Annotated in this window: 82 protein-coding genes, 1 tRNA gene and 2 rRNA genes (2 of these 85 only partly in view); 60 read left to right on the top strand and 25 right to left on the bottom strand. The window is 62.4% G+C overall.

Annotated features, from left to right (window positions below):
- From ACO06O_RS13610 to ACO06O_RS13595, 4 genes are all read left to right on the top strand, one after another.
- Positions 1-1,766: ribosomal RNA gene (locus tag ACO06O_RS13610) — 23S ribosomal RNA — on the top strand; it begins 973 nt to the left of the window's first position.
- 171 nt (positions 1,767-1,937) lie between these two features.
- Positions 1,938-2,053 (top strand): 5S ribosomal RNA (gene rrf / locus ACO06O_RS13605).
- Positions 2,054-2,093: 40 nt separating this feature from the next.
- Positions 2,094-2,170, top strand: a tRNA-Met gene (locus ACO06O_RS13600).
- A gap of 261 nt (positions 2,171-2,431) precedes the next feature.
- Positions 2,432-4,060: a GMC family oxidoreductase gene (locus ACO06O_RS13595; RefSeq protein ID WP_421880671.1), complete on the top strand. Its 1,629-nt coding sequence runs from the start codon at positions 2,432-2,434 to the stop codon at positions 4,058-4,060.
- Here the strand turns inward: ACO06O_RS13595 and ACO06O_RS13590 are convergent.
- Entirely contained in the window at positions 4,057-4,968 is a 912-nt protein-coding gene (locus tag ACO06O_RS13590) for a LysR substrate-binding domain-containing protein (RefSeq protein WP_421880668.1), read from the bottom strand. The genes ACO06O_RS13595 and ACO06O_RS13590 overlap by 4 nt on opposite strands.
- A 147-nt stretch (positions 4,969-5,115) precedes the next feature.
- Between ACO06O_RS13590 and ACO06O_RS13585 the strand changes: the two genes are divergently transcribed.
- The 7 genes from ACO06O_RS13585 (at position 5,116) to ACO06O_RS13555 (ending at position 14,187) form a co-directional block, all read left to right on the top strand.
- Positions 5,116-6,222 (top strand): mandelate racemase/muconate lactonizing enzyme family protein, encoded by a 1,107-nt coding sequence (locus tag ACO06O_RS13585; protein ID WP_421880666.1) that lies wholly within the window; start codon positions 5,116-5,118, stop codon positions 6,220-6,222.
- Positions 6,219-7,742: an aldehyde dehydrogenase family protein gene (locus ACO06O_RS13580; RefSeq protein WP_421880663.1), complete on the top strand. Its 1,524-nt coding sequence runs from the start codon at positions 6,219-6,221 to the stop codon at positions 7,740-7,742. Before ACO06O_RS13585 ends, ACO06O_RS13580 begins: the two co-directional genes overlap by 4 nt.
- 1 nt (position 7,743) lies before the next feature.
- A complete protein-coding gene (locus ACO06O_RS13575; RefSeq protein ID WP_421880660.1) occupies positions 7,744-8,850 on the top strand; it encodes an ABC transporter ATP-binding protein in 1,107 nt (368 codons plus the stop codon).
- 34 nt (positions 8,851-8,884) lie between these two features.
- The gene (locus tag ACO06O_RS13570; RefSeq protein ID WP_421880656.1) at positions 8,885-10,243 is read left to right on the top strand and encodes an ABC transporter substrate-binding protein; all 1,359 of its coding nucleotides are present in this window, start codon (positions 8,885-8,887) and stop codon (positions 10,241-10,243) included.
- 94 nt (positions 10,244-10,337) lie between these two features.
- Entirely contained in the window at positions 10,338-11,201 is an 864-nt protein-coding gene (locus ACO06O_RS13565) for a carbohydrate ABC transporter permease (protein ID WP_420418450.1), read from the top strand.
- 5 nt (positions 11,202-11,206) lie between these two features.
- A complete protein-coding gene (locus ACO06O_RS13560) occupies positions 11,207-12,031 on the top strand; it encodes a carbohydrate ABC transporter permease (RefSeq protein WP_420418449.1) in 825 nt (274 codons plus the stop codon).
- Positions 12,028-14,187 (top strand): N,N-dimethylformamidase beta subunit family domain-containing protein, encoded by a 2,160-nt coding sequence (locus tag ACO06O_RS13555; RefSeq protein WP_421880653.1) that lies wholly within the window; start codon positions 12,028-12,030, stop codon positions 14,185-14,187. The genes ACO06O_RS13560 and ACO06O_RS13555 overlap by 4 nt, the downstream gene beginning before the upstream one ends.
- A gap of 133 nt (positions 14,188-14,320) precedes the next feature.
- On the opposite strand, the gene ACO06O_RS13550 is transcribed toward ACO06O_RS13555, so the two are convergent.
- Positions 14,321-14,635, bottom strand: a complete 315-nt coding sequence (locus ACO06O_RS13550) for a YciI family protein (protein WP_421880650.1) — start codon at positions 14,633-14,635, stop codon at positions 14,321-14,323.
- Between the two features lie 21 nt (positions 14,636-14,656).
- Positions 14,657-15,343: an IclR family transcriptional regulator gene (locus ACO06O_RS13545; protein ID WP_421880647.1), complete on the bottom strand. Its 687-nt coding sequence runs from the start codon at positions 15,341-15,343 to the stop codon at positions 14,657-14,659.
- A gap of 313 nt (positions 15,344-15,656) precedes the next feature.
- Here ACO06O_RS13545 and ACO06O_RS13540 point away from each other — a divergent pair, with 313 nt between their 5' ends.
- The 8 genes from ACO06O_RS13540 (at position 15,657) to ACO06O_RS13505 (ending at position 25,022) form a co-directional block, all read left to right on the top strand.
- Complete coding sequence (locus tag ACO06O_RS13540; protein WP_421880645.1) at positions 15,657-16,499, top strand: citryl-CoA lyase; 843 nt, start codon at positions 15,657-15,659, stop codon at positions 16,497-16,499.
- Positions 16,492-17,985: an aldehyde dehydrogenase gene (locus ACO06O_RS13535; RefSeq protein ID WP_421880642.1), complete on the top strand. Its 1,494-nt coding sequence runs from the start codon at positions 16,492-16,494 to the stop codon at positions 17,983-17,985. The genes ACO06O_RS13540 and ACO06O_RS13535 overlap by 8 nt, the downstream gene beginning before the upstream one ends.
- Positions 17,986-17,990: 5 nt before the next feature.
- A complete protein-coding gene (locus tag ACO06O_RS13530; protein ID WP_421880640.1) occupies positions 17,991-19,238 on the top strand; it encodes a CaiB/BaiF CoA transferase family protein in 1,248 nt (415 codons plus the stop codon).
- Positions 19,228-20,685, top strand: coding sequence for an FAD-dependent oxidoreductase (locus ACO06O_RS13525; RefSeq protein ID WP_421880637.1), 1,458 nt, complete (start codon positions 19,228-19,230; stop codon positions 20,683-20,685). The genes ACO06O_RS13530 and ACO06O_RS13525 overlap by 11 nt, the downstream gene beginning before the upstream one ends.
- 35 nt (positions 20,686-20,720) lie before the next feature.
- A complete protein-coding gene (locus tag ACO06O_RS13520; RefSeq protein ID WP_421880634.1) occupies positions 20,721-21,761 on the top strand; it encodes a TRAP transporter substrate-binding protein in 1,041 nt (346 codons plus the stop codon).
- A gap of 81 nt (positions 21,762-21,842) precedes the next feature.
- Complete coding sequence (locus ACO06O_RS13515; protein ID WP_421880632.1) at positions 21,843-22,433, top strand: TRAP transporter small permease; 591 nt, start codon at positions 21,843-21,845, stop codon at positions 22,431-22,433.
- Complete coding sequence (locus ACO06O_RS13510; RefSeq protein WP_421880629.1) at positions 22,424-23,707, top strand: TRAP transporter large permease; 1,284 nt, start codon at positions 22,424-22,426, stop codon at positions 23,705-23,707. Before ACO06O_RS13515 ends, ACO06O_RS13510 begins: the two co-directional genes overlap by 10 nt.
- Positions 23,708-23,939: 232 nt before the next feature.
- Complete coding sequence (locus ACO06O_RS13505; RefSeq protein WP_421880625.1) at positions 23,940-25,022, top strand: ABC transporter substrate-binding protein; 1,083 nt, start codon at positions 23,940-23,942, stop codon at positions 25,020-25,022.
- Between the two features lie 16 nt (positions 25,023-25,038).
- Here ACO06O_RS13505 and ACO06O_RS13500 read toward each other — a convergent pair whose 3' ends face one another.
- Both ACO06O_RS13500 and ACO06O_RS13495 read right to left on the bottom strand, forming a co-directional pair.
- A complete protein-coding gene (locus ACO06O_RS13500) occupies positions 25,039-25,335 on the bottom strand; it encodes a hypothetical protein (RefSeq protein WP_421880622.1) in 297 nt (98 codons plus the stop codon).
- A gap of 66 nt (positions 25,336-25,401) precedes the next feature.
- Positions 25,402-25,857 (bottom strand): hypothetical protein, encoded by a 456-nt coding sequence (locus tag ACO06O_RS13495; RefSeq protein ID WP_421880619.1) that lies wholly within the window; start codon positions 25,855-25,857, stop codon positions 25,402-25,404.
- A 275-nt stretch (positions 25,858-26,132) separates the two neighbouring features.
- Here ACO06O_RS13495 and ACO06O_RS13490 point away from each other — a divergent pair, with 275 nt between their 5' ends.
- Positions 26,133-26,381: an EF-hand domain-containing protein gene (locus tag ACO06O_RS13490; protein WP_421880616.1), complete on the top strand. Its 249-nt coding sequence runs from the start codon at positions 26,133-26,135 to the stop codon at positions 26,379-26,381.
- Positions 26,382-26,635: 254 nt separating this feature from the next.
- Positions 26,636-27,901, top strand: a complete 1,266-nt coding sequence (locus ACO06O_RS13485) for an NAD(P)/FAD-dependent oxidoreductase (RefSeq protein ID WP_421880613.1) — start codon at positions 26,636-26,638, stop codon at positions 27,899-27,901.
- Here ACO06O_RS13485 and ACO06O_RS13480 read toward each other — a convergent pair.
- Complete coding sequence (locus ACO06O_RS13480) at positions 27,894-28,607, bottom strand: YdcF family protein (protein WP_421880611.1); 714 nt, start codon at positions 28,605-28,607, stop codon at positions 27,894-27,896. The two genes, ACO06O_RS13485 and ACO06O_RS13480, sit on opposite strands and share 8 nt — an antisense overlap.
- A 178-nt stretch (positions 28,608-28,785) precedes the next feature.
- Between ACO06O_RS13480 and ACO06O_RS13475 the strand changes: the two genes are divergently transcribed.
- From ACO06O_RS13475 to ACO06O_RS13420, 12 genes are all read left to right on the top strand, one after another.
- Positions 28,786-29,055: a phosphopantetheine-binding protein gene (locus ACO06O_RS13475; protein ID WP_421880610.1), complete on the top strand. Its 270-nt coding sequence runs from the start codon at positions 28,786-28,788 to the stop codon at positions 29,053-29,055.
- Positions 29,056-29,061: 6 nt separating this feature from the next.
- On the top strand, positions 29,062-29,694 hold the full coding sequence (locus ACO06O_RS13470; RefSeq protein ID WP_421880608.1) for a hypothetical protein: 633 nt from the start codon (positions 29,062-29,064) through the stop codon (positions 29,692-29,694).
- On the top strand, positions 29,691-31,307 hold the full coding sequence (locus ACO06O_RS13465) for an AMP-binding protein (protein WP_421880605.1): 1,617 nt from the start codon (positions 29,691-29,693) through the stop codon (positions 31,305-31,307). The genes ACO06O_RS13470 and ACO06O_RS13465 overlap by 4 nt, the downstream gene beginning before the upstream one ends.
- Entirely contained in the window at positions 31,304-32,209 is a 906-nt protein-coding gene (locus tag ACO06O_RS13460) for a hypothetical protein (protein WP_421880603.1), read from the top strand. Before ACO06O_RS13465 ends, ACO06O_RS13460 begins: the two co-directional genes overlap by 4 nt.
- A complete protein-coding gene (locus ACO06O_RS13455; RefSeq protein WP_421880600.1) occupies positions 32,193-32,765 on the top strand; it encodes a LolA family protein in 573 nt (190 codons plus the stop codon). The genes ACO06O_RS13460 and ACO06O_RS13455 overlap by 17 nt, the downstream gene beginning before the upstream one ends.
- Complete coding sequence (locus tag ACO06O_RS13450) at positions 32,762-35,071, top strand: MMPL family transporter (RefSeq protein ID WP_421880598.1); 2,310 nt, start codon at positions 32,762-32,764, stop codon at positions 35,069-35,071. Before ACO06O_RS13455 ends, ACO06O_RS13450 begins: the two co-directional genes overlap by 4 nt.
- Entirely contained in the window at positions 35,068-36,264 is a 1,197-nt protein-coding gene (locus tag ACO06O_RS13445; protein ID WP_421880596.1) for a beta-ketoacyl-[acyl-carrier-protein] synthase family protein, read from the top strand. Before ACO06O_RS13450 ends, ACO06O_RS13445 begins: the two co-directional genes overlap by 4 nt.
- Entirely contained in the window at positions 36,261-37,043 is a 783-nt protein-coding gene (locus tag ACO06O_RS13440; RefSeq protein WP_421880593.1) for a beta-ketoacyl synthase chain length factor, read from the top strand. The genes ACO06O_RS13445 and ACO06O_RS13440 overlap by 4 nt, the downstream gene beginning before the upstream one ends.
- Positions 37,040-37,477: a hypothetical protein gene (locus ACO06O_RS13435; protein ID WP_421880590.1), complete on the top strand. Its 438-nt coding sequence runs from the start codon at positions 37,040-37,042 to the stop codon at positions 37,475-37,477. Before ACO06O_RS13440 ends, ACO06O_RS13435 begins: the two co-directional genes overlap by 4 nt.
- A gap of 13 nt (positions 37,478-37,490) precedes the next feature.
- On the top strand, positions 37,491-38,219 hold the full coding sequence (gene fabG / locus ACO06O_RS13430; RefSeq protein ID WP_421880587.1) for a 3-oxoacyl-ACP reductase FabG: 729 nt from the start codon (positions 37,491-37,493) through the stop codon (positions 38,217-38,219).
- Between the two features lie 105 nt (positions 38,220-38,324).
- Complete coding sequence (locus ACO06O_RS13425) at positions 38,325-39,086, top strand: glycosyltransferase family 2 protein (RefSeq protein ID WP_421880584.1); 762 nt, start codon at positions 38,325-38,327, stop codon at positions 39,084-39,086.
- Between the two features lie 94 nt (positions 39,087-39,180).
- A complete protein-coding gene (locus ACO06O_RS13420) occupies positions 39,181-39,567 on the top strand; it encodes a hypothetical protein (RefSeq protein WP_421880582.1) in 387 nt (128 codons plus the stop codon).
- 73 nt (positions 39,568-39,640) lie between these two features.
- Here ACO06O_RS13420 and ACO06O_RS13415 read toward each other — a convergent pair whose 3' ends face one another.
- Positions 39,641-40,567: an MBL fold metallo-hydrolase gene (locus ACO06O_RS13415; RefSeq protein WP_421880579.1), complete on the bottom strand. Its 927-nt coding sequence runs from the start codon at positions 40,565-40,567 to the stop codon at positions 39,641-39,643.
- Positions 40,568-40,712: 145 nt separating this feature from the next.
- On the opposite strand from ACO06O_RS13415, the gene ACO06O_RS13410 reads away from it, so the two are divergent.
- Positions 40,713-41,654 carry a TauD/TfdA dioxygenase family protein gene (locus ACO06O_RS13410; protein ID WP_421880576.1) on the top strand — a complete coding sequence of 314 codons (942 nt, stop codon included), beginning with the start codon at positions 40,713-40,715 and terminating at the stop codon, positions 41,652-41,654.
- A gap of 12 nt (positions 41,655-41,666) precedes the next feature.
- On the opposite strand, the gene ACO06O_RS13405 is transcribed toward ACO06O_RS13410, so the two are convergent.
- On the bottom strand, positions 41,667-42,677 hold the full coding sequence (locus ACO06O_RS13405) for a zinc-dependent alcohol dehydrogenase family protein (protein ID WP_421881122.1): 1,011 nt from the start codon (positions 42,675-42,677) through the stop codon (positions 41,667-41,669).
- 103 nt (positions 42,678-42,780) lie between these two features.
- Here ACO06O_RS13405 and ACO06O_RS13400 point away from each other — a divergent pair, with 103 nt between their 5' ends.
- Together ACO06O_RS13400 and ACO06O_RS13395 are read left to right on the top strand one after the other, a co-directional pair.
- The gene (locus ACO06O_RS13400) at positions 42,781-44,373 is read left to right on the top strand and encodes a GMC family oxidoreductase (protein ID WP_421880573.1); all 1,593 of its coding nucleotides are present in this window, start codon (positions 42,781-42,783) and stop codon (positions 44,371-44,373) included.
- Positions 44,370-44,846 (top strand): YbaK/EbsC family protein, encoded by a 477-nt coding sequence (locus ACO06O_RS13395; protein WP_421880569.1) that lies wholly within the window; start codon positions 44,370-44,372, stop codon positions 44,844-44,846. Before ACO06O_RS13400 ends, ACO06O_RS13395 begins: the two co-directional genes overlap by 4 nt.
- Here the strand turns inward: ACO06O_RS13395 and ACO06O_RS13390 are convergent.
- Together ACO06O_RS13390 and ACO06O_RS13385 are read right to left on the bottom strand one after the other, a co-directional pair.
- Positions 44,843-46,972, bottom strand: a complete 2,130-nt coding sequence (locus tag ACO06O_RS13390) for a DUF294 nucleotidyltransferase-like domain-containing protein (protein ID WP_421880566.1) — start codon at positions 46,970-46,972, stop codon at positions 44,843-44,845. The two genes, ACO06O_RS13395 and ACO06O_RS13390, sit on opposite strands and share 4 nt — an antisense overlap.
- A gap of 30 nt (positions 46,973-47,002) precedes the next feature.
- Entirely contained in the window at positions 47,003-47,497 is a 495-nt protein-coding gene (locus ACO06O_RS13385; protein ID WP_421880563.1) for a hypothetical protein, read from the bottom strand.
- 318 nt (positions 47,498-47,815) lie between these two features.
- On the opposite strand from ACO06O_RS13385, the gene ACO06O_RS13380 reads away from it, so the two are divergent.
- From ACO06O_RS13380 to ACO06O_RS13370, 3 genes are all read left to right on the top strand, one after another.
- On the top strand, positions 47,816-48,079 hold the full coding sequence (locus tag ACO06O_RS13380; RefSeq protein WP_421880560.1) for a DUF4212 domain-containing protein: 264 nt from the start codon (positions 47,816-47,818) through the stop codon (positions 48,077-48,079).
- Between the two features lie 12 nt (positions 48,080-48,091).
- Entirely contained in the window at positions 48,092-49,900 is a 1,809-nt protein-coding gene (locus ACO06O_RS13375; protein WP_421880556.1) for a sodium:solute symporter family protein, read from the top strand.
- Between the two features lie 145 nt (positions 49,901-50,045).
- The gene (locus tag ACO06O_RS13370; RefSeq protein WP_420419697.1) at positions 50,046-50,393 is read left to right on the top strand and encodes a hypothetical protein; all 348 of its coding nucleotides are present in this window, start codon (positions 50,046-50,048) and stop codon (positions 50,391-50,393) included.
- A gap of 30 nt (positions 50,394-50,423) precedes the next feature.
- Here ACO06O_RS13370 and ACO06O_RS13365 read toward each other — a convergent pair whose 3' ends face one another.
- From ACO06O_RS13365 to ACO06O_RS13350, 4 genes are all read right to left on the bottom strand, one after another.
- Positions 50,424-53,144 carry an ATP-binding protein gene (locus tag ACO06O_RS13365; RefSeq protein ID WP_421880553.1) on the bottom strand — a complete coding sequence of 907 codons (2,721 nt, stop codon included), beginning with the start codon at positions 53,142-53,144 and terminating at the stop codon, positions 50,424-50,426.
- 22 nt (positions 53,145-53,166) lie between these two features.
- On the bottom strand, positions 53,167-53,424 hold the full coding sequence (locus tag ACO06O_RS13360) for a hypothetical protein (RefSeq protein ID WP_420419699.1): 258 nt from the start codon (positions 53,422-53,424) through the stop codon (positions 53,167-53,169).
- Positions 53,425-53,432: 8 nt separating this feature from the next.
- Positions 53,433-53,801, bottom strand: coding sequence for a response regulator transcription factor (locus ACO06O_RS13355; protein WP_421880550.1), 369 nt, complete (start codon positions 53,799-53,801; stop codon positions 53,433-53,435).
- An 87-nt stretch (positions 53,802-53,888) separates the two neighbouring features.
- Complete coding sequence (locus tag ACO06O_RS13350; RefSeq protein ID WP_421880547.1) at positions 53,889-55,571, bottom strand: helix-turn-helix domain-containing protein; 1,683 nt, start codon at positions 55,569-55,571, stop codon at positions 53,889-53,891.
- A 292-nt stretch (positions 55,572-55,863) separates the two neighbouring features.
- On the opposite strand from ACO06O_RS13350, the gene ACO06O_RS13345 reads away from it, so the two are divergent.
- From ACO06O_RS13345 to ACO06O_RS13295, 11 genes are all read left to right on the top strand, one after another.
- Complete coding sequence (locus ACO06O_RS13345) at positions 55,864-57,210, top strand: substrate-binding protein (protein ID WP_421880543.1); 1,347 nt, start codon at positions 55,864-55,866, stop codon at positions 57,208-57,210.
- A 130-nt stretch (positions 57,211-57,340) separates the two neighbouring features.
- Positions 57,341-58,378 carry a branched-chain amino acid ABC transporter permease gene (locus ACO06O_RS13340; protein ID WP_421880540.1) on the top strand — a complete coding sequence of 346 codons (1,038 nt, stop codon included), beginning with the start codon at positions 57,341-57,343 and terminating at the stop codon, positions 58,376-58,378.
- Between the two features lie 6 nt (positions 58,379-58,384).
- Entirely contained in the window at positions 58,385-59,554 is a 1,170-nt protein-coding gene (locus tag ACO06O_RS13335) for a branched-chain amino acid ABC transporter permease (RefSeq protein WP_421880537.1), read from the top strand.
- A 2-nt stretch (positions 59,555-59,556) separates the two neighbouring features.
- A complete protein-coding gene (locus ACO06O_RS13330; RefSeq protein WP_421880534.1) occupies positions 59,557-60,312 on the top strand; it encodes an ABC transporter ATP-binding protein in 756 nt (251 codons plus the stop codon).
- Positions 60,309-61,091 (top strand): ABC transporter ATP-binding protein, encoded by a 783-nt coding sequence (locus ACO06O_RS13325; RefSeq protein WP_421880531.1) that lies wholly within the window; start codon positions 60,309-60,311, stop codon positions 61,089-61,091. Before ACO06O_RS13330 ends, ACO06O_RS13325 begins: the two co-directional genes overlap by 4 nt.
- A gap of 248 nt (positions 61,092-61,339) precedes the next feature.
- Complete coding sequence (pcaC, locus tag ACO06O_RS13320; RefSeq protein ID WP_421880529.1) at positions 61,340-61,744, top strand: 4-carboxymuconolactone decarboxylase; 405 nt, start codon at positions 61,340-61,342, stop codon at positions 61,742-61,744.
- A gap of 1 nt (position 61,745) precedes the next feature.
- Positions 61,746-62,447 carry a protocatechuate 3,4-dioxygenase subunit beta gene (gene pcaH, locus ACO06O_RS13315; protein WP_421880525.1) on the top strand — a complete coding sequence of 234 codons (702 nt, stop codon included), beginning with the start codon at positions 61,746-61,748 and terminating at the stop codon, positions 62,445-62,447.
- Between the two features lie 3 nt (positions 62,448-62,450).
- A complete protein-coding gene (pcaG, locus tag ACO06O_RS13310) occupies positions 62,451-63,041 on the top strand; it encodes a protocatechuate 3,4-dioxygenase subunit alpha (protein ID WP_421880523.1) in 591 nt (196 codons plus the stop codon).
- Positions 63,042-63,083: 42 nt separating this feature from the next.
- Positions 63,084-63,911 (top strand): 3-keto-5-aminohexanoate cleavage protein, encoded by an 828-nt coding sequence (locus tag ACO06O_RS13305; protein WP_421880520.1) that lies wholly within the window; start codon positions 63,084-63,086, stop codon positions 63,909-63,911.
- A gap of 223 nt (positions 63,912-64,134) precedes the next feature.
- On the top strand, positions 64,135-65,250 hold the full coding sequence (locus tag ACO06O_RS13300) for a DUF262 domain-containing protein (RefSeq protein WP_421880517.1): 1,116 nt from the start codon (positions 64,135-64,137) through the stop codon (positions 65,248-65,250).
- The gene (locus tag ACO06O_RS13295) at positions 65,247-65,894 is read left to right on the top strand and encodes an MAE_28990/MAE_18760 family HEPN-like nuclease (protein ID WP_421880514.1); all 648 of its coding nucleotides are present in this window, start codon (positions 65,247-65,249) and stop codon (positions 65,892-65,894) included. The genes ACO06O_RS13300 and ACO06O_RS13295 overlap by 4 nt, the downstream gene beginning before the upstream one ends.
- Before the next feature lie 84 nt (positions 65,895-65,978).
- Here the strand turns inward: ACO06O_RS13295 and pobA are convergent, their stop codons facing one another.
- Positions 65,979-67,163: a 4-hydroxybenzoate 3-monooxygenase gene (pobA, locus tag ACO06O_RS13290; protein WP_421880511.1), complete on the bottom strand. Its 1,185-nt coding sequence runs from the start codon at positions 67,161-67,163 to the stop codon at positions 65,979-65,981.
- Between the two features lie 165 nt (positions 67,164-67,328).
- Between pobA and ACO06O_RS13285 the strand changes: the two genes are divergently transcribed.
- The 4 genes from ACO06O_RS13285 (at position 67,329) to ACO06O_RS13270 (ending at position 71,545) form a co-directional block, all read left to right on the top strand.
- Positions 67,329-68,660, top strand: a complete 1,332-nt coding sequence (locus tag ACO06O_RS13285) for a Rieske 2Fe-2S domain-containing protein (protein WP_421880508.1) — start codon at positions 67,329-67,331, stop codon at positions 68,658-68,660.
- A gap of 24 nt (positions 68,661-68,684) precedes the next feature.
- Positions 68,685-70,106 (top strand): glutamine synthetase family protein, encoded by a 1,422-nt coding sequence (locus ACO06O_RS13280; protein WP_421880505.1) that lies wholly within the window; start codon positions 68,685-68,687, stop codon positions 70,104-70,106.
- Entirely contained in the window at positions 70,084-70,890 is an 807-nt protein-coding gene (locus tag ACO06O_RS13275; protein ID WP_421880503.1) for an IclR family transcriptional regulator domain-containing protein, read from the top strand. Before ACO06O_RS13280 ends, ACO06O_RS13275 begins: the two co-directional genes overlap by 23 nt.
- Positions 70,891-70,951: 61 nt before the next feature.
- Positions 70,952-71,545, top strand: a complete 594-nt coding sequence (locus ACO06O_RS13270; protein ID WP_421880500.1) for a helix-turn-helix domain-containing protein — start codon at positions 70,952-70,954, stop codon at positions 71,543-71,545.
- Positions 71,546-72,267: 722 nt separating this feature from the next.
- Here the strand turns inward: ACO06O_RS13270 and ACO06O_RS13265 are convergent.
- The 8 genes from ACO06O_RS13265 to ACO06O_RS13230 form a co-directional block, all read right to left on the bottom strand.
- Positions 72,268-73,437, bottom strand: coding sequence for a UxaA family hydrolase (locus tag ACO06O_RS13265; RefSeq protein WP_421880497.1), 1,170 nt, complete (start codon positions 73,435-73,437; stop codon positions 72,268-72,270).
- A 2-nt stretch (positions 73,438-73,439) separates the two neighbouring features.
- A complete protein-coding gene (locus tag ACO06O_RS13260) occupies positions 73,440-73,727 on the bottom strand; it encodes a UxaA family hydrolase (RefSeq protein WP_420419718.1) in 288 nt (95 codons plus the stop codon).
- A gap of 107 nt (positions 73,728-73,834) precedes the next feature.
- Positions 73,835-74,752, bottom strand: a complete 918-nt coding sequence (locus ACO06O_RS13255) for a LysR family transcriptional regulator (protein ID WP_421880494.1) — start codon at positions 74,750-74,752, stop codon at positions 73,835-73,837.
- Between the two features lie 85 nt (positions 74,753-74,837).
- Complete coding sequence (locus ACO06O_RS13250) at positions 74,838-76,391, bottom strand: trimethylamine methyltransferase family protein (protein ID WP_420419720.1); 1,554 nt, start codon at positions 76,389-76,391, stop codon at positions 74,838-74,840.
- Positions 76,392-76,434: 43 nt separating this feature from the next.
- Positions 76,435-77,463: an L-threonine 3-dehydrogenase gene (gene tdh, locus ACO06O_RS13245; protein ID WP_421880491.1), complete on the bottom strand. Its 1,029-nt coding sequence runs from the start codon at positions 77,461-77,463 to the stop codon at positions 76,435-76,437.
- Between the two features lie 19 nt (positions 77,464-77,482).
- Positions 77,483-78,697 (bottom strand): glycine C-acetyltransferase, encoded by a 1,215-nt coding sequence (locus ACO06O_RS13240; protein WP_421880487.1) that lies wholly within the window; start codon positions 78,695-78,697, stop codon positions 77,483-77,485.
- 149 nt (positions 78,698-78,846) lie between these two features.
- Complete coding sequence (locus ACO06O_RS13235) at positions 78,847-80,526, bottom strand: hydantoinase B/oxoprolinase family protein (protein ID WP_421880484.1); 1,680 nt, start codon at positions 80,524-80,526, stop codon at positions 78,847-78,849.
- A complete protein-coding gene (locus ACO06O_RS13230) occupies positions 80,523-82,559 on the bottom strand; it encodes a hydantoinase/oxoprolinase family protein (RefSeq protein WP_421880481.1) in 2,037 nt (678 codons plus the stop codon). The genes ACO06O_RS13235 and ACO06O_RS13230 overlap by 4 nt, the downstream gene beginning before the upstream one ends.
- Positions 82,560-82,721: 162 nt before the next feature.
- On the opposite strand from ACO06O_RS13230, the gene ACO06O_RS13225 reads away from it, so the two are divergent.
- Positions 82,722-84,440, top strand: a complete 1,719-nt coding sequence (locus ACO06O_RS13225) for a methyl-accepting chemotaxis protein (RefSeq protein WP_421880478.1) — start codon at positions 82,722-82,724, stop codon at positions 84,438-84,440.
- A gap of 147 nt (positions 84,441-84,587) precedes the next feature.
- Complete coding sequence (locus ACO06O_RS13220) at positions 84,588-85,043, top strand: DoxX family protein (protein WP_421880475.1); 456 nt, start codon at positions 84,588-84,590, stop codon at positions 85,041-85,043.
- A 21-nt stretch (positions 85,044-85,064) separates the two neighbouring features.
- Here ACO06O_RS13220 and ACO06O_RS13215 read toward each other — a convergent pair whose 3' ends face one another.
- Entirely contained in the window at positions 85,065-86,126 is a 1,062-nt protein-coding gene (locus ACO06O_RS13215) for a COX15/CtaA family protein (protein WP_421880472.1), read from the bottom strand.
- 121 nt (positions 86,127-86,247) lie between these two features.
- Between ACO06O_RS13215 and ACO06O_RS13210 the strand changes: the two genes are divergently transcribed.
- A complete protein-coding gene (locus tag ACO06O_RS13210; RefSeq protein WP_421880469.1) occupies positions 86,248-87,828 on the top strand; it encodes a WD40/YVTN/BNR-like repeat-containing protein in 1,581 nt (526 codons plus the stop codon).
- Positions 87,829-87,923: 95 nt separating this feature from the next.
- Entirely contained in the window at positions 87,924-88,382 is a 459-nt protein-coding gene (locus ACO06O_RS13205) for a GNAT family N-acetyltransferase (RefSeq protein ID WP_421880466.1), read from the top strand.
- Between the two features lie 44 nt (positions 88,383-88,426).
- On the opposite strand, the gene ACO06O_RS13200 is transcribed toward ACO06O_RS13205, so the two are convergent.
- Entirely contained in the window at positions 88,427-89,671 is a 1,245-nt protein-coding gene (locus ACO06O_RS13200; RefSeq protein ID WP_421880462.1) for a mandelate racemase/muconate lactonizing enzyme family protein, read from the bottom strand.
- Positions 89,672-90,003: 332 nt separating this feature from the next.
- Here ACO06O_RS13200 and ACO06O_RS13195 point away from each other — a divergent pair, with 332 nt between their 5' ends.
- Positions 90,004-91,665, top strand: a complete 1,662-nt coding sequence (locus tag ACO06O_RS13195; RefSeq protein ID WP_421880459.1) for a sensor domain-containing diguanylate cyclase — start codon at positions 90,004-90,006, stop codon at positions 91,663-91,665.
- 172 nt (positions 91,666-91,837) lie between these two features.
- A protein-coding gene (gene lepA, locus ACO06O_RS13190) for a translation elongation factor 4 (RefSeq protein WP_421880456.1) crosses the window boundary here: on the top strand, positions 91,838-91,845 show its beginning. It continues 1,798 nt past the right edge of the window; only the first 8 of its 1,806 coding nucleotides appear in the window; it begins with the start codon at positions 91,838-91,840; the stop codon falls past the right edge of the window.

Here is a 91,845-nt window from a genome sequence, read left to right as displayed (position 1 = left end):
CAGCTAAGGTCCCCAAGTTACGGCTAAGTGGGAAAGGATGTGAGGAGGCCAAGACAACCAGGACGTTGGCTTAGAAGCAGCCATCGTTTAAAGAAAGCGTAATAGCTCACTGGTCTAAATAAGCCGCCTTGCGCCGAAGATGTACCGGGGCTCAAGCCGTACACCGAAGCTGCGGACTCCTTAATGGAGTGGTAGCGGAGCGTTCCGTAGGTCTGTGAAGGGATACCCGCGAGGGGTCCTGGAGATATCGGAAGTGCGAATGCTGACATGAGTAGCGATAAAGAGTGTGAGAAACACTCTCGCCGAAATCCCAAGGGTTCCTGCGCAAGGCTAATCCGCGCAGGGTGAGCCGGCCCCTAAGGCGAGGCCGAAAGGCGTAGTCGATGGGAACCAGGTTAATATTCCTGGGCCTCTCGGGAGTTGACGGATCGCGGCAATTGTTCGTCCTTATCGGATTGGGCGGGCGATGAAGCGGTCCCTGGAAATAGCCCCGAGAATAGACCGTACCCGAAACCGACACAGGTGGGATGGTAGAGTATACCAAGGCGCTTGAGAGAACCGCGTTGAAGGAACTCGGCAAAATACCCCCGTAACTTCGGGATAAGGGGGCCCTTGCATTGGGCAACCAGTGTGAGGGGGCACGGAAACGAGGGTGGCGACTGTTTACTAAAAACACAGGGCTCTGCGAAGTGGCTAACACGACGTATAGGGTCTGACGCCTGCCCGGTGCCGGAAGGTTAAGAGGAGATGTGAGAGCGTCGAATTGAAGCCCCGGTAAACGGCGGCCGTAACTATAACGGTCCTAAGGTAGCGAAATTCCTTGTCGGGTAAGTTCCGACCTGCACGAATGGCGTAACGACTGCCCTACTGTCTCCAACGCGGACTCAGCGAAATTGAACTCTCCGTGAAGATGCGGAGTTCCCGCGGTCAGACGGAAAGACCCCGTGAACCTTTACTATAGCTTCGCAGTGGCAACAGGACCGTCATGTGTAGGATAGGTGGGAGACGTTGAAACCAGGACGCCAGTCTTGGTGGAGTCATCCTTGAAATACCACCCTTGACGCTCTTGTTGTCTAACCGCGGCCCGTGAAACCGGGCCCGGGACCCTGCGTGGTGGGTAGTTTGACTGGGGCGGTCGCCTCCCAAAGAGTAACGGAGGCGCGCGAAGGTGAGCTCAGAGCGGTCGGAAATCGCTCGACGAGTGCAAGGGCATAAGCTCGCTTGACTGCGACATCGACGGATGGAGCAGAGACGAAAGTCGGTCCTAGTGATCCGGTGGTCCCGCGTGGAAGGGCCATCGCTCAACGGATAAAAGGTACTCCGGGGATAACAGGCTGATACCCCCCAAGAGTCCACATCGACGGGGGTGTTTGGCACCTCGATGTCGGCTCATCTCATCCTGGGGCTGGAGCAGGTCCCAAGGGTATGGCTGTTCGCCATTTAAAGAGGTACGTGAGCTGGGTTTAGAACGTCGTGAGACAGTTCGGTCCCTATCTGCCGTGGGTGTTCGAGACTTGAGAGGATCTGTCCCTAGTACGAGAGGACCGGGATGGACATACCTCTGGTGGAGCGGTTGTCACGCCAGTGGCACTGCCGCGTAGCTATGTATGGACGGGATAACCGCTGAAGGCATCTAAGCGGGAAACCCCCCTCAAAACCAGGTCTCGCCTGAGAGCCGTAGTAGACCACTACGTCGATAGGCCGGGTGTGGAAGCGCAGTAATGCGTGAAGCTTACCGGTACTAATTGCTCGAATGGCTTCCATCTCCCCTTCGCATGACGGTAAATCCCAAACAGGATCTACCCAAACGCTTAGGCGAGTGGGCACCAAACCAAATAGACAATCTCGCGAGAGACGCCGTCCAATCCATCGGATCCGGCTATCACGCAAAACATATCCCAACAGCTTCAATACTTCCTCTTGGTTCCCATCGACGACTTGGTGGCCATAGCGGAGGGCCCAGCACCCGATCCCATCCCGAACTCGGCCGTGAAACCCTCCTGCGCCAATGGTACTTCGGCTTAAGCCGCGGGAGAGTAGGTCGCCGCCAAGTCTTCCATGGGAACCAACACCATGCCAATACCCAACCCCAACGCGGGGTGGAGCAGCCCGGTAGCTCGTCAGGCTCATAACCTGAAGGTCGCAGGTTCAAATCCTGCCCCCGCAACCAAGCATCACCATATATTAGCCCCGTTCCTCCGAGCGGGGCTAAACGCGTTTTTGGCGAATAAGAGCGCTAGTGCACCCCAAAGACAGATGCGCGTCACACCGGCCTTCCAACAGCGGTAGCGCATTGGATACGAGAAACGAACCGACCGTTTTGGCCAGTTTCAGTTTGGCCTTACACCCATTTTAGTTCGTTTGTCTTTAGTGTTAAACAATTGGAGAGTGCCCCTTTCTCAGGCTTTCGCTCCTGGCGAGGGGATAGTTCATGGAAGCGGATTACATTGTTGTCGGTGCCGGATCCGCAGGTTGCGTATTGGCGGAACGGTTGAGTTCCGATCGGCAGAGCCGGGTCCTGGTCGTCGAAGCCGGCGGTGATGATACTTCCTTTTGGATTTCGACCCCGATCGGCTATGGGAAACTGTTCTTCGACAGGAGTGTGAACTGGGCCTATCGAACCGAGGCCGATCCCGGCGTCAATGGTCAGACCGCCTACTGGCCACGCGGCAAGGTGCTGGGCGGGTCCAGTTCGATCAATGCAATGGTCTGCATCCGTGGTCGGGCAGAGGATTATGAGGATTGGGTCCTGGCGACCAAGTCGAAGGAATGGGGCGCAGTCGCCATGGCCAGGGCCTTCCGATCCATTGACGATTGCGCCGAAGGTGAATCGGAATGGCGCGGTCAGGGCGGCGCCCTGCCGATAAGAAGCATGGCACGCGACGCCCATGCCTTGTCACGACGGTTCATCCAGGCCTGCGCCAAAATCGGCATTCCGCCCAATCCGGACTTCAATGGCGAACGGCAGGAAGGTGCCGGATTCTACCAGATCAACACCAGGCAGGGTAAAAGGGTGTCCGCTGCGACGGCCTTTCTCCGGCCGGCGATGCAACGACCGAATGTCACTGTCCTGAAGAAGGCGCTTGTCCAGGCGTTGCTGTTTGAAGGGCCCCGTTGCACGGGTGTGGTCATCGACCGGGACGGGCGCGAAGAACGCTACGTCGCGCGGCGGGAGGTCATTCTTGCCGCCGGCGCCATCGAGACGCCCAAACTGCTGCAGCTATCCGGGATTGGCGATGCGGACCAAAGCCGCGCATTTGGGATTCCTGTCCGAGTAGACAACCGGCATGTCGGCGCAAATCTGCAGGACCATTTCGGTCTGAACTATTTTTATCGTTCACGGCTACCCACTCTTAACCAAGAATTGTCCCCCTGGCACCGGCGTATTTGGAGCGGTATTCGATATCTCGCCACGCGGGGCGGGCCTTTGGCCATGTCGGTCAATCAGGCCGGCGCCTTCTTCCGCAGTTCCGCGCAACGGCCGTTGCCGAACATGCAATTGTATCTGCAACTGATTACGACGCTGGAGGCTCAGTCCGATCAGCGGCCGCTTCTGGCACCGGACCCTTACCCCGCCTTCGCGCTTGGCCTATCCAATGTGCGGCCGAAGAGCCGGGGGCGAATCATGCTGGCGGGGGCGGATCCGCGTGCGGCGCCAAAGATCTACCCCAACACCTATTCCGACGATGCGGATATGGAGGAGATGCTGGAGGCCGTGAAACTGCTCAGACGACTGGCAGATACGGCCCCATTGTCTGAAATCGTCGAACGGGAAGTACTGCCTGGTTCTTCGGTTCGGTCCGATTCCGAACTGGTTGCCGATATCCGCGCGCGGTCCCGAACGGTGTTTCATCCATGCGGCACCTGCGCCATGGGGGCCGATCCGGACAGCAGCGTTCTGACGCCCGATCTTCGGGTGCGCGGCGTCGACGGATTGCGGGTCGCGGACGCATCCGCCTTTCCGAATATCGTCAGCGGTAACCTCAATCTTCCGGTCATGATGTTTGCGGTGCGGGCCGCCGATATCATCCTTTCCGACCGAAACAAGGGTCGGGCCTAACCCTTTCGTTTCGTCTTCTCAATCTGACCCTCAAGCCACGTTTCGAAGATCAGCGCCTCCGGCTTCGCCGCCCGCTGCGTTTGCGGCGTGATAAGGTAGTGCGCTTCCTGAATCGGCAGGTCGAAGTCGAAGGGGGTCGAGATCGGCAAGGCCTTCTGCGCTTCGCGGACATGCGATCTGAGTACGATCGCCGCACCGGCGCCATAGGCCACCAAAGTTAGGGCAGCCAAGGAATTGTCCACCCGCACGGATCGGTTGACGGACGGCGCCTCAAGTCCGAGTTCGGCAAATGCTTTCGTCCAATGATCCTCATAGCCGACGACATGGATCAGCGGGCTTTCCTTGATTGCCGCACTGAGTGCCCCGGCATCGCCGCCGCATTTCTCGACCACGTCCCGCTGAACGACGACGACGGACTTGTCTTCCATCAGAAGCTTAGCCGAATAGCCGGGCCAGGTCCCGGGCCCGAACCGGATATCGAGATCGGTCGAATCATCCACCTTTGCGTCGAGCCAGACTAGGGAATAGAGCTGCACCGGTATCTGCGGATACTGAGCCTGAAAATCCGCCATGCGTGGGGCCAGGAAAAGCGAGACGAAGGACAAGGGTGCGCTGACGGTCAGGGGCGTGCCGCTGCTGAGGCCGAACAGTTTCATCGTGGTCGCCGACAACCGGTCCAGCGAATCCCGAACCCCCGGAAGATAAGCCGCACCCATCCCGGTCAATCGGACGCCGCGTGCCTGCCGTTCGAACAGGGCGTGCCCAATCTGCTGTTCCAGCGATCGGATCTGATGACTGATGGCCGTCGACGTCAGGTTCAGTTCCCGTGCGGCGGCGGCGAAACTGTTGTGGCGGGCACTGGCTTCGAATGCCCGGATCCAGTTCAAGGGCGGTAGGCGATAGGTCATGGCGAAGGCCCAATTTTTGTTATGCCTTAGAGGCATAAAACTTCACTTGTTTTGGCCAATCAAGTGGTAAATCCTTCTCCTCAAGAATGAACACCGCTCCAGCGTCCGACCAGTCGGGCAGTAAGGGGCACGGTTTGGGGAGTAGTTATGAAGATCCATCGGTTGGAAACGTTCTGTAACCGGTATGTCGGATTCCTGCGGGTCACCGATGAGGCCGGCAATGCAGGCTGGGGTCAGTTCTCGACCTACCATTCCGACATTACCGCGACGGTCTTCCACCGGCAGGTCGCCCCCTACGCCCTGGGGCGAGACACCGACGAGCTGGAACAATTGGTCGCCCTGATCCCCGAGAAGGAGCACAAATTCCCGGGGTCCTATCTGCAGCGTGCGATCGGCGGTCTGGATACCGCGATCTGGGACCTGCGGGGCCGGGTTGCGGGCGTGCCTGTTGCCGTATTGTTGGGCGGCACCGCCGGCCCGATCCGGGCTTATGCGTCTTCGATGCGCCGAGACATTTCGCCGGAACAGGAGGCGGAACGCTTCAGCCGGCTGCGCGACGAACACGGCTTCGATGCATTCAAGTTCCGGGTCGCCAATGAATGCGGCCACGATGTCGATGTCTATCCGGGACGCAGCGAAGCGATGGCGCCGACCATCCGCAAGGCTCTGGGCCCCGATGTTTCGCTTCTTGCGGACGGCAACAGCGGCCTTTCGCCGGCCCGCGCGATCGAACTGGGCCGCCAGCTTCAGGACAATGGCGTCGAGCACTTCGAAGAGCCCTGTCCCTATTGGGAGTTGGAGCAGACCCGTCAGGTTACCGAAGCGCTCGATCTGGACGTCACCGGCGGCGAGCAGGATTGCGAGTTCGTGGTTTGGAAGGAGATCATCGGACGCCGCATCGTGAATGTGGCTCAGCCCGATATCCTCTATCTCGGGGGCATCTGTCGTACTCTCCAGGTTTGCAAGATGGCGGAACAGGCGGGAATGCCGATTACGCCGCATGCCGCCAATCTGGGTCTTGTGACGCTGTTCACCATGCATCTTCTCCGCGCCATTCCGAATGCCGGGAAGTATTTGGAATTCTCGATCGAGGATGCCGGCTTTTACCCATGGCAATACGGCGTTCTGCGGAACGACCCGTACCGCATCGATGGGGGAATGGCGCGCGTCAGCGATGCGCCGGGCTGGGGGTTCGAAGTGGACCCGGAATGGCTGGCACGATCGGAATATGCCGTGAGTGAGGTGGCGGCATGACCATGTCGGCCGAAGCGCTAGCCGCAGATTATCTTGCGACCGGGACGGTTGCGGGAACTCCGTCGGGGCATTTCATCGACGGTCGTGAGCAGGATTCCTTGAGCGGGGAGAAGATGGACATCTTCGATCCGGGCTTGGGTCGGCCCTTTGCGGCCGTTGCCGCTGGTGACAGGGCGGATGCCGAACTTGCCGTTGCCTCCTCGGTAAAGGCATTCCCGGCCTGGCGACGGCTCGCCCCGGCGGAGCGGGGCCGCATTCTGAACCGCATGGCGGCGCTGATCCGGGAAAACGCCGATCAACTGGCCATGCTCGAAACGCTCGATGTCGGCAAGACGCTGGCGGAGTCCCGCGGCAATGCGCATAGCGCGGCGCGAACCTTCGAATACTATGCCGGGGTCTGCGACAAGCTGCAGGGCGACAGTCTGCCGGTCGGGTTTGGCCAGATCGGACTGACCTTGCTGGAGCCGGTCGGTGTGGTCGCGCAGATCATCCCCTGGAACTTTCCGATGACGACCTTCGCGCGCGGTATTGCCCCGGCCCTTGCCGCCGGCTGCTGTGTCGTCGCCAAGCCGGCCGAAACAACACCCCATACGGCGATTCTGCTGGCGCGACTGCTGTCGGATGCGGGACTTCCCCCCGGCGTGTGTAATGTCGTGCTGGGGGAAGGGGCGTCGGTCGGTGCCACGCTGTCCGCGCATCCTGATGTGGCGCATGTCACCTTTACAGGGTCGACGAAAACCGGCGTCCGAGTAATGCAGGCCGCCGCCGAACATTTCGCCAGCGTGACCATGGAACTGGGCGGCAAATCGCCGGTGATTGCTCTGGCCGATTGCGACATCGAGGCAGCGGCCCAGGGGGCGGCGGGTGCCATCTTTGAAAACGCCGGCCAAATCTGTTCCGCCGGATCGCGGCTGGTGGTGGATCGGGCCATCCATAGAAAACTTGTCGACCGCGTGGTCGAGATCGCGGGCGAAATTACGGTCGGTCACGGGCTGCGTGGAAACAAGATGGGGGCGATCAATTCCCGTCGGCAACTGGACACGATCCTGGGTTTTACGGACCGTGCCCGACGGGACGGCCGGGCGGTTCTGTGCGGCGGCAAGCAGCTTCAGGATGCCGATGGCGGTGAAGGGTGGTTCGTCGGACCGACGGTAATTGACGACCTGTCCGATGATGATCCCTGCATTCAGGAGGAGATCTTCGGCCCTGTCCTGTCGGTTCAGGTTGTCGATGGGCCGGAGGAGGCCCTGCGCGCCGCCAATGCAACCCGATATGGACTGATGGCCGGCATCTATACCGCAAACATATCCTCGGCCCTCGCAATCGCACGGGATCTCGAGAGCGGCTCTGTCACGATCAACGATTACTGGGGCGGCGGTGTCGAAGTGCCTTTCGGCGGGGTCGGCCATTCGGGGTTCGGCCGCGAGAAGGGCCTCGTCGCGGTGCAGGCCTATTGCCGCGTGAAGAGCGTCGTCGCGCAGGTGCCGACGACCCTATCCCAAGAAACACGGAACAATTGATATGGCGTCTATCGAGATTCAGAACGTAACCAAGCGGTTTGGCGAACTGACGGTCGTCGATGATGTCAGCATGACCATCCAGGACGGCGAGTTGATGGTCTTTGTCGGACCGTCCGGCTGCGGCAAGTCGACGACGCTTCGGATGGTGGCCGGTCTGGAAACGACAACCTCCGGGACGATCAAGATTGGCGACCGGGATGTCACGCGTCTGGACCCCAAGGACAGGAACATCGCCATGGTGTTCCAGAACTATGCGCTTTACGCCCATAAGAGCGTCTACGGCAATCTGGCCTTCGGGCTCAAGATGCGGGGGACGCCGAAACAGGATGTGGACAAGCGTGTCCGCGAAGCGGCGTCGATCCTTGGCATCGAAGACCTGCTGCAACGGAAGCCGAAGCAGCTTTCCGGCGGTCAGCGCCAGCGCGTTGCCCTGGGCCGGGCTCTGGTCCGGAACCCGGACGCCTTTCTGCTGGATGAACCGCTCAGCAACCTGGATGCCAAGCTGCGGGTGAGGATGCGCGAGGAAATCGGCGGTCTGCATTCCCGCATCGGCACCAGCATGATCTATGTCACCCACGACCAGGTGGAGGCGATGACTCTCGGCAGTCGGATTGCCGTCATGAAAGACGGCAAGCTGCAGCAGATCGGCGCCCCGCTGGAAGTCTATGACAACCCAGCCAACAGTTTCGTCGGTAGCTTCATCGGGTCGCCGGAAATGAACCAGATCCAGGCCAACATCGTTATTGGCACTGGCGGCGCGACGCTAACCGGCGACGGATTCGCGATCTCGCTATCCGACGAGCAAGCCGCCGGGCTCTCGCCGGGGGCCGTGACGCTGGGACTTCGGCCCGAACATCTGACCGTCCTGCCGGAGCCGTCCGATGATGCGGCAGAGTTCCGCCTTCGGGTCGACCTGGTCGAACCGATGGGTGCGCAAACCCTACTGCTTTGCCGGGAAGGGGCAACGGCGCTGAGGGTGCTGATTACCCGGAACGACAGCATTGTCCGGGGCGATCACGTTGCGCTGCGGCTGGGTCAGGGACGGTATCACCTATTCGACTCCTCGTCCGGGCGGACGCTGAAGTCGATCGACGCCAAGGACATCTGAACAACAACCCTTGGGCACATGGAGGAGGAAGACAATGGTGAAGAAGTATCCGATGAAAGGTCCGTTTCACGCCACCGATAAGGGGCTGTCGAGGCGTTCGGTCCTCAAGGCCGCGGGCGCGGCGGCAGCGGCGGCGCCCTTTGCGCTATCCGCCCCGAACGTCCTGGCGGCCGACAAGACGGTCCGGTTCCTGAATGCGGAGCCGAGTGTGGACAGCGTGCGGGCAATGCGCTTTGCCGCCGCGCAATATGAGAAGGAAACGGGCATACGCGTCCAGATGGACAGCGTTCCCGGCGGCAAAGCCTTCGAGAAGTTGCAGGCCTCGATCCAATCCGGGCGACCCTATGACATCGCGACTCTGAGTTTTGTCGGCGACGTTCTTCTGTTGGCGAACGAAAAGAAAATCGTGCCGCTGAACCAGGTCATCTCGAAATACGATTGGGGCCCGCGAATCCTGTTCCCGATGCAGGGCGACAATTACTGGTATCCGTACGACTACAACCTGTGCTGGGTGAACTACCGCAAGGACCTTTACGCCGCCAAGTCACTGCAGGAGCCCAAGGACTGGGATTCCATGCAAGGCAATCTGGCCGCCCTGACCGGCGATGGCGAGAACCAGCTGCGGCACGGGATCGTTCACCCGATCGGCAGCAATGGTGCGGCCAATTATACGGCGTTCGGGTATATGTGGGCCAATGGCGTCGAGCTGTTCGACGACAATTGGAATGTCGTGCTCGACTCCCCGGAAATCCTGCCTAAGGCGGCGGAGTATCTCGATTTCATGGCGGACATGACGCAATACATGCCGCCGTCGCCGATGCAGGCCGGATGGGCCAATCTGGTCGGTGATTTCCAAGGCGGAATCATTTCGCACACGCCGGGTACCGGGCGACTGATCGACCAGATGAACCTGACCATGCCGGACCAGGCACAGCAGGTCTCGTCCTTCCTGTTCCCGTCGAAAGACGGTCAGAAATTTGCCGTGAACCACGGCTATGACGGATGGGTCGTGCTCGATACGGCGATGACGGACGAGGCGTTGAAGTTCCTCGAATGGTTCTCCGACGAACATCTGATCAATTTCCTTCATTCCTCGCCGGTTCATTACCAGCCGACGCGCCTGGACATTTACGAGGACCCGCGTTGGCAGTCGCATCCGGCGTTCGAAACCTTTGGCGACATTCTGGCGATGCAGAAACGCGTGCTGGAGGACCCGAACGTCATCATCCGGTCGATCGACACCGAAGGGCCGGAACCCGACGTCCGGGCGGGCAAGGTATTCCGTTCCTACGCGCTGCCGGAAATGCTGCAGGACCGTATTCTGAACGGCACCTCGGCGACCGAGAGCGTGAAGGCCGCCGCCGAAAAAATCCGGAAGGTGATTGCCACGTAAGGTCGGGAAGACGGCCGGGGGAGTTTTCCTCCGGCCGTCGCCTACCAGGGGCCGGTAGTGGCCGCTGATTGAACCAGAACGGGATATCGTGCGGATGCCCAGCGATCGAATAATCTACATCATCTTTTTCCTGGCCCTTGGGCTGACCGGCGTTCTGGTCCTGTATCCGGCCTATTACGCGCTGGAACTGAGTTTCCAGCACCGGGAATCGCTGATTTCAGAGCCGGAATGGGTGTGGTTCGACAATTATGCCCGGGTGATGGCTCTGCCTGAATTCTGGGCGGCCCTGGGCCGCGGCGTGACCTTTGCCGGGTTGACGATTTTCCTGCAGATCGTGCTGGGGATCGGTTTTGCGCTGCTGCTGGCGCGCGAGTTTCCCGGCATGCCGGTCATTCGCGGGATCGCTGTCCTGCCCTATCTGCTGCCGACGGTCGTGGTTTCGCTGACCTTCCGCTGGATGCTGGACGGGTCCGTCGGCATTTTCAGCAAGGGGGCGCAACTGCTGGGCTACGATTATCTACCCTGGGGCGACGACCCCTATCTGGCGATGATCACGGTCATTCTGATCAGCGTTTGGATTTGGACACCTTTCGTTACCCTGACCTGTCTGGCCGGGCTGCAATCGATCCCTGAAGACATCTATGAAGCGGCCCGCATCGATGGTGCCGGCCCCTGGCAACGGTTCTGGCACATCACGTTGCCGCAGCTACGCTCGGTGCTGCTGGTCGTCCTGCTGCTGCGCGCGATCTGGATGTTCAACAAGTTCGATATCGTCTGGCTGATGACACAAGGCGGGCCGCAACAGGCGACAGAGACGCTGCCGATCTATTCCTACCGACAGGCGTTCGAAATGTATGACGTGGGGGCCGGTGCGGCGGTTTCGGCGATTTCCTTCGCGATCCTGTCGGTGCTGATCTTGATCTACTTCCGTCTGTTCCCTCTGGACCAGAAGGATTGAGGGCGATGCGAGACAAATTTCCCAAACTCGGTTACGGGACGCTTCTGGGGCTGACCATCCTCTATTCGGTTTTTCCGATCTATTGGATGATCAATACGAGCTTCCGCGACGCGTCGACGATTTACACAGATGTCGAGTTCTTCCCGTCCAACTTCACCTTGGAAAACTTCTCCGTTCTCCTCGAACTGACGGACTATCCGACATGGTTTGCCAATTCGGTCATTGTCGCCTTGGGGACGGTGGCGGTTACCATCGTCCTGTCCGTCCTGATCGCCTATGCGGTCACGCGGCTGCGGTTCCCCGGCAAGACGCTGGTCATCGGCACGATGCTCTATGCCTATATGTTTCCGCCCCTTTTGTTGGCGATTCCGCTGGCCACGCTTTTTGTTGAGATCGGACTGTCGGACACGCTGATCTCGCTTGTGATCTCTCACACGACGCTGGCCCTGCCGCTGGGTGTCTGGCTGCTTTGGGGGTTCTTCAAACAGATTCCCTATGATGTGGAAGAGGCCGCGATGGTGGACGGGTGCTCGCGTCTGCGCGCCTTTCTTCTGGTCGTCCTGCCGCTGACCCTGCCCGGCATCGTGACGGTGGCGATCTTCGCATTCTTGTTGTCCTGGACCGATTACGTCTTTGCACTGGTTATGGTCGGCAGCGACCTGAACAAGACACTGCCGGTCGGGCTCGACACGATGGTCGGCCTGTACGAGCTACGCTGGGGCGAACTGATGGCGGGGTCTACGCTGATCGCGCTGCCGCTATTCGTCATGTTCACTTTCTTGAGCCGCTTCTTCATTCGCGGTCTGGCAGCGGGGGCGGTCAAGGGATGATCCCGATCATTGGGTATGCCAACGACCTCGGCGCACGCCCGGGTGAGGCACTGGGATTCAAGGTCAGTTCGGCATTGGCTGAACCCTACGAGGTCCAATTGGTTCGCATCATTTCCGCAGATCCGAACCCGGACGGCCCCGGAGTCCGGCACATGGAAATCGATGCCGCCTGCAATGGCCGTTATCCTTCACGGTTCCAGGATTTCGTCCCCGGCTCCTACGCCACGGCCCCGTTGCCGGCGGGCACCGATCTGAGCAGGATCGAACTGGACGCTGCGGTAATGCCGATGCTGGCCGATCGGGACCGCCAGACCGTGCTTGCGGTTGGAGATCCGGCATGCGGCTTCGCGTTGGAACTTTCCGTCGACCGGGGTGGGTTGGGACTGACCTTGCGGACGGGCTCAGGGGAGGAACGGCTGGCGGTACCCGGACCGATGCGTACCAGGCGTTGGTATCGGGTGCGAGCACAGGTCGATCTTGGCGCCGGCCGGGCGGAGTTGTCCTTCGAGCCTTTGAAACAGGGCGAGGGATCCGGCCATGCCACGGCGCATTTCAAGGACAGTGCCAAGCTAACCGCGTCGGCAGAAGCGGGGATACGCATCGCCGCCGGCAATGTGGGCGGCAGACCGCGACGCCATTTCAACGGACGGATCGAGGCGCCAAGGATCGCCTTCGGTGAAGACGGGACGGCCGGCGGGATATCTTTGGCCTGGGATTTCTCGCAGGGCATCGACAGCGACAGGATCGTGGATGTCGGCGGCACCGCATCGCATGGGCGCCTGATTAACATGCCGACGCGCGGTGTGACCGGGACCGATTGGACCGGCCGCGAGATGTGCTGGCGTCACGCGCCGCAGGACTATGCAGCAATCCACTTTCACGAGGATGATTGCCACGATTGCGGTTGGGAAGACGATTTCGTTTTCGACATTCCGAAGGATTTCCGAAGCGGAAACTATGCGATGCGGCTTCGTTGCGGGACGGATGAGGATTTTATCCCGTTCTTCGTCGCCGCGCCGCTCGGCCGGCCGCAATCGCGGATTTGCGTCGTCATCCCGACCTTCACCTATGTGATGTACGGTGATAACGGGCGCTATGATTACGGCCCGGCCATCGAACAGCGAATGGCCGATTGGGGGGCTTACCCGTACAACCCCGACAAATACCGCCAGTTTGGACAATCCAGCTACAATCTGCATCCTGACGGTACCGGGATTTGCCTGTGCTCCTGGCGGCGGCCGTTGCTGAATCTGCGGTCGGGTTATCTGACCCTGCTGGCGCCGGGCTGCGGCTCCGGCCTGCGCCATTATCAGGCGGACAGTCACCTGTGGGCCTGGCTGGAGGCCAAAGGGTTCGAATTCGACGTCGTCACCGACCATCAATTGCACCAGGACGGGCCGGATGCGCTGAAACCCTATCGGACGGTCCTGACCTGTACCCATCCCGAATATCACACCGAGAACAGCCTCGACGCCTTCCAGGGCTATGTCGATGGCGGCGGACGCCTATGCTATCTGGGAGGCAACGGCTTCTATTGGCGTATCGCGGTGTCCGAGAGCATTCCCGGCATCGCCGAGGTTCGGCGCACCGAAGGGGGAATCCGGACCTGGGCGGCGGAGCCAGGCGAATATTATCATGCCTTGGACGGACAATATGGCGGCCTTTGGCGGCGGATCGGCCGGCCGCCGCAGGCCCTGACGGGCGTCGGGTTTTCGGCACAGGGTACCTTTCTGGGCTCCCATTATCGCCGCCTGGAAGCGTCATATGACCCGGAGATCCGCTGGATCTTCGAAGGCGTGGAGGGAGAAATCTTCGGCGATGAGGGACTGTCCGGATCCGGTGCCGCGGGCTATGAGCTGGATCGTTACGACGTTGCCCTGGGATCGCCGGAGAACGCGAGCGTCATCGCTCGGTCTGAAAATCATGCGCCCACCTATATCGTGACACCGGAGGAAATACTGACCCATGTCAGCACGACCTCCGGGATGGGCCAGGACCAAATGATCCATGCGGATATGATCTACTGCGACACCCCGTCGGGCGGTGCGATGTTCTCGGTCGGATCCATCACCTTTTGCGGCAGCCTGCCGGTGAACGACTTCGAGAATTCGACTTCGCGCCTACTAGAGAACATCGTAAGACGCTTCGTAACTTAGGGTCATTGGGCCTGGAATGGACCTGTCCACAAGAAGCGATCCAATCTTTGCCTATGGGACGGGCGGTGTGCCGGATTCATGACGGCGCTCGCCCGTTCGATCTGCCTGCGGCCCTAGGCCTAGAGCGACCTCTTCAAAACAGAACCCCGTTTCGGAGCGTGTCTGCGATCATACGTGGTTCGAAGGCCGTAATGGTTGCTTCAGCCAATCCGTCACGGCGAAACGGGTCGGATTCGACGATTGCCTCCAGATCCACCTTGCTGGCTGCCTTCGCCAATATGACGCCGCCGGTGCGCGGGGATTTCGGGCCCGACATCAGGAACCTTCCGGCATCGTACTGTCTATTGAGAAACGCGACATGCTCCGCCAGGGCACGATCAATCTCCTCCAGCGGAGCGGTGTAGGTCAGGTCGACGACGAAGAGCAGATCGGCATTCTCGGAAGACATTCCGTACTCCTTTCACAGGGATTATCTCCCGCCCTCCTTGAGAAGGAATAGGCGGTTCGCGGATTTGAGAAGTTCGTGACGTGCCGCCATGCGGGCCTCGGGCCCAAATCTGGCGATTGGGCCGGATATCGCTAGGCTGCCCCGCAGCATGCCGTCCGCCATGAAGACTGGGGCGGCGACAGCGGCGACGTGCGGGGACCGTTCCCCCACTGTCTCTATAGTGTCGTCCAGGGTCAGTTTCTGACTCCTACGGACACCTGGGTCCGCATAACGGTTCAGAACGTGGGCGGCCGCACCACGATCCAAGGGCAGGCGGGTTCCTTCATCGATGTGATAGCGCAGCAATTCCTTAGAGTTTTCCCGGTATAGGCAGACCCGCTCATTGTCCTCCCGGACATAATAGCTTGCGGTTTCCCCCGTAGCGGCGACGAGACTGCGGAGTTCGGGCCGAATCAGTTCTCCCAGATCGTAGGAACGACGATACAGGGAGCCTAGGCGCCAGAGACTCGGGCCCAGTTTGAACAATCCCCGCTCGTTGCGGGTCAAATACCCATAGCGCTCCAGCGAGGCTGCCAATCGCAGCAAGGTGCTCTTGTAGAGACCAGTCTCCCGAGACAGGTCCGCCAGCGACATCATCTGCCGCTCCGCACTGAACGCCTCGAGTATCGACAGAGCGCGTTCGACCGCCTCAACTCTTTGTTCCGTCATTCCAGATGTTCCATCTAACAGAATATAATCTTGATTCAGCCATGCGGCGGAACCGAATGTCAATACTGACATGCTGTGTGAGGGGTGTGTAAAATCCGTAAGTATCAGTAAATCATGTGAAATATCTATATACATTCAGTAGGTTATGAGCTTGGGGTTCTGGTTCTACCCAAAATGAGTGTTCTGTTAGATAGAACAAGTGCGAATTAAGTTTGACGGTTTCGATGAGGTGGCACTAGCGTTTTGAACGACGGCAGTCACCCATACCGGCCGGAAATCACGGGCCACGGAAGCGCAGACGAGAAGGGAAATCATGTCCGGCAAGGAAACAGATGCGGCGGCCTGGTGGCGGACCTCCATCATAGACATGGAGCCGGGCACAATCCGGATCCGCGGGCTGCCCATCCAAGGCCTGATCGGGGAACTTTCGTTCTGCGAGATGATATGGCTGATGACCCGGGGCACGCGTCCCACGGAAAGCCAGGCGCGCCTTCTGGAAGTTGCGATGGTTGCCGCCGTCGATCACGGGCCTCAGGCGCCTTCGATCGCGACGGCGCGTATGGCTGTGACCTGTGGTCTGGGACTGAACGGTGCCTTGGCGTCGGCGGTCAATCTGCTGGACGACGTGCATGGCGGTGCCGGCGAACAGGCCGTGGAACTGTACCAACGTGTCGCGTCAGAGATCGAGACCGGTGTATCCGCGACGCAGGCCGCGCCCCGTGTTGTTGCGTCCTGGAGAGCCGAGCGCTCTCGCCACATCCCCGGTTACGGTCACCGGTTTCACCGACCGGTGGACCCGCGCGCGCCGCGCATTCTCGAGCTAGTTCGAAAGGCGGCCGGCGAGGGAGTCGTTTCCGGCAAATATGCCGATATCGCGGAGGCGGTAGGCGATGCGGTGGAGGTCGAGATCGGACGGCGCTTGGCACTGAATATCGACGGTGCGACCGCGGTCGTTTACGCCGAACTTGGATTCCCGCCGCCACTGGCACGCGGATTGTTCTGCCTGTCTCGCTCGGTCGGCATCGTCGCCCATGCCTGGGAGCAGATCGGGCGCCAGGAAAGAAACAAGGGGCCGACGCCGCCGCATTATCGATGGCTCTATGACGGCCCGAATCCAATTCCGAAGAATTCAGAAACTGGAGTTCGATGTGAGTAACGAGACGATGGTGAAGTACGGGCTGTATATCGACGGCGAGATGGTCGCGCCGAGCACGGGGAAGTGGTTCGATACCACGGAACCGTTTTCCGGCACCGTCTGGGCCCGCATCGCGAAGGGCGCGGCCGAGGATGCGGATCGGGCTGTGGAAAGTGCCGATGCCGCCTTTCGGGCGCCCGAGTGGCGTGCACTGACCGCAACACAGCGCGGAGCCTTGCTGCGGCGTCTCGGCGATCTTGTGCGCGAGAACGCGGATTTCCTGGGCGCGGTTGAGCAGCGGGACAATGGCAAGCTGATCACGGAAGTGCGCGGGCAGGTTCTGAACGTCGCCGAATGGTTCTATTACTATGCCGGTCTTGCCGACAAGGTTGGCGGCCATGTGGTCCCGATCAACAAGCCCGGGGTTTTCAACTATGTAAAATACGAACCGCTGGGCGTTGTTGCGGCCATCACGCCTTGGAATTCGCCTCTGGCGCTCACGGCCTGGAAGCTCGCGCCGGCATTGGCCGCCGGAAACACCGTTGTTGTCAAACCGTCGGAATACACGTCGGCATCCCTGATCGAACTGGCAAAGCTCGCCACCCAGGCCGGTCTTCCGCCGGGCGTTTTCAACGTGGTCACCGGACCCGGTACGGAAGTCGGGTCGGCGCTGGTCGCCCATCCGAAAACCGCGAAGATCGCCTTTACGGGCGGTGACGCCGGCGGTCGGGCGGTCAGTCTGGCAGCCGCAGCCGATTTCAAGCCGGTGACCCTGGAGCTTGGCGGCAAATCGCCCAACATCGTTTTCGAAGATGCAGATCTCGACCAGGCTGTGCTGGGCGTGGTTTCGGGCATCTTCGGCGCCGCCGGTCAGACCTGCATGGCAGGATCCCGACTTCTGGTCCAGTCGTCGATCCATGACGAGGTTGTGGATCGTCTGATCGGGATCGTGAAATCGGCCAGGATCGGCGACCCGTCCAATCCGGAGACCCAGATCGGACCGATCGCGACCCGCGCCCAATGGCAAAGGATCTTAGACTATATCGAAATCGCGAAATCCGAAGGCGCACGGTGCGTTGCCGGCGGCCATGCGCTGTCCGGGCCAGGGCACGGCGCCGGACAGTTCATCGCGCCGACCATCCTGACCGGTGTTCGCAATGACATGCGGATTGCGCAGGAAGAGGTCTTCGGTCCCGTCCTGGCCGTCATTCCCTTCGATACCGAAGACGATGCCATCGCGATTGCCAACGATGTCCGGTTCGGCTTGGCGGCCGGCGTTTGGACGCGGGATCTGGCCCGGGCTCTGGACTGCGTGGACCGTATTCAGGCCGGAACCGTATGGGTGAACAACTATCGTTCCACCAGTTTCACAACTCCGTTCGGCGGCATGAAACATAGCGGCCTGGGGCGCGAAGGCGGCGTCGACGCGATCAAGGCCTATCTGCAGGAAAAAAGCGTCTGGATGACGCCGAATCCTAGCCGCGCCAACCCCTTTGTTCTGGGGTGAACGCCATGGTCGATGATATGCGCAAGCCGCCGTTGCACGGCATTACGGTTCTCGATTTTGGACACACGGTGATGGGGCCGTCCTGCGGCATGATCCTCGCGGATCTCGGGGCGGATGTGATCAAGGTGGAACCGGTCGGGGCGGGAGACCCGACCCGCTCCTTGAAAGGGTTTGGCACCGGCTACTTCGGCTACTTCAACCGAAACAAGCGAAGCATCTCCGTCGACCTAAAGACTGAAGGCGGTCTCAGGGTGGCAGAGGACCTCGTGCGCAAGGCGGATGTGGTCATCGAGAATTTCGCACCTGGAACAATGAGCCGGTTGGGTCTGGGATATGACAGCCTGGCCGCACTGAATTCCGGCCTGATATTCGCCAGTCTCAAGGGATTCCTGCCGGGCCCTTATGAGAACCGCCTGGCACTGGACGAGGTCGTCCAAATGATGGGCGGCCTCGCCTACATGACCGGGCCAACCGGGCGTCCGCTTCGGGCCGGTACGTCCGTCGTCGACATCGCCGGCGGCATGTTCGCGGTCATCGCGATCCTGGCGGCGCTGAGACAGCGGGAAGGTACAGGCCGGGGTCAATGCGTCCAGTCGGCGCTTTACGAATCGACGATTTTCCTGATGGGACAGCATCTCTGCTATGCCGCCCAGAGCGATGTGCCGGTTCCTCCCATGCCGGAGCGGGTATCCGCCTGGTGCATCTATGAGCCGTTCAAGAGCCGGGACGGAAAGCAGGTCTTTCTGGGCATTACGACGGACAGTCACTGGCAACGCTTCTGTAAGGCCGCCAATTGGCAAGATCTTGCGAACGATCCCGATCTCGATACCAACAACCAACGAATCGCCCAGCGTGCGCGACTTCTCGAACGGTTTGCACAGTTTGTCGGATGCAGAACCGCAGATGAGGTCTGCGCGGTCTGTGAGGAGGCCCGAATTCCGTTCGCCCCGATCCGGCGGCCGGAAGATTTGTTCGAGGACCCTCATCTGGCCGCAACAGGGGGGCTGATCGAAATCAAGCTTCCGGACGGTACCCCCGCCAGATTGCCCAAACTGCCGATCCAGATCGAAGCGCTGAACCGGGATCCCGTTCGAAACCCGCCCTCCGTCGGTCAGGACACGGTCGCTGTCCTTCGGCAACTCGGTTACGCAGCCGCTGAAATCGAAGCGTTGATCGACACGAAGGTCGTTCAGTGTGCGGTCCATGAAGAGACCGTGCGCGATTTAAAGATGGGGAGAGAACATGCCGGTTGAACATTTGGAAACCGATCTTGTCGTGGTCGGCTGCGGAATCGCGGGGCTGTCCGCCGCGGTCACAGCGCTGCAAGGCGGATTGAAGGTGATCGTTCTGGAACGATCCGCGGAAGAGGATTTCGGCGGCAATACCCGCTGGACCGAGGCCTATATGCGGATGAAGAACGATGCGGAGATCGCCGACGACTTTGAGGAACACTTCGCCCTCAACAGTGGCTTGAATCTCGATCCGAACGTATTGGCGCGGATCAATACCGGTTACGACGACTGGCCAGCCTGGGTGAAGGCCCATCCGTTCCCCGATCCGGAAGTGATTTCCACATTTGCGGAGAAGGTTCCGGCTACGATCGGCTGGCTTAAGGCTTTTGGCCTCAGCTTCGGACCGCAGCCCATCTACCTGCTGACACAGAATACCCACCGGATTGCGGCGAGCGGCGGCGGGTTGGCCCTGATCGAAAGACTCAACAAGGAAGTGGGCGTCCTGGGGGGGCGCATCCTGTATCGCACGACGGCAGAAGATCTTCTGCGTGACGACAGCGGGCGGATCGCGGGAGTCAGATGTACAGCCGACGATGGCGGTCGCATCGACATACGCGCCCGCAACACGGTTTTGGCCTCGGGCGGGTTCCAGGGCAATTCGGAGATGATGACGCGTTACATCGGACCGAAGGCGTCGCGAATCCGTCCGGTCGCGAGAGGTGGCTATTACAACAAGGGTGAGGGAATCCGAATGGCGTTGGATGCGGGCGCGGCGCCCGCAGGCGAGTTCGGATCCTATCATGCCGAACCGGTCGATCCGCGCTCTCTGGAGGCTGAAGCGGTCGTCTTCATCTATCCGTACGGCATTCTGGTCAATAAGGAGGGACGGCGATTCATCGACGAGGCGCCGGGTACGGTCGATGCCCATTACGACCGTATCGGTCGCAGCTTTGCGGACCAGCCGGACGGCATTGTGTATGTCATCTTCGATCAATCCGTAGAGGACATTCCGCGATGGCGGACCAGTATCCGAAGCGATGTTCCCCCGTTGGAATCGCCCACGATTGAGGGCTTAGCGAGTCAGATCGGCATCGATCCGGAGACGCTTGCCGAGACGGTTTCCGGCTTCAACGCGGCCTGTCCCGAGATGGATGACTTCACGCCGTTCGAGCTGGACAACGCCGCTACGGCGGGGTTGCTGCCGAACAAGTCCCACTGGTCGCGTCCGCTAACCAAGCCACCCTATATGGCCTATCCGATTATATCGGCCAACTGCTTTACCTTCGGCGGCCTGAAGGTCAACGCCAGCGCCCAGGTCGTCGACAAGGATGGCAGGGTCATGCCGGGCTTACTGGCGGCAGGCGAGACGGTCGGCCTCTATCACCAAGTCTACACCGGTTCTACGTCGGTTCTGCGGGGTGCCGTTTTCGGGCGGATCGCCGGCACGACCGCAGCGTCTCTTCCATAATCCAATAAAATCGGGAGGTAATGATGTTTGATACGATGAAGCGTTCCTTGGTTCTCGCCGTGACCGGTCTGATGCTGGCCGGGGCCGGATCGGCACAAGCCGAATACGACAACGTGAACCTGAAGGTGATCGGTACCTGGGGCTATCTGAACCAGTGGAAGGAAGTCGAGCAACCATACTGGACCGAGAGCCTCAAGGCGGCATCCGACGGCAGGGTTACGGTCGATGCGAAGCCGATGACGGATGTCGGCCTCAAAGGATTCGAAGTCATGCGAATGCTGGGGCTTGGCGTGTTCGACGTTGCCCACGGCATCATCTCCTATCTTGGGGAAGATCGTGTAGCCGAGGGTATCGACTTGGCGGGCGTCGTTCAGGATTGGAACGAGGCGCGCGACGTGGTCGCGTCCTTTAGGGAGGTCTTGGACCATCGTTTCGACCAGACTTACCAGGTCAAACTGCTGGGCATCTATCCGTTCCCGGCGCAATACATGTATTGCAACACAGATGTAAAAGGTCTCGGCGACCTGAAGGGCTTGAAGGTCCGGTCTTACTCCAAGTCCATGAGTGACTTGATCTCCGGGCTTGGTGCCACGCCGGTCACAATCGCGTTCGGTGAGGTCGTCCCGGCTCTGCAGTTGGGCACCGTGGATTGCGCTGTCACCGGGAACCTGCCGGCCTATGTTTCCGGCTGGGGCAAGGTCACGAAAAGCATGGTTCGCCTGAATACCGGTTATGCCTTCTCCTATGTGGCCGTCAGCAACAATACCTGGGCCAAGCTGAACGAAGAGACCCGAAATCTGATCCTCGCCGGCGTCTCCGAAATGGAGCGGAAGGCCTGGGAAGTTGCCGAACGGGACAGTGCGCTGGGGGTGGCTTGCCTTACCGGCGGGGAGTGTGCCTTGGGTGAAGCGGACAAGCTGACGGACGTTACCTTGTCAGCCTCCGACAACGACCTGCGCAAGTCAGTTCTCGAAAACGCGGTTCTCGCCTCCTACGCGGAACGATGCGACGAGGCCTGCATTGCCGATTGGAACCGTTCCGTCGGTCAGGCTGTCGGACTCGAAATTCGCGACTGACGCTTCCGGGGCTGGAGACGCGCGCGCTCCGGCCCCGCCCTTCTTTTTCACAATCTGGATTTAGGTCCGAAGGAGGCTGCGGTGAACGATCTGCTTCTTCGCTCGTGTCGCCCGTTGGTCTGGCTTTCCGGCGGCATTCTTCTGCTCATGGCCTTCTCGATCGCCATTGAGGTCGTGGTGCGCAAGGCATTCAACATCTCGCTCGGCGGTGTCGACGAACTGGCCGGATATGGCTTCGCCGCCTTCTGCAGTGTCGCCTTTTCCGTTGCTGCCGTGCAGAAGGCAAACATCCGGATCGAGGCGCTGTACCATGCTCTGCCAGACGGCTTTCGGATCGGCCTCGATCTGATGTCTTTGGTGTCGATGCTATTGTTGTCCGGCCTGCTGGCCTGGGGGGCGGTCGGTCTTGCTTGGGATTCCTATCTTTCGGACCGTACCGCGATTACACCGCTTGCCACCCCCTTGATCTATCCGCAGGCAGTGTGGGGCGCCGGCTTTTTACTTTTCGCTGTCGTGGTGCTGCTTGTCGCGGCAGATGCTCTTGTCGAATTGATTCGCGGTGACCGCGCCGCCTTCTTTCGGATCGCCGGACCCGTTTCGGAAGCGGATGCCGTTGACCGCGAAATAAACGAACTCGCCGAAAAGCGGGAAGGGGGTGGGTCGTGTTGCTGACAGCGGTCCTTGCCTTGCTTGTCCTTATCGGGTTGGGGCTGCCTGTCGCGGCGGCCCTGGCGATACTCGGCCTGTTGCTCGCCGTGATCTACTCTTCGGCACCGCTGCATCTTGCCCTGCCCGATATCGTCTGGGGAAATTCAACGGAGTTTCTGCTGGTTGCCATTCCCATGTTCGTTTTCATGGGCGAGATCCTTCTGCGAGCCGGCGTGGCGAGGCGGATGTATGAATCCCTCACCCGATGGATCGGCTGGTTGCCGGGTGGCTTGATGCATTCGAATATCGGTGCCTGCGCCCTCTTCGCCGCGACTTCCGGCTCCAGCGTTGCGACGGCGGCAACAGTCGGCACCGTGGCCGTACCTGAGATAGAAAAGCGCGGCTATAATGAGCGGCTGTTCCTAGGCACGCTTACCTCGGGCGGGACACTCGGTATTCTTATTCCCCCGTCGATCAATCTGATCATTTTCGGATTGCTGACCAACACATCGGTATCGGCGCTCTACCTGGCCGGATTCCTGCCCGGCCTGTTGTTGGCTGGGATTTTCTCGCTGACTGTGATCGCATTGTGCGTCCTGCGACCGTCATGGGGCGGGCAGCCGGTGCGGTACAGTTGGCGCGACAGGCTGGACAGCCTGGCCGGACTGCTGCCGCCGCTGCTCATTTTCCTGGTCGTTGTCGGATCGATCTATGCCGGCCTTGCGACGCCCACGGAAGCGGCGGCTCTGGGCGTGGTCATCTCACTTTTGCTGGCCACCGCTACTCGACAATTGAATGTGGAAATGTTGAGGCAGGCCGTGGAGGGGACCATGCGCACGACCGCGATGGTGATGCTTATTATTGTTGCGGCGATGTTTCTCAACTTCGTACTAGGCATCATCGGTCTCACGCAGACATTAACGACCTTCATCGCTGATTTGGGGTGGACACCGCTTCAAACCTTGGCGGCCATTATCGTGTTCTACCTGGTTCTCGGCTGCTTTCTTGAAACCCTCTCGATGTTGATCACCACAACTCCCCTGATCGCGCCAATCGTCGTGGCGCTGGGCTACGATCCGGTCTGGTTCGGCATTGTTCTGATGGTATTGCTTGAGATGGCCCTCCTCACTCCGCCGATCGGGATCAACCTCTATGTCGTCCAATCGGTCAGGGGAGCCGGCCGGTTGAAGGACGTCGTCTATGGAACGATGCCGTTCCTGGCGACCATGCTGGTAATGGTCGTCGTCCTGATAGCGTGGCCCGAAATCGCGCTTTGGCTGCCCGGACAGTTCGATTGATGGACAGGTCGCCCATTTGGGCGACGCACCCATCGGATGGTCTGAGCTTGTATTGGCGTTCGGTTGCTGAAGATCGATCCGGCGCGGGGTCATATTATTGCGCTCGCATGATTGCGCCTGCGGCCATGGAATGGGACGATGGGGCATAGTGTCCCGCAATGCTGCGGGTCATCACGCTTTGGGAGTGAGACCGCTGAGTTCTTCGGCCATCGCAAAAATGCTCCGATGTCTGATGGCGCTCATTCTCGGTGCAGCGCTCCTGACGGCCTGCGACGATCCGGCGCCGATTGCCATTGGCTTTATCGGGGGGCTTTCCGGTCGGTCGGCGGATATCAGCCGGGAATCCCTGAATGCTCTGGACATGGCCGTTGCGGAAGTGAACGCAACCGGAGGCTTGAATGGGAGGAAGCTGGACCTCCTGGTGCGGGACAATCAGGGCGACCCGGCGCTCGCCGCGGACCAGGTGCGCGATCTAAAGAATGCCGGCGCCGTTGCGATTATCGGCCCCAATGTCAGCGCGGTCGCCCAGGGCATGCTGCCGGTCATAATTCAATCCGATCTGGTTACGCTCTCCCCCACGGTATCCTCGCTGGCTTTCGCGGGGTTGGACGATCCGTTCTTCCGCATGAATTCGACTACCCGCCAGAATGCCGGCGCCTATGCAACCCATCTCTACGAAACCGGCCTGCGTCGGATTTCCGCTGCCTTCGATATGCAGAACAAGGTTTTCAGTGAAAGTTGGCTCTATGAGTTTCGCGGCGCGTTCGAACGGTTGGGCGGCGAGATCCTCATTGCGGACGGTTTCGATTCCGGCGCGACGGAGGAATACGGAAAGCTGGTTGGCAGGCTACTGGCGACACAGCCGGAATCGCTGCTGCTGATCGCCAACGGCGTCGATACCGCACAATTGGCCCTCCACATCCGTGGAATGAACCGGACCGTCGGGATCGTGGCGGTGGAATGGGCCGCGTCTGAACAGCTGATCGACCTGGGCGGCGCGGCGGTCGAGGGGATTACGATCCTTCAAACCTATGACCGGGACGACCTGTCGCCGCGCTATGTCGCCTTCCGTGAGGCGTATCAGGCGCGGTTTGAAACCAGCCCCGGATTCGCCAGCATCGCCGCCTATGACGCCTCCATCGTGCTGTTCGCCGCGTTGCGGAAACAAAAGGACGGAGAAAGTCTGAAACATATCCTGTTGTCCCAAGGCCCGCTGGAAGGGTTGCAGCAGGACTTGAGTTTCGACGCATTCGGCGACGGGACCAGACGGCAGTTTTTCGTCACCATTCGGGACGGCAAATTCGTTCCGCGCTAGCGACGGCGGCTGCCGATTACTCTTCGGCCGCCTTGCGGCAGGAATAGTACATGTAGAGTGCGTCACTGGTTTCGGACCGTTCGGTCAGGACCGCCTTGCGTTCGGTCTTGGCGCAGTGCCGTGCGGCGGCGGCGGCGACCTGCTGCCCAACCGGCGCGATCCCGGACCCGTCCGCCGTGACGCGGAAAGCAATGGAGGCGGGCCCCTCCTCGATCACGTCATAGGAACGCGCGAGGGTGACACAGCCCGCCGCCAGTAGGCAGCCGGCCAATAGCGTGGCGGCGTGGCAAGCAAATCGGGAGGCGAGAGCCATGATATCGTCCTGTCTCGGTCGAGTGGGCCGCAGGCTATCTGCTGAGCTGGGAGGGAACAAGGCGAGCTATTCGGGATAGGCCAAACAAGGATCGAGAACGATCCCGTCGGGACCGGCCCGGCTGTAACCGCCGCCGAAAACGACTTCGTCCCCGACCTGCATGCCGTTGGTCTGGTAGGCGATGCAGAGTATCTGAACGCCATCCTTCGGACACATCACCAGATAGGCCAACGCATCGTCCCGTCCGACATAGGACAACACTCCAGATATGGTCAGATTGATTCGTTCCGGCCCGTCGGGCGCTCGGTCGATCCAGGCGCCGATCGTTTCGCAGGTCGCCGGATGGCGGGCGGAGGTTTCCGCCGTGCTGAAGGGCCCCAAAGGGTCGCAGCATGCCGTGTCCTCCGCCGACAGGGGGGTGGTCCAGGCCAGGGCCAGTATCCAAAGGGCGAGTATCGTGCCAATGGCCGATACTTCGGTTCTGAAATGCTGCGGGGCGAGATGGGCTTGGGAATCGCGCAATGCATCCTCCAATCGAATCTTATGCGCTTTCTATATCGGTAGCCGAGTGTTGGCGGTCAAATCATTCCTCTGCCTTCGGGGCGGGCGAAAGCCTTTGGTTCCAGGTTGCGCGAACGATGGTTTGGGGAACCGAAAAATATTTTTGTCGGGTGGACCCCAGGCGCCCTTGCGAGACGAGGGCGGTCTTCCCAATTCTTCGCGCGGGGCAGGATGGGTCCTGCCCGCGGCGCCGCGTTCTGCGGCGCCGGCCTTTGTAAAAGTGGAGATTTGCGGCAATGAAACGTGTCGCATCCGCGCTCGCTCTCGCGGCGCTTCTGACTTCGTCTCTGGCCCATGCCGACGAAGCGGCCTTCCTATCTGCGGATGTCAACGGCGATGGCATGCTGAGTGCCGAAGAAGCTGGTGAAGCCTTCCCGTCGATCAGCGCCGACTCTTTCGCCGACGCCGACCTGGACAAGGACGGATCGGTGAATGCTGAAGAGTTCGCCAGCGCCCTCGCGGCCGGTACGATCGCGCTGCAGTAACGCGCGACCCGGCAAGTCCGACAATGCAGATACTGGCCCCCGCCCTCGGGCGGGGGCTTTTTTGATGCGTGGCCGCCGAGCTTCCGTTAGAAAGCGAAATTGTTATAGCGCTTTCCCGGTTTTAGCCGGAGGAGGCCGCACCTCGTACTCAGTACCTGCCCCAAGAGCCCGGAATGACCCATCCCGCCCCAGTTGATTCGTCGCCACAACGCTCTGCCGGAACGACGGAACCGGCGCCAAGGCACCGATGTTCCGTGCTGGTGATCGGTGGCGGGCCCGCCGGGTCGACGGTATCGGCATTGCTGGCGGCGCGGGGCATCGACGTGCTGCTGGTGGAGAAGGACCGGCATCCGCGCTTCCATATCGGCGAATCTCTGTTGCCGAGGAATATCCCCATCCTGCGGCGGCTGGGTTTGGAAGACCGGCTGGCGTCGATCGGCGTCCTGAAACGCGGGGCCGACTTTTCCGTGCCGGATGGCAGCCGGCACATCGTCTTCAATTTCAGTGACGCGATGCGGCCGGACGAGCCGACCGCCTTTCAGGTGCGGCGCTCCGAATTCGACCACATGCTGATCGACAATGCCGAGAAATCCGGGGTGCGGGTCTTTCAGGAAACGCGGTTGGACGATCTCGAGATCCACGATGACGGCGTGACGGCGCAGGTCACGGGGCCGGACGGCACGGCATCGGTCGTCGCGGCGGACTGGGTTGTGGACGCAACCGGCCGCGACAGTTTCCTGAGCCGCAAGCTGGCCCTGAAGCGGCGCGATCCGCGCCATGCCAGCGCCGCGGTTTTCGGCCATTTCGATGGGGTGGAGCGCCGACTGGGCGACGAGGCCGGCAATATCAGCATCTATTGGTTCGATCAGGGGTGGTTCTGGGTCATTCCGCTGCGCGACGGCTGCACCAGTGTCGGCATGGTCTGCTATCCCCGCTATCTCAAGGACCGGCGCGGCGGCCTGGAAGACCTGTTCCGGGAAACGGTGGTACGGACGCCGGGACTGGCAGAGCGAATGCGGAATGCGACCGCGCGCGACGGTGTCCAGGGCACCGGAAACTTTTCCTATCGATCGACGCAGATGACCGGCAACCGGTTCTTCCTGGTCGGCGATGCCTATGCCTTCATCGATCCGGTTTTTTCCAGCGGCGTCTATCTGGCGATGCAGGGCGCGGAATATGCGGCGGAAGCGATTGAGGCCTGTTTGGCCGATCCCAAGTCAGCCCCCCGCTATCAGCGGCGCTATGAACGCCGCGTCAAACGGGGATTGCGGGTCTTTTCCTGGTTCATCTACCGGTTCACCAGCCCGGCCTTCCGGTCGCTTTTCACCCAGCCGACGAACAAGTTCTCGTTGCGCGCGGCGGTGATATCGGTGCTCTCCGGGGATGTTTACGGCCGGACGCCGCTTTGGTCGCGGCTGATGCTGTTCCGGGCGATCTACTGGTTCACCAGTCTGGTTCTGTGGCGGCGGGGCGGTGCCTATCGCGGGCGCCTGGCGGAGCACGAGGCGCGGTTCAACTGACCCGGGACAGCATGGATTCGTGCCGCAGCAGCCGGGCCAGCGTCTTGCCGACGACATACCAATGAATGAAGAAGGCCTCCAGAAGCAGGCGGCGAACCATACCGGGCGTCATCGTCAGTCGCTCTTCCGCCGCGCATAGGAGGGGATCCATCCCCAAGCCGCGTGCCAGAAGGCCGAGCCGCGCCAAGTGATAGCGGTTGGAAACGATTACCGGATCGCTCCCCGTTCGGACAAAACGGCGGCGCGCGGCGCGGAGATTTTCCAGGGTGTTGCGGGACGTTTCCTCGCACTGTACCTGCTCGGCGGCCACGCCGTTCGCGATCAGCCATTGCCGACCGGCCGCGGCTTCGCTGATCGCGACGCCGGCCCGGGTCGCACCGCCCAAAATCACGATATCGGCCTTTTCGAACCGCATCGCGCGGGTTAGGCGCATAATGAAATCAGGGTCGGGGCGTCCGTTCGGCTGCAGGCAAACGCCGGGAACAAGCACCGGCCCGGCCCCCGCAACCGGCGGGGCGGCAGCCCGGCGGGCAACCGCGAATACGTGATAGAAGCAGACGAGAAGACTGATGCCTGCCGTTGCGATGATGCCGGTGGAGGACGCGATCAACATCACCAGACCGTCCCCGCCCATGCTGCGCAGACGCCCCAGGCGCGATGACCCGGATTTCGGGGGTTCCGTTACGGTCCCGGACGGTTCGACCATGACCTTACGGGGTATGTCGCCCGCCCCCTTCTCACTTGCCCCTATCCGTGCTTTGTCATATCTAACGCCGAAGCTATTAGCAGGGGCGCTGGCCCGAAATTTCAACAAGAATTTCGATCTGCGTTACGCTCCCATTCTCAGGGTTTTGTGCGCGACGCGTAAAAGAGGTGCAGAGTAAGTGTCGGAAAAGTCGCCTTTTCAGGTAGAGATCGCGGAGTTGATCGTCGAGGCCCTTCATTTGGAGGATATGTCCGCATCGGAAATCGATCCGGACGAACCGCTGTTCGGCGAAGGCCTGGGGTTGGATTCCATCGATGCGTTGGAACTTTCCCTGGAAATCTCGCAACGCTATAACTACACCATCCGATCGGACGATCCTGAAATCCACAAGATATTCGGGTCGTTGCGCACGCTGACGGAGGCGATCGAGGCCAATCGCGGGGGATGAGGGGCAATGGTGTTGCAGAGCCTGCGACTGCTGATTCCCCTCCTCACCATTGGCGGTGTCCATCTCTGCATCGTTTACGGCTTCGGCCTTTACGCGATTAGCTGTCTTGCGGCGGCTGTCGGCATGAATGCTGTCTTGGCCGCCCTGACCGGGCAGGCCCGGGCTGTGGTCTGGACGTTGACCGGCATTGCCGTCGGGCTTGCCGCGCTGCAGATCGGCGCCGTTTTGATCGTCCCCGACATGGCGCGTATCGTGGCGCTGCCGCCGGTTCTGATCCATGGCTGGGTCGCCTGGATGTTCGGGCGGACGCTGCTGCCCGGACAGGAACCGCTGATCCGGCGGTTCAGCCGCCTGCACCGCGACCCGTTCCCGCCCGAATTGGAAGGCTATACGCGCAGGTTGACCGTGATCTGGACCATCCTGTTGAGTGGCCTGACGCTGACGTCGGCGGGGTTGGGTGTCTTCGCCGCGCCGGAAACCTGGTCCTGGGCCGTCAATATCGTGATGCCGCTGATCTGTATCAGCCTCTTTCTGGGGGAACATGCCTATCGCGGCATCGTCTTCCGCCATATCGGCGGCCATTCGCCGTTGGTGACGATGCGGACATTGATGAGTCCGAAGACCTGGATTGCCTCGTGACCGCCGCGCCATTGATCCTGCGGGACGGCCGGCCGGTCGCCCGCCAAACCGTGTTCTCCGCCGCCGCCGCATTGGCGAAGCGGCTGTCGGCATCCGCGCCCGGCCCGATCATGCCGCTCTGCGGCCGCCGGCGCGATCTGCTGGTATCGGTCATTGCCGGGCAACAGGCGGGGCGGGAAATCATTCTGCCCCCGGACGATGCCCGCAGCGCCATCCGCTCCGTTCTGGGTCAATTCGGGTCGGCTCTGGTCCTCTTGTCGGAGGACGATCCGGCCGTGACCGGCGTGACGGTGCTCCGAGTGCCTCAGACGATTTTCGAAGCAGAAGAACCCGTCGGAACCGCCATGACCTGGCACGCCGAACGCGGCGTTACGCTGTATACGTCCGGATCGACCGGCGTGCCGGTCGGTCACCGGCATGGCCCGGATTTCTTCGAAGCCGGGGCGTCGGCCTGGGCCCGGATCCTGGAGGCCGATAAAGGCCCGGTCGGCATGGTGGTCACGGTGCCGGGGCAACATATGTTCGGGTTCGAATCCAGTGTCCTGCTGCCGCTTGGCGCAGACTCTGTGACTGTGTTGGACGAGCGTCCTTTTTTCGCGGCGGACATCGTCAAGGCGCTGCACGCGGTGCCCGGCCGACGGGTCCTGATTCTGACGCCGCTGCATCTTCGGGCCCTGGTCGAGACCGGCGAGCGCCCGCCGCCCATCGACCGGGCCGTCATCGCCACGGCGCCCTTGGACAGGGAACTCGCGGCCCGCGGGGAGGATCTTCTGGGCGGTCCGATTATCGAGGTCTACGGCAGCACGGAAACCGGAATGCTGGCGACGCGGCGGACCGCGCTGGGGGAGGATTTCCGGACGCGGGACGATGTCAGCCTGACCATCGACGCGGATGGCCGCGCGACCGCCTTTGGAAAATTCCTGGGGGACGGGTTGGTACTGAACGACCGGTTGGAACCGGCGGAAGGCGGTTTCCGCCTGATCGCGCGCGACAAGGATCTGCTGAAGGTCGCCGGTAAGCGGGCGTCCTTGGCCGGCTTGACCGCGGCGCTGAACGACCTGCCCATGGTGAAGGACGGGGTGGTCCTGCCGCCTGCCGAAACGCCGGAAGGCACGGCCGCGCGGCCTGTCGCCGCCGTGGTCGCCGAACCGGGAACTTCAGCCGAAGACATTCGGCGCGGCATGCGTCAGCGCGTGCCGTCCGTCTTCGTGCCCAGGCGGGTCGCCTTCCTGGACGACCTGCCCCGGACGGCGGTGGGCAAGGTACAAGTGGAGACGATCCGAACCCTCATCGCGGCGGACGAGACGGGCTCCGATCCTGCGCCCAAACCTAGTTTCACCATCGCGGCGGATCATACCTCATTGCCAGGCCACTTTCCCGGCGATCCCATCGTGCCGGGGGCGGTGATCCTGGACCATGCCCTGGCCGCGGCGGGGATCGCTTCGGTGGGCCGACTGATGTCCGTCCGGTTTCTCGGGATTCTGAAGGCTGGGGAGGCCTGTTCCGTGACGGCGCGCACCGATGATGCGGCCGGCACCGTGGCGTTGGATTGCGTCGCCGGCGAGCGCCGGATCCTGAGCGCGAAACTGTCATTGCGCCGGGGGAATGTGTGACCGGCCCCGCGAAGAAGGCAAGCGAATGGGCCGGGCGCGCCGAACGCGGCAGCCCGCTTCTGATCCGGTTCATCGTCTGGGTCGCCCGCACGATCGGGCGGGGGACCGCGCGGCTGCTGCTGCATCCGATCAGCCTTTATTTCCTGATCATGGCACCGAACGCGCGCCGACACTCCCGGGACTATCTGCGCCGGATCGACGGCGATAAGGCGGGTTTCGCCGCGATTTACGGCCATATCCATTGTTTTGCGGCCACTATCCTGGACCGCGTCTTTTTCCTGACCGACCGGTTCGACGTTTTCGATCTGACATTCGACGGGCTGGAGGCGATCGACCGTGCTGCCGCCGAAGGGCGCGGCGCCATTCTTCTGGGCGCGCATTTCGGCAGTTTCGATGCGATGCGCGCGCTGGCACGCAAACGTCCCGATTTGCGTTTGAAGGTTCTGATGCATGAAGGTCCGGACGGCCGCGTTGCAGCGGCGTTGAACCGGATCAACCCGGAGCTGGCCGATACGGTGATTCCGCTGGGACGGCCGGAAAGCATGTTGCGGGTCGGGGAATGGCTGCGCGACGGCGGGGCGATCGGCATTCTGGGGGACCGGGTGCCGGCCGGGGACAAGACGGTCCGTCTGCCGTTCCTGGGGGAGGGGGCCGGTTTTCCTATCTCGCCCTGGATCCTGGCGTCCGTCACTGGCGCGCCGGTGGTCATGTTCGCCGGCGTGTATCAAGGCGGCAACCGATATATGATACGCTTCCGCTATCTAGCGGAGCGTGTCCGGCGGGTGCGGGGCGGCGATCCGGCTGCCGTCGCGACGGACCTGACGCGCTATGTCGAAACGCTTGAAGCCTGGGTGCGGGATCATCCGAAGAACTGGTTCAATTTCTATGATTTCTGGCATTAGGGCCGCGCTGCTGGCCGCCTTGCTGAGTTGGTCCGGCGCCGCGGTCGCGGATGATTGGGGATTGGACGAACTGGGACAGGCTCTGGCCGACGCCCCGGACGGGCGCATCGCCTTCCGCGAGGAACGCAGCATCGCCTTTCTGGCCGCGCCGATAATCGTAACGGGTTATGTCGCCCGGCAGGACGGCCGGATCGAGAAACATGTCGTCGCGCCGAAACGCGAGAGCGTGATCCTGGACGGTTCGCATATGGAGGTGGAATCCGAGGAGGGCTGGCAGAGCTATGATATCGACGATCACCCGGCGCTGCGTGGCCTTGCCACCGCCTTGCAGGCGGGACTGACCGGTCGGTTCGGACCGGCGGAAGATCTGTTCGACATCGATGTGACCGGGGACCGCGCCGCCTGGTCGGTGATCTTGTTGCCGAAGCCCGGCCCGATTGCGGAGGCTATCAAGGCAATTGCGTTGACCGGGGCGGCTGCGCGCATCGATACGATCGAAATCCGCGAGGCCGATGGGGATCGCAGCCTGATGACACTGCGGCGCGGGTCGGAATGAAATCCCTGGCTGCCGCCTGGGCCGTTACGTTGGCCGCAATGACCCTTTTGGCCGTTCTGGTCGCCGGGCGGGCGGAGATCGCGACGGACCTGTCCTTTTTCCTCCCCGAGGGCCGCGATGTTGAAAGCCGGGCCCTGGCCGCTGGGTACGATCGGCCCGGCACCCTGTTGATGGTCCGGTTGAGTGGCGGCGCGGATGAACGGGATATGGCGCGGATCAGCGACCGGGTGACGGCGGATCTGCGCGCGGAATCGGCTGTGGCGCTGGTCCGCAATGGGCGCCCGCATATCGACGCCGCTCTACAAAAATTTATCCTGGATAATCGATATCTGCTGGGCCCGTCGATCGCGTCCGACCATTTTTCCGCACCAGCCCTTGAGAGTGCTATTGCCGGGGAACTGGCTGGGTTGGCCGGGACCAGCGGCTGGGTGATGCGGGATTTGTTTCCCAGGGACCCCGTCGGTCGTTATCGCGCGGTGATCGCGTCTGGCGCCCTTTCCGACGGCCCGACCAGGCGTCATGGCGTTTGGATGGACGATGATGACCGGGCGCTGCTGCTGATCTATCTGACCGCCGCGTCGGGGGACGTGGCCGCACAGGCGCAGGCCATGGCCGATTTCAATCGGGTGATCGAAGCGGCGCGCATCGACTGGCCCGATATCGCAGCGGAGGTCAGCGGTCCCGGCATCTTCGCCCTGCGGGCCAGTGAGAAGATCCGGGGAGATATGACCCGGCTGACCGCGATTGCCGTCGGTGCCGTGGCGCTGTTTTTACTCGCGCTTTATCGCAGTATCGCGCTGCTGCTGCTGGCGGGGGTGCCGGTGACGCTGGGGCTGATGACTGGCATGCTGGCAACGCAGGGGATTTTCGGGTCTGTCCATGGTGTCGCGATTACCTTCGGGGCGGTGCTGGCCGGGGTCGCGGTGGACTATCCCATCCATCTGTTCGGTCACCGTCGGGTGGGGGAGAAGGCGGCGGAGGCGGCAAGACGGATCGCCCGCCCCATGGCGGTCGGCGCTGCAACAACCTTTGTCGGCCTGCTGGCCCTGACGCAATCCAGCTTTCCGGGCTTGGCGCAGATTGGGGTGATGTCCGCCACCGGGGTGGCAACGGCGCTGATTGTCAGCCGTTGGTGGTTGCCTCGACTGATGTCCGGCGCGGGTCCGGTCGGTGCCGGGCGTAGGGTAGCGGCATTCTGGACGGTTCTGCGAAATTCGCCGCGCGGAAGACGCGCCGTTGCGGCGCTGGGGCTTCTGGCCTTTGTGGCATTGGCACTATCGGCGGCGTTACGGCCGAGCCCTGTCTGGGAGACCGATTTGACGCGGATCAGCCTTGCCGATACGGACGAGAAAGTCCTCGATCAAGAGCTTCGAGCGGCGCTGCGCCTGCCGGATGTGCGCCGTGCGCTGATCGTCGAAGGTGCGGATGCGCAGGATGTGCTGACCAAATGGCCCGAGGTGCTGGATCGCCTCGACGCGGCGGTTTCCGCGGGGCGCTTGGGAGGTTACCCACCACTGACGGGCTTGCTGCCGTCGCGCGCGGATCAGGAATCGCGGCAGGATGCGATGCCCGAAGCGGCGGTGCTACAGGAGGCACTGAAACGGGCCGTGGTCTCCTTGCCGCTCGATGTGGCGGTTTTGGCACCCTACGTGGCGGATGTCCGGCGGCAGAAACAGGCGGAACCGATCTTGCCGGAAGACCTGGCTGCAGGCCCATTGGGCATTCTCTATCCGGCGCCCTGGCTGATGGATGACGGCGCAGCGGCGATGATCCCCCTGGTGCCGCCGATCGACCTGACGTCCGAAGATTTACCCTCCGGGGATGGGGCCGCGCGTCTCGTCGATCTGGCGCAGATCGCCCAGGAGATTGTCGGCGGCTATCGGCGCGAAGCACTTACTCTTCTGCTGATCGGGCTCGCATTGGGCGGCGCGGTTCTGGCATGGGGCGCACGCCGTCGCATCTGGCGGGTGGCGCTGCCGCCGGTCGCGGCGGTGGCATTGACAGCGGCCGTTCTGCTGACGGCCGGGATCGCCCTGAACCTGTTCCATTTGCTGGCGCTGCTATTGGTCGCCAGTATCGGGGTTGACTACGCATTGTTCTTTCCCGATTACTCAAAGTCGGATCAGGACGGAACCCTTGGATTCCGGTCGGTCACCGCCTGTTGCACGACCACGACGGTCGTGTTCGCGGTCCTCGCAACCTCTTCCATTCCGGTTTTGGGCGCGATTGGAACGACCGTCGCCATCGGCGCCGTGCTGAGCTTTGTTCTCACCCTCTGTCTTGCAGGCGGAGCCCGATCGCAATGACCTTTTCTCCCCCTATCACCGCCTATACCTGTGTGTGCGCGGTGGGACGCGGGCGAGACGCGCTGCGTGCCGCGCTGACCGGGATGGTGGGGGGATTGACGCGTTTCGACGATCCGGTCGGGGTGTTGGATACCTTTGTCGGACGTGTCGACGGGTTGGATGCGGTCGAGCTGCCGACGGATCTGACGGATTACGATTGCCGCAACAATCGACTGGCGGAACTGACCTTGCGGCAGGACGGGTTCGAGGACCAAGTCCGGGCGGTGCGCGACCGCTATGGCGCGGCACGGATCGGTGTCGTCCTGGGGACCAGCACATCCGGCATCGCCAGCGGCGAGGACGCATTTCTGGCCTGGTCCGGCGAAGGCCCCTTGCAGCCCGATTTTGTCTTCGAACACTCGCAGGACCTCTATTCCCTGTCGGACTTCGTGCGCCGCCGGTTGGCGCTGGGGGGGCCGTCCTACACGATTTCTGCGGCCTGCGCGTCCAGCACGAAAACCTTCATCGACGGCGCACAATTGATCGCGGCGGGCCTGTGCGACGCCGTTGTCGTCGGCGGGGTCGATACGCTGTGCGAGACCTCGCTGCGCGGGTTCAATGCGCTGCAATTGCTGTCGCCGGTGCCCTGTCGGCCCAATGACGCGGACCGCCAAGGGATTAGCATCGGCGAAGCCGGCGGATTCGCGTTGCTGGAACGCGACGAAGGCGGCTCAGGCACCTCGCTGCGCATGATTGGGTATGGCGAGAGTTCGGACGCGCATCACATGTCCTCGCCCCATCCGGAAGGGTTGGGCGCCCGGTTGGCGATGGCCGATGCATTGGAGATGTCGGGGCTGCGCGGCGGACAGATCGACTATGTGAACATGCATGGGACCGGCAGCCATCTGAACGACCGGGTCGAGGACCGCGCCATCGCCGACGTGCTCGGCCCGGACGTGAAATGCAGTTCCACCAAAGGCTGGATGGGTCATACATTGGGCGCGGCCGGCGCGGTGGAGGCTGCCATCGTTCTGACCGCGCTGGAGGCCCAGATCGCGCCGGGCAACCTCAATTTGAACCGACCCGATCCCGAAGCGCGCTGTCGTCCACTCATGGAGACTGTTCCGGCCGCGCTGCGCCACGCGATGACCAACAATTTCGGCTTTGGCGGCAACAATTGCTGTCTGGTGTTCAGCCGGGACGATGCGCGATGAGGCTACGGGTCGCGGGCATTTCGGTCATCGGTTCGGGCATGGCCGATTGGGGGCAGGCGCAACGGATATTGCGCGGGGCGGAGAGCTGGGACGCGGACGCCTTGACGGTCCCGACCCCCACGATCCTGTCGGCCAATGAAAGGCGCCGCGTCAGCAAGCTGGTTCGATTGGCGCTCGGTGCGGCGGAAGCGGCTTGCGATTCCGCCGGTTTGGCGCGAGGCACGATGGATTGCGTCTTCACCAGTGCGCTGGGCGACGGCGCGGTCACACAAGCCGTGATGTCGGCACTGCGCCAGCCTGGCCGGGCGGTTTCGCCGACCCATTTTCACAACTCTGTCCACAATGCGATGGCGGGGTACTGGAGCATTGGGTCGCAGAATCACCAGGCATCGACCAGTCTGGCAGGCGGCCAGGGCAGTTTCGGGGCGGCGATTCTGAAGGCTGCGCTGTCTCTCTCCCAATCGGGTCGTCCGGTGTTGCTGGTCGCCGCCGATCATCCGTTCCAGCCGCCCTTGAGCGGGACACGTCCGTCGGACGGCGCATTTGCGGTGGGGGCGGTCCTGACATCGGATATGGAGGGCGCGACCGGTCCCCTTCTGGATATCGAAGGGGGCGTTAACGGCCCCGCGAGCGAGATCGGTACCAAAGCTTTGCATGGCTTGTGGCAAACATGTCCGGCGGCGCGCGCGATACCGCTTCTGGAGGCGCTGTTGCACCCGAGAACGGTGATTCTGGAGGCGGGCATCGGTTACTTCCTGTCGGCCACGGTGTCGCCATGACCAGCGCCCCTTGTATTGCCGAAATGGTGCCGCATGCCGGCGCCATGGTCTTGTTGGACAAAGTCGTCGCATGGGATGCGAACGATATCCTGTGCCGCACGTCCAGCCATCTGCGCCCGGACAATCCCCTGCGCAGGGATGGCGTGCTATCCGCGACTGCGTCCTGCGAGTATGCAGCGCAGGCGGCGGCGGTACATGGTGCGTTGAATGAGGGCGTGGTGTCGCGCGGATTCCTCGCGGCGTTGAAGGATTTCCAGCTTTTTGTCGACGATCTGGCGGAAATCCGCACGCCGATCCTGGTTTCGGCGACGCGGCTGATGGCTGACCCGGCCGCGCTGATCTATGGCTTCCGGCTGTACGGGGACGCGCCCGACGGGGCGGAGATCGCTGCGGGCCGATTGACGGTCAAACTGTTGGAGCCAGAGGTGCCATGAAAGGGGATACGGCATGACGACAGCGAAGCGGGCGCTGGTCACGGGTGGCGCCGGCGCGATCGGATCGGCCATTTGCCGGCATCTGGCAGCCGATGGTTGCCACGTTACGATTCACTACAACAGCAGCCGGGACCCGGCGGAGGCCCTGCGGCAGGAAATCGAAGCGGATGGAGGGACGGCGGACACACTGGCCTTCGACGTGAGGGATCCGGTCGCGGCGCAGGCGGCGCTGGACGGCGCGCTGCGGGACGGTCCCTATCAGATCCTGGTCAGCAATGCCGGCGTCACCGCCGACGCGCCCTTCCCGGGCATGACTTTGGATGATTGGCATGCCCCGATCGATGTCTCCCTGAATGGGTTTTTCCATGTCGCGCGGCCCTTGATCATGCCGATGATGCGCACGCGCTGGGGCCGCATCGTGGCGGTGACCTCGCTGTCGGGCATAATGGGGAACCGCGGGCAGGCGTCCTATGCGGCGGCGAAGGCGGGGCTGCATGGTGCGGTGAAGACCCTGGCGCTGGAAGTGGCGACGCGGGGCCTGACCGTGAACGCGGTCGCGCCGGGCGTGATCGACACGCCGGATGTCCGCGCGGCTTTTCCGCCGGACCGGATCAAGGCCCTGGTGCCCATGCAGCGCGCCGGCCGACCCGACGAAGTCGCGGAAGTTGTCGGTTTTCTCTGCTCCCCCGGAGCGTCCTATGTCACCGGCCAGATCGTATCGGTCAATGGCGGGGTACTCTGATACCGGGAAACCTGCGGATTTCCTCTGTTCCCAGGCGACTCCCGTCTTGAAGTGAACGGACGCTTGAGGCACTGTCCCTTGAGGGGATTTGGGGAGAGAAGTTCTATGCAAAATGCCGAGTTCTCGGACGCCGCGCGGGAGCGCGGGTCGCTCGCCGTTATCATTCCGGCCTATAACGAAGAGCGGACCATTCGCGCGATCGCCGACGGCGCGTTGAAGGCGACGCCGCATGTCATCGTCATCGATGACGGATCCACCGACGACACGCTGATCCAATTGGCCGGCCTGCCGGTCCGGGTGGTGCGCCTATCGCAGAATATGGGCAAGGCCGCGGCCCTGCGGCGCGGTTTCAAGGAAGCGCTGGCGCTGGGCGTCGACGGGGTGGTCACCCTGGACGGCGACGGGCAGCACCGGCCGGAGGATATCGGCTCCCTGGTATCGGTTGGCGAGACGTCCGGCGACCGCGTCGTTATCGGCAGTCGGCTGCATGACGGTGCAAAGTTTCCGCGCGCCCGCCTGATCGCGAACCGTATTGCCAATTTCTGGATATCCTGGGCCGCGGGGCACCGGATTTCGGATTCGCAAAGCGGCTTCCGCTATTATCCCAGCAGCCTGCTGCGTGCGCTCGACTTGTCGTCGCTCAGCCATGGCGGTTTCGTTTTCGAAAGCGAAATCCTGATCCGGGCGGCCCAGCGCGGCTATCTCAGCACGTCGGTGCATATCCCGGCGCTCTATGACGCTGTTGCCTTCCGGGCCAGTCACTTCCGGCCGGGCCGCGATATCACGCGCATCGTGCTGATGGTGGCCTGGTCGCTGATCCGGCGCGGGATGTATCCGATGGGCCTCTATCGGTCGCTTTTCGCGTAAATTTCTCCCTGGGCGGTATGCCAATACCGGCTTGTCCCAGTGGATCAAATCAAACACTCTAGCCGCAGCCCAAGTTTGTAAAAGGAGAAGGTACATGTACCGCAACGTGGCACGGATTTTCTTTGTTCTACTGATCGCCGGTGGACTGGCCGCGTGCCGCACCGCCCCGGTCTACAATGTCGAGAATGCCCTGTTCAGCAAGGAAGCGCCGAGCGTTCAAACCGCCGGCGACATGATCAAGGCAGCCGGCGCCAGCCTGGGTTGGCAGATGGCGGATGATGGTCCCGGCCATATCGTCGGCCGCTTGCCGATCCGCACGCATCTGGCCGTCATCGACATCACCTTCGACACGACGCGCTACAGCATCATGTACAAGGACAGCAACAATCTGAAGTATGACGGATCCCAGATTCATTCGAACTACAATGGCTGGATCCAGAATCTTCAGAATGCGATCACGGCGCGTAGCTCGGTCTACTGATCCGGTCATTTGCGCGAAAGATTTCGGGGGCGGCCGTTGGCCGCCCCCGTTTCTTTTGTGCTTCCGAGTTTCCTCAGCAACCGGTCTTGCAGGCCCCGTCGCCATCAAATTCCATGGTCTTGCCGCTGAGCGGCAGAAAGGTCGGCACGGTGACCGCCTTCATGAAGGCGTCGGTCTTCGTTCCGGCGATCGGCTTGCCGCCTTCGGTCGCGACCTCATTGGCATGTGACGGGATGACTGCCGCGGGGCGGATCAGATCGTTGATCACATAGGCCGCTTCGGTCGGGCCGGTGGTGAAGGTGTCCCCGATATTGATGACCGCCAGTTCGGCGCCATACTGGTCGCCGACGACCACTTTCTGTTCGGCGGTGACGCCGGTGTCGCCGGACAGATAGACGACCAGCCCGTTGCTGAAGGTCAGCACATAGCCGGTCGGCGGACCCGCATAGGCCGTCAGGCCGGCATGTTCCAGCATGTGGCCCAGATCGCCGCCGATCATGTCGCCGGAAATGCCGTTGGAATGCACCGCGGGGACGGTCGTGATCGTGACCCCGCCCACCTTGCGGGACGCGCCGAAGCGGACCAGTTGGGATTTCTTCGGATCGCCGCCCAGGGCCTTTAGCTTGCCGGCGAAGAATTTCGGCATTTCGCTGCCGGTCACGATCGCCGCTTCCTTGGCCAGGGCGATGTTGACGGAATTCGTGTTGGGCAGGTCCACGACCGACACGTCCGGGCTATCGCAGGTCCCCGCGTTGACGGCGGAGATGTGACGATCGCCGACATGATCGCCATGCATATGGCTGACCAGGACAGCATCGACATCGCCCAGGCGCGGATCGTCGGCGCCTGCGACGGTCCGTCCGGCGTCATAGAGAATGCGCGTCCCGTCCGGATCGACCAGAAGCATGGCGCGGTCGAACTTGCAGAATTCGCCATCATGGCTTCCCAGTGGGGTTACGGCGACATTCTGTGCCTGGGCCATGCCCGCGGATAGTGCCATCGACACACCAAGGGCCGCACCGGCCAAGACAGGTCCAAATCGGTTCCCAATCGTCATATCGTTACCTCCCAAGCGTTGTGGAGCACCATTGACTGCCATCGAAATGGCACGGCAACAGACTTCGGCAAGGGGAACGGACCGATCCATGCCGCAAACGGGACATCCTGCGGCGAAAACCGGGCCGATGATCGACGGTCGGTGTGGCAATTGGAACGGTGCGGCGATGGAGACCATCCCCCTTCATGAGGATTTCGGTGTCGAGGTACGGGGCGTCGACTTGCGGGAGGGGGCGCTGGACGATCTCTATCCCATGATCCGACGATTGTTCGACCGTCATTCCCTGCTGCTGTTCCGGGATCAGACCTTCACCGATACGGCGCATATGGCGCTGGCGCGGCTGTTCGGCCCGGTCGAGGACCGGCAGGACCGTCCGGAACCGAAAATCAGCCCCGTCACCAACCTGATGGACGACGGCGAGGTCGTCTCCGGCGCGCGGGATCACCGGCTGTTGAACCTGCAGGCCAATTTCCTGTGGCATACCGACAGCACCTTCCTGCCGGCGCCGGCCCTGGCCAACATCCTGGTCGCCCGCGTTCTGCCAAGCCAAGGCGGCAATACCGAATTCGTATCGACCCGTGCCGGATTTCAGCGCCTGTCTGAGGAAGACAGGGGGCGCCTGCGCGGCACGTATTTCCGGCATCGCTATGCCCATTCCCGGGCCAAGATCGACCCGGAACTGGCAAAGGGGGCATTGTTCACGAAATGGCAGGACCAGACCTGGCGGGCGGTCTGGACCAACCCGGAAACCGGGGCGGAATCACTCTACATTGCCTCGCATGCCTTCGAGGTTGTCGGCATGGAGGCGTCGGCCGGTCTGGCCTGGATCGACGCCTTGCTGGAGGCGATGACGCCGGCCCGGGCGGTCTATTCCCATGCCTGGCGGCCCGGCGATGTCCTGATCTGGGACGAGCGCGCGACCCTGCACCGGGGCACGCCCTGGCGCTATGAGGAACCCCGGAAGCTGGACAGCCTGTGCGTTACCGCGCGCGATGTCGACGGCTTGGACAAGGTCCGGCCCGCCGCCTAGATCGCATACGGCCTAGCCGAATCGGCAGACGACCTTGCCGTAATGTCCGCCCTGCAGCAGCCGTTCCAGGGCGCCGGGCAGGTCTTCGAAGTCGAACCGCGTGTCGTCCAGGACCGGCCGCGTCTTGTGCAGGGTCATGGCCGCCGCCATGTCCTCGAACATGCGCAGACTGCCGCAGGTGACCCCCTGAAGACGGACATTCTGGGTCACGACCCTGCCCAGGGGCACGGACGGTACCGCGCCGCCCAGCACGCCGATCAGGCTGATCGTTCCGCTGGCCCGGATGGCGGCGATGGACTTTTCCAAGGTGCCGCCGCCACCGATATCGACGATATGGTCCAATCCGCGCCCGCCGGTCAGGTCGCGTGCCGCCTTGTGCCAGTCGGGATTGGTCGAATAGTTGATGACATGGTCGGCGCCCAATGGCCGGGCACGCGCCAGCTTCTCGTCGCTGGACGAAATCAGCACGACCTCCGCCCCCTGCATCTTGGCGAATTGCAGGGCGAAGAGGGAGACGCCGCCCGTCCCCTGGATCAGGACGATGTCGCCCGCCTTGACGTGGCCCTGTTCAACCACGGCGTTCCAGGCGGTGACCGCCGCACAGGGCAGGGTCGCCGCCTCTTCGGGGGTCATATGCGGCGGGGCCTTTACGGCGGCATTTGTCGGAACGGCCATCAACTCGCACATCGTCCCGTCCAGCGGCCCGCCATGGGCGCCGTCCATTGACCGCGACCCGATCTGACCTTCCTGCCAGGTTCGGCTGAAATTCGGACAGACCCGGTCGCCGATCGCGAAACCTTTGGCGTGCGAACCCAGGGCGACGACGGTGCCGGCCCCGTCGCAAAGCGGGATGATCGGCGGGTTGCCCCCCTTTCGGCCATAGCCACCGCGCATCAGGATCGTATCGCGCGGATTGATGGCGACCGCTTCCATCCGGATCAGGATTTCGTCCGGTCCCGGTTCCGGATCGGGCAGATCGACCAGGCGAATATTCTCCAGTCCCCAATCTTCCTCCAGGCGCATCGCTTTCACGGTCGGTCTCCTTGTTTATCGTCCTGACCCATCTCGACATTTCGGCGGCCGCACTTCAAGCTGCGGCACCAAAAAACAGTGAGGTTCAGGGGAGATGGAGTTCGATTACGTTGTCGTCGGGGGCGGGTCCGCCGGCTGTGTACTGGCCAATCGCCTGACCGAGGACGGCCGTTCCACGGTCTGTCTGATCGAGGCCGGGGGCGAAGACAGCAATCCCTGGATCCATATGCCGGCCGGCTATATCCGAACCATGGTCGATCCGGCCCTCAATTGGCTGTTCGAAACCGCCCCGCATGCGGCGACGGGAAACCGGCCGCTGCCGGTACCGCGCGGCAAGGTGCTGGGCGGATCCAGTGCGATCAACGCCATGCTGTATGTCAGGGGTCAGGCGCGGGATTACGACACCTGGGCGCAATCCGGCTGTCGGGGCTGGAGCTACGACGACGTTCTGCCCTATTTCAAGCGCGCCGAACACCGTGAGCAGGGGGCGGATACCTGGCACGGCACCGGCGGTCCGCTGAACGTCACCTATCCGACCGAACGCTATCCGATTCTGGATCGGGTCATCGATGCGGGTGGGGAATTGGGATATCCGACCCATCACGATTACAACGCCGCGCAGCAGGCAGGCTTCGCCTATTTTCAGGTCACCCAGAAGAACGGCCGGCGCTGGAGCGTGAAGAAGGCCTATCTGGACCCGGCCCGCAACCGACCGAATCTGACGGTCGAAACCCGCGCGATGGCCCGCCGCGTCCTGTTCGACGGCAAGAAGGCGACCGGACTGGAGTATCGCAAGGGCGGCACGGACCGGATCGTCCATGCCCGCAAGGAAGTCATTCTGAGCGCGGGCGGCGTGCAGTCGCCGCAGCTTCTGGAACTATCCGGCATCGGCGGCGGACAATTGCTGCAATCGCTGGGCATTCCGGTGGTCCACGACCTGCCGGCGGTGGGGGAGAATCTGCAGGACCATTACGTGTCGCGCCTGTCCTGGCGGCTGAAGAACGCGGACAGTCTGAACCGGCTGACGCGGGGGCTGCCGTTGATGGGGGAACTGGTTAAATACCTGTTCCAGAACCGGGGCGCGCTGACCATGCCGGCCGGAATCGTCGTTGGTTTCGCGAAAAGCCGTCCCGATCTGGACGAGCCGGATATCCAGTATCACATCGCGCACGCGACCTTCGCCGACCCGAAGAAGCGCCAGTTCCACAAGTTTCCGGGCCTGACCGTCGGACCCTGTCAGTTGCGCCCGGAAAGCCGGGGGCATGTGCATGCCGTGTCGCCGGACCCGGACGCGCCGCCGGAAATTCAACCGAACTTCCTGGCCGACCCGCTGGATGGCGAAATTCATGTCGCCGGCATGCGGCTGGCGCGCGAGATGGCCGGAACCGATGCCCTGTCGCCCTATATCGACAGCGAACTGACACCCGGTCCGGACATCCGGGACGACGCGGCCCTGTTGGATTTCGCGCGTGCGACCGGCGCGACCTTGTACCACCCGACCTGTACCTGCCGGATGGGCGGAGACGCGGAGTCGGTTGTCGACCCGACCCTGAAAGTGCGTGGGGTCGACGGGTTGCGGGTGGTCGATGCGTCGATCATGCCCCGCCTGATCAGCGGGAACACCAATGCGCCGACCATCATGATCGCTGAGAAGGCGTCGGACATGATACGGGGGATCAACCCATGAAACGGGCGACAGGCAAGACCGCGCTGCGCGTTCAGGCCGTCCTGGGGGACGGATTCGAAGTGTTGGAATTTGAAACCAGTACCGCGACGTCCGATCAGGCCGCGGCCGCTATCGGCTGCGATGTGGCGCAGATCGCGAAATCCTTGGTCTTCCAGGGGAAGGGCAGCGCGGCGGCGGTGATGGTCATCGCCAGCGGGGTCAACCGGGTCGATGAAAAGAAGCTGCGCGATTTGATCGGCGAGAAGGTTCTTCGGCCGGATGCCGATTTCGTGCGTCAGGCAACGGGCTACGCCATCGGCGGCGTGTCTCCGGTCGGACATGCGACCGAGATGCGAATATTCCTGGACGAGGATCTGAAGTCCTACCCGGAAATCTGGGCTGCGGCCGGGGCGCCCAACGCGGTCTTCCGCCTGACCCCGGATGATCTGGAGCGTTTGACCGGCGGCAGCTACGCCGATCTGGCCAAGCGCTAACCGACGACCGGCGTTCCCAGAAGGTCGGCGATGCGCGGCACTTGCTCCAGGGCCCAGCGCAGTTCCTGGCGGTCGAATTCCGTCAGTTCCGACGGCGCGACCGCGTTGGACAGTGGCAGACCCGCCGCGACGTCCCGCAACTGCTGTCTCAGGATCAGATTCAGCAGGATGCGGTGGGCTTCGATCAGGTTGTCGGCCGACCGTTCGGTCGCCGTGCCTTCCTGCCGGACCGCCCGAAGCCGTTCCGGCGTGGACCGATGCGGCAGACCGCGTTCCAGTGCCGCGACCCTGGCGGCGGAGAAGATCGGCAGGATGCCGTTCATCTTCAGATCGACCCGCCCGGCGGTCAGCCGATACCGGCCGAACCATCCGACCGGCGATTCGAAGCGGCTGGCGGTGAGCGCCAATGCCCGCAGGAAAGGGCGTGCGGTCTTCGCGTCGCCGATCGCATCCTGGCGCAGGGTATCGGCCAGGTCGGCCTCGCCATGGACCGGGCGTGCATCGAAGAAGATGTCGCAATTCATAATGTTCTCGGGGCGGGGCCGGGCGATCCAGTCCCTTACCGTCTCCCGCCACCGGCCGACCGGCATGCGCCATTCGGCGTTGGCCGCCATGATGCCGCCCTTGCAATAGGCGACGCCGGCGTCGTTCAGGATGTCCGACACCGTTTTGCCGAGTTCGGCATACCAGTCATCCGCCTGCGGCGGCGCACCGTCGGCATAGACGATTGCATTGTCCTGATCCATGGCAAGAAGGCTTTCGCCGCGCCCGCCGGAACCGAGCACCATCATCGCATAGGGGGCGGGCGGGCCGCCCCGCCCCGCTTCGCGCATTTGCGCCTCCGCCAGGCGGCAGGCCTTTTCGGTCAGGGCGCGGAGTTCCCGCGAAATCAGGGACGCGACCATGCGCGCGTCGACGCCTTCGATCGTCAGGGCTCGGGCGACCGTCGTCAGGTCGGACCAGACCCGGTTCAGATCCTCCGCGGTCTCCGCCCGTTCGATCCCGTCGCCGAGGGACATTGCCTCGTCCGCCCGCTGCCGCAGGAGGTCGCGCGCGCTGAGCACGCCGACCACGGTGCCGTCTGATCCGGTCACCGCCAGATGCCGAAACCCCTTACTATTCATGCGGGCGAGCGCCCGATAGACGAATTCCTCCCCCTCGATCGTGACCAGCGGATAGCTACCGATCGTCGAGACAGGCTGATCCAGCATCGCCGCATCGCCGCGTTCCAGGGCGCGCAAGATATCGCGCTCGGTCACGATGCCTGGCTTCGCCGCCGGGTTTGCCGGGTCGAGCACCAACGCACTGACCCGGGATTCGACCATCGCACTCATCGCCTCTCTCAGCGGTATCGCATCGGGTCGGCGCACCGGGGGGCTGGTCATCAGGTCGGCGACGCGGTGGCGGTATGGGAAACTGTCGATCCGGGCCAGTTCGGGGACGGATTGTGCGCCGGCCGTGTCGTATGCGGGCAGGTCCCATCCTGCCCGTGCTTCCCCGTCCAGTCTTGCGGTCAGGGACCGGCAGGCGCGTTCCGCCTGGGCCAGGGTCAGAATGCCGCTGGCTCGCAATCGTGGCAGAAGGGCGCGGAAAATCTGTCCTGTGACGAGTGCGTCGCCAAGCGCGCGATGGCGGTTGGAAACATCGATTCCCAGCCAGCCGGCGGCGGTCTCTATCGACGGGTTCGGCAGGTTGGGGGCCAGAATGTGAACCAGATGGGCGACATCCAGGCTGCGCGGCGCGCGCCAGATCATGCCATGCCGCACATGCTCCGCCTTCAGGACGGCGATATCGAAGCCGATCGAATACCCGATCACGATCCGCGCACCGGTCCAGGCAGCGATGTCCGCCATGGCGAGCGGAAAGGCCGGGGCGTCGGCGACATCCTTGTCGGACAGGCCGTGAATGGCGGTTGAGGCCGCGGGGATCGAGATGCCGGGATTGACCAGGGTCGCAATGACATCGTCATCCGTGACCGGTTGCCCGGGGACCGGGCGGACCGCGCCGATTTCTATGACCCGGTCGCGCGCGGCGTCCAGTCCCGTCGTTTCCGTGTCCAGCACGACCATGGGAAGCGCGGCGAGCGGCATCGCGGAACATTCATGCGGGACCGATTCGAAGCTCATCTTGTCCCTCCGTCGCGCAGGCCGGCGATTCTATCCCTTGCCGTCCCGCATCTGGCGCCAGTCACCGGCGACTTCGGCGCCTCTCAGCCGTTTACGCATCTGGTCCCGAACGTCGTGCCAGCGGAACCGGATCGAGTTGGCGACGATCTCGCCGTCCAGATCCTTGAACTGGTCGGAAACCGGCGCGACGCGGATCAAGTCGGCCTCGCTGCCGCGAAAGGCTTCCGGCCCGTCGGGAATGTCGGCCCAGTGCACGGCGTTCAGGCGATTCGCGAATGCCGCCTCGGCATTCTCCGGCCGCCGTTCGGGCGGTACCTCCGCCAGTGCCGCCCGATGCGCGCGATCGTGGCAATGGCGCGCCAGGGCGTTCAGTTCCGCATCGTTCAAGACCCCGGCACGGGCCACCATTGCGACCGCATAAAGCGTCAAATCGGACAGACAGGACAGGAATAGCTTCACGGAGGCCTTGTGGATCTCCGCGGAGAACGTTTCGTCTTCGAAAAGGACTCTGAACTTAATGCCCATTCGGGTTTTAAGGTACCCGAAAAGCGATGTCTGGGCGATGTAGGCGGCGCGTGTATGCACGAAGTCGGCCAAGGATTCGGCGGTGATTATTGGCTCGCGATTAAGTCTGACACGGAACAAATTCCGCACCGCAGCAAAATTGTCCATTAACCATTTAGGAATATAAGATCGCGACACAGTTTTCGACAATTCCATTGAGATTTTTAGTTTCTTGACAGGTTGAGGCGTATCTCTGTAGCGTTTTCGATTGGTTTCTTTCGCGTAGCGTTATCGGTTAGCGTAGAAAAGCTCGTCAACGATACTGTAGTGGGGGAAGCAATGTCACAAGACAAAACAGAAGCGCGCGCCCGCCACTGGATGAGAACGAAGAACCTGACGATCGTGGTCTTGATCCTATGGTTCATCTTCTCCTTCGTGGTTCATTGGTTCGCGAATGAGTTGAATGCCGCCTCGTTCTTGGGATTCCCGCTCGGCTACTACATGGCCGTGCAGGGGTCGCTGATCGTGTTCGTCGTGTTGATTTTCGTGCAGAACGTGCTGCAGGACAAAATCGACGACGAAGCCGGTTTTAGCGAAGAATAAGGGGACGGGACGATGCTCAAAGGTAATTTCATCGACAACCTGCCCAAGATCTACGGCCTGTATACCGGCGGCTTCATCGCATTCATTTTGCTGATGGCGGTCCTGGAGCAAATGGGTCTTGGCGCCGACACGATCGGCATCCTGTTCGTGGCCTTCACGATCTTCATCTACGCCGCGATCGGTTGGTTGTCGCGTACCATGCAGGTCGAGGCCTATTACGTAGCCGGGCGCGAAGTGCCGCCGGTGTTCAACGGCATGGCGACGGCGGCGGACTGGATGTCCGGCGCGTCTTTCGTGGCGCTGGCGGGCGGTGTGTATTTCGGCGGTCACGGTTATCTCGCCTTCGTCGTCGGCTGGACCGGTGGTTATGTGCTGGTCAACTCGCTGATGGCGCCGTACCTGCGTAAGTTCGGCTGTTACACGGTGCCCGATTTCATCGGAACCCGGTTCGGCGGGAATTTCGCGCGTCTTGTCGCGGTCATCATCCTTGTCGTGGCGTCCTTCACCTATGTGACGGCGCAGATCAACGCGACGGGCACGATCGCGGCGCGGGCGCTTCAGATCCCGTTCGAAGTCGGTGTCTGGTTCGGCCTTCTCGGTATTCTGCTGTGCTCCATGCTCGGTGGCATGCGGGCGGTGACCTGGACCCAGGTGGCGCAGTACATCGTGCTGATCATCGCCTATCTGGCCCCGGTTATCTGGATGTCGAACAAGCAGGGCTTCGGGATCATTCCGCACTTCTCCTACGGCGATGCCGTGGTTCGGGTCGCGGAGCTGGAGGCGCTGGTCGGCGTCGGTACGCCGGCCGCCGAAAAGATCGCCGGGGTTTCGGTGCTGACCGGATTGCATAACGCACCGGGCGACAACATGGCGGCTTGGAAGTTCGTCACGTTGGCCTTGTGTATGATGGCCGGTACGGCATCGCTGCCGCACATTCTGATGCGCTACTTCACCACGCCGACCGTCCGGGCGGCGCGCAAGTCGGTGTCCTGGTCGCTGCTGTTCATCTTCCTGCTGTACTTCACGGCGCCCGCGCTCGCGACGCTGACGAAGCTGCAGCTTCTCGATCCGACCCTCGCGACCAGCATCATCGGCAAGGCAGTCGCCGATGTGAACGCGTTGGAATGGATCCAGAAATGGTCGTCGGTCGGCATGTTGGCGATCTCGGACAGCAATGGTGACGGTATTTTGCAGATCAACGAGTTCTTCATGCGGCCCGACATCGTCGTGTTGGCCACGCCTGAAATCGCGGGTCTGCCCTATGTCGTTTCCGGCCTGGTTGCGGCCGGCGGTATGGCGGCGGCCATGTCCACGGCGGACGGTCTGCTGCTTGCCATCGCCAACGCACTCAGCCACGACCTGTACTACAAGATCATCGATCCGAAGGCGGATACCCGCCATCGCCTGATCGTCGCGCGTGTCCTCCTGATCATCATCGGGGCGGCCGGTGCGGCGGTGGCCAGCTTGAAGCTGACCGGGATCCTCGGGGCAGTCGCCTGGGCGTTCTGCTTCGCGTGTTCCGGGTTGTTCTTCCCGCTGGTCCTCGGGGTCTGGTGGAAACGGGCCAACCGGGCCGGCGCGATCGCCGGGATGGTTGCCGGTTTCCTGGCCGGATCGATCTATCTGTACTGGACCTATACGACCGGGAATACCTGGCTTGGCATCGACCATCTGCGGTTCGGGATTATCGGCATGCCGGTAAGCCTGGTCGCCATGGTGGTTGTCAGCCTGATGACGCCGGAGCCGGATGCGGAAATCCAGGCCATGGTGGACGAAACCAGGGATCCCAGCGGCAAGACAGTGCTGGATATGGCGCACTGATCCCAACGCGGGTTCGAAACTTTCGGGGGCGGAACTCTGTTCCGCCCCCAATTTTCGTTTAAACTCCATACAATGGATCACCGCAGGCCCGACAGAGGGGCAATGACGGTGGCTTTAAAGGCTCGCATCGGGGGGTTGGGCAGGCATGTTGGAACAGTTTCCAGTCTGGGTGATCATCCTGGATTACGCGTTGGGCGTGGTCATGTGGACGCTGATCGGACGCACGGCGATGAACATTTTCCTGCCCGTCGATTCGTCCTTCTTCTTCATGCGGGTCTTTGTGAAGGCGACCGATCCGATTCTCCGGGTGTTCAAACCGATCACACCCGGCTTCCTGCTGGAGCCGATCGTACCGCTCTATGTTGCGTGGTTCTTCTTCCTGTTTCGCTTTTACGCCATGCCCGCCATGCTGGGCTATGACGTGATGGGCATGTTGTCCTTCCCGTTGGAAAGCGACATCTCCCGCATGCTCTACGCGACCTTCGGCAACTGACGCGCATTCGTCGCTTGGGACCGTCGCGGCTCACTCGGCCGCGGCGCGTTCCTTACAGGGCAGGCTGATCTTGAACCGTGCGCCGGTTCCGTCCTCCTGGGGCAGCAATTCCAAATCCCCGCGCAGGCGCTGCATGATCTGCCAGCTGATCGCCAGGCCCAGTCCCGTGCCCGACCGGCCGTCCTTGGACTGCCGCCAGCCGCGGGAGAACTTCTGGAATATCCGTTCCCGGTCGTCGGCCCGGATGCCTGCGCCATTGTCTTCGACAGAGACGCAATAGCGGCCGTTCTCGATGGCGCTCAGCACCGTGACCTTGGGCTCCGGCGACGAATTGTACTTGATCGCGTTGGTGATCAGATTGAGGAAGACCTGCCGCAGCCGGTCGTCATCCGCTTCGATGATCGTGCCCTTCGCCTCGTCCCGGAATTCCAGGGTGACATTGCTCTGTGCCGCCAGGCCCTGACAGGTTGCGATCGCCCGTTTCAGTGCTTCGGACGCGTCGATCTCATGCAGTTCCCAATCGATCTGCTCGCCTTCCAGGCGCGCCAGATCCAGGATCTCGTCCAGCAGCCGGGTCAGGCGCTGGCTTTCCTCCAGAATGATGCCGGTGAACCGCTTGGTTTCCTTCTCGTCCATATCCGGCGTGTCCAGCAGGATCTGGGCGAAGGAGCGGATGGACGTCATGGGCGTGCGCAACTCGTGGCTGACCTGGCTCAGGAAATCGTCTTTCTGGACGTCCAGTTGCTTCAGACGCTCGTTTGCCTCGCGCAATTGCCGTGCGGTCTGCTGCAGCTGGTGGGATTTGACCTCCAATTGACGGCTGTAGTCGATGACCTGCTGCGTCTCGTCGACGATCTTCATCAACTCGTCCAGGCTGATCGTCTCGCCCTTGACCACCTGCAGGATCATCGCGCGGGCGGTCGCCGCGCCCACGCTGCCCGCCAGTTCGCGTTCCAGATGGCCGATGAATTCGTCGTCGGCGCGGGGCAGGTGCCCGGCAACGCCCTGGTTCTGGGCGAATTCGCTGAACACGCGATAGGCAGATTCGGTTCCCAGGATGCGTTGGGCGACGACGAAAAGGTCGTTGCTGGCCGCGTAACGCCGGATGAACCGCGCTTCATTGTCGGCGGGCGTGCGGAAGACGTCGATGAACAGCGCGCCCTGCAATCGCTCCAACGGTTTCGGATCGAAGATCAGCGAGACGATCACGAAGATTAGCGTGTTCAGACACAGACTCCAGAACAACGCGTGGACCAACGGATCCATGCCTTCCAACCCGAACAGGGCCTCGGGCCGCAGGAAGGAAATACCCCAGGGACCGTTTTCGATGACGGAAAGCGGGATGAGGAACGCACCCTCGAAACTGGGCAGGAACAGCGTGTAGAGCCAAATCAGGAAGCCCGCCAGGAGGCCGGCGAAGGCGCCCTTGGCGGAGGCCTGGCGCCAGTACAGGCCGCCGATCAGGCTGGGCAGGAACTGGGCGACGCCGACGAAGGCGATCAGGCCGATCGCTGCCAACGCATCGGATTTGGCGCTGAGCCGGAAGTAAACGAAGCCCAGCAGCAGGACCAGACAGATGCTGGTCCGGCGGCTGATCAGCAGCAGGCGCCGCACATCGCCGCTGGCTTTCATTTCGACCCAGGGCAGGCGCAGCGCCAACGGCATCACGACATGGTTCGAAACCATGGTCGACAGTGCAATACAGGCGACGATAACCATGGAGGTCGCGGAGGAGAACCCGCCCAGAAAGGCGATCAGCGCCAGCAGATCTTGGTTCATCGCCATGGGCAGGGTCAGCACGAACATGTCCGGATTGGCCGTTTCCGGCAGGAATGTAAGGCCGCCGATGGCGATGGGCAGGACGAACAGGCTGATTAACAGCAGATACAGCGGGAACATCCAGGACGCGGTGTAGAGATGCCGTTCGTCGGCATTTTCCACCACCGTCACCTGAAACTGGCGCGGCAGGCAGATGACGGCCGTCGCCGCCAGGAAGGTCAGGGTAATCCAGCGCGGTCCGAACACTTCCTCGGTGTTCAGCAGACCCGGCGGAGCCATGGAGAAGATCTCCGACGGGCCGTCCGCCAGATAGAAGACGACGAACAGCCCGACCGCGATCAGGGCGAACAGTTTGACCAGGGCCTCCAGGGCGATGGCCGCGACCACGCCGTGATGGCGTTCGTTGGCGTCGATGTTGCGGGTGCCGAAGACGATGGTGAAGACGGCCATCCCGGCGGCGATCCAAAAAGCCATCGTATAGTCCGGGTCGGCGAAAACCGGCTGGTCCGGGTCGGCGAACCCGCCGCCGCTGATCACCTGGAAACTGGTCGTCACCGCCTTGAGCTGCAGCGCGATATAGGGGGTCGATCCGACGATGGCGATCAGGGTGACCAGCACCGCCAGGCTTTCCCCCTTGCCATAGCGGGAGGAGATGAGGTCGGCGATCGAGGTGATGCGGTGGACCCGCCCGATCCGCACCAGCTTGCGCAGCAGAAACCAGAAGCCGATGAAGACGATGGTCGGACCGGTATAGATGGTGATGAACTCCATCCCGCTGCGCACGGCGGAACCGACGGCGCCATAGAAGGTCCAGGAGGTACAATAGACCGAAATCGACAGCGTGTAGATCAGCGGCGATTGGAACAGGCCCAACTGACCGGCGCGGGCCCGCTTATCGCCCAGATAGGCAACGAAGAACAGCAGGGCCACATAGCCCAGCGAGACGGCGAAGACGAGATTGGCGGAAAGCATCGCGCGAACCGGACAGCCGCCGTCAGGGCGGCGCGTCCTTGCTGTCGATCCGGAAGGCGTCGTCCTGTTCCGGGGCGTCGAGGCGGCGGGAGTTCCAGGCCGTCAGGGCGACGGCGGCCCCCCAGATCCCGAAAAGATAGATCACGACCGTGGGAATGCCGAACAGACTGCCGGCGTCGGACGCGATATGGATCAGCGGTGGCATGAACAGGAAGGTGCAGACGACCGGGATTACGACGGCGACGTCGCGCGCCTTCCGAATGGCGGAAGCCGATCGCATGCTGCGCCTCATCCGCCGGTCAGCCCCTTCACCGTGTCGATGATGTGTTGATTGGAAAACGGCTTGGTGACAAAGGCGTCGGCGCCGATCTCCTCCGCCATGCGGCGGTCTTGGCTCTGACCCTTGGCGGTCAGAATGATGATGGGAATCGTCTTCAATTCGGCGTCGGACCGAACTGTCTTCAGGACTTCGAACCCGTTCATCTTCGGCAGCATCACGTCCAGGATCACCACATCGGGGCGATCACCGCGGATCGAATTCAGTGCCGATTCCCCATCAGGTGCAGACGCGACATCACAGCCGGAACGGCTCAAGATGAAGCTCAGCGACTCGACGATGTTCGGTTCGTCCTCCGCGATCAGCACACGCGTCGGCACGGCCGGTTCCTCCCAAACGTTCATCGCGCGTCGATTGGCTCGACTTGTTGATTTGACCGTACCGTCGGGTCGGATAATGCGCAACGGTTACGATGGCGTTACAGCCCCGGCCACCTCGTGGATCGGCGCTTCTTCCCGATAGATGCAGGCGCGCCGGGCGCATAGGCGGCAGCTTGGGCCGACGGGTACGGCCAGGCCGGGTGCGGACAGGTCCAGCCCGTCGGCATAGATCGTCCGGTCGGCGTACAGCGCGTCGCAGGCGACCATGACGCTGACCAGATGGCGCGGCGCGTTGAACCGATGCTGCACCTTCCCCTGAGCCCGAGCGACGAACAGGAAACGTTCGCCATTGGGAAAATCGGCGATCTGGCGGCAGATTGCGCCCGGTGTCTGAAAGGCGTTGTAGACGGCCCACAAGGGGCAGGCATTGCCGTAGCGCGGCAACGGCAGACGCGGCAGCGGCATCCGCTTGGTGACGAAGCCGGCCGGGTCCGTGCGCATGAAGGCGAAGGGCACGCCTTCCGATCCCGGACGTTTCAGGGAAACCAGACGATGACAGATCTGTTCGAAACTGGCGCCGTATTTCCGGGCCAGGAACTCGATGTCATAGCGCGCATCCTCCGCCGCCGCCCGGAACGCGTCATAGGGCATCAGAAGACAGGCCGCCGCATAGGACGCCATGGCGCCCGACGCGCGCTCCCGAGCTTCCGCGCTGCGCAGCAGGGGCGATGCATTGGCCAGCCTGCGGATGGGATCGCCCAAACGCAACCGGCAGATCAGCCGTGCCAGTTGAAACCGGTAGCTGGATCCGGCGGCGCTTTCCAAAATGCTGAACGTCCGTGTTTCCGGTTCGAAATGCACTTGGTTCCACAGTTTTCCGGCCTCCATCGCCGAATCGCGAACGAACCGGACCGTCACGCCCAGCCGGCGCTCCAGGAATTCTGTCATCCGCGAGTCTGACGGCGCGCCGAACGGATCGACCTCAGCGCGCAACGCACCCGCGACCTCCTCGAGTTCCTCGATGTAATTGTCTCGCGCGACGATGAAATCGTCCACTTCCTCCGCCGGGGTCATTGCCGCCGTGTCGGTATCCGCCGTATCGAAGAACTGGGCGATCCCTTCCGCAATGCCCGACAGATTGGTGCTTTCCTTAAACAGGACGGATTGAAACCGTGTGCGTTCAGGCTCGTCCAGGTCTGGTACGGTCTCCAGGATTTCCGCGGCTGACCGGATGGCGGTGATCTTGGTCAGCATGGTGTGCACTGCGTCGCCCAGATAGGGGTCCTGGTTCAATCGGTCGGACAGGGCTGCGACCGCCTGACTTCGGTTCATATAGGCGCGATACAGCGTGACCAGCGCCCGCGCCCATTCCGGGGAGCGCGCAACCAGATCGGACGCGCTGGAATCCAGGTCGAAATTGCGCAGGATCGGGTCACCCGCCAACTCGCGCAATTCCTGCGCCAGACGGCGTTCCGACTCACCGTCCAGCCATTCGACGTCGACACGCAGATGCTGCGCCAATCCCGGCATCAGGCGCGCCGCGATGTTTCGTTTGTTGCGTTCGATCAGGTTCAGATAGGAGGGAGATATGCCCAGCCGCTCGGCCAGTTCCGTCTGGGATATGCCCAGCTTGGCGCGGCGCTCGCGGATCTTCAAACCGATCGCGGCTTGCCCGCCCAGGGGAGAATTTTCCGCCGGCCGGGTGGCTGTGCGGCGAAGGCTGCGTGGGCCGGGTGACGGCACGGTACGATTTCGGGTGTTTTCGTTCATTGCGCGGAAAGCCTCTAACCCGTTCGAAAATTTCGGTTTTGTGCGCTGCAACGTAAAATTTTGACATACCTTGTCTGGAATTATGTTTAGTTTTGACAGAAAAATCGTTACATGTCAATGAGTTATTGAGTTTTTTACAAAGTTAATTTACAAATGCCGCTGCGCCTCGGTTGCATGCCCTGCTCTTATGGGCGGCCAGGCGCTAAGCCGCTCTCGGACTCGCCCGCTCACGGCAGCTCCAACGGGGGGCGGGTAAGCGAACGAGACATGAAAATTTTAGGAGGAAACGAATATGGGTGGCTTCAAGTCCAAGATTGACCGCCGGACTCTGCTGAAGGGGACGGCAGCGATGGGTGCGGCGGCTTTCGCGTCGCCGTACTTCTTCACCAAAGGTGCCAGTGCTTATGTGAACGAACCGACGGGCAGCTCCGTCACGTTCGGTTTCAACGTGCCGCAGACCGGTGCCTATGCCGATGAAGGCGCCGACGAACTGCGGGCCTATCAGCTCGCCGTCGAGCACCTGAACGGCGAAGGCGACGGCGGTTTGCTGAACACGTTCTCGTCCAAGGAGCTGAAAGGAAGCGGCGTCCTGGGCAAGAAGGTAGAGTTCACCACCGGTGACACCCAGACCAAATCGGACGCGGCGCGCGCCTCGGCCAAGCGCATGATCGAAAAAGACGGCGCCATCATGATCACGGGCGGCTCGTCCTCGGGCGTGGCCATCGCGGTGCAGTCGCTGTGCCAGGAAGCGGGCGTGATCTTCATGGCCGGCCTGACGCACTCCAACGACACGACCGGCAAGGACCGCCGCCGCAACGGCTTCCGCCACTTCTTCAACACCGAAATGTCCGGCGCCGCGCTGGGCCCGGTGATGGAAGCCAACTACGGTAACGATCGTAAGGCCTACCACCTGACCGCCGACTACACCTGGGGCTGGTCGCAGGAAGGCTCGATCAAGAAGTATTCCGAAGCGATCGGCTGGGAAACGGTCAACGCCGTTCGCACGCCGCTCGGCGCGGGCGACTTCTCGCAGTACATCACGCCGGTTCTGAACTCCGGTGCCGACGTGCTGATCCTGAACCACTACGGCAAGGACATGGTGAACTCGCTGACTCAGGCGGTTCAGTTCGGTCTGCGCGACAAGCAGGTTAACGGCAAGAACTTCGAAATCGTCGTTCCGCTGTATTCCCGCCTGATGGCTCAGGGTGCCGGCGAAAACGTGAAGGGCATCTTCGGTTCCACCAACTGGCACTGGTCGCTGCAGGACGAGGCCTCGCAGGCTTTCGTGAAGTCCTTCGGCGCCAAGTATGGCTTCCCGCCGTCGCAGGCCGCCCATACCTGCTATGTCCAGGCGCTGCTGTACGCCGATGCGGCCCAGCGTGCCGGGTCGTTCAACCCCTGCGCCATCGTCGAAGCCCTGGAAGGCTTCGAATTCGACGGCATGGGCAACGGTCCGACGCTGTATCGCGCCGACGACCACCAGTGCTTCAAGAAGGTTCTGGTCGTGAAGGGTAACGAAAACCCGACCTCTCAGTTCGACCTTCTGGAAGTCGTTCAGGAAGTCCCGGCCGAGAAGGTCACCTACGACCCGACCGGCGACGAGTTCGCTGGCGACCTCGGGGCCTGCAACGCGGGTTAAGGGGTTCCCAGACTAACGGAACCGGCGGTCGTCCCGATATCGGGGCGGCCGCCGATCCGGCTCGCGGGGATGTGGTAAACAACAATCGCGGTTGGTTCATAATCGTCGCTATTAGGGGAGGGCTGTCGCCATGGACGCGATACTCCTACAGGTGCTCAACGGCCTCGACAAAGGGGCGGCCTACGCGCTGATCGCGCTGGGCCTGACGCTGATTTTCGGGACGCTGGGCGTCGTGAACTTCGCGCATGGGGCGCTTTTCATGCTGGGCGCGTTCTGCGCCGTTACGATCAATAGGGCCCTGACCCTGGAAAAAGTGGCGTTGTCCGAGACTGAAACGACGGCCTGGGGCACGCCGTTGGAAATCCGGACGCCTTACGCCCAGGAATGGTTCGGCGATTTCGGCCTGACCATCATCGACTACTCGGTGCCACTCTCCATTCTGATCGCCATTCCATTCATGCTGCTGGTCGGCATCGCGATGGAACGCGGTCTGGTGCGCTTCTTCTATAAGCGCCCACACGCGGAACAGATTCTTGTTACCTTCGGCCTGGCCATCGTGCTGCAGGAAATCGTGAAGGCGATCTATGGCGCCAACCCGATCCAGCAGGACGCGCCGTCCATCGTTCAGGGGGCGGCCGATATCGGCGCGCTGTTCGGGGATCCGGGCGCACTGGTCTATCCCTGGTGGCGCATCGTCTATCTGATCTTCTCGGGCTTCGTCATCGCCGCGGTCTTCGCCTTCCTGCAGTTCACCACATTCGGCATGGTCGTCCGGGCCGGCATGGCGGACAGGGAAACGGTCGGGCTATTGGGGATCAATATCGACAGGCGTTTCACCATCGTCTTCGGCATTGCCGCCGTGGTCGCCGGTCTGGCGGGCGTCATGTACACGCCGATCCTGCCGCCGGATTATCACATCGGCATGGACTTCCTGGTCCTGTCCTTCGTCGTCGTCGTCGTCGGCGGCATGGGCAGCCTGCCGGGGGCCGTCGCGGCAGGGTTCCTGCTGGGTGTGCTTCAGTCCTTCGCCTCGATGACCGCGGTCCGCGATATCCTGTCCAAGGTCGGCATCGTCGGCCTGGACCAGATCATCATCTACCTTGTTGCCATCGTCGTGCTGCTGGTTCGTCCGCGCGGCCTGATGGGACGCAAGGGTGTGATGGAGTAAGGCGCCATGATGAAATTCTTCAGCCAATCCTCCGAAAAGGGCGATCTCGTTCTGATCGCGCTCTTCGCCGTCGCCGTCTTCACCATGCCGATCTGGCTGGCGCCGTTCGGGGCCAACTATCCCGACCTGATGCAGCGTTTCGCGATCTTCGGGATCTTCGCCACCGGCTTCAACATCCTGTTCGGCCTGACCGGCTATCTGTCCTTCGGCCATGCGGCCTTCCTGGGCGTCGGGTCCTACACGGCGGTCTGGACGTTCAAGCTTCTGGGCATGAACCCGATCCCGGCGGTCATCGCCTCGGTCGTCGTGGCGGGCGTCTTCGCCCTGGTCATCGGGTTCATCAGCCTGCGCCGGTCGGGGATCTACTTCTCGATCCTGACGCTGGCCTTTGCCCAGATGTGCTACAATCTGGCCTATTCGGTCCTGACGCCGATCACCAATGGCGAAACCGGCCTGCGCGTCCTGCATGAGGATCCCCGGATCTTCGACGACAAGACGGTCGAGACCACCGGGCCGCTGATCTCGCAGATCTTCGGCTATCAGATGCAGGGCATGACCGGATTTTACTTCTGCGGCATCCTGCTGGTGATCACGGTCTTCATCGCGATGCGGATCTTCCGCTCGCCCTTCGGCATGATGCTGAAGGCGGTGAAGACGAACCAGAACCGCCTGAACTATACCGGCGTCAACACGCGTCCCTATACGCTGGCGGCCTTCGTCATCTCCGGTATGTATGCCGGTCTTGCCGGCGCGCTGATGTGCATCATCGACCCGCTGGCGGGCGCGGAGCGCATGCAGTGGACGGCGTCCGGCGAGGTCGTGCTGATGACCATCCTGGGCGGGGTCGGAACCATCATCGGTCCGATCATCGGTGCCGGGCTGATCAAGTATTTCGAGAACATCTTCTCGGCGTTCAACGATCAGACTCTCGCCAATATCTACAGCTTCCTGCCGGATGGGCTGTCGGAAGTCCTGGTTTCCGTCACCTCGCTGTTCGTCGGCGAAGGCTGGCACCTGAGCCTGGGCATTCTGTTCATGCTGATCGTGATCTTCCTGCCGGGCGGCGTGACCGAAGGTCTGTCCCGGATCGGCAAGCTGATCGCCCGGCGTACGGGTAAGGCGCAGAAGAACGAAAACGAAGGCGGGCGTCGCTCCTCGCCGATGCCGGGAGAATAACCATGGGCATCTTGGAAGTCAGAGACGTCAATAAGAACTTCGGCGGTCTCAAGGCGCTGAACAACGTCAATCTCGATGTCGAGGAAGGCTCCGTTCACGCCATCATCGGCCCCAATGGGGCAGGCAAGTCGACGCTGCTGAACTGCTTCGTCGGCCGCCTGGACCCGGATACCGGCACGGTAATGTTCAACGGCAAGTCGCTGTTGGGGTTGAAGCCGCACGAGATCAACCAGACCGGCGTGGTCCGGGTGTTCCAGACGCCGGAGATCTTCACCGATCTGTCGCTGCTGGAAAACGTCATGATCCCGGCCTTCGCCCGCCGCGACGGATCGTTCAAGCTGAACCCGTTCCGCGATGTGGAGCGGGAAGGCGAGGTCCGCGAGAAGGCCATGAACATCCTCGAAGAGGTCGGGCTGCAGGAAGACCGCAACAAGATCGCGTCCAGCATGTCGCGCGGCGACAAGCGGCGGCTGGAACTGGCCATGTGCCTGGTTCAGGACCCGGTCCTACTGCTGCTGGACGAGCCGACGGCGGGGATGAGCCGCGCCGACACCAACGCGACGATCGACCTTCTGAAACGGATCGGCGAGCGCGGCATCACCAAGATCGTGATTGAGCACGACATGCATGTCGTCTTCTCCCTGGCCGACCGGATTTCGGTCCTGGCCCAGGGCACGGTCATCGCCGAGGACGTGCCGGCGAATATCAAGGGCAATCCGAAAGTCCAGGAAGCCTATCTCGGAGGGGCGCATCTATGACCGACACGATGGAAAAAACCGGCGAAAAGCAGACCGCGCCCGGCGTTCCGGGAGTCCGCGGCCAGGGCGGCAACCACGCCTATTTCTCCTGCTGGGACCTGCACGCCTATTACGGCGAAAGCTATATCGTCCAGGGCGTCAGCTTCGATGTCCGCGAGGGCGAGATTCTGGCGCTGCTGGGCCGCAACGGTGCCGGCAAGACCTCGACCCTCAGGGCCATCGCCCGGGTCGACGATCCGGAACTGCGCCATGGCGAGATCTGGCTGGACCATCAGCCGCTGCACGAGATGCGCGCCTTCCAGGCGGCCCGCAACGGCATCGGTCTGGTCCCGGAAGACCGGCGTATCATCCAGGGGCTGACGGTGCATGAGAACCTGCAGCTGGCCCAGATCGCGGAGCCGCATGGCTGGTCGATCGAGCGGCTGTACGATCTGTTCCCGCGCCTGGGCGAGCGGCGCAGTCAGGAAGGGGTGACCCTGTCCGGCGGTGAACAGCAGATGCTGGCCGTCGCCCGCGCCCTGGCCCGCGACGTCAAGCTGCTGCTGCTGGACGAGCCCTATGAAGGGCTGGCCCCGGTCATCGTGCAGGAAATCGAACGCACGCTGCAGGAGATCAAGAGCCACGGCATGACGACCATCATCGTCGAACAGAATGCCATCGCCGCCCTGCATCTGGCGGACCGGGCGATCATCCTGGACATGGGCCAGGTCGTGTTCGACGGCACCGCGCAGGAGGTTCTGGACAACGCCGAGCTGCGGCAGGAATACCTCGCCATCTAGGCGGGGCGCGTTATGGGAGGGGGGGCGATCTCGCGGTCGCGCCCTATGTGCCCAGCCGGCGGTTCTGGGGGGGACCGCCGGCGCCTCACAAACTCTTTGGCGACCCGGGACGGCATTTCGTTCCGGGTTTCTTTTGTCCGGTTCGACTGTCGAACGATATGTTCGGATACCGGTATTCCATGACCGGGAACAGGTCTTGAGCGATAGAACGATTTGAGCGCGGGCCGCTGGCTGAGATACTCTGGCGTATGTCCGAGACCGAAAAACAAACTCGCCGGTATGTTTCCGGCATGAAAGTGCGGCGCTCCGTTCTGGGCGACGCGCATGTCGACCGTGCCGAGGCGGCAAAGACCGATTTCGACGAGGCCTTCCAATCCTTCATCACCGAAGGTGCCTGGGGCACCGTCTGGGCCGGCGATCATTTCACCAAGCGCGAGCGCAGCATCGTCACCCTGGCGCTGCTGGCTGCGCTGGGTCACGACGAGGAAGTGGCGATGCATGTCCGCGCCACGCGCAATACCGGGGCGACCCCGGAAGATCTGCGCGAGGCGCTGATGCATGTCGCCGTCTATGCCGGGGTTCCCGCCGCCAACAAGGCGATCAAAATCGTCAAGCGGGAGCTGGCGGCCATGGCAGAAGAGGAAACGCCGTAACATGTCAGACAGCCTGAGCCCGCGCGATTGGGCCAGCCATCCGGCCTATCGCGATCCCGGATACAAATCGACCGGCCTGCGCGGCCCGACCCAGCCGCTGGTGACCCTGCCGGCCGGGATCGGCGAATTGTCCGGCCCGCGCTTCGGCAAGGATTTCGTCTTCGGCGACGATGCCGACCTGACCCGCAACGGCCGCGTCAACGGCGAGCCGCAGGGCGAGCGCATCATCGTCACCGGCCGCGTGATGGACGAAAACGGCCGCGCCGTCCCGGACACGCTGGTCGAGGTCTGGCAGGCCAATGCCGCCGGCCGCTATGTCCACAGCCGCGACCGGCACGACGCACCGCTGGACCCGAACTTCCTGGGCGCGGGGCGCTGCGCCACGGATGCCGACGGCGTCTACCGCTTCCTGACCGTGAAGCCCGGCGCCTATCCCTGGCCCAATCATTTCAACGCCTGGCGCCCGAACCACATCCACCTGTCGCTGTTCGGGCCCGGCTTCGGCACGCGGCTGGTGACGCAGATGTATTTCCCGGGCGATCCGCTGCTGGATCTCGATCCGATCTTCAAGGCGACGCCGGAGCCGGTGCGCACCCGTCTGGTCGCCGATTTCGACATCGAGGTGACCCAGGAAGCCTATGCCCTGGGCTACCGCTTCGACATCGTCCTGCGCGGCAGCGCCGCGACACCGATGGAGGGCTGAGCCATGACCTCCAGAGGACAGACCCCGTCCCAGACCGTCGGCCCCTATTTCGCCTATGGCCTGACGCCGGAACAATACGGCTATCGCCTGAAAAGCATCGCCCATCCCACGGTCGGCGGGCTGGAAGCCGGCGGCGGGCCGCGAATCCTGGTCGAAGGCCGCGTGCTGGACGGCAACGGCGATCCGATCGACGACGCCATGATCGAAATCTGGCAGGCCGATGCGCAAGGCCGCTATCCCGGCACCGACAAGGCGGCCAACAGCGCCTTCAACGGTTTTGCCCGCTGCGGCACCGGGACCGACAAGGACAAGCGCTTCGTCTTCGAGACCGTGAAGCCGGGCGCGGCCGATGAAGGCCAGGCGCCGCATATCAATGTCATCGTCTTCGCGCGCGGGCTTTTGTCCCACGCCTATACGCGGCTCTATTTCGCGGACGAGGAGGAGGCGAACGCCGCCGACCCGGTCCTGGCCCGCGTGCCGGAGGCCCGGCGCGGCACCCTGATCGCGGCGCGGCACGAGACCGATCGCGGCGTGGTCTACCGTTTCGACATTCACCTGCAGGGCGCGTCGGAAACCGTCTTCTTCGACGTCTGACCCCCGCATACAAAATCGCCCGACTACCTGAGGAACCTTCCCATGAGCAGCACGCCGTGCATCATCACCGTCGCCATCACCGGCTCCGTCCCGAAGAAGGAAGACAATCCCGCCGTGCCGATCTCGGTCGCGGAGCAGATCGACTCCACCCAGGAGGCCTTCGAGGCCGGCGCCACCCTGGTCCATGTCCATATGCGCAACGAGGAGGATCAGTCCGTCTCCTCCGACCCGGCGAAATTCGACGCCTATCTGAAGGGCGTGCGCAAACACTGCCCCGGCATGATCGTGCAATTCTCGACCGGTGGGCGCGGCCGCGACCCGTCCTCACGTGGCAGCATGATCCATCTGAAGCCGGACATGGCCTCGCTCGCCACCGGCTCGGTCAATTTCCCATCCATGGTCTATGAGAACCACCCCGACCTGGTCCGCGACCTGGCCGCCGCGATGAAGCAGAACGGCGTGAAGCCGGAGATCGAAATCTTCGACCTCGCCATGCTCTACGCCGCCAAGGACATGGTCGACCGCGGCGAGATCGTCGGTCCCGCCCATGTCCAGTTCGTCTCCGGCCTGAAAAACGCCCTGCCGGTCCGCCGCGAGGTGCTGGAATTCGAATTGAAGGAACTGCGCGAACTGATGCCCGACGCCACCTGGACCGCCGCCGCCATCGGCCGCCACCAGCTCCAGATGAACCACTGGGCCCTGGAACTCGGCGGCCATTGCCGCACCGGCCTGGAAGACAACATCAAATTCGACAAGGACCGCCTCGCCGCCAGCAACGCCGAACTCGTCGCCCGTGTCGCGGACCTCTGCGGCAAGTACGACCGCCACCCGGCGAGCGTCGCGGAGGCGCGGGGGATTTTGGGGCTTTAAAGACTAAAAACTTGCGTCTGGGATAGTCTAACCAAACAAATCGGGCCTATCGCTCTTTGAGTTTTCAGGCCCAATTGGTCGTAACTGTTCTACTATCAATGGTGAGCTTGACTGTCGGCACTCGTGCTTGAATGCTGATGTGAGCGTCTCCGATCGGCAATATTGTAAAGCCGGTTCTCCGGAGCACGACTCGGAATCATCTGCTTACACCAAGGGGGCGATCATGCTGGCGGAAGAAATCGAACAAGCAGGTCGAAGGGTTCGGACTGACGCATATCAGATGTCGATTGGTGAAATCGTCAGTATGTATGATGATGAAGAGATTATTATCGATCCTGAGTTTCAGAGGCTTTTTCGGTGGGATGTAGGCCAAAAGTCAAAGCTAATTGAATCACTGTTGTTGGGTATCCCGCTACCTTCGGTGTTTGTGTTTGAGAAAGATGATGGCCGTTGGGAACTGATTGATGGGCTTCAGCGCATATCCACAATCTTGGAATTCATGGGAAAATTGCGAAGCCCTGACGATGGTTTCCAGGTTCCGTCGGTTCTAGAAGCAACGAAGTATCTACCTTCTCTATATAATGCTGTTTGGGAACGGTCAGATCTAATTGGAGGGGTGGGGTACAACGAACAACAACCACTTGATAAATCGCAACAACTTTCAATTCGCCGCGCACGGCTAGGGGTTGAGATTCTCAAGCGACCCAGTGACGACTTGACCAAGTTTGACCTTTTCCAGAGACTTAATGCTGGAGGCACGCAAGCTAACCCTCAAGAGCTACGCAACTGCATTATACTTATGATAAATCGCGAGTTCTTTCTTGCGATTAAGGATGTTGCTGATTTCCAAGCTTTTCGGAACGTGATGTCAATTACCGAAGAGCAAGCTGAGAGACAACGTCATATGGAAATGGCGACTCGATTTCTAGTTCATGCAAATATCCCCTATGATGGTCGGTTGGATGTCGAAGAGTACATAGATGAGGGGATTGTCCAGCTAGCCAAAACTATGGACCAAGGTGAGGCTTCGAACCAGATCAGGCGTACTTTCAATTTGTTGAGCGAGGCTCATGGGAGCAACGCGCTTCGCCGATTCCAAGACGGTCGTCATATTGGCAAAGTTGGGTTGGTTGGTCTTGAAGGTATTGCTGTCGGGGTAGCGAAAAACCTCAATCATATAGAAGCTCTTGGTATGGATCGGGCCGTTGCATTCGTGAGTGAGAAGATTGAAGGGTTCTGGAGGCAGCCAGACACAGATAACTTCACGTCTCCTGGTTTGCGTGGGACAACTCGAATTCAAAGGACCGTTCCCTTTGGAGAAAGGTGGTTCTGCCCATGAGTAAGCCAATTTCTGCCGAAGATTTTTCTAACCAGATAACCAATGATCGAACTTGGCGTATCAAAGAAATATCTGACTTGAAGGCGGAAATATTAAGATCTGACAAGAACCTGCAGCGCGTATTGTTGCGTGCAATCGTGGCCGTTTGTTATGCGCATTGGGAGGGGTTTGTGAGATTTTCAGCCCGAAAGTACCTTGAGCATATCGCATTGCGACGATTGCAATACTCTGAGCTCTCGCCTCAGTTTCTAAAGAATTATTTTCTGCCGAAACTTGCGGCACTATCAAAAACAAAATCAAGTATAACTCAAAGATGTGATTTGTTGGATGATATTTTTAGTTCTTCAGGTCGAAGATTCTCCAAATTAAACGAAGATTTGATTAATACTAAATCAAATCTAAATTACGATGTTTTGTGTGATATATGCCTCGTGTGTGACGTGGATTGTGACGTTTTTGAGAGATTCCATACTTTTATTGATGTTGTGTTGCTGAAGCGTCGGAATGCCATAGCTCATGGTGAAGACACCATGGTAGGACTGGAAGACTTGTCTGAGGTGGCCGACAATACAATTGCGATCATGAGGATGTTCGGGGACGCGCTTGAGAACGATGTGGTGCTAAAGAACTATGTAGCCGCGTAAGTTTTTGTTTTCTAGGTTGTGTTTGACAAGGTTTTTTCTTTTAATGGGGTGAAGGTGCTCCTGCCGCATCGCCTCGCCCCCCCCCTAAAACGGCAGCCCCACGTAGTTCTCCGCCAGGCTCGTTTGCGCGGCCTTTGACGCCAGCAGGTATTCGATTTCCGCCAGTTGCATGCGGTTTTCGAAGGCGCGGGTGTCGGGGAAGGTGTGGAGGAGGCTGGTCATCCACCAGGAGAAACGCTCGGCCTTCCAGATGCGGGCCAGGGCGGTTTGGGAATAGCTGTCCAGGCCGCTGTCGTCGCCGTGCTTGTAATGGGCGATCAGGGCGCGGTGCAGATAGTGGATGTCGGAGGCTGCGAGGTTCAGCCCCTTGGCGCCGGTGGGCGGGACGATATGGGCGGCATCGCCGGCCAGGAACAGGCGGCCGTGGCGCAGTGGTTCGGCGACGAAGCTGCGCATCGGCACGACGCTCTTTTCCAGCACTTCGCCCTCGTTGACCAGGCTGCCGTCGCTGTCGCCGACCCGCAGGCGCAGCTCGTCCCAGACCCGGGCGTCGGGCCATTCGGTCAGATCCTCGTCCGGGCGGCATTGCAGGTAGTTCCGCGAGATGGTGGCGGAGCGCATGCTGAACAGCGCGAAGCCGTTTTCGTGATGGGCATAGATTAGTTCGTCCGAGGCGGGCGGGGCCTTGGCCAGGACACCGAGCCAGCCGAAGGGATAGACCCGCTCCAGGGTCTGGATCGCGCCTTCGGGCAGGCTGGCGCGGCACACGCCGTGGAACCCGTCGCAGCCGGCAATGAAATCGCAGGCCAGCTCGACTGTCTCGCCGTTCTTGCGATAGGTCAGGCGCGGCCGATCGGTGTCGTAATCCAGCGGTTGGACATCCTCCGCCTCGAAGACGATCTCGCCGCACGCCGCCAGCCGCGCGGCGATCAGATCCTTTGTGACCTCGGTCTGGCCATAGATCGTCACCACCTTGCCGCCGGTCAGGTCGGTCAGCGGGATGCGGATGCGCTCGCCGGCCCCGGCGATCTCGATCCCGCCATGGATCAGGCCCTCGCGCTCCAGCCGGCCGGCGACCCCGGCGGCGCGCAGCAGGTCGACCGTGCCCTGCTCCAGGACGCCGGCGCGGATGCGGCCCTCGACATAGGCGCGGTCCCGGCGCTCCAGGATCACGGACTCGATGCCGTTCACATGCAGCAATTGCGACAGCAGCAGCCCCGCCGGGCCGCAGCCGACAATGCCGACCTGAATGCGCCGTGATGTGCCCATCTGTCCGATCCCCGATGCCTTGAAATGGTAGGACCGATTATAGGCCCGCGCGGAGGCGGTCCCTAGAAACGGACCCCCTTTGCAGGCAAAGATTTTTGCGTCATACTGATTATCGAACACACGTTCGTATATCGAACAAACTTACCAGCCGGGAGATGTTTGGCGATGATCAGCGAGGAAATGAACCGGACCCTGACCCGCACCGGGCCGGGAACGGAGGCCGGGGCGGTGCTGCGCCGCTATTGGCAGCCGGTGGCGCTGACGGTGGAATTCGACGGTCCGCGCCCGGTGCGCCCGGTCACCATTCTGGGCGAGCGTCTGGTCGCCTTCCGCAACGAGGACGGCAGCTACGGCCTGATCGACCGGCATTGCCCGCATCGCGGCGCCGATCTGTGCTATGGGCGGCTGGAAGACGGCGGGCTGCGCTGTCCCTTCCATGGCTGGAAGTTCGGGACGGACGGCCAGTGTCAGGAAACCCCGGCGGAACCGGAAGAAAGCACGCTGGCCCAGCGGATCCGCACGACCGCCTATCCCTGCGTCGAGCGCAACGGCATCGTCTTCGCCTATCTGGGCGAGGGGGAGGCCCCTTCCCTGCCGGAGATCGACTGCCTGACCGCGCCGGAAAGCCACACCTTCGCCTTCAAGGGGCTGATCGAAAGCAACTGGCTGCAGGCGCTGGAAGTCGGGATCGACCCGGCGCATGCGTCCTTCCTGCACCGCTATCTGGAAGACGACGATCCGGCGGACGGCTATGGCAAGCAGTTCCGCGACTATGTCGGCGGCACGGATATTCCGATGACCCGGGTGCTGCGCGATTTCCCGCGCCCGAAGATCGAGGTCGAGACGACGGATTACGGGCTGCGCATCACCGCGTTGCGCGACCTGAACGGCGAGGCGATGCATGTCCGGGTGACCAACCAGATCTTCCCCCAGGCCATCGCCATCCCGATGTCGAACGAGATGACCATCACCCAATGGCATGTCCCGGTCGATGACGAGACCTGCTACTGGTATGCGATCTTCACCAGTTTCGGGCAGCCGGTGGACCACGCGAAGATGCGCGAACAGCGGCTGCAGCTCTATGAACTGCCGGACTATATCCCGAAGGTCGGGAAGCGGAACGGCTATGGCTACGACCCGGTCGAACAGAAGATGCGGACCTATACCGGCATGGGCGACGACATCAATGTCCATGACCAATGGGCGGTGGAATCGCCGGGCCCGATCCAGGACCGGACCAAGGAACATCTGGGCCAGACCGATGTCGCCATCGCCGCCTATCGCCGGATGCTGCTGCGCGCGATCAAGACCGTGCGCAAGGGTGAGGGTGTGCTGCCGATCCTCGATACCGAGGGCGGACCGGAGGCGATCCGGGGGCCGGTGGCGGTCGATACGGTGGCGGCGCCGGATGCCTGGTCCGACGCCTGGCTTGCCTGCGACCGCGCGCGGCGCGATGCTGCCCCCTGGTCGCCGAAACCGGCCGCCGCGGCAGAGTAGGGAAGCGTTGGGGGCGTTGATCCGATGACGTTGCAATTCGAAGTACCGGACCCGGAGGCCCGGCGCGACCGCGTGGAGCAGGTTCTGGCCCGCGCGGCCGAGGCGGGGATCGAGACGGTACGGCTGTCCTTCGCCGATCAGCACGGGCTGCTGCGCGGCAAGACCCTGCCGGTCGACGGGCTGCGCGCGGCGCTGGACGGCGGCTGTCCCATGACCTCGACCCTGCTGCTGAAGGATACTTCGCACCGCACGGTCTTCCCGGTCTGGACCAAGGATGGCGGATACGATCTGCCGGGTCTGAAAGGGGCGGGCGATATCGTCATGCTGCCCGATCCGGCGACGTTCCAGGTGCTGCCCTGGGCGCCGACGACCGGCTGGCTGCTCTGCGATCTCTATCTGAAGGACGGGACGCCGCTGCCCTTCTGCACCCGCAGCCTGCTGCGCCGGGTGCTGGCCGATATGGCGGCGGCGGGTTTCACCTACCGCACCGGGCTGGAACTGGAATTCACGGTCCTGAAGCTGGACGACCCGAAGCTGACCCATGCCGATGCGGGCCATCCGCCCGCGCCCTTCGGCACGTCGCTGACCACGCGCGGCTATCAGTATCTGACCGAAAGCCGCGCCGACGAGCTGGACCCGGTCTTCGAGATCGTCCGCAAGACCTGCGCCGGGCTGAACCTGCCGCTGCGCAGCCTGGAGGTCGAATTCGGACCCAGCCAGGTGGAGGCGACCTTCCATCCTCAGGACGGCATGGCGACCGCCGACGCGACGGTCCTGTTCCGCAGCGCGGTCAAACAGGCGCTGCGGCGCGAGGGCTATCACGCGACCTTCATGTGCCGCCCGGCCCTGCCGGAAATCTTCTCCAACGGCTGGCATGTGCATCAGTCGCTGATCGCGGCAGACGGGTCGAACGCCTTTGCCGTCCCGGACGCGCCGCTGTCGCCCGCGGGCTATGGTTTCGTGGCCGGGCTGTTGGAACGGGCGGCGGAAAGCTGCCTGATGACCACGCCGACGATCAACGGCTACAAGCGCTACCGTCCCTTCGTCCTGGCACCCGACCGCATTCTGTGGGGGCTGGACAACAAGGGCGCGATGCTGCGCGTCGTCGGCGGGGCCGGGGATGCCGCGACGCGGATCGAAAACCGCGCGCCGGAACCGGCGGCCAACCCCTATCTCTGTCTCGCCGCCCAGGCGGCCTCGGGCCTCGACGGCATCCGGCGCGGGGCCGTGCCGCCGCCGCCGACGGAAGAACCCTATGCCGCGGGCGATCTGTTGCCGCGCACCATCCTGCAGGCGATTGACGCTTTCGCCGCCAGCGATTTTTATCGCAGGACATTCGGCGATGCCTTCGTCGACTATCTGACGGTGATCAAGAAGGCGGAAGTGTCCCGCTTCTTTGCCGAGGTGACGGATTGGGAACAGCGTGAATATTTCGAAATCTACTGACAGCGCGGTGCCGTCCCTGCCGGATGGAAACGATGGCGAGATCGTCCAGACCCTGGCCAAGGGCCTGACCCTGATCGCCGCCTTCGGCCCCGACACGCCCAGCATGACCATCGCAGAGGCCGCCGTGCAGACCGGGTTCAGCCGCGCCGGCGCGCGCCGCATCCTGCGCACGCTGGAGGCGATGGGCTATGCCGAACAGGCGCGGGGCCGCTACAGCCTGACGCCGAAAATCCTGACGCTCGGCTTTTCCTTCCTGCGGTCCAGCGAGATCGGGGAACGGGTCAATCCGATCCTGCGCCGGGCCAGCGATACCCTGCGGGAAACCTGTTCCCTGGGCCTGCCGAGCGGGCCGGATATGGTCTATGTCGCCCATGCGATCTGCGAGGACCGGCTGTTTTCCACCCGCTTCACCATCGGCGCGCGCCTGCCCATGGCGGCGACGGCGATCGGCCGGGCCTATCTGGCCCATGTCGCGCCGAATGAGCGCGAACAATTGCTGACCGTCATCGCGCCGCGTTCGGAAACGCAGTACACCGTGATCGACCGCGGGGCGCTGAAGGTCATCCTGGGCCGCACCGCCGACCGCGGATATGCGGTGACGGAGGAGGAGTACGAGCTGGGCGCGCTGTCCGTTGCCGTCCCGGTGCCGGGCGCCGCCGGTCATGCCATCGGCGCACTGAATGTCGTGGTCAACAAGGGTCGCGTGTCGGTGAAGACCATGATCGATCAATATGTCCCGATCCTGAAAGAGGCGGCGCGGGATGCCGGCATGGCGCTCGGCTGACTTTCCCGACGGAATCCCGTTCGATATACTGGAATCAGACACAGTGTGACGGAGGATTCCGGTGAGGGACGGCCTGCCGCCGCCGCCGAGGCTCGGCGACTTTATCCGCAAGGCGCGCAAGGCGCACCGGCTGACCCTGGAACAGGTCGCGGAACGCAGCGGCGTGTCCAAATCCATGCTGAGCCAGATCGAGCGGGGCTCGGTCAACCCGACCTTTGCCGTGGTCTGGAACCTGATGCAGGCGCTGGGCCTCGACATGGCCGACCTGATGGTCGGCGCGCCGCCGGAAGCGCCGGTCATCGAACATGTCCACGCCTATTCCATGCCGACCAGCAAGAGCCGGGACGGTCTCGTCACCTTGCACATGCTCAGCCCGTTCCGCACCGTTCTGCCGGTCGAATGGTACGAGATGCGGATGGAGAAGGGCGGCGCGCTGATCTCGGACGCCCATGCGCCGGGAACCTATGAGCATCTGACCTGCCTCGACGGGTCGGTCGCGGTGGAGGTCGGCGACATGCGCGTCGAAGGCCGCGCGGGCGACACGTTGCGCTACCACGCCGACCGCCCGCACAGCATCCTCAACACCGCCCCCGGCCCCTCCCGCGCCATGCTGCTGGTCGCCCTGCCGCAGCAATTCGACGCCGGGCCGGTATAGGTACCTCCGGTTATTCCCTCTCCCTAGTTGTCTAATCGTCACCCCCGCGAAGGCGGGGGGCCAGGGGAATGCGTCCAGATCGTGCCTGTATCCCTGGATTCCCGCCTGCGCGGGAATGACGGGGGAAGGGAAAGCCCTGCCGAAGCGAGGAAGGTTCCTGCTTTCGCAGGAACACGACGGGACACCGTAAATAAAGAACGCGGAGGACGCGGAGACCCTCATTGTCTCTCGGCGTCCTCCGCGAAACCTTCGGGCTCTCCGCGTTTGAGACGAACGCCCGTGGTCAGGCGGCCGTTGCAGGAGCGTGGCCAGCGCCGCCGTCACCCCGTGAAGGCGAGGGCTGGGAATATGGGTGGGAAACGCGCCAATGCCCCTGGATCTCCGTTTTCGCGAGAATGACGGGGGAAGGGGAAGCCGTGCCGGTATAGGTAGCCCTAGATACCGCCCCTCCCTCATGAGCCCTGTTCGTCACCCCCGCGAAGGCGGGGGTCCAGGGGAATGGGTTCAGATCGTGCCTGTATCCCTGGATTCCCGCCTGCGCGGGAATGACGGGGGAAGGGAAAGCCCTGCCGAAGCGAGGAAGGTTCCTGCTTTGGCAGGAACACGACGGGACACCGTAAATAAAGAACGCGGAGGACGCGGAGGACGCTGAGACCCTCATTGTCTCTCGGCGTCCTCCGCGAAACCTCGGCGCTCTCCGCGTTCGAGACGAACGTCCGTGGTCAGGCGCTGCGATACAGTTTCGTCATCACGAACTCGCGGTGCTTCAACGCCTCCGCCGCGGTCAGGCGGCCGTTGCAGGTGCGGATGGTGATGTCGATCAGGGCATCGCCCGCCTCGTCCAGGGTCATCTCCCCGCGCAGGATGCCGGAACAGTCCAGATCGACATGTTCGCCCATTTCGCGCGCGGTCTTCGGGTTGGCGGTCAGCTTGATCACCGGTTCGATCGGGTTGCCGATGATGTTGCCCTGCCCGGTGGGGAACAGGTGCACGGCAAAGCCCGCCGCCGCCTGCAAGGTGACGCATTCCGCCGCAGCCGAGGACGTGTCCATGAAGTAGAGGCCGGGGCCCTTGGCCGGGGCTTCCGCCGGTTCCAGAACGTCGATGAATTTCGTCGTCCGGCCGATCTTCTGCAGGTTGCCGAAGGCCTTTTCCTCGATGGTCGTCAGGCCGCCCGCGATATTGCCCGCGGTCGGCTGGCTTTCGGACAGGTCGGATGTCTTATGCGGTTCGATGACCTCATCCATATAGGCCTGCCAGGTCTTCATGAATTTCTCGCCGGCTTCCGGCGTCGCGGCGCGCTGGGCGCAGATTTCCTCGGCGCCGGTCAGTTCCGACGTCTCGCCGAAACAGGTGTAGCAGCCCAGCGGATCGACCTTGTCGATGAAATTGCCGACGGTCGGGTTGGAGGCCAGACCGGAGGTCGTGTCGGATTCTCCACATTTTGTGGAAACCCAGAGTTCTCCGAGGTCACAGGGTTCGCGCTGAAGCTCCGTCGCCCATTGCACGAATTCCTTGGCTTTGCGCGATGCGGCGGCGACACAGTTGATTTCGCCCTGGCCCTCGATCGCGAAGCCTTCGACCGGTTTGCCGGTCTTGGCGATGCCGTCGACGATGCGGCCGGTCCATTTCGGTTCGATGCCGATGACGATCACGGCGGCGACGTTCGGATTGCTGCCGGTCCCGATCATGGTGCGGAAATGCAGGTCCAGATCCGCGCCGAACTGCAGCCGGCCGTAATGGTGCGGCAGGGCCAGACAGCCGTCGATATTGTTCGCCACCTTTTCGCAGGCGGCGTTCGACAGATCGTCCAGCGGCAGGATCACGACGTGATTGCGGATTCCGACCCGGCCATTTTCGCGGCGGTATCCGTTGAAGCTGCGGGAAGCCATCGTTACCACCTCTTCGTTTTCAGGTTCTGGGTATGGACGTGGCCGCCCTTCTTCACGGCGGCGACGATCTTGCCGATGTCGTGCCCGTATTTCAGGACGGTATCCCCGACCGACAAATCGCCCAGCGCGATCTTATGGCCTAGCGGGATGGGGTCCAACGACGTGACGGTCAGGCTCTCGCCGGTTTCCATCACCAATCCGGTCAGGGGTTTTCCGGCCTCCGCCGTTTCAACCACGACAACGCCGACGGTATCCGCCGCGTCGTGGACCAGGAAATCCGGTCCCGCCATCGATGCATCTCCTCCTGTTGTTTGGGCCCTTCAGGGCTTTCTCACAGGTATCGTAACAAAACCGGTATAGACAGCGAGAAAATCTGCATCGATTCGGAAGAAAGGCTTCAGACGGAGGTCTGCGCCCGTTCCGTCAAGGAGTCTGCCGGTTTGCGTTCCCGCGCGGCGATCTCCAGTTCCTGGGTCAGCAATTCCAGCGGCCGGGCCTTCATGCTGTCCCGGCGGCAGATCAGTCCAATCGCTCGGGGCCGCGCCGTCGGGCCCAGCGGCAGACGGCGAATTCCGACGGAAATCGGTTCCGGCACGCAATGCTCGGGGATGATGGAGACACCCAGTCCGTGATGAACCATCATCGCGATGGCTTCGGGGCGGTCCAGTTCCATGATCTCGCGCACACGGATGCCCCGTGCCTGCAGCCAATCGTCGATATCGCGCCCGGTCCAGGCGCGCCGGGTGAAGCGGATGAACGGATGGGACGCGAGAACCGCCTCCGGATCGTCGCCTTCCACGTCCTTCGGCAGCAACAGGACCAGCGGCTCAAGGGCGACGGCATGAAAGGTCAGGTTCGCAGGCAGGCGCACCGGTTCCGAAATGATCGCCCCGTCCAGCGCGCCGCGGTCGACCTGGTTCATCAGCTCCGCCGACAGATCGGGTGAAACCCGGAAATGCAGCAGGGGGTAGGCCTCGCGCATACGTTTCAGGACGCGCGGCACCAGTTCGGTCAACGTGGTCGGGATGGCGCCCAGGACCAATTCGCCGGACGGCGCGTCCTGGTCCTGCGCCAGGCGGATCAGCGCATCATAGGCGGCGACGATCTCCTTCGCTTTGGGCACCAGGGCATAACCGTCGCGGTTCAGTTCCGGCGGGCGCTTGCGGCGGTCGAAGATCTCGGTGCGCAGTTCCTCCTCCAGCTTCGCCATCTGCTGGCTGACGGCGGAGGGGGAAATCAGCATCACGTCCGCCGCCGCCGCGAAGGAACCGCGCTCGGCGACGGCGATCAGGATGCGAAGGCGGCGGATCGACATGAAGGCGGGCACCTTGCGTAAGAAAAGGTGCCGAACGTTAGCGTCGCTGCCGCGCTAGGCAAACTATTTCTAACCCGCCCACCGACTAGAAATCGGTCTTCGCGCCGCCTTCTTCCTTGCGCTTGGCCATGAAGGCCTGCAGTTCCTCGCGAATCGCCTCGTCGATCGGCGGGGCCTCGTAGTCGCGCAGGATCTGCTTGTAGAGGTGATGTGCCCGCTCATGCGACGACTGTGCGCCGGCCTCGACCCAGGCCTCGAAATTCCGCCAGTCGGACAGGAAGGGATTGTAGAAGGCGTCGCGGTAGCGGTCTTGGGTATGCTGACAGCCGAAGAAGTGACCGTTCGGCCCGACCTCGCGGATCGCATCGACGGCCAGTTCGCCCTCATCAACTTTTACAGGTCGATTGTAGTACATCCATTGTTGGATCATCTCGCAGTCGATGACGACCTTTTCGAAGCTGGCGCTCAACCCGCCTTCGACCCAGCCGGCGGCGTGGAAGATGACGTTGCAATGGCCGCTGAGCACGCTGAACAGCGAATTCTGACTTTCCCAAACTGCCTGGCCGTCCGGCGCGTTGGATGCATTCGCGTTCGATCCGCGCCACGGCAGGCCATAGAACCGCGCCATCTGACCGGAAATCTGCATTGCGCGCATGTATTCCGGCGTGCCGAAGGCGGGGGAGCCGGACTTCATGTCGACATTGGAGGTGAAGGCCCCCATGACGACCGGGACGCCCGGCCGGATTTCCTGCAACAGGGCCACGGCGGCCAGGGCCTCCGCGATCTGCTGCACGACGGAGCCGACGATGGTCACCGGCGCCATGGCGCCCGCCAGCGTGAAGGGCGCAATGATGACCGGCTGATTGCGCCGGGCAAGGCGCATTGCGCCGTCCAGCATCGGCCAGTCGTGCTTCAGCGGCGAGGAGGAGTTGATGTTGGTGAACATCCGGGGCTTGGCCTCGAATTCCTCATGCGTCAGGCCGGCGCCGATCCGCACCATTTCCATCGCGTCCTCGACCCGCTCCGGGCCCAGGGAATAGGCATGCAGTACCTTGTCGGTCAGGGTCAGCAGATCATAGATCGCGTCCAGATGCCGGATCGACGCGTGGATGTCGATCGGTTCGACCGGATAGCCGCCGTTGAAATTGATGCAGTTGAAGCTCTGCGACAGGCGCAGCAGGTCCTGGTAATCCTTGCGGTTGCCGACCCGCCGGCCGCCGACCAGATCCATGGAATTGGGCGGGCTGGCGACCATGCCGAAGGCCGCCTTGCCGTTGCCCCATTCGATCTCGCGCGCCGGGTTGCGCGGGGTGATGGTGAAACTGGACGGCGCCTTGGCGGTTTGCGCCATGATCCAGTCGCGGTCGAAGCGGATGTTCTGGCCGTTCGACCCCACCGTGCAGCCCGCCTTGCGCAGAATCTCGACCGCCTCGTCGTTCAGGAACTCGATCCCGATATCCTCCAGGACGCGCATCGCCGCGTCGTGAACCTTCTGCACCCCTTCCTCGTCCAGCGGATCGATCGGACGGTCGACATAGGTCAATTGACCCCAGGGCAGTTGGTGCAGCCCGGCCGCCTCTGCGGCGGCCTGTTCGCGGTTCTGACGGCGGTTTGTGCGTCCGGGGCGGGTTCGGGCCATACAATGTCCTTTCGGTGCGCAGGCTCTGCGACGGTCTGTTTCGTTATGCGGCGAGATCCAGGACGACCTTGCAGGCCCGGCCGGAATTCAGGGCCGCGAAACCGTCCTCGAATTTTTCGAACGGCAGACGATGCGTGATGACCGGGGTTACGTCCAGGCCGGTTTGCAGCATGGACACCATCTTGTACCAGGTCTCGAACATCTCCCGGCCATAGACGCCCTTGAACTGCAGGCCCTTGAAGATGGCCGCGGTCATGTCGATTTCGACCGGCTTCGAGAACAGGCCCAGAAGCGCGATCTTGCCGCCATGATTCATCGCGTTGATCATGTCGGTCATCGCAGGGGCGGCACCGGACATCTCCAAACCGACATCGAAGCCTTCGGTCATGCCCAATTCGCGCATGACGTCCTTCAGCGGTTCCTTGTCGGCGCGCACCCCGCGCGTCGCGCCCATGCTTTCGGCCAGGCGCAGGCGGTCGTCGGACAGATCGGTGACCACGACATGGCGCGCGCCGACATGACGGCAGACGGCGGCGGCCATCAGGCCGATCGGTCCGGCTCCGGTGATCAGCACATCCTCGCCGACCAGATCGTAGGACAGCGCCGTGTGCACGGCGTTACCCAGCGGATCCAGGATCGCGACGACATCGTCGGGGATATCCTCCGGCACGGCGAAGACATTGTGTTCCGGAATGGTCAGCAGATCCGCGAAGGCGCCCTGACGGTTGACGCCGACCCCGACCGTGTTGATGCACAGATGTTCGCGCCCGCCCCGGCAGTTGCGGCAATGGCCGCAGACCAGATGCCCTTCGCCGGACACGCGCTGGCCGACCTTGACCAGGGTGACTTCCTCGCCCACCGCTTCGACGATACCGCAATATTCGTGACCGACGATCATCGGCACGGGGATCGTCTTCTGGGCCCAGGAATCCCAGTTATAGATATGCAGGTCGGTGCCGCAGATCGCCGCGCGCTGGACGCGGATCAGAACGTCGCGCGGACCGGGTTTCGGTGCGTCGGCGCTGCCCATCCAAAGACCGGTTTCGCGCTTGGACTTATAGATCGCACGCATGGGGGGGTCCTTTCGATCGTCAGGAAACGAGGCCGAGCGACCGGCCGACTTTTGTGAAAGCCGCGACGGCCCGGGCCAACTGGTCCGTATCGTGCGCGGCCGACATTTGCGTCCGGATCCGGGCCTGCCCCTTGGGCACCACCGGATAGGAGAATGCGGTCACATAGATTCCTTCCTCCATAAGGCCGGCGGCAAGTTTCGTCGCCAAAACGGCGTCGCCGGTCATCACCGGGATGATTGGGTGTTCGCCGGGTACCAGGTCGAAACCCGCCGCCGCCATCCCGGCGCGGAAGCGCTTCGCATTGGCGCGCAGGCGGTCGCGCAGTTCCGCGCCGCCTTCCAACAGGTCCAGCGCGGTCAGCGTCGCGGCGCAGATTGCCGGTGCCAGGGCGTTGGAAAACAGATAGGGCCGGGCCCGCTGGCGCAGCAGATCGACGACAGGTTTCGGTCCGGCGATATAGCCGCCCGACGCGCCGCCCAGGGCTTTCCCGAAAGTGCCGCTGAGAATCTGCACGCGGTCGGTGACGCCGTGATGGTCGGGTGTGCCCGCGCCACGCCGGCCCATGAAACCGACGGCGTGGCTGTCGTCGACCATGACGGTGGCGCCGTATTTTTCGGCCAGATCGCAGACCGTCGGCAGATTGGCGATGATCCCGTCCATGGAGAAGACGCCATCCGTCACGATCAGGCGCAGCTTCGCATCCTGGGCTTCCTTCAGGCGCGCTTCCAGCTCCGCCATGTCGTTATTGGCGTAGCGCAGCCGCCGCGCCTTGCACAGGCGGACCCCATCGATGATCGACGCGTGGTTCAGCGCGTCGGAGATGATCGCGTCGTCGGGCCCCAGCAGGACCTCGAAAATCCCCGCATTGGCGTCGAAGCAGGACGAGAACAGGATCGCGTCTTCGGTCCGCAGGAATTCCGCCAGCCGCGCTTCCAAGGTCCGGTGCAGATCCTGGGTGCCGCAGATGAAGCGGACGGAGGCCATGCCGAAACCGTGGCTGTCCAGGGCCGCCTTCGCGGCCGCGATCAGGCGCGGATCGTCGGCCAGTCCCAGATAATTGTTGGCACACAGATTGACGACATGGCGCGCCTTGCCGTGGTCCAGCGTGTCGATTTCGCTGGATTGCGGGCCGGTGATGGTGCGCTCGTGCTTGGTCAGGCCCTCCGCCTCGATCGCGTCCAGCGCGGCCTGCGCCGCCGCCGCCAGCGACCGGTCGATCTGAGAATGGGTCATGAGGGATCCTCCCGATTTTTAATATCCAGGATTTGGTACAAGATAACGGAATATGGTGTCAACGACGAAGGCGGCCGTTGCCACGGCGGGACTCTATCATGGAATCGGGCAGGCTCCGATCAGCCCTATCGGCCGATTAGCCCCAGGGATCAGTCCCGGCGACCGAAAGGTGCGTCTGGGCCGGATTCGCCGTAATATCCCTTGACGCGGTCGTCTTCGATCCGCTCCGCCGCGCGTTTCGCGGGATCGCCATAGCCGCCGCCGCCCGGTGTGCGGACGTCGATCACGTCGCCGGGCAGAACGGTGATGTCCTGTTCCTTCGACAAATGGGCCGGAACATGGACCCGGCCGTCGGCGAATTCGAACCGGACCTGGTTCGCACCGCCATCGCCGCCGCCCAGCACGCCTTGCGGGCCGGTGCGTCCGTGATCCATGACCATGGAGGCGCGGGCCTCGCCGCGCCGCACCCGGACGCGGTAATTGATGCCGAACCCGCCGCGATGTTCGCCCGCGCCGCCGGAGCCTTCGGCCAGGGCGTAGCGTTCGAACAGGACGGGATAGTATTGCTCCAGAACCTCGATCGGCTGGGATTTGGAGATGCCGATGGTCGAACAGCCGTTTGTCAGCCCGTCGCCCCCGGGATGACCGCCATAGCCGCCGCCGGAAATCACATACATGACATAGGACCGGCCCTTGTCCGGATCGTAGCCGCCCAGGGCGAAATTGCCGCTGGACCCGGCCGGGGCGGCAAACAGCCGGTCCGGAATGGCCTTGGTCAGGGCGGCGAAGACGGCTTCGGCGATGCGTTGGCTGACTTCCGCCGCGCAGCCGGAAACCGGGCGCGGATATTCGGCATAAAGGAAGGTGCCTTTCGGATCGACGATCTTCAGCGGTTCATAGGTTCCGGCATTCAGCGGCACATTGGGGAAGACATGCTTGATCGCGAGATAGATCGACGAGCGGGTCGTCGCGATGACGCTGTTCATCGGGCCGCGGCAGGGCGGGGAGGAGCCCGCCATGTCGAAAGTCATCTCGTCGCCGTCGACGGTGATCGTCATGGCGATCTTCAGCGGCTCGTCGACGACCCCGTCGGAATCGACGAAGGCCTCGCCGTAATAGGTGCCGTCCGGAACCTCGGCGATGGTGGCGCGCATCAGCCGGGCCGCCCTTTCGCGCAGCTCCTTGATCGCCTGGGCGACGGTATCCTTGCCATAGCGATCCAGCAGGGCGGCCAGGCGCTTGTCGCCGATCTTCAGCGCCGCCGCCTGGGCCTTGATGTCGCCGATGCGCTGGTCGGCGATGCGGATGTTGGATTGGATGATCGCCAGGATCTCCGGATCCAGCTCGCCGCGCTTGAACAGTTTCACCGGCGGGATGCGCAGGCCTTCCTGTTCGACCTCGGTCGCGCGGGCCGAAAAGCCGCCCGGGACCATGCCGCCGGTATCCGGCCAATGCCCGGTATTCGCCAGCCAGCAGAACAATTCGCCGTCATAGAAGAAGGGGCGATAGAAGCGCACATCCATCAAATGCGTCCCGCCCAGATAGGGATCGTTGCAGATGATGACGTCGTCCGGCTGCGGGTCGGCGACGCGCTCGATCACTGCCTGGGTGCCGTATTGCATGGTGCCGACAAAGACCGGCAGGCCCAAATCGCCCTGCGCGATCAGCGCGCCGTCCTCGGCCGCATAGATGCCGTCGGACCGATCCATTGCCTCCGCAATGACGGGCGAGAAGGCGGCCCGGCAGAAGGCCAGATCCATCTCGTTGCAGACCTGCTGCAGCCCGTTCTGAATGACGCCCAGCGTGACCGGATCCAATGCCGTGGTCATGCGCCTTCTCCCGTTCCGACATGGACGATCAGATTGCCGATCGCATCCGCCTCTGCCCGCATGCCCGGGGACAGGACGATGGTGGTATCCAATTGTTCGACGATGGCGGGGCCGTCCAACACCGACCCCGGCGGCAGGCTTGCCCGCGGCACGATGGGCGTCTCCGTCCAGCCCGTCTCGGCGAACCAGACCGGCCGCGTCTCGTCGCCTCGGGGCGCCGGCGCGTCCAGCAGCAATCCCAGATCCAGATCCGGGCGCGGTCCGATGACGGCGGTGTTCAGGTTGACCAGATTGGCCTTGATCTGGGGCAGCGCGACCTCGAACCGGTCCCAGTAGACCGCCTCGAACGCGGCCTGCAATTCCTCACGCGTCACGTCGGGGGACGGAACCGGCACCGACAGAAGATGGCTCTGTCCAATGAACTGCATGTCGGCGGTATGGAGGGTGCGGACCTCGCCCGTGCCGGCACCGTCCTGGGCCAGGCGAGCCTTCCCTTCCGCGACCTGATCCGTCAGCGTCCGGCGCACCAGATCCATGTCGACGCTGTCCAGCGGCCGGTTGACCGTGTTCACAAAGTCATGGCGCAGATCGGCGACGGCGCAGCCCAGGGCGTTGGTGATGCCGGGCCGGGCGGGAACAAGAAGGGTGGGAATGCCCAACTCGCGCGCAATGGCCCCGGCATGCAGCGGCCCGGCCCCGCCGAAGGCGAACAGCGAAAAATCGCGCGGGTCGTGACCGCGGCTGAGGGAGACCATGCGCACCGCGCCCGCCATCCGGTCGTCGGCAATGCGCAGAATGGCGGCGGCGGCGTCTTCCCAGGTCAGCCCCAGCGGCGCGCCGATGACCTCGCCGATGCGTGCGCGGATGGCCTCGATATCCGGCGCGCCCTCGACCGCCAGCAACCGGCCGGGATTGAGGCGGCCCAGGGCCAGGTTGGCGTCGGTGATCGTCGGCTGTGTGCCGCCCCGGCCATAGCAGATCGGTCCCGGTGTCGCGCCGGCGCTTTCCGGGCCGACACGCAGCATCCCGCCGGCGTCGATCCGCGCGATGGACCCGCCGCCCGCGCCGATCGTATGGACATCCACCATCGGGACATGCACCGGCATGGCATATTCGATTTCCAGCTCGTTGGAGACCTGGGGCGTGCCGTCCTTGATCAGCCCGACATCGCAGGACGTGCCGCCCATGTCGAAGGTGATCAGCGACGGCCTTCCCGCCGCGGCGCCGGTGCGCGCCGCCGCCATGACACCCGACGCCGGGCCGGACATGACGGTGTTCACGGCCATGCGGCATATCGCCTCGGAAGATACCGTGCCGCCATTGCCTTGCATGACCAAAAGGTCGCGCCGGTAACCGCGGCCGCGCAGCCCGTCCAGCAGGCGCGCCAGATAGCGTTCCAGGATCGGTTGGACCGATGCGTTGACCGCGGCCGTGACGCCGCGTTCGTATTCGCGGAACTCGGACAGGATTTCGTGACCGGCGGTCACGTATTGGTTCGGCCACACGCTAAGGGCGATTTCCTTGGCTCGTCGCTCATGCGCCGGATCGCGGTAGGCGTGCAGGAAATGGATCAGCAGGGATTCGCAGCCCAGATCGCGCAGCCGTTCCGCCGCCGCTCGCACAGCCTCTTCGTCCAGGGGCGTGACGACCGCACCGTCGACATCCAGCCGCTCCGGCACTTCCAGGCGCAGCTCCCGTGGGATCAGCGGCGCGAAGGCGCCGGTCAGACCATAGGCGCTGGGTCGCGTCCGGCGGCCCAGTTCGAGTATGTCGCGGAACCCGGCCGTCGTGATCAGCCCGGTTTTCGCCAGTTTGCGTTCCAGCAGCGCATTGGTGGTTGCGGTTGTACCATGAACGATTCCGTCGATCGCGCGGATATCCGCCTGGGCCTTGTCCAGCGCGGCAAGGACGCCTTCGGATTGGTTGGCAACCGTCGTCGGGACCTTTGCGATCCGCGCGCTATTGGATTCTTCGTCCAACAGAATCAAGTCGGTGAAAGTGCCCCCGACATCGCATCCCACGATCCTGACCATCGCCCATTCCGTTCCGTCTTCTTGGTTCCGGAAACCCTGACACCGCGTCAGGTTACGGTCAATTCATTCGTATACAAACAAACTACCTCGTTTAACTTTTTTGTAATTTCTGCATCCTTTATATGAGGGAGTTTAAGAAGGTCGAATAGGAGACCGATAAAAATGTTGAATGGTAAGGTTGAGGAAACGCAGGACCGTAGAGAAGAAAAAGACAGGTTGCTGGAGGTGGAGCGACTGTCCTTTTGGCAGAGACGCGAACTTCTGACGCTCGCCGACGCGCTTCAGGGCGAAGTCGACGGAACCACGGTCGAAATTGAAAAACAGTCGGACGAGCTGGTCTCCGTCTCCGGAGACATCGCGGCGACTTTGGTCCGAATCGAATCCCTGACGCAGCGCCTGTCGGGCGACGCGACATCGGCGTCGAACAACGTGAACGCCGTGGCTGCCGCGACCGAAGAATTGGCGGCCTCCGCCTCGGTGATCGAGGATCAGGTCGGGCGCACCAGGGACCAGTCGCGCAAGGCGGTCGGGGAGACCCAGAACGCCCGCGACATCATTCAGACCCTGTCGGAAGCGTCGACCAAGATCGGCGATGTCGTGAAGTTGATTCAGAATATCGCCAGCCAGACGAACCTGCTGGCCCTGAACGCGACAATCGAGGCCGCGCGTGCGGGCGAAGCCGGCAAGGGATTTGCCGTCGTCGCCAATGAGGTCAAGACCCTGGCCGGTCAAACCGCCGACGCGACGAAAGACATCTCCGAACAGGTTGAGGAGATTCAGGAAGTCAGCGAATCCGTGGTGAAAGCCATCGCCCGGATCGCCGAAGCGATCGGCGCGGTCGAGGAATATTCTGAAGAATCCACCAATGCCGTATCGCAACAGCAATTGGCGATCTCGGAGATCGGGCGCAACGCGCAGGAGGCCGCGGTCGGCACCGCATCGTTGAGCGAGGCCGTTCTGGACGTCACCTCGGAGGTCGAAAACGCGGCGGGACAGGCCGAGGCCCAAAAGGACCTGGCGCAAAAAGTCCATGCGCGGCTGGAAGATCTGCGCGGTCGGCTGCGGACCGCAATCGCGGACACGAAGGAACGCAAGGCGACCCAATTGCATCGCGTCCCCGTCGACCTGTTTGGAACGCTGTCCCTGAACGACCGGGATTACAGTGTGACGATCCGGAATTTGCGTCGCGAAACGGCGCAGATCATGACGTCGGACGGCGCCGCATTGCCGGCCGGTGCGGAAGGAAATCTGTCGCTGCCCGCTTTGGGGCGGATCGGCGTGCGGATATCGGACGGCACGAAGGCAACCTTCAAATCCAGCGAGGCCGAACGGGTCGGACAGTTCATCGAGAGCTATATCGCGATGGACCAGCCGTTTGTCGACATCTGCACGCGCACCGCGGCCGCCATCAGCGCCCGGTTCGAGAAGGCCGTTCAATCGAACGAAATTTCGATGGACGACCTCTTCGACCGGAACTACCGAGAAGTCGCCGGGTCGAACCCGCTACAGCACGCCACGGCCTATAACGCCTTTACCGACCGCATCCTGCCGGAGTTTCAGGAGCCTGTCCTGGATTTCGACGAACGTATTGCCTTCTGTGCGGCGGTGGATGAGAACGGTTATCTGCCGACCCACAACAACAAGTATTCCAAGCCCCAGAAGCCGGACGATCCGGTCTGGAATGCGGCGAATTGCCGGAACCGGCGCATTTTTACGGACCGGACGGGGCGGGCGGCCGGCGCCAACCGAGAGGAGTATCTGCTGCAAAGCTATCTGCGCGATATGGGGGGCGGGACCTTCGTTTTGATGAAGGACCTGACCGTTCCGATCCGGGTGCGGGGCCGGCAGTGGGGTAATCTGCGCCTGGGCTATAAGCCATAATGGAGTGATTGGTACGTTTTAGGACACAATGATTTTCTTTTGGCCCGCTTTGTTCCCTCAGTGGTCAGCGATATCTATACGCCGTCGATGAGCGAGAGGCTCATCCAAACGGATCGACCACTGAGAAACAAACTGGGAATGACCGCTATGTCCGATATCACTACCGATACCAAACGGGTCATCCCGTTTGCCAAACCGATCACCGATATTCTGTCGCCGTATATGGAGCCGCTGTTGCGGGTCACGACCGGCCTGCTGCTGGTCCCGCATGGCTACGGCAAGCTGTTCGGCGGCGGCCTGGAAGGCACCGCCCAATTCTTCGAAAGCGTCGGCTTCGCGCCGGGCTATCCCTTCGCGCTGTTCGTCGCGCTGGTGGAATTCTTCGGCGGCCTGGCGCTGGCCGCAGGCTTCCTGACCCGTCCGGTCGCCGTCCTGATCGTCGGCTTCATGGCCCAGGCAACGCTATTCCACGCAGCCAACGGCTTCATGTGGTCGAACGGCGGGTTCGAATACCCGCTGCTGTGGACCGTGGCGGCGCTGGTCTTCCTGGTGCGCGGCGGCGGCAAGCTGTCCGTCGACCGGGCGATCGGCCGCGAGTTCTGATCGGCGAAGTTCCGGTTCCGGTTATCGCGCGGCGGAAGGGGCGACCTTTCCGCCGCGCAGTTCTTTCAGGCACCACAGCGCGGCGCAGAAACTGATCGCCGCGCCGGCCTGATGCAGCACCGCCAGCGGCAGCCAGACGACGCTGAGCAGCGTCAGGATACCCAGGCAGATCTGAAAGAAGACGGCGACGGTCAGGATATTGACCGACAGCCGCACCCGCACCGGCAAGTCGATCTTCCAGGACCAGATCCACAGGCCGAACACGGTCAGCGCCGTCAGATAGGCCAGCAGGCGGTGATTGAACTGCACCGCCTCCAGGGTTTCGAACAGGCTGGCCCAGCCGAAGCGGTCGTCCCAATAGCCGTCCGGGACCCATTGCCCGCCCATGGTCGGCCAGTCGTTATAGATGAAGCCTGCATTCTGTCCGGCGACCAGGGCACCATAGATAATCGTGAAAAACATCACGGCATGGGCATAGGCACCCAAGCGCCGGAAACCGCGCGGGACCGGCTTGCGGTCCGGCTCGATCGGGCACAGCAATCCGTGGATCAGCCAGATCGTGTAGCCCAGGATGAAGAAGGCCATGCCCAGGTGGATCGCCAACCGGTACTGGCTGACCTCTACCCGGTCGACGAAACCGCTCTGAACCATCCACATGCCGATCACGCCCTGCAGCCCGCCCAGAACCAGCAAGGCCCAGAGATGCGGCTTGTAGCCCGCCGGGATCTGCCGGCGGAACAAGAACCAGAAGAAGGGCAGGGCATAGACCAGCCCGATCAGCCGGCCCCACAGCCGATGGAACCATTCCCAGAAGAAGATGTCCTTGAACTCCGCCAGGGTCATCTTCGAATTCATCAGCGCGTATTGCGAGGTCTGCTTGTACAGCGCGAAGACCCGTTCCCATTCCGCATCGTTCAACGGCGGCAGGGCGCCGATCAGCGGCCGCCATTCGACCATGCTGAGCCCGCTTTCGGTCAGGCGTGTGATCGCACCGATGATCATCATCGCAAAGACCATGAAAGCGGTGGCGCATAGCCACAGGCCGACGGCGCGGGGACGGGCGGAGTTTTCGACTGTGTTCATGATAGGCTAATTACCGCGCGGCACACGGTTCGGAAAGCGCGACCGGGCGTCGCGCCCAGAGCGCTTGAGATATGGTATCGTTTCGGCGTGGGGGTGAATCGAAGGAGGGTGAGGGCGTACAATGCGAAGCACGATGCTGGGACGCGGGGCGATCGGTCCGGGGCTTGTCATTCTGGCTTCCCTTTTTCTGTTGGTTTCGTGCCAGACCGCCAGTCTCGAAAACGCTGCCAGCCATAGTTCGAGTAACGGAATCCTCGCATTCCGTTTCGTGTCGAACGGGCCGGGCCCGATCGCTTTCCAGGACCCTTGGGACTTTGCGACTATTGAAGAAATCACGTCCGGCGAGACATTCACGCTGACAGACGTGACCGATGGCCTGTCCCGATCCGCCCTCTATGTCGGATCGGTGCCGCCCGGGGAGTACCGATTGTCGTCCTTCGAAGGCACCATTTCCAATGCCACGGGCACACCGAACGAGTCGTTCGGGCGGTTCGATGTTCGGGCTGGCCGGATTACCTATCTTGGATCGATCGTGGAGGTCGTGACCGGGCCGCGTATCGCAGTTCTCGCCACTCATCGGACAAGTTACCTCACCTACGACCCGACGCCGGTTGCGGAGGGCCTGCCCGAGGTGCTGAACGCCCTTTACCCCGGCCTTTCAGGCGTTGCGCTTCAGCCGGACAGTTATCTTGGCTGGCGTGAGGAGCATGTGCCGACCGTCATTTCGCAAGGTTTCTACGGCCAAGTTCGTGACGGCAGTCTGGGGCTGCTGGCGCCGACGGAACTGTCCGACGGTCGCATTGCTTTCGGCACGCTGCTGGGCCAAATCCGATTCTGGCATCCGGATCAGGGGTGGAGCCGCGCCGATATCGGTGTGAACCGGGCCGTCGAGGCGATCGTTGAGATCGTTCCGGGCGCGTTACTGGTCGGCGGTGAGATGGGTATGCTCCGGATTTCGCCGGATATGGGGAAAGCTTGGGCCCAGATTAAGGCACCGATTCCCTATGGCGTCGTTCGCGATATTCACAAGATGCCGGATGGTGGGGTTTATCTGACGCATTATCGCGGCACACAGTTCACCTTGCTTCGATCCGACGTGAATCTGGGCGACTGGCAGACTGTTCAGTCCTTCCAGTTCGCCGCCCCCGGCCGGTTCTATGGCAGTACACCGCAGCGACTGCGCACGCATCGCGTCGGTTCCCTGTTGCTGACCACGCTGCCGCAGTCCCGTCTTGCGGTGTACGATACGTCTACCGGTGCCTCGGAAATCCGGGACATGCCCGGTCCGGTCAGCCGGGCGCGGGCGTCTCGGGACGGCAAACTGCGTGGCACTTTCGAACGCTTCATCGTTTGGAACCCGTATTTCAGTAGCGACGGCGGCGCGACCTGGGAAACCGACACGATCAGCAGATCGTCCCATATGCCGGCCTTTCGCGGTGCTACCCACGGTGCGGCGCTGGAAATGGAATCCGGACTGACAGAGGGGCGTGTCTTCCTGATTCGTACCAAGGATGGCGGCAGGACGTGGCAACGAGGCCCTCAAATGCCCAATCCCTTTCTGAACTGGATCGACTATGCCGACGATGGAAATTTGATCTACATGAGTGACCAATTGGGAGACTTCTACTACAGCCGTGACGGCGGGGAGACCTGGAAACACAATCCGGTTCCATCACTTCTGATCGATCTAATCGGCTACTGAGGCCGGATAAGGCATCAGGGGGCGTGTCACGGATTGAATTCCCGGCAAGGGCGGCCTTTGATTGTCGGGAACCCTTCCCCGAAACGGAGCCTCAAATGACCCTGCAGCTGCGCACGGCGCGTCTGGAAGACCGGGAAAACCTGATGGAATTGCAGCGCCGTGCCTCACTGGCCAATCCCGAAGACCGGGAGGCCATTCTGGCGCATCCGGACGCGATCGACATTCCCCCGGGGCAGTTCGAGGCGGGCAATGTGCTGGTCGCCGAACTGGACGGCGCGACGGTCGGCTTTGCCGCTCTGTTCATTCGGCCGGACCGGCAGGTCGAGCTGGACGGGCTGTTCGTCGAGCCGACACATTGGAAGACCGGAATTGGCCGAACGCTCGTGCGCGCGGCCGAAGAGCGGGCGCGGGAACATGGCGCGGACAGCCTTCATGTGATCGGCAATCCGAACGCCAATGGCTTTTACAGCCATGTCGGCTTCGCCGCGCTGGGCGAAATCCCGACCCGCTTCGGACCCGGCCGCCGCTTCGTCCGGGATCTGACACGGGGGTAGCCCCGGGAGGGTACTGAAGGGAGGACCAGAAACGACGTCGGGCCTCAGCCTTCGATCTCTCCGATGGTGCGGGTGTTGGCGGAATCCAGAACCGTCTGACACATTTCCAGATGCAGTCGACCGCCGGTTTTGTAGGGATGGGCAGCGATGACGGCGTCGTTTAATTCCAGCCCCAATCCCGGTTCCGTCGGCGCGGGTATGTATCCCGCTTCCCAGGCCAAAGGCTTCTGGACCACGGCGGCGTGGAAATCGGTCAGGATCGATTCCAGGATCAGGAAGTTCGGTGTGGCAAAGGCCAGATGCGCGGCCGCCGCATGGGCGACCGGGCCGCAATAGATATGCGGCGCGATCTGGGCGTTGAACGCCTCCGCCAGCACGGCGATCTTCTTGGTCTCCCAGATGCCGCCGCTGCGGCCGATATCCGGCTGAAGGATCGACACGCCGGCCTTCAAGGCCTGATGGAATTCGATCTTCGTGGTCAGGCGCTCGCCGGTCGAAACCGGGATGGATGTCGCCGCCGCAACCTTGCCGATGCCGTCCATCTGATCCGGCGGGCAGGGCTCCTCGAACCACAGCGGGTCATAGGGTTCCAACCGCTTCGCCAGCCGGATCGCGGAAGACGTCGTCATCTGGCCATGGGTCCCGAACAGGATGTCGGCCCGGTCGCCGACCGCCTCGCGGATCGCCTTCACATTGGCTTCGCTGCGGCTCAATTCCGTCAGGGACAATTCGCGGCCGCCTTGGAAACTGTAGGGTCCGGCCGGGTCCTGCTTGATCGCGGTGAATCCGAAATCGACATAGTTCAGGGCCGCCTCAGCGGCCGCGTCGGGATCGTGATAGCAATCGCCCGCGCCGCTGCCCTTCCAGTCCATGCCGGGGGGCGACAGGTGTTTCGGGTAGAGATAGCTGTAAGTCCGGATCCGGTCGTGGAAGCGCCCGCCGATCAGATTGTGGACCGGCTGCTCATGCGCCTTGCCCAGAATGTCCCAGACGGCGATTTCCAGCCCGCTGAACACCCCCATCATGGTGACGTCAGGGCGCTGGGTGAAGCCGGCGGAATAGACGCGGCGGAACAGCGTTTCCACCCGGTGGGGATCTTCGCCGGCGAAGAAGCGCTCGAACGTATCCTCCACCATGCGGCAGGCGATATCGGCGGAAACGGGGATGCCGTAACATTCGCCGATCCCCTGGATGCCGTTGTCGGTGGTCAGGCGCACGAAAACCCAGAACGATCCGCCGATCCCGGTCGGCGGCACGGTGACGAAGGTTTCGATATCCTTGAGTTTCATGGCGCGTGGACTCCCTTGCCGGCCGTGTCTGCGCGCACGGTATCAGACCCGATACCGGCGGCAAGACGGGAATGGCGACTCAATGGAATTTGGTTGGTTCAGCCCTTACCCGTTTCAGAAACTTGAATGGAAGCGATATGGATATCAAACGGTTGATCGGCGGGTGTTCGGTCGAACAAGCGGGCGCAGTCAGGCCCAGAATCGCTACCCAGAATAGATGTTCAGGTATGGTTCGGACTGTTAACGGAAACTAAAGGTCAGTCTGTGAGGTTGCGGAGCAGGGAAAATGCATTATTGATGAAAGTACTTGGCTGACGAGAGGAAATCGAACGATGAAACTTAAACATCTTCTAATTCTCATTTTCGTTCTGATTACCTCAATTCCATTGTTCGTTGGGCTGCAATATCTCAATCAGACGGCCGGTGCCCAGTATCGCATGCTCTTCGAAGAGCACCTTTCTTCGCTATCGCTGATTGCCAAGAAGCGTGTGTTGGCGACGGTCGATCGGGTTCGGGACAATACCGCATTGGTTTCCAGCCGAACGCAGATGCGGATCAGTCTCGAAAAGTGGAACCAGGACGGCGATCCGGCACATCTCGTCCGGATCCGAAAAATCTTGAACGACGCGAAACATGGCCTGTCGCGCATCAGGGACATTGATGTATTCGACCCGCAGGGCGTTCTGGTCGCGTCGAGCAACGCCGGGCCTGGGCGGGACGCCCCACTCGATATCGAACGGGCTAAGAGGAAATCGATCTCCTTGGAGGAGCGCACGTCGGAAGTGTTGCTGGTGAGCACTGCACCGCTGCTTTTGAACCATGAAACGGTGGGTTACATCCGGATGGAGTTCTATTCGGATTTTCTGACAGACATGGTGCGCGACCGGTCGGGGTTGGGTGAGACCGGCGAGTGGCTGGTGGCAGTCCGCGACGACAATGGTGACGCGCTCTTTGCCGTGCCGTTGAAGTATGATCACTCGGCGGCGTTTATGCGTGTCGTCCCCAAGGAACGGGAGGATGTGCCGATAACCCAGGCCTTGCTGGGCAACGAACGGGTGATGGGATATGCGCCCGATTATCTGGAAGTGCCGGTGATGGCGTCGACCCGCTACATCCCCGAACTGGATTGGGGATTGGTCGCGAAGGTAAGCGAAGCGGAGGTCAATCGGCTGGTCAGCCGCAACGACACGCTGATCTATCTGGCGGAACTGGTGATCATTGTCGTGTCGATTCTGGTCGGGGTTGGGTTGTCGATGTTCGTTTCCGGTCCCATCGAGAAACTGCAGGCGCATACTTCGAAGGTTGCCAAGGGCGATCTGCAACCGCCGCCCGAACTTGGCGGCTGGCGCGAGGTCAAGGATCTGGCGGCGCATTTCGCCGTCATGGTGCAGGCGTTGAAGGAGATGAACGAGTCGCTGCAGACCAAGGTCGAAGCGCGCACGAAGGAACTGAACGACGCCAATGAGAAGCTCGAAAGACTGGCAACGGAGGACCCGCTGACCGGGCTGAACAACCGCCGCGTCTTCGAGGAAAGATACGGACAGGAATTCGGCCGCGCGAAGCGGCACGGTCACGATCTGACACTGGTCATGCTGGACATCGATCATTTCAAAGCAGTCAACGACACCTATGGCCACCTGATCGGCGACGAGGTTCTGAAGCGGATTGCCGCGCATCTGAAGGCGACGGCACGGGCCTCCGATATTCTGGCGCGTGTTGGCGGCGAGGAATTCTGTATGGTCCTCCCGGAAAGTCCTGAAAATTCCTGTGTGACCTTCCTGGAACGGCTGAGAAGCGATATCGCCGAAATGGAGTTCGACGCCGACGGCCGGTCGTTCCGAGTGACCTGCAGCTTCGGCGTCGCAGGCCTGAATGCCGAAGTAGAGGGGCGGGACGTTCTGATGGAAAAAGCGGATGCGGCCCTTTATCACGCGAAACAGACGGGTCGGAACCGCGTGATACGCCATGCCGATCTAGCCGAAGTTTCGCGCTGATCCGGCGCGATACCACCCTCTTGTGCAATCCGGACGCGCGAACAGATTCCGCGCCTCCGGGGCCGCAAACGCCCCCACTGTCACAAGGATTGCCAGTTGCGGTCGCCGGCCCTATTTTGCGCGCCATTCCGGGCGCGCGATGAGGCCGCCCCAGTTGGACCGAATTCCTGACATGACCGA

It is taken from the genome of Pacificispira sp. (assembly GCF_965228185.1).
Taxonomy (GTDB): domain Bacteria; phylum Pseudomonadota; class Alphaproteobacteria; order UBA8366; family Aestuariispiraceae; genus Pacificispira.
Note: the sequence above shows the minus strand (reverse complement) of the source record. Positions and strands in the feature narration are given on the sequence as shown.

Coding starts and splice junctions, on each gene's coding strand:
- ACO06O_RS13595 (WP_421880671.1), top strand. CDS start 2,432: ATGGAAGCGGATTACATTGTTGTCGGTGCCGGATCCGCAGGTTGCGTA.
- ACO06O_RS13590 (WP_421880668.1), bottom strand. CDS start 4,968: ATGACCTATCGCCTACCGCCCTTGAACTGGATCCGGGCATTCGAAGCC.
- ACO06O_RS13585 (WP_421880666.1), top strand. CDS start 5,116: ATGAAGATCCATCGGTTGGAAACGTTCTGTAACCGGTATGTCGGATTC.
- ACO06O_RS13580 (WP_421880663.1), top strand. CDS start 6,219: ATGACCATGTCGGCCGAAGCGCTAGCCGCAGATTATCTTGCGACCGGG.
- ACO06O_RS13575 (WP_421880660.1), top strand. CDS start 7,744: ATGGCGTCTATCGAGATTCAGAACGTAACCAAGCGGTTTGGCGAACTG.
- ACO06O_RS13570 (WP_421880656.1), top strand. CDS start 8,885: ATGGTGAAGAAGTATCCGATGAAAGGTCCGTTTCACGCCACCGATAAG.
- ACO06O_RS13565 (WP_420418450.1), top strand. CDS start 10,338: ATGCCCAGCGATCGAATAATCTACATCATCTTTTTCCTGGCCCTTGGG.
- ACO06O_RS13560 (WP_420418449.1), top strand. CDS start 11,207: ATGCGAGACAAATTTCCCAAACTCGGTTACGGGACGCTTCTGGGGCTG.
- ACO06O_RS13555 (WP_421880653.1), top strand. CDS start 12,028: ATGATCCCGATCATTGGGTATGCCAACGACCTCGGCGCACGCCCGGGT.
- ACO06O_RS13550 (WP_421880650.1), bottom strand. CDS start 14,635: ATGTCTTCCGAGAATGCCGATCTGCTCTTCGTCGTCGACCTGACCTAC.
- ACO06O_RS13545 (WP_421880647.1), bottom strand. CDS start 15,343: ATGACGGAACAAAGAGTTGAGGCGGTCGAACGCGCTCTGTCGATACTC.
- ACO06O_RS13540 (WP_421880645.1), top strand. CDS start 15,657: ATGTCCGGCAAGGAAACAGATGCGGCGGCCTGGTGGCGGACCTCCATC.
- ACO06O_RS13530 (WP_421880640.1), top strand. CDS start 17,991: ATGGTCGATGATATGCGCAAGCCGCCGTTGCACGGCATTACGGTTCTC.
- ACO06O_RS13525 (WP_421880637.1), top strand. CDS start 19,228: ATGCCGGTTGAACATTTGGAAACCGATCTTGTCGTGGTCGGCTGCGGA.
- ACO06O_RS13520 (WP_421880634.1), top strand. CDS start 20,721: ATGAAGCGTTCCTTGGTTCTCGCCGTGACCGGTCTGATGCTGGCCGGG.
- ACO06O_RS13505 (WP_421880625.1), top strand. CDS start 23,940: ATGGCGCTCATTCTCGGTGCAGCGCTCCTGACGGCCTGCGACGATCCG.
- ACO06O_RS13500 (WP_421880622.1), bottom strand. CDS start 25,335: ATGGCTCTCGCCTCCCGATTTGCTTGCCACGCCGCCACGCTATTGGCC.
- ACO06O_RS13490 (WP_421880616.1), top strand. CDS start 26,133: ATGAAACGTGTCGCATCCGCGCTCGCTCTCGCGGCGCTTCTGACTTCG.
- ACO06O_RS13480 (WP_421880611.1), bottom strand. CDS start 28,607: ATGGTCGAACCGTCCGGGACCGTAACGGAACCCCCGAAATCCGGGTCA.
- ACO06O_RS13470 (WP_421880608.1), top strand. CDS start 29,062: ATGGTGTTGCAGAGCCTGCGACTGCTGATTCCCCTCCTCACCATTGGC.
- ACO06O_RS13455 (WP_421880600.1), top strand. CDS start 32,193: ATGATTTCTGGCATTAGGGCCGCGCTGCTGGCCGCCTTGCTGAGTTGG.
- ACO06O_RS13450 (WP_421880598.1), top strand. CDS start 32,762: ATGAAATCCCTGGCTGCCGCCTGGGCCGTTACGTTGGCCGCAATGACC.
- ACO06O_RS13445 (WP_421880596.1), top strand. CDS start 35,068: ATGACCTTTTCTCCCCCTATCACCGCCTATACCTGTGTGTGCGCGGTG.
- ACO06O_RS13440 (WP_421880593.1), top strand. CDS start 36,261: ATGAGGCTACGGGTCGCGGGCATTTCGGTCATCGGTTCGGGCATGGCC.
- ACO06O_RS13435 (WP_421880590.1), top strand. CDS start 37,040: ATGACCAGCGCCCCTTGTATTGCCGAAATGGTGCCGCATGCCGGCGCC.
- fabG (WP_421880587.1), top strand. CDS start 37,491: ATGACGACAGCGAAGCGGGCGCTGGTCACGGGTGGCGCCGGCGCGATC.
- ACO06O_RS13425 (WP_421880584.1), top strand. CDS start 38,325: ATGCAAAATGCCGAGTTCTCGGACGCCGCGCGGGAGCGCGGGTCGCTC.
- ACO06O_RS13420 (WP_421880582.1), top strand. CDS start 39,181: ATGTACCGCAACGTGGCACGGATTTTCTTTGTTCTACTGATCGCCGGT.
- ACO06O_RS13415 (WP_421880579.1), bottom strand. CDS start 40,567: ATGGCACTATCCGCGGGCATGGCCCAGGCACAGAATGTCGCCGTAACC.
- ACO06O_RS13410 (WP_421880576.1), top strand. CDS start 40,713: ATGCCGCAAACGGGACATCCTGCGGCGAAAACCGGGCCGATGATCGAC.
- ACO06O_RS13405 (WP_421881122.1), bottom strand. CDS start 42,677: ATGCGCCTGGAGGAAGATTGGGGACTGGAGAATATTCGCCTGGTCGAT.
- ACO06O_RS13400 (WP_421880573.1), top strand. CDS start 42,781: ATGGAGTTCGATTACGTTGTCGTCGGGGGCGGGTCCGCCGGCTGTGTA.
- ACO06O_RS13395 (WP_421880569.1), top strand. CDS start 44,370: ATGAAACGGGCGACAGGCAAGACCGCGCTGCGCGTTCAGGCCGTCCTG.
- ACO06O_RS13390 (WP_421880566.1), bottom strand. CDS start 46,972: ATGAGCTTCGAATCGGTCCCGCATGAATGTTCCGCGATGCCGCTCGCC.
- ACO06O_RS13385 (WP_421880563.1), bottom strand. CDS start 47,497: ATGGGCATTAAGTTCAGAGTCCTTTTCGAAGACGAAACGTTCTCCGCG.
- ACO06O_RS13380 (WP_421880560.1), top strand. CDS start 47,816: ATGTCACAAGACAAAACAGAAGCGCGCGCCCGCCACTGGATGAGAACG.
- ACO06O_RS13375 (WP_421880556.1), top strand. CDS start 48,092: ATGCTCAAAGGTAATTTCATCGACAACCTGCCCAAGATCTACGGCCTG.
- ACO06O_RS13370 (WP_420419697.1), top strand. CDS start 50,046: ATGTTGGAACAGTTTCCAGTCTGGGTGATCATCCTGGATTACGCGTTG.
- ACO06O_RS13365 (WP_421880553.1), bottom strand. CDS start 53,144: ATGCTTTCCGCCAATCTCGTCTTCGCCGTCTCGCTGGGCTATGTGGCC.
- ACO06O_RS13360 (WP_420419699.1), bottom strand. CDS start 53,424: ATGCGATCGGCTTCCGCCATTCGGAAGGCGCGCGACGTCGCCGTCGTA.
- ACO06O_RS13350 (WP_421880547.1), bottom strand. CDS start 55,571: ATGAACGAAAACACCCGAAATCGTACCGTGCCGTCACCCGGCCCACGC.
- ACO06O_RS13345 (WP_421880543.1), top strand. CDS start 55,864: ATGGGTGGCTTCAAGTCCAAGATTGACCGCCGGACTCTGCTGAAGGGG.
- ACO06O_RS13340 (WP_421880540.1), top strand. CDS start 57,341: ATGGACGCGATACTCCTACAGGTGCTCAACGGCCTCGACAAAGGGGCG.
- ACO06O_RS13335 (WP_421880537.1), top strand. CDS start 58,385: ATGATGAAATTCTTCAGCCAATCCTCCGAAAAGGGCGATCTCGTTCTG.
- ACO06O_RS13330 (WP_421880534.1), top strand. CDS start 59,557: ATGGGCATCTTGGAAGTCAGAGACGTCAATAAGAACTTCGGCGGTCTC.
- ACO06O_RS13325 (WP_421880531.1), top strand. CDS start 60,309: ATGACCGACACGATGGAAAAAACCGGCGAAAAGCAGACCGCGCCCGGC.
- pcaC (WP_421880529.1), top strand. CDS start 61,340: ATGTCCGAGACCGAAAAACAAACTCGCCGGTATGTTTCCGGCATGAAA.
- pcaH (WP_421880525.1), top strand. CDS start 61,746: ATGTCAGACAGCCTGAGCCCGCGCGATTGGGCCAGCCATCCGGCCTAT.
- pcaG (WP_421880523.1), top strand. CDS start 62,451: ATGACCTCCAGAGGACAGACCCCGTCCCAGACCGTCGGCCCCTATTTC.
- ACO06O_RS13305 (WP_421880520.1), top strand. CDS start 63,084: ATGAGCAGCACGCCGTGCATCATCACCGTCGCCATCACCGGCTCCGTC.
- ACO06O_RS13300 (WP_421880517.1), top strand. CDS start 64,135: ATGCTGGCGGAAGAAATCGAACAAGCAGGTCGAAGGGTTCGGACTGAC.
- ACO06O_RS13295 (WP_421880514.1), top strand. CDS start 65,247: ATGAGTAAGCCAATTTCTGCCGAAGATTTTTCTAACCAGATAACCAAT.
- pobA (WP_421880511.1), bottom strand. CDS start 67,163: ATGGGCACATCACGGCGCATTCAGGTCGGCATTGTCGGCTGCGGCCCG.
- ACO06O_RS13285 (WP_421880508.1), top strand. CDS start 67,329: ATGATCAGCGAGGAAATGAACCGGACCCTGACCCGCACCGGGCCGGGA.
- ACO06O_RS13280 (WP_421880505.1), top strand. CDS start 68,685: ATGACGTTGCAATTCGAAGTACCGGACCCGGAGGCCCGGCGCGACCGC.
- ACO06O_RS13265 (WP_421880497.1), bottom strand. CDS start 73,437: ATGGCTTCCCGCAGCTTCAACGGATACCGCCGCGAAAATGGCCGGGTC.
- ACO06O_RS13260 (WP_420419718.1), bottom strand. CDS start 73,727: ATGGCGGGACCGGATTTCCTGGTCCACGACGCGGCGGATACCGTCGGC.
- ACO06O_RS13255 (WP_421880494.1), bottom strand. CDS start 74,752: ATGTCGATCCGCCGCCTTCGCATCCTGATCGCCGTCGCCGAGCGCGGT.
- ACO06O_RS13250 (WP_420419720.1), bottom strand. CDS start 76,391: ATGGCCCGAACCCGCCCCGGACGCACAAACCGCCGTCAGAACCGCGAA.
- tdh (WP_421880491.1), bottom strand. CDS start 77,463: ATGCGTGCGATCTATAAGTCCAAGCGCGAAACCGGTCTTTGGATGGGC.
- ACO06O_RS13240 (WP_421880487.1), bottom strand. CDS start 78,697: ATGACCCATTCTCAGATCGACCGGTCGCTGGCGGCGGCGGCGCAGGCC.
- ACO06O_RS13235 (WP_421880484.1), bottom strand. CDS start 80,526: ATGACCACGGCATTGGATCCGGTCACGCTGGGCGTCATTCAGAACGGG.
- ACO06O_RS13230 (WP_421880481.1), bottom strand. CDS start 82,559: ATGGTCAGGATCGTGGGATGCGATGTCGGGGGCACTTTCACCGACTTG.
- ACO06O_RS13225 (WP_421880478.1), top strand. CDS start 82,722: ATGTTGAATGGTAAGGTTGAGGAAACGCAGGACCGTAGAGAAGAAAAA.
- ACO06O_RS13220 (WP_421880475.1), top strand. CDS start 84,588: ATGTCCGATATCACTACCGATACCAAACGGGTCATCCCGTTTGCCAAA.
- ACO06O_RS13215 (WP_421880472.1), bottom strand. CDS start 86,126: ATGAACACAGTCGAAAACTCCGCCCGTCCCCGCGCCGTCGGCCTGTGG.
- ACO06O_RS13210 (WP_421880469.1), top strand. CDS start 86,248: ATGCGAAGCACGATGCTGGGACGCGGGGCGATCGGTCCGGGGCTTGTC.
- ACO06O_RS13205 (WP_421880466.1), top strand. CDS start 87,924: ATGACCCTGCAGCTGCGCACGGCGCGTCTGGAAGACCGGGAAAACCTG.
- ACO06O_RS13200 (WP_421880462.1), bottom strand. CDS start 89,671: ATGAAACTCAAGGATATCGAAACCTTCGTCACCGTGCCGCCGACCGGG.
- ACO06O_RS13195 (WP_421880459.1), top strand. CDS start 90,004: ATGAAACTTAAACATCTTCTAATTCTCATTTTCGTTCTGATTACCTCA.